General features: G+C 62.6%; 103 protein-coding genes, 2 tRNA genes and 3 pseudogenes. 58 read left to right on the top strand and 50 right to left on the bottom strand.

The window, feature by feature from the left end; translation table 11 throughout:
* The first annotated feature begins 157 nt into the window (after positions 1–157).
* A complete protein-coding gene (locus tag JQ575_RS08170) occupies positions 158–1,084 on the top strand; it encodes a quinoprotein relay system zinc metallohydrolase 2 (protein WP_212032706.1) in 927 nt (308 codons plus the stop codon).
* 109 nt (positions 1,085–1,193) lie between these two features.
* Positions 1,194–2,003 carry a quinoprotein dehydrogenase-associated SoxYZ-like carrier gene (locus JQ575_RS08165; RefSeq protein ID WP_249166531.1) on the top strand — a complete coding sequence of 270 codons (810 nt, stop codon included), beginning with the start codon at positions 1,194–1,196 and terminating at the stop codon, positions 2,001–2,003.
* 43 nt (positions 2,004–2,046) lie between these two features.
* On the opposite strand, the gene JQ575_RS08160 is transcribed toward JQ575_RS08165, so the two are convergent.
* Positions 2,047–2,406 (bottom strand): hypothetical protein, encoded by a 360-nt coding sequence (locus JQ575_RS08160; protein WP_212032704.1) that lies wholly within the window; start codon positions 2,404–2,406, stop codon positions 2,047–2,049.
* 96 nt (positions 2,407–2,502) lie between these two features.
* On the opposite strand from JQ575_RS08160, the gene JQ575_RS08155 reads away from it, so the two are divergent.
* The 4 genes from JQ575_RS08155 (at position 2,503) to JQ575_RS08140 (ending at position 5,382) form a co-directional block, all read left to right on the top strand.
* Positions 2,503–3,465 (top strand): ABC transporter substrate-binding protein, encoded by a 963-nt coding sequence (locus tag JQ575_RS08155; RefSeq protein ID WP_409364775.1) that lies wholly within the window; start codon positions 2,503–2,505, stop codon positions 3,463–3,465.
* Between the two features lies 1 nt (position 3,466).
* Positions 3,467–4,204, top strand: a complete 738-nt coding sequence (locus JQ575_RS08150; RefSeq protein WP_212032702.1) for an ABC transporter permease subunit — start codon at positions 3,467–3,469, stop codon at positions 4,202–4,204.
* Positions 4,194–4,919, top strand: coding sequence for an ABC transporter ATP-binding protein (locus JQ575_RS08145; RefSeq protein ID WP_212032701.1), 726 nt, complete (start codon positions 4,194–4,196; stop codon positions 4,917–4,919). Before JQ575_RS08150 ends, JQ575_RS08145 begins: the two co-directional genes overlap by 11 nt.
* Positions 4,920–5,031: 112 nt before the next feature.
* Positions 5,032–5,382 carry a hypothetical protein gene (locus JQ575_RS08140; protein WP_409364774.1) on the top strand — a complete coding sequence of 117 codons (351 nt, stop codon included), beginning with the start codon at positions 5,032–5,034 and terminating at the stop codon, positions 5,380–5,382.
* A 27-nt stretch (positions 5,383–5,409) separates the two neighbouring features.
* On the opposite strand, the gene JQ575_RS08135 is transcribed toward JQ575_RS08140, so the two are convergent.
* From JQ575_RS08135 to pqqA, 3 genes are all read right to left on the bottom strand, one after another.
* Entirely contained in the window at positions 5,410–5,646 is a 237-nt protein-coding gene (locus tag JQ575_RS08135) for a hypothetical protein (RefSeq protein WP_212032699.1), read from the bottom strand.
* Between the two features lie 123 nt (positions 5,647–5,769).
* Positions 5,770–6,636, bottom strand: a complete 867-nt coding sequence (locus JQ575_RS08130; RefSeq protein WP_212032698.1) for a hypothetical protein — start codon at positions 6,634–6,636, stop codon at positions 5,770–5,772.
* Positions 6,637–7,030: 394 nt separating this feature from the next.
* On the bottom strand, positions 7,031–7,111 hold the full coding sequence (gene pqqA / locus JQ575_RS08125) for a pyrroloquinoline quinone precursor peptide PqqA (RefSeq protein ID WP_192736930.1): 81 nt from the start codon (positions 7,109–7,111) through the stop codon (positions 7,031–7,033).
* A gap of 356 nt (positions 7,112–7,467) precedes the next feature.
* On the opposite strand from pqqA, the gene JQ575_RS08120 reads away from it, so the two are divergent.
* The 3 genes from JQ575_RS08120 to JQ575_RS08110 are packed head-to-tail and all read left to right on the top strand — an operon-like array spanning position 7,468 to position 9,481.
* A complete protein-coding gene (locus JQ575_RS08120; RefSeq protein WP_212032697.1) occupies positions 7,468–8,238 on the top strand; it encodes a MotA/TolQ/ExbB proton channel family protein in 771 nt (256 codons plus the stop codon).
* The gene (locus JQ575_RS08115) at positions 8,235–8,867 is read left to right on the top strand and encodes a hypothetical protein (protein WP_212032696.1); all 633 of its coding nucleotides are present in this window, start codon (positions 8,235–8,237) and stop codon (positions 8,865–8,867) included. Before JQ575_RS08120 ends, JQ575_RS08115 begins: the two co-directional genes overlap by 4 nt.
* A 2-nt stretch (positions 8,868–8,869) precedes the next feature.
* A complete protein-coding gene (locus tag JQ575_RS08110; protein WP_212032695.1) occupies positions 8,870–9,481 on the top strand; it encodes a hypothetical protein in 612 nt (203 codons plus the stop codon).
* A gap of 108 nt (positions 9,482–9,589) precedes the next feature.
* Here the strand turns inward: JQ575_RS08110 and JQ575_RS08105 are convergent, their stop codons facing one another.
* A complete protein-coding gene (locus tag JQ575_RS08105) occupies positions 9,590–9,919 on the bottom strand; it encodes a hypothetical protein (protein ID WP_212032694.1) in 330 nt (109 codons plus the stop codon).
* Positions 9,920–10,078: 159 nt separating this feature from the next.
* Between JQ575_RS08105 and JQ575_RS08100 the strand changes: the two genes are divergently transcribed.
* A complete protein-coding gene (locus JQ575_RS08100) occupies positions 10,079–10,333 on the top strand; it encodes a hypothetical protein (RefSeq protein ID WP_212032842.1) in 255 nt (84 codons plus the stop codon).
* Between the two features lie 8 nt (positions 10,334–10,341).
* Here the strand turns inward: JQ575_RS08100 and JQ575_RS08095 are convergent, their stop codons facing one another.
* Together JQ575_RS08095 and JQ575_RS08090 are read right to left on the bottom strand one after the other, a co-directional pair.
* Positions 10,342–10,848 carry a hypothetical protein gene (locus JQ575_RS08095; RefSeq protein ID WP_249166518.1) on the bottom strand — a complete coding sequence of 169 codons (507 nt, stop codon included), beginning with the start codon at positions 10,846–10,848 and terminating at the stop codon, positions 10,342–10,344.
* 59 nt (positions 10,849–10,907) lie between these two features.
* Positions 10,908–11,876, bottom strand: coding sequence for a helix-turn-helix domain-containing protein (locus JQ575_RS08090; RefSeq protein WP_212032693.1), 969 nt, complete (start codon positions 11,874–11,876; stop codon positions 10,908–10,910).
* A 411-nt stretch (positions 11,877–12,287) separates the two neighbouring features.
* Here JQ575_RS08090 and xoxF5 point away from each other — a divergent pair, with 411 nt between their 5' ends.
* The 5 genes from xoxF5 (at position 12,288) to JQ575_RS08065 (ending at position 21,691) form a co-directional block, all read left to right on the top strand.
* A complete protein-coding gene (gene xoxF5, locus JQ575_RS08085; protein WP_212032692.1) occupies positions 12,288–14,093 on the top strand; it encodes a lanthanide-dependent methanol dehydrogenase XoxF5 in 1,806 nt (601 codons plus the stop codon).
* A 108-nt stretch (positions 14,094–14,201) separates the two neighbouring features.
* Positions 14,202–14,690: a c-type cytochrome, methanol metabolism-related gene (locus JQ575_RS08080; protein WP_212032830.1), complete on the top strand. Its 489-nt coding sequence runs from the start codon at positions 14,202–14,204 to the stop codon at positions 14,688–14,690.
* 67 nt (positions 14,691–14,757) lie between these two features.
* Entirely contained in the window at positions 14,758–15,867 is a 1,110-nt protein-coding gene (locus tag JQ575_RS08075) for an S-(hydroxymethyl)glutathione dehydrogenase/class III alcohol dehydrogenase (RefSeq protein ID WP_212032691.1), read from the top strand.
* A 35-nt stretch (positions 15,868–15,902) separates the two neighbouring features.
* On the top strand, positions 15,903–16,472 hold the full coding sequence (gene gfa / locus JQ575_RS08070) for an S-(hydroxymethyl)glutathione synthase (RefSeq protein ID WP_212032690.1): 570 nt from the start codon (positions 15,903–15,905) through the stop codon (positions 16,470–16,472).
* A gap of 383 nt (positions 16,473–16,855) precedes the next feature.
* The gene (locus JQ575_RS08065) at positions 16,856–21,691 is read left to right on the top strand and encodes an NAD-glutamate dehydrogenase (protein ID WP_212032689.1); all 4,836 of its coding nucleotides are present in this window, start codon (positions 16,856–16,858) and stop codon (positions 21,689–21,691) included.
* A gap of 30 nt (positions 21,692–21,721) precedes the next feature.
* Here JQ575_RS08065 and JQ575_RS08060 read toward each other — a convergent pair.
* From JQ575_RS08060 to JQ575_RS08035, 6 genes and pseudogenes are all read right to left on the bottom strand, one after another.
* Positions 21,722–23,619 (bottom strand): annotated as a pseudogene (locus JQ575_RS08060) (dipeptide ABC transporter ATP-binding protein).
* Positions 23,620–23,642: 23 nt separating this feature from the next.
* Positions 23,643–24,569 carry a glyoxylate/hydroxypyruvate reductase A gene (locus tag JQ575_RS08055; protein ID WP_212032688.1) on the bottom strand — a complete coding sequence of 309 codons (927 nt, stop codon included), beginning with the start codon at positions 24,567–24,569 and terminating at the stop codon, positions 23,643–23,645.
* 23 nt (positions 24,570–24,592) lie between these two features.
* Complete coding sequence (locus JQ575_RS08050) at positions 24,593–25,921, bottom strand: FAD-binding oxidoreductase (protein ID WP_212032687.1); 1,329 nt, start codon at positions 25,919–25,921, stop codon at positions 24,593–24,595.
* A gap of 144 nt (positions 25,922–26,065) precedes the next feature.
* Positions 26,066–26,941 (bottom strand): ABC transporter permease, encoded by an 876-nt coding sequence (locus JQ575_RS08045; protein ID WP_212032686.1) that lies wholly within the window; start codon positions 26,939–26,941, stop codon positions 26,066–26,068.
* A 3-nt stretch (positions 26,942–26,944) separates the two neighbouring features.
* Positions 26,945–27,895, bottom strand: a complete 951-nt coding sequence (locus JQ575_RS08040; protein ID WP_212032685.1) for an ABC transporter permease — start codon at positions 27,893–27,895, stop codon at positions 26,945–26,947.
* A 26-nt stretch (positions 27,896–27,921) separates the two neighbouring features.
* Positions 27,922–29,619, bottom strand: coding sequence for a peptide ABC transporter substrate-binding protein (locus tag JQ575_RS08035; RefSeq protein WP_212032684.1), 1,698 nt, complete (start codon positions 29,617–29,619; stop codon positions 27,922–27,924).
* 228 nt (positions 29,620–29,847) lie between these two features.
* Here JQ575_RS08035 and JQ575_RS08030 point away from each other — a divergent pair, with 228 nt between their 5' ends.
* A complete protein-coding gene (locus tag JQ575_RS08030; protein ID WP_212032683.1) occupies positions 29,848–30,483 on the top strand; it encodes a helix-turn-helix domain-containing protein in 636 nt (211 codons plus the stop codon).
* A 109-nt stretch (positions 30,484–30,592) separates the two neighbouring features.
* Here JQ575_RS08030 and JQ575_RS08025 read toward each other — a convergent pair.
* A tRNA-Glu gene (locus tag JQ575_RS08025) sits at positions 30,593–30,667 on the bottom strand.
* A 486-nt stretch (positions 30,668–31,153) separates the two neighbouring features.
* Between JQ575_RS08025 and JQ575_RS08020 the strand changes: the two genes are divergently transcribed.
* The 3 genes from JQ575_RS08020 to JQ575_RS08010 are packed head-to-tail and all read left to right on the top strand — an operon-like array spanning position 31,154 to position 34,267.
* On the top strand, positions 31,154–31,606 hold the full coding sequence (locus JQ575_RS08020; RefSeq protein WP_212032682.1) for a (2Fe-2S)-binding protein: 453 nt from the start codon (positions 31,154–31,156) through the stop codon (positions 31,604–31,606).
* 2 nt (positions 31,607–31,608) lie between these two features.
* Positions 31,609–33,927, top strand: coding sequence for a molybdopterin cofactor-binding domain-containing protein (locus JQ575_RS08015; protein WP_212032681.1), 2,319 nt, complete (start codon positions 31,609–31,611; stop codon positions 33,925–33,927).
* A 55-nt stretch (positions 33,928–33,982) separates the two neighbouring features.
* Positions 33,983–34,267: a hypothetical protein gene (locus tag JQ575_RS08010; protein ID WP_249166517.1), complete on the top strand. Its 285-nt coding sequence runs from the start codon at positions 33,983–33,985 to the stop codon at positions 34,265–34,267.
* Between the two features lie 68 nt (positions 34,268–34,335).
* Here JQ575_RS08010 and JQ575_RS08005 read toward each other — a convergent pair whose 3' ends face one another.
* The 3 genes from JQ575_RS08005 to JQ575_RS07995 all read right to left on the bottom strand — a co-directional run bounded on the left by JQ575_RS08005 (position 34,336) and on the right by JQ575_RS07995 (position 37,248).
* Positions 34,336–36,066 carry a methanol/ethanol family PQQ-dependent dehydrogenase gene (locus JQ575_RS08005; RefSeq protein ID WP_212032680.1) on the bottom strand — a complete coding sequence of 577 codons (1,731 nt, stop codon included), beginning with the start codon at positions 36,064–36,066 and terminating at the stop codon, positions 34,336–34,338.
* A 77-nt stretch (positions 36,067–36,143) separates the two neighbouring features.
* Positions 36,144–36,785, bottom strand: coding sequence for a ubiquinol-cytochrome c reductase iron-sulfur subunit (locus JQ575_RS08000; protein WP_212032679.1), 642 nt, complete (start codon positions 36,783–36,785; stop codon positions 36,144–36,146).
* Between the two features lie 127 nt (positions 36,786–36,912).
* The gene (locus JQ575_RS07995; protein WP_211998786.1) at positions 36,913–37,248 is read right to left on the bottom strand and encodes a hypothetical protein; all 336 of its coding nucleotides are present in this window, start codon (positions 37,246–37,248) and stop codon (positions 36,913–36,915) included.
* 14 nt (positions 37,249–37,262) lie between these two features.
* Between JQ575_RS07995 and JQ575_RS07990 the strand changes: the two genes are divergently transcribed.
* Complete coding sequence (locus JQ575_RS07990) at positions 37,263–38,279, top strand: RluA family pseudouridine synthase (RefSeq protein ID WP_249166516.1); 1,017 nt, start codon at positions 37,263–37,265, stop codon at positions 38,277–38,279.
* Between the two features lie 215 nt (positions 38,280–38,494).
* Positions 38,495–39,394, top strand: a complete 900-nt coding sequence (gene rpoH, locus JQ575_RS07985) for an RNA polymerase sigma factor RpoH (protein WP_192736706.1) — start codon at positions 38,495–38,497, stop codon at positions 39,392–39,394.
* 291 nt (positions 39,395–39,685) lie between these two features.
* Here the strand turns inward: rpoH and JQ575_RS07980 are convergent, their stop codons facing one another.
* The 4 genes from JQ575_RS07980 to JQ575_RS07965 all read right to left on the bottom strand — a co-directional run bounded on the left by JQ575_RS07980 (position 39,686) and on the right by JQ575_RS07965 (position 43,506).
* Entirely contained in the window at positions 39,686–40,309 is a 624-nt protein-coding gene (locus tag JQ575_RS07980; protein ID WP_212032678.1) for a peptidoglycan recognition family protein, read from the bottom strand.
* A gap of 39 nt (positions 40,310–40,348) precedes the next feature.
* Positions 40,349–41,566, bottom strand: coding sequence for a GGDEF domain-containing protein (locus JQ575_RS07975; RefSeq protein WP_212032677.1), 1,218 nt, complete (start codon positions 41,564–41,566; stop codon positions 40,349–40,351).
* Between the two features lie 732 nt (positions 41,567–42,298).
* Complete coding sequence (locus tag JQ575_RS07970) at positions 42,299–42,913, bottom strand: LysE family translocator (protein WP_192736709.1); 615 nt, start codon at positions 42,911–42,913, stop codon at positions 42,299–42,301.
* Positions 42,914–43,110: 197 nt separating this feature from the next.
* On the bottom strand, positions 43,111–43,506 hold the full coding sequence (locus JQ575_RS07965; RefSeq protein ID WP_212032676.1) for a response regulator: 396 nt from the start codon (positions 43,504–43,506) through the stop codon (positions 43,111–43,113).
* Between the two features lie 144 nt (positions 43,507–43,650).
* Between JQ575_RS07965 and JQ575_RS07960 the strand changes: the two genes are divergently transcribed.
* Positions 43,651–44,496 carry an SDR family oxidoreductase gene (locus JQ575_RS07960; protein ID WP_212032675.1) on the top strand — a complete coding sequence of 282 codons (846 nt, stop codon included), beginning with the start codon at positions 43,651–43,653 and terminating at the stop codon, positions 44,494–44,496.
* Between the two features lie 803 nt (positions 44,497–45,299).
* On the opposite strand, the gene JQ575_RS07955 is transcribed toward JQ575_RS07960, so the two are convergent.
* The gene (locus JQ575_RS07955) at positions 45,300–46,106 is read right to left on the bottom strand and encodes a lytic transglycosylase domain-containing protein (protein ID WP_212032674.1); all 807 of its coding nucleotides are present in this window, start codon (positions 46,104–46,106) and stop codon (positions 45,300–45,302) included.
* Between the two features lie 222 nt (positions 46,107–46,328).
* On the bottom strand, positions 46,329–47,132 hold the full coding sequence (locus JQ575_RS07950) for a lytic transglycosylase domain-containing protein (protein WP_212032673.1): 804 nt from the start codon (positions 47,130–47,132) through the stop codon (positions 46,329–46,331).
* Between the two features lie 129 nt (positions 47,133–47,261).
* Between JQ575_RS07950 and JQ575_RS07945 the strand changes: the two genes are divergently transcribed.
* The gene (locus JQ575_RS07945) at positions 47,262–48,203 is read left to right on the top strand and encodes an OmpA family protein (protein ID WP_212032672.1); all 942 of its coding nucleotides are present in this window, start codon (positions 47,262–47,264) and stop codon (positions 48,201–48,203) included.
* Between the two features lie 4 nt (positions 48,204–48,207).
* Here the strand turns inward: JQ575_RS07945 and JQ575_RS07940 are convergent, their stop codons facing one another.
* Positions 48,208–49,158 (bottom strand): DUF817 domain-containing protein, encoded by a 951-nt coding sequence (locus JQ575_RS07940; RefSeq protein WP_212032671.1) that lies wholly within the window; start codon positions 49,156–49,158, stop codon positions 48,208–48,210.
* 129 nt (positions 49,159–49,287) lie between these two features.
* On the opposite strand from JQ575_RS07940, the gene JQ575_RS07935 reads away from it, so the two are divergent.
* On the top strand, positions 49,288–49,524 hold the full coding sequence (locus JQ575_RS07935; RefSeq protein ID WP_192736715.1) for a hypothetical protein: 237 nt from the start codon (positions 49,288–49,290) through the stop codon (positions 49,522–49,524).
* 374 nt (positions 49,525–49,898) lie between these two features.
* Here the strand turns inward: JQ575_RS07935 and rpoD are convergent, their stop codons facing one another.
* Positions 49,899–52,028: an RNA polymerase sigma factor RpoD gene (rpoD, locus tag JQ575_RS07930; protein ID WP_212032670.1), complete on the bottom strand. Its 2,130-nt coding sequence runs from the start codon at positions 52,026–52,028 to the stop codon at positions 49,899–49,901.
* Between the two features lie 253 nt (positions 52,029–52,281).
* On the bottom strand, positions 52,282–54,306 hold the full coding sequence (gene dnaG / locus JQ575_RS07925) for a DNA primase (protein WP_212032669.1): 2,025 nt from the start codon (positions 54,304–54,306) through the stop codon (positions 52,282–52,284).
* A gap of 186 nt (positions 54,307–54,492) precedes the next feature.
* On the opposite strand from dnaG, the gene JQ575_RS07920 reads away from it, so the two are divergent.
* A complete protein-coding gene (locus JQ575_RS07920; protein WP_212032668.1) occupies positions 54,493–55,059 on the top strand; it encodes a chlorite dismutase family protein in 567 nt (188 codons plus the stop codon).
* Here JQ575_RS07920 and JQ575_RS07915 read toward each other — a convergent pair.
* The 3 genes from JQ575_RS07915 to JQ575_RS07905 all read right to left on the bottom strand — a co-directional run bounded on the left by JQ575_RS07915 (position 55,056) and on the right by JQ575_RS07905 (position 57,271).
* Positions 55,056–55,454, bottom strand: a complete 399-nt coding sequence (locus JQ575_RS07915; protein ID WP_212032667.1) for a gamma-glutamylcyclotransferase — start codon at positions 55,452–55,454, stop codon at positions 55,056–55,058. The two genes, JQ575_RS07920 and JQ575_RS07915, sit on opposite strands and share 4 nt — an antisense overlap.
* Positions 55,455–55,556: 102 nt before the next feature.
* A complete protein-coding gene (locus tag JQ575_RS07910) occupies positions 55,557–56,369 on the bottom strand; it encodes a transglutaminase family protein (protein WP_212032666.1) in 813 nt (270 codons plus the stop codon).
* 2 nt (positions 56,370–56,371) lie between these two features.
* Positions 56,372–57,271: a transglutaminase family protein gene (locus JQ575_RS07905; protein ID WP_212032665.1), complete on the bottom strand. Its 900-nt coding sequence runs from the start codon at positions 57,269–57,271 to the stop codon at positions 56,372–56,374.
* A 99-nt stretch (positions 57,272–57,370) separates the two neighbouring features.
* Between JQ575_RS07905 and JQ575_RS07900 the strand changes: the two genes are divergently transcribed.
* A complete protein-coding gene (locus JQ575_RS07900) occupies positions 57,371–58,174 on the top strand; it encodes an N-formylglutamate amidohydrolase (protein WP_212032664.1) in 804 nt (267 codons plus the stop codon).
* Positions 58,175–58,184: 10 nt separating this feature from the next.
* On the opposite strand, the gene JQ575_RS07895 is transcribed toward JQ575_RS07900, so the two are convergent.
* From JQ575_RS07895 to JQ575_RS07885, 3 genes are all read right to left on the bottom strand, one after another.
* A complete protein-coding gene (locus JQ575_RS07895; RefSeq protein ID WP_212032663.1) occupies positions 58,185–58,880 on the bottom strand; it encodes a tetratricopeptide repeat protein in 696 nt (231 codons plus the stop codon).
* 143 nt (positions 58,881–59,023) lie between these two features.
* Entirely contained in the window at positions 59,024–59,998 is a 975-nt protein-coding gene (locus tag JQ575_RS07890) for a DUF3592 domain-containing protein (RefSeq protein WP_312015902.1), read from the bottom strand.
* 67 nt (positions 59,999–60,065) lie between these two features.
* The gene (locus JQ575_RS07885) at positions 60,066–60,683 is read right to left on the bottom strand and encodes a LysE family translocator (RefSeq protein ID WP_212032662.1); all 618 of its coding nucleotides are present in this window, start codon (positions 60,681–60,683) and stop codon (positions 60,066–60,068) included.
* 257 nt (positions 60,684–60,940) lie between these two features.
* Here JQ575_RS07885 and JQ575_RS07880 point away from each other — a divergent pair, with 257 nt between their 5' ends.
* From JQ575_RS07880 to JQ575_RS07870, 3 genes and pseudogenes are all read left to right on the top strand, one after another.
* Positions 60,941–61,255, top strand: coding sequence for a helix-turn-helix transcriptional regulator (locus JQ575_RS07880; protein ID WP_212032661.1), 315 nt, complete (start codon positions 60,941–60,943; stop codon positions 61,253–61,255).
* 39 nt (positions 61,256–61,294) lie between these two features.
* Positions 61,295–61,801: pseudogene (locus JQ575_RS07875) on the top strand (SRPBCC family protein).
* 391 nt (positions 61,802–62,192) lie between these two features.
* Positions 62,193–64,418 carry an ATP-binding protein gene (locus JQ575_RS07870; RefSeq protein ID WP_212032660.1) on the top strand — a complete coding sequence of 742 codons (2,226 nt, stop codon included), beginning with the start codon at positions 62,193–62,195 and terminating at the stop codon, positions 64,416–64,418.
* Positions 64,419–64,422: 4 nt separating this feature from the next.
* Here JQ575_RS07870 and JQ575_RS07865 read toward each other — a convergent pair whose 3' ends face one another.
* From JQ575_RS07865 to JQ575_RS07840, 6 genes are all read right to left on the bottom strand, one after another.
* Complete coding sequence (locus tag JQ575_RS07865; protein WP_212032659.1) at positions 64,423–64,860, bottom strand: hypothetical protein; 438 nt, start codon at positions 64,858–64,860, stop codon at positions 64,423–64,425.
* Positions 64,861–64,879: 19 nt separating this feature from the next.
* Positions 64,880–65,233: a nuclear transport factor 2 family protein gene (locus JQ575_RS07860; protein WP_212032826.1), complete on the bottom strand. Its 354-nt coding sequence runs from the start codon at positions 65,231–65,233 to the stop codon at positions 64,880–64,882.
* 94 nt (positions 65,234–65,327) lie between these two features.
* Positions 65,328–65,798: a MarR family winged helix-turn-helix transcriptional regulator gene (locus JQ575_RS07855; RefSeq protein WP_212032658.1), complete on the bottom strand. Its 471-nt coding sequence runs from the start codon at positions 65,796–65,798 to the stop codon at positions 65,328–65,330.
* A 31-nt stretch (positions 65,799–65,829) separates the two neighbouring features.
* Positions 65,830–67,440 carry an acyl-CoA synthetase gene (locus tag JQ575_RS07850; RefSeq protein WP_212032657.1) on the bottom strand — a complete coding sequence of 537 codons (1,611 nt, stop codon included), beginning with the start codon at positions 67,438–67,440 and terminating at the stop codon, positions 65,830–65,832.
* 173 nt (positions 67,441–67,613) lie between these two features.
* Positions 67,614–68,069: a GatB/YqeY domain-containing protein gene (locus JQ575_RS07845; RefSeq protein WP_192736730.1), complete on the bottom strand. Its 456-nt coding sequence runs from the start codon at positions 68,067–68,069 to the stop codon at positions 67,614–67,616.
* Between the two features lie 120 nt (positions 68,070–68,189).
* Positions 68,190–68,888, bottom strand: coding sequence for an alpha/beta fold hydrolase (locus tag JQ575_RS07840; protein WP_212032656.1), 699 nt, complete (start codon positions 68,886–68,888; stop codon positions 68,190–68,192).
* Between the two features lie 222 nt (positions 68,889–69,110).
* Here JQ575_RS07840 and carA point away from each other — a divergent pair, with 222 nt between their 5' ends.
* The 7 genes from carA (at position 69,111) to JQ575_RS07805 (ending at position 76,993) form a co-directional block, all read left to right on the top strand.
* Complete coding sequence (gene carA / locus JQ575_RS07835) at positions 69,111–70,301, top strand: glutamine-hydrolyzing carbamoyl-phosphate synthase small subunit (protein WP_212032655.1); 1,191 nt, start codon at positions 69,111–69,113, stop codon at positions 70,299–70,301.
* Positions 70,302–70,510: 209 nt separating this feature from the next.
* Positions 70,511–71,005, top strand: a complete 495-nt coding sequence (locus JQ575_RS07830; protein ID WP_212032654.1) for a PaaI family thioesterase — start codon at positions 70,511–70,513, stop codon at positions 71,003–71,005.
* A gap of 68 nt (positions 71,006–71,073) precedes the next feature.
* Entirely contained in the window at positions 71,074–71,601 is a 528-nt protein-coding gene (locus JQ575_RS07825; protein WP_212032653.1) for a hypothetical protein, read from the top strand.
* Between the two features lie 213 nt (positions 71,602–71,814).
* Complete coding sequence (locus JQ575_RS07820; protein ID WP_212032652.1) at positions 71,815–73,047, top strand: M4 family metallopeptidase; 1,233 nt, start codon at positions 71,815–71,817, stop codon at positions 73,045–73,047.
* 55 nt (positions 73,048–73,102) lie between these two features.
* A complete protein-coding gene (locus JQ575_RS07815) occupies positions 73,103–73,402 on the top strand; it encodes a protealysin inhibitor emfourin (RefSeq protein ID WP_212032651.1) in 300 nt (99 codons plus the stop codon).
* 614 nt (positions 73,403–74,016) lie between these two features.
* On the top strand, positions 74,017–75,471 hold the full coding sequence (locus JQ575_RS07810; protein WP_212032650.1) for a DUF1254 domain-containing protein: 1,455 nt from the start codon (positions 74,017–74,019) through the stop codon (positions 75,469–75,471).
* Between the two features lie 79 nt (positions 75,472–75,550).
* On the top strand, positions 75,551–76,993 hold the full coding sequence (locus tag JQ575_RS07805) for a DUF1254 domain-containing protein (RefSeq protein ID WP_212032649.1): 1,443 nt from the start codon (positions 75,551–75,553) through the stop codon (positions 76,991–76,993).
* Between the two features lie 94 nt (positions 76,994–77,087).
* Here the strand turns inward: JQ575_RS07805 and JQ575_RS07800 are convergent, their stop codons facing one another.
* Positions 77,088–77,390, bottom strand: coding sequence for a hypothetical protein (locus JQ575_RS07800; RefSeq protein ID WP_212032648.1), 303 nt, complete (start codon positions 77,388–77,390; stop codon positions 77,088–77,090).
* Between the two features lie 248 nt (positions 77,391–77,638).
* Here JQ575_RS07800 and JQ575_RS07795 point away from each other — a divergent pair, with 248 nt between their 5' ends.
* Positions 77,639–78,736 (top strand): mandelate racemase/muconate lactonizing enzyme family protein, encoded by a 1,098-nt coding sequence (locus JQ575_RS07795; protein ID WP_212032647.1) that lies wholly within the window; start codon positions 77,639–77,641, stop codon positions 78,734–78,736.
* Between the two features lie 166 nt (positions 78,737–78,902).
* Here the strand turns inward: JQ575_RS07795 and JQ575_RS07790 are convergent, their stop codons facing one another.
* Positions 78,903–79,433, bottom strand: a complete 531-nt coding sequence (locus JQ575_RS07790; RefSeq protein WP_212032646.1) for a Dps family protein — start codon at positions 79,431–79,433, stop codon at positions 78,903–78,905.
* Positions 79,434–79,557: 124 nt separating this feature from the next.
* Here JQ575_RS07790 and JQ575_RS07785 point away from each other — a divergent pair, with 124 nt between their 5' ends.
* The 5 genes from JQ575_RS07785 to JQ575_RS07765 all read left to right on the top strand — a co-directional run bounded on the left by JQ575_RS07785 (position 79,558) and on the right by JQ575_RS07765 (position 85,956).
* Positions 79,558–80,259: a class I SAM-dependent methyltransferase gene (locus JQ575_RS07785; protein ID WP_212032825.1), complete on the top strand. Its 702-nt coding sequence runs from the start codon at positions 79,558–79,560 to the stop codon at positions 80,257–80,259.
* Positions 80,260–80,716: 457 nt separating this feature from the next.
* Entirely contained in the window at positions 80,717–84,181 is a 3,465-nt protein-coding gene (gene carB / locus JQ575_RS07780) for a carbamoyl-phosphate synthase large subunit (RefSeq protein WP_212032645.1), read from the top strand.
* Positions 84,182–84,405: 224 nt separating this feature from the next.
* Positions 84,406–84,879: a transcription elongation factor GreA gene (gene greA / locus JQ575_RS07775; RefSeq protein WP_192736743.1), complete on the top strand. Its 474-nt coding sequence runs from the start codon at positions 84,406–84,408 to the stop codon at positions 84,877–84,879.
* 81 nt (positions 84,880–84,960) lie between these two features.
* Entirely contained in the window at positions 84,961–85,239 is a 279-nt protein-coding gene (locus JQ575_RS07770; protein ID WP_249166513.1) for a hypothetical protein, read from the top strand.
* A gap of 297 nt (positions 85,240–85,536) precedes the next feature.
* On the top strand, positions 85,537–85,956 hold the full coding sequence (locus JQ575_RS07765) for a DoxX family protein (RefSeq protein WP_212032644.1): 420 nt from the start codon (positions 85,537–85,539) through the stop codon (positions 85,954–85,956).
* Between the two features lie 194 nt (positions 85,957–86,150).
* Here JQ575_RS07765 and JQ575_RS07760 read toward each other — a convergent pair whose 3' ends face one another.
* Entirely contained in the window at positions 86,151–86,630 is a 480-nt protein-coding gene (locus tag JQ575_RS07760) for an Lrp/AsnC family transcriptional regulator (protein WP_192736745.1), read from the bottom strand.
* Between the two features lie 310 nt (positions 86,631–86,940).
* Here JQ575_RS07760 and trxB point away from each other — a divergent pair, with 310 nt between their 5' ends.
* The 5 genes from trxB to JQ575_RS45645 all read left to right on the top strand — a co-directional run bounded on the left by trxB (position 86,941) and on the right by JQ575_RS45645 (position 91,274).
* On the top strand, positions 86,941–87,906 hold the full coding sequence (trxB, locus tag JQ575_RS07755; protein WP_212032643.1) for a thioredoxin-disulfide reductase: 966 nt from the start codon (positions 86,941–86,943) through the stop codon (positions 87,904–87,906).
* Between the two features lie 32 nt (positions 87,907–87,938).
* Positions 87,939–88,832 (top strand): LysR family transcriptional regulator, encoded by an 894-nt coding sequence (locus JQ575_RS07750; protein WP_212032642.1) that lies wholly within the window; start codon positions 87,939–87,941, stop codon positions 88,830–88,832.
* Between the two features lie 720 nt (positions 88,833–89,552).
* Entirely contained in the window at positions 89,553–90,473 is a 921-nt protein-coding gene (gene dapA, locus JQ575_RS07745; protein ID WP_212032641.1) for a 4-hydroxy-tetrahydrodipicolinate synthase, read from the top strand.
* 383 nt (positions 90,474–90,856) lie between these two features.
* Entirely contained in the window at positions 90,857–91,006 is a 150-nt protein-coding gene (locus tag JQ575_RS07740) for a hypothetical protein (RefSeq protein WP_192736749.1), read from the top strand.
* Positions 91,007–91,139: 133 nt separating this feature from the next.
* Positions 91,140–91,274, top strand: coding sequence for a hypothetical protein (locus JQ575_RS45645; RefSeq protein WP_283813432.1), 135 nt, complete (start codon positions 91,140–91,142; stop codon positions 91,272–91,274).
* A 103-nt stretch (positions 91,275–91,377) separates the two neighbouring features.
* Here the strand turns inward: JQ575_RS45645 and JQ575_RS07735 are convergent, their stop codons facing one another.
* The 3 genes from JQ575_RS07735 to JQ575_RS07725 all read right to left on the bottom strand — a co-directional run bounded on the left by JQ575_RS07735 (position 91,378) and on the right by JQ575_RS07725 (position 93,016).
* Complete coding sequence (locus JQ575_RS07735; RefSeq protein WP_192736750.1) at positions 91,378–92,058, bottom strand: ParA family protein; 681 nt, start codon at positions 92,056–92,058, stop codon at positions 91,378–91,380.
* A gap of 191 nt (positions 92,059–92,249) precedes the next feature.
* A complete protein-coding gene (locus JQ575_RS07730) occupies positions 92,250–92,543 on the bottom strand; it encodes a hypothetical protein (RefSeq protein WP_409364773.1) in 294 nt (97 codons plus the stop codon).
* Positions 92,544–92,656: 113 nt separating this feature from the next.
* Positions 92,657–93,016, bottom strand: coding sequence for a hypothetical protein (locus tag JQ575_RS07725; protein WP_249166512.1), 360 nt, complete (start codon positions 93,014–93,016; stop codon positions 92,657–92,659).
* A 244-nt stretch (positions 93,017–93,260) separates the two neighbouring features.
* Here JQ575_RS07725 and JQ575_RS07720 point away from each other — a divergent pair, with 244 nt between their 5' ends.
* On the top strand, positions 93,261–94,004 hold the full coding sequence (locus JQ575_RS07720; RefSeq protein WP_212032639.1) for a hypothetical protein: 744 nt from the start codon (positions 93,261–93,263) through the stop codon (positions 94,002–94,004).
* Positions 94,005–94,086: 82 nt separating this feature from the next.
* On the opposite strand, the gene JQ575_RS07715 is transcribed toward JQ575_RS07720, so the two are convergent.
* The 3 genes from JQ575_RS07715 to JQ575_RS07705 form a co-directional block, all read right to left on the bottom strand.
* Positions 94,087–94,164: transfer RNA gene (locus JQ575_RS07715), tRNA-His, on the bottom strand.
* 237 nt (positions 94,165–94,401) lie between these two features.
* Complete coding sequence (locus JQ575_RS07710; RefSeq protein ID WP_211998738.1) at positions 94,402–94,836, bottom strand: phasin; 435 nt, start codon at positions 94,834–94,836, stop codon at positions 94,402–94,404.
* A 339-nt stretch (positions 94,837–95,175) separates the two neighbouring features.
* Positions 95,176–95,553 carry a phasin family protein gene (locus JQ575_RS07705; RefSeq protein WP_212032638.1) on the bottom strand — a complete coding sequence of 126 codons (378 nt, stop codon included), beginning with the start codon at positions 95,551–95,553 and terminating at the stop codon, positions 95,176–95,178.
* Between the two features lie 370 nt (positions 95,554–95,923).
* Here JQ575_RS07705 and JQ575_RS07700 point away from each other — a divergent pair, with 370 nt between their 5' ends.
* The 3 genes from JQ575_RS07700 to JQ575_RS07690 all read left to right on the top strand — a co-directional run bounded on the left by JQ575_RS07700 (position 95,924) and on the right by JQ575_RS07690 (position 101,520).
* Positions 95,924–99,589, top strand: a complete 3,666-nt coding sequence (locus JQ575_RS07700; RefSeq protein WP_212032637.1) for a PAS domain-containing sensor histidine kinase — start codon at positions 95,924–95,926, stop codon at positions 99,587–99,589.
* A gap of 18 nt (positions 99,590–99,607) precedes the next feature.
* Positions 99,608–100,564: a threonine/serine dehydratase gene (locus JQ575_RS07695; RefSeq protein ID WP_212032636.1), complete on the top strand. Its 957-nt coding sequence runs from the start codon at positions 99,608–99,610 to the stop codon at positions 100,562–100,564.
* Between the two features lie 128 nt (positions 100,565–100,692).
* A complete protein-coding gene (locus JQ575_RS07690; protein WP_212032635.1) occupies positions 100,693–101,520 on the top strand; it encodes a metallophosphoesterase in 828 nt (275 codons plus the stop codon).
* On the opposite strand, the gene JQ575_RS07685 is transcribed toward JQ575_RS07690, so the two are convergent.
* The gene (locus JQ575_RS07685) at positions 101,459–101,944 is read right to left on the bottom strand and encodes a Crp/Fnr family transcriptional regulator (RefSeq protein WP_212032634.1); all 486 of its coding nucleotides are present in this window, start codon (positions 101,942–101,944) and stop codon (positions 101,459–101,461) included. The genes JQ575_RS07690 and JQ575_RS07685 overlap by 62 nt on opposite strands.
* A gap of 190 nt (positions 101,945–102,134) precedes the next feature.
* Here JQ575_RS07685 and JQ575_RS07680 point away from each other — a divergent pair, with 190 nt between their 5' ends.
* Positions 102,135–103,163 carry a Fe(3+) ABC transporter substrate-binding protein gene (locus JQ575_RS07680; protein WP_212032633.1) on the top strand — a complete coding sequence of 343 codons (1,029 nt, stop codon included), beginning with the start codon at positions 102,135–102,137 and terminating at the stop codon, positions 103,161–103,163.
* A gap of 251 nt (positions 103,164–103,414) precedes the next feature.
* Positions 103,415–105,013, top strand: a complete 1,599-nt coding sequence (locus JQ575_RS07675) for an iron ABC transporter permease (protein ID WP_212032822.1) — start codon at positions 103,415–103,417, stop codon at positions 105,011–105,013.
* A gap of 194 nt (positions 105,014–105,207) precedes the next feature.
* Here JQ575_RS07675 and JQ575_RS07670 read toward each other — a convergent pair whose 3' ends face one another.
* Together JQ575_RS07670 and JQ575_RS07665 are read right to left on the bottom strand one after the other, a co-directional pair.
* The gene (locus JQ575_RS07670; protein ID WP_212032632.1) at positions 105,208–105,858 is read right to left on the bottom strand and encodes a 3-oxoacid CoA-transferase subunit B; all 651 of its coding nucleotides are present in this window, start codon (positions 105,856–105,858) and stop codon (positions 105,208–105,210) included.
* 78 nt (positions 105,859–105,936) lie between these two features.
* Positions 105,937–106,644, bottom strand: coding sequence for a CoA transferase subunit A (locus JQ575_RS07665; RefSeq protein ID WP_212032631.1), 708 nt, complete (start codon positions 106,642–106,644; stop codon positions 105,937–105,939).
* Between the two features lie 249 nt (positions 106,645–106,893).
* On the opposite strand from JQ575_RS07665, the gene JQ575_RS07660 reads away from it, so the two are divergent.
* The 5 genes and pseudogenes from JQ575_RS07660 to JQ575_RS07645 all read left to right on the top strand — a co-directional run bounded on the left by JQ575_RS07660 (position 106,894) and on the right by JQ575_RS07645 (position 112,991).
* Positions 106,894–108,813, top strand: a complete 1,920-nt coding sequence (locus tag JQ575_RS07660) for an AsmA family protein (protein WP_212032821.1) — start codon at positions 106,894–106,896, stop codon at positions 108,811–108,813.
* Between the two features lie 234 nt (positions 108,814–109,047).
* Positions 109,048–109,719, top strand: coding sequence for a hypothetical protein (locus JQ575_RS07655; protein ID WP_212032630.1), 672 nt, complete (start codon positions 109,048–109,050; stop codon positions 109,717–109,719).
* A gap of 562 nt (positions 109,720–110,281) precedes the next feature.
* Positions 110,282–110,881, top strand: a pseudogene (locus tag JQ575_RS46045) (c-type cytochrome); the annotation flags it as partial.
* Positions 110,882–110,905: 24 nt separating this feature from the next.
* On the top strand, positions 110,906–112,330 hold the full coding sequence (nirK, locus tag JQ575_RS07650) for a copper-containing nitrite reductase (RefSeq protein ID WP_312015908.1): 1,425 nt from the start codon (positions 110,906–110,908) through the stop codon (positions 112,328–112,330).
* Positions 112,331–112,670: 340 nt separating this feature from the next.
* Entirely contained in the window at positions 112,671–112,991 is a 321-nt protein-coding gene (locus JQ575_RS07645) for a cytochrome c (RefSeq protein WP_212032628.1), read from the top strand.
* The last annotated feature ends 655 nt before the right edge of the window (positions 112,992–113,646 follow it).

Genomic DNA, 113,646 nt, shown 5'->3' with positions numbered 1-113,646 from the left:
CATTCCCTTCTTGATCGAACGCCCGCTATCCATCAATTGCTCAGCGTGCCAGAGCGTGCAACAGGAATATCCCCGTGCTGGATTTGCGTTGCATGCTGCGACGCAAACCAGCTCGACGAAACCCGAGATCGCTTCCGGACGGGACTGAGGCAGAAACATGGCTCATGGCGTTTCGGTTCTTGCCTTGCTTGTGGTTTTCGCGACGTCCACCCTAGCGCAGGCGAAGGCGCAAGAATTGCCTGTGAGCGAAGTCGCTCCCGGAATATTCGTGCACCAGGGCCAGACCGCGCTGATGACGGGCGAGAACGAAGGCGCGACCGCGAATATCGGATTCATCATCGGCGAGAGCGCGGTGGCGGTGATCGACACCGGGGGGAGCGTTCGCGAGGGCCAGCGGCTGCTTGCGGCGATCCGTGCGCGAACCGACAAGCCGATCCGCTATGTCATCTACACACACGGCCATCCGGACCATGTCTTTGGCGGCGCCGCGTTCGCAGGCGATGGAACCGAGTTCGTCGGTCATCGGAACCTGCCGCGCGCGCTGGCGGCGCGCGGACCATTCTATCTCGACGCATTTCGCCGGATCATGGGCGCGCAGTCCCTGGATGGCGTGCGCATGATACCGCCCACGCTCCTTGTCGATGGCACGATCAAACTCGATCTCGGCTCGCGAACCCTGACCTTGAAGTCGTGGCCGGCGGCGCACAGCGACAACGACGTCACCGTGTTCGACGAGCAAACCAAAACCCTGTTCGCGGGCGATCTGGTGTTCCTTGGCCACATTCCGGTGCTGGACGGCAGTATTCGCGGATGGCTCGCCGTGATCGACGAACTCGGCGCGCTTCCCGCGCAACGCGTGATTCCCGGTCACGGACCTGTGAGCGAATGGCCGGGCGCCCTCGCCGACCAACGCCGTTACCTCGAAACGCTGGCGGCGGATGTTCGCAAGCTGGTCGCCCGCGGCGCCCCGATCACGGTCGCCGCCGACACCGCCGCGGCTGGCGAGCGACCGCGGTGGCAACTGTTCGACGACTACAATGCACGCAATGCAACATCTGCATTCTCGGAAATTGAATGGGAATAGCCCGCCCGATGCCGTATATTGACGGCGTTACGTTCCATCCCAGCGAAGGGGTGCCGCCATGCCCGGACGTCGTTTCCACCTGCTCTGCATCGCCAGCCTCCTGAGCGTCATGCTCGCCGGCGCGCGCGTTGCGCCTGCGGCAACGCCCGAGGCCAACGATCCGTGGCCGGGACTGGTTCAGGACATCTTCAACAATCGCCCGATGAACGACGGCGCAGACGTGATCGCCATCGAGATGCCGTACCGCGCCGAGGATGCGGCGATCGTTCCCGTCACCCTGCGCACCAAGCTCCCGCCTGGCGACAGCCGCCGCGTGTTGAGAATCACGCTGGTGATCGACCAGAATCCGGCGCCAATGGCGGCAAAGTTCGAACTGGGGCCGGACGCCAATGTGACGGAAATCTCGACGCGCGTGCGCGTCAACAACTATACCGATGTTCATGCCGTGGCCGAACTGAGCGACGGCAAGCTCTATATGACGAAGACTTATGTGAAGGCCTCCGGCGGCTGTTCCGCACCGGCCACCAAGGTCGCCGACGAAGCCAAGAACCGCCTGGGGCAGATGCGATACCGCCAGTTCGCGCGGGCTGGTGAAGGACGTGCTGGTCAAGGATCTGGCCAGGGTCCCGCCAGCGGCACCCGCGAGGCGCAGATCATGATCGGTCATCCGAGCCATTCCGGCCTGCAGATGGATCAGGTGACCCAGCTCTACATCCCGGCCTTCTTCGTCGACCAGTTGCGGCTGTGGCAGGACGATAGCCTGGTGCTGGCGATGGAAGGCGGAATCTCGATCTCGGAAGATCCCAATATCCGCTTTACCTATGTTTCGAACGGCGCGACGCGCTTCCGTGCCGAAGCCAGGGATACCGAAGGCCACGTATTCCAGAAGGAATGGAAGGTCGACGATTCCGGGATCTGACGCAACGCGGTAAGCCAATATCGCCCGCGCGTCGGGGCTACCTCTAGAAACATCTCACTTCCGCTTCGGCCTGTGCGCGCCTGAGATCATTGAGTGCGCCCGCGGCCTGCTCTGACGTGCGGAACTGCCCGCCCAGATTGCCCCGGACCTGCGCCATGCTGAGGACGGTTTCGGCCGAGACATAGCGCTCGTAAGGTATGATCGATGCGATGATATCGATCGAGCAGGAGCATTGTTCGATCGCCTGCCGCGTCTCGCCATTCGCCTTGAGACAACCAAAGACGTATTCGGCGCGCGCCGACGTCGGATAGTCGTTGATCACTTCGGCCCGCGCCATCGTTGTCGCCGCCGTCAACACTGACAACGCGGCGACAATACGTCGTACCGATCCGACAGCTGCCATGATCTTCCTCCCGCTACGAAGCGTGGAAGCTATGCTATGACGGTCCCGCTGAAAAGATGCTCGCGGAAACGGCTCACCATGACAATTTGCATTCGCATGCTGCTGGCTGCGGTTATTTTGTCCTTTGCGCAGGTCGGTACATGCCACAGCGCTGAGACCGTGCGGGTTGCGGTGCAAAAAACCGGAACATTCGCCTGGGAACTTGCCGTGATCCGCGCCCATGGTCTCGACAAACAGGCCAATCTCTCGGTGGGGGTTGTTGAGCTTGCGAGCCCCGAGGCGGGCAAGATCGCGTTACGCGCCGGGAACGCCGACATCATTGTCTCCGACTGGCTGTGGGTATCGCGCGAACGCACCCTTGGCGCCAAGCTGACATTCTATCCCTATTCGAGCGCGCTCGGCGCCGTCATGGTACCGGCCGCATCGCCAATCCAGACATTGGCCGACCTTAAAGGCCGCAAGCTCGCGGTTGCCGGCGGCCCGATCGACAAGAACTGGCTGCTGTTGCAAGCGTGGCTGAAACAGGGCGGCATCGACCTGAAGTCGGAGGCGACCATCGCTTACGGCGCGCCGCCGCTGCTGACGGCAAAGACGCTCAGTGGGGAAATGGATGCCACCATGAACTACTGGAATTTCTGCGCCGTGCTGGAAGCCAAAGGCTTCCGCCGCGTCGCCGGCGTTGAGGATCTGCTGCCGAAGCTTGGCGCCACCGGCCGCACCGCGATGATCGGCTACGTCTTCGACGAAGCATGGGCGAACGCCAACCAGGACACAGTGGCCCGCTTTATCGCCATGACCCGCATGGCGAAAGAGATCCTATCGACCTCGGATGCCGAGTGGGAGAAAATTGCGCCGCTGACCGGCGCCCCCGACACCGCAACGCTCCGCGTCTATCGCGATCGCTATCGGGAGGGAATTCCACGTCGCCCGATCGCCGACGAGGAAGCCGACGCGCGCATCCTCTACCGCGTGCTGGCTGGAATCGGTGGCCGCGAACTGGTCGGGGCGGCGCCGGAACTCGCTTCCGGCACTTTCTATCACGCGATTCCGGGAGACTGAGGTGCCGCGTCTGGTTTCATTCGCCGTGTTTTTCGCAACCTGGTGGATCGCCTCGCTGCTCGCCGGCGATGCGAAGCTGCCGCCTCCGCCCACCGTGCTCGCGGCCATGCTTGTGGAAGCGAAGTCGGGTGCCTTGTTCCTCAATCTCGGCGTGACATTGGCGCGCGTGGCGCTCGCCTTCACCCTGGCGATGACGCTGGGTGCCGCCATCGGTTACCTGATGGGCCGGGTGCGGCTTGCCGATCGGCTCGGCGATCCCTGGCTGATCCTGCTGCTCAATCTGCCGGCGCTCGTGGTCATCGTGCTCGCCTACATCTGGGCCGGATTGACCGAAGTCGCCGCAATAGCGGCTATTGCCATCAACAAGCTGCCGACCGCCGTCGTTACGCTGCGTGAGGGAGCGCGGGCACTCGACGCGGCGCTCGACGAAATGGCGACAGTATTCGCGTTGCCGCGTGCAAGGACGTTCCGGCACGTCATATTGCCGCAACTGGCGCCCTATATCGCAGCCGCTGCGCGATCGGGACTTTCCCTGGTCTGGAAGATCGTCCTTGTTGCGGAGTTGCTTGGACGCCCGAACGGCGTTGGCTTCGAGATTGGCGTGGCGTTCCAGTTGTTCGACATCCCGCTTCTGCTGGCCTATTCACTGAGTTTCGCGGCGGTCGTGCTCGTCATCGAAACCCTGCTGGTGCAGCCATTTGAGGCCCGGCTATCCCGGTGGCGCCCCCGTGCGGCTTGACGTCGACATCGCCAGCAAGAAATTCAGGAACGCGGCGGGCGAACAGCACGAGGTGATCGCCGGCCTGGCCTTTGCGCTCGATGCAGGAGAGGTAGGCGTGTTCGTTGGCCCATCCGGCTGCGGCAAGAGCACCATGCTGAGGATTCTCGCCGGCCTCGACCACGACTTTCAAGGGCGCGTCGTGCGTCCCGCCGGCGCACGGATCGGCGTCGTGTTCCAGGAACCGCGACTGCTGCCATGGCGATCGGTCGAGGAAAACGTGCGGCTTGTCGCACCTCTGGCCGACGAGGCGAAGCTTTCAGCGCTGTTCGAAATTCTGGAATTGGGCGCGCATCGCAAGCATTTCCCCGGCGAATTATCACTCGGCCTTGCCCGGCGCGTCGCGCTCGCCCGCGCATTCGCCATCGAGCCGGATTTCCTCATTCTCGACGAACCGCTGGCCTCGCTCGATGACGCCCTCGCCGTCCGTCTGCGCGATCAGATTGCCATGCTGGTCGACGGCCGTTCCGTAATGACGCTGCTGGTCACCCATGACGTGGAGGATGCGGCCCGTCTCGGCGACCGACTGTTCCTGTTGTCGCCGCGACCGGCGCGGGTTGTTGCCGAGCTGCCCATCGGCACGCCCCGTCGCGCGCGGGGCGACGCCGAGATCGCTGCAATCAAGTCGGACATCATGCGGCGGATCGACGGCGGTCTCACCGAGCGGGATGCCTGATAGGTGCTTGACCTCATTCAGCGAAGGCACCAGAAAATTTCGAGGCGGCGAAAAACCGGAAACGTCTGATAAGGTAGCAAGCGCTTGAGGTTTGCCGCGGGAGAATCTGATGATGCGATGGATACTGGCCTTGGTCGTGCTGTTGTCGGTGGGCGCCGGCGAACTCGCCGCGCAGAGCAAGGGCAAGGGCATCCGGCTCTGGAACCTGACCACCTCGACAATATCGGGTTTCCAGCTATCGCCGGCCGGGAAGGACGCCTGGGGACCTAATCTGACCCTGAACGACAAGGACAAGGAGGTCGACCACGACGAACGCCTGCGCATCACCGGCGTGGAGCCGGGACGCTACGATGCCAAGGTGAGCTATCCCGACGCAAGGCAATGTCTGGTGAGAGATATCGAAATCAAGGCGGATGCCGTGTTTTCGATTGCCGACAAGGATTTAAAGGACTGCAACAAATAGTCCTTGCGACGCCCTGACACGATGGCTTCAGCCTGCGGGCGCAGCTTCGCCCTTATCCGCCCGGTCGTTGGGGCGCGGATATTCGCAGCGCCACTTCACCGCGGTCCATTTCGGATGCTCGCCCACCCATTGCGCGATATAGGGCTGCGCAGCCATGACGCATTGCCGCGGGGAAACATCCGAGGAAAACACCAGATGCCTCTCTTCGCAGGTGGCCGGCGACAGCACGGCACACACTGTCAGTACCAGATCGATCGCATTCATGCCTGAGATCCCAGAGCTAGTGCGTTGAATAGATAACACAAACAGCTACGTAGCAGGCAGCGAAAAGTTTCACCACACCGTGAAAATCCGGCAACCTGGCGACCTCGAGTCAGGCCCACAGGCTCAAAAATTAACGCCGAAAATCAGCCGCGCGTGATGGCGCTCGAAGTTGACGAGGTCGAGCGCCGCATTCGATCCGGCCGGACGTCCCCATGCCTGAACGCTCCAGGCCGCGGTCAATCGTGAGCGCGGCGACAATTGAAAATAGGCCGTGGGCCCGACAAACAGCGCCTGGCCTTCGAATTCCTTCAACCCGATCCCTTCATACTGCCTGAGATAGCGGGCTTCGCCGCCGAGAAAAAAGCCCGGACGTGTTTGCACCATCAAGGCGAGCGCAGCACCGATGGTCGATTCCTGCTCTGCGGCTCCGGTGCCGACAACGCGCGTCCATTCCGGCTGGTAGATCAGATTGAGTGCAGCGACGGCGACGTTCGGAATTATTTCGCGGTCGAACGCCAGTGTTAGTCCCGCCCCGTAGCTTCGCACCGCCGCTGCCGTGGTCTCGTCAATGCGGCTGCCGTGGCTTTCTACCGCGACGGTAAAGCCAAATGGGGCCGCGTCCCGATCGAGAAACCGGTAGCGCAGGTCCAAGGACACGCCTTCCCACGACAACTGGCGCCGATCCTCCAGACCGGGAACGCCGCGGATATAATGGGACGCAAAGCTGGTTCCCAACTCCACGCGGACATTTTTGGCAGGCACGAATTCCAATTCGAATTCCTGCCCGATCGCGCGGTACTTTCCGCCATTCTTAGAAAATCGTCCGGTGGTCTCGCTCTGCAGCTCGCGCTCGCCGACACTGCCGATATCCGTGCCGATCATGAAGCCGAACAGATGCTCGGTATCAATGCCCTCCGCGCAAACACCACCCGGAAGCAGCGCAGAGAGACAGACGAATACCGCCCGGCAGGTGTTCGAACGAATTGGCATCCACGAGCCACGAATGAAAACGACGGGAATGAACGAGGCGTCACTGCCGGCACCCTAGCATGGCGCAGGTGGCGGCCGCCAAGGAATCGGAAGACCTATTCCCTGAATTCCGGCCATGGCAGCCGATGCCGGCGCGAGGGCGCCAATGAGGGAAAATGGAATGCCAAGCTTCTTCTGCAAGTAGCCTGACGGCGTCGAGACTTTCGACACAAGCCGATCAATGCAAAGGGAGTTGGGCGCTGCGTAATTTCGCGAGCCGATGTTCTGAAATACTGAGCCGGCTAAATCTCGCGCCGGACTAAATCTTGAGCCGGACCAGATCTTGAACCGGACGCCTGCCACGGCTCGTAGCAGCAGAGTGCAGCCAGAGCCGGGCAGAACGTTTCGATGCAGTCTACTTGCGCGATGCGCAGGCGTACATGTTGATTTCCATGCCCACCGACACTTCGACGATCTTCGGAGTCTTCCAAGTCATTCGGGGTCCTCCCAACTAGTTTGGCGCGACGTTCACGCCGGAGCAGAACCTAGGGCCGCCCCGGACGCAGCGCAAGTATGGAACATCGACGGCACAACGCTAGAGTGCCGCACTTACGGCCCGAAATTTCTCTCTCGGACAAAGTTACTTCTCTCTTGGGCAAATGCGGAACGCCTCGCGGCATGAGCGACATAGCGCATGGCCCGTGAAAGACCCTGTGCCCAACGGAAGCTTGAATCGCCATTTGACGAATTCGGTTTGCCTGCCCATGCGACATGTGGAAGGTTGGCGTTCTCTTGGGTCGAGGTTCTTAGGTCGAGGTTCTTGGGTCCAGGTTCTTGGGTCGAGGTGTCCGGATGCCAACGGCGAGTGGCGATCTTGATTCTTTTGGTGACCGCGGGCCTCTGTTGCGATGGCTGGTCTTCACCGGGCTGTGGATTTTTGCGTTCTTTCTGTTGTGGCGCTTCGGCCTCGTTCGGCAGATGATCGCTGGCGATCGGACCTATCTCTCGCCGATCATCGCTCTGCTCTATGTCGCGACGTCGCTGCACTGCCTGTGGCGCACGATCGTGATCGCACGCGAGGGCGACGCGGCGCGCCGCACCGGCGCATTGATCGCGTCCGGATCGGGTCGCCTCGATCTTGACGGCGACGCCGTGGTCGTCGAAGGCGCCGGCCTGCTACCAACCGGTCTGGTCGCGGCCCACATTCGCGACCTTGCCGTCAAGGCACGCCTGCAGGGATCCCGGAAGCTCGATCAGACGCTGCTGCTGCGCGGGCTGGCCAGCCGGCTACGCGGCTCCAACCAGTTTGGCGCCTTCGCCAGTGACACGCTGATGAAGCTTGGCCTGCTCGGCACGATCATCGGCTTCATCATGATGCTGGCGCCGATTGCGGGGTTAGATCCCAGCGACCGCAGCACGGTCAGGTCTTCGATGAATCTGATGAGCGACGGCATGGCGGTCGCCATGTACACGACGCTCGCCGGTCTCGTCGGTTCCATCCTCGTCCGGATCCAGTACTACATGCTCGACGACGCGACCGCGAAGCTGTTTGCCTTCGCCGTCGGGCTGACGGAAGTTCGCGTCGTTTCGATCCTGGAGAACAGGCCTGAGGCGGCGGAATGATCGACGAATATGACCTCATGCCGCAGGAGGAGCCGTTCGATCCGTTCGCGGTCATGCTGTTCAAGGCGCTGCAGGTCCTCGCCTTCCTGTTCTTCGTCGCATTGCTCGCCATCGCGCCCGAGGCAAAGGATGGCAAGATCGACAGCAAGGCGGAATTCCTGGTCACGATGGCCTGGCCCGACCAGCATCCTGATGACTTCGACATGTTCGTTCAGGACCCGCTTGGCAATATGGTCTGGTATCGGCGGCGCGAGGCTGGATTCATGCTGCTCGACCGCGACGATCGCGGTGGCGCCAACGATTTCATTCTGGTCAACGGCCGCAAGGTCCTGTCGCCGATCCGCCAGGAGACGGTCAGCATCCGCGGCATCGTCGCCGGCGAATACACCGTGAATATCTATCATTTTATCGCGATGGGCCGCGAACCCGTGCCGGTTTCGGTGAAGGTCGAGAAGCTCAATCCGACGGTTCAGGTCGTCCACTACGACAAGATGATGATGCAAAGCGCGGGCACCGAACGCACCGCCGTCCGCTTCTCGATAGACGCCGGCGGCGGCATCGTCGATGTCAACCATCACGAGAAATCGCTGCTGCAGACACTGCGCAGGCGGCCGAGCAAAAGTGGCTGACCATGGAATTGCAGAAGGAAATCCTGGGTCTGTCGATCGCCTACGCGCTGCTGGCGGCGTTGTTGCTGGTCATTGCGTTGCGCGCCCGCGTCTCCTGGAAGCTCAAAGCAGCGGCCGTGCTTGTCACCAGCGTCTACTACTGCGTGGCGTTTTTCCGCATCGAGGGCTTGGCCGGCTGGTCGGCGCCCGCACCGCTGCCGTCGCAGTTCCAATTGTTGTGGGCGCGGGTCGTTGAGCCGAACCCGCTCGATCGCGATCCTGGCGCGGTGCATATCTGGGTCGAGGAACTCGATGCGGCCAATCTTCCGAGCGGTCAGCCGCGGGCCCATCGCTTGCCCTATTCCGCGGCGCTCGCCCACAAGGTGACCGCGGCGCGCGACGAGATCATGAAAGGCCATCCGCAGGGTGGACGCGCGGCCGATTACGGATCCGGCAATGGACAACCTGCGCCTGAGGGACCCTCCGATGTCTCGACACTGCGCCCGACGGCTGCGCCGGGCGGCGATCCGATGAGCGGCGGTCCGCTCGATCTATCGTTCCTGACCGGTGAAGCCGGCAATATCGAATTCGCGCCGCTGCCCGCTCCGATTCTTCCGCCGAAGGACGGGCCCTGACGCTGTTCGGTGCAGCGGCGTGCCGGTCAATGAGCACGCCGAATATCTCTGTATCGCGGCTAGCCACAGCCGATCACGATCGGCGGTCCCGGCCAAATCACAGCTGTCCTAATCACAGGCCTTTTCGGCCATTAGCTGATCAGACTTGGCGCCTTGGGCCTGCTGCGCCGCCGTCGGCTGACCTTGCATCTGCTTTTGCGTATCCTGCGAAGACGCTGCAACATCGCTGGCGGCGCGGTTCATCGTGCTGGTTGGCGCGTGTTCCTTGGCATCGGAAGCCATGCCGGTGGTCTGGCCGGTGCCAACCGATGCAGGTCCGGAACCCGCATCCTTCAGGTTTGCGGCGCGACCGCTGGTGTCGCACGGGGCGGCCATTGCGCTGCCGATGCTCAGAACAGCGATCGAGCAAGCCGCGAGAATGAGTCGTTTCGTGTTCATCTGATCCTCCTTGGACCTGCCGTGCGCCCCGGCACGCAGGACGGATGAGCAACCGGTTCGGAGGCCACGGGTTCCGGGTGGCGGGTCGAATCTCGCTGTTGTCTAATCGGGCGCACCTCATGTTTCCGATCAGTGTCTACAATTTGCGAGGCTAATCACATGCGACCATTGATCTGCGGAACGCTCGGAGCCTTCCTCGCGATTGGCCTCGCGACGGCGGTCGAGGCCCAGGACAACTCGCAACTCGGGCAGCCGACACCGGGCTCCGCAAACCCGCCTGCAACACTGACCGGCAAGGAACGGCTCGGCAGGAAATGGATGGATGAGCAGCGGATCGACAATTGCAATGTGCCGATCGACAAGCGTGGGTCCCAGAAGCGGCCGAGCATCTGTCCGCATGTTCCGATGGGCTGATCAAGCGCTCATACGCCGCCGGGCTGGACGTAACAGAACACGTGACCGTTGCGGTTCATGAAAACGACGCCGTGCCCCGTGGGATTCGACTGGTCCCATTTGAGCTTGTAGTGCGGGATTTCGATTTCCGTTCCATTCTTGACGTGGGGCCGGCCGAGCGGTTCATCCGGCCGGTCATCGGTGATGCGCACGTAGGTCTTGCCATCCCGGACGTGGATTTCATCGGCCCAGTAGGCGTCAGCCTCGCCGCAGCATGATGCGCTGGGAGCGTCGGGCTGCATCAGCGATTGGTACCACTGCCGGATCGCAGGATCCGCGTTTTCCCATTGACCAAGGTCGCGCGCGCCGACCCCTGCAACGGAACAACCGAAAATTCCCAGAAAAAGGATGATTCGCTTCATCCGTCCCGCTCCTGTGTTCTCCGGCGGGATGATCAAAGCAATGTTTGTGCCGCCAAAAGCCCGTAAGGAACCGGGCCAGGCAAGGCTCCATTGGGCGACGAGCCGCCGCGTCATCGGAGCTTCGATCTACGGATCGCGTTCAGATCAGGGGACGCTGTTGCGAGTTGAGGAACTCAGGAAGCGTCTGGAGCCGGGCTGTTGTGCTGCGCCTTCTGGATCGAAGACGGAACGATGCCGAAATACCTGCGGAAGACCCGGCTGAAATGGGACGAACTCGAAAAGCCCCATGAGAATGCGACATCCGTGACGGTCTTGCCGCCATGCGTCTCCAGTTCATGGCGGCAGTTCTGCAACCGTGCCTGCCAGATATAGTCGCTGACGGTCATGCCCCGGTCGCTGAACAGCATGTGCAGGTAACGCTTGGTGCAGCCCAGTGCCGCGGAAATCTGATCGATGCACAGATCAGGATCGCGCAGATGTTCGCGGATGAAGGCCTGGGCGCGAATATACATCGCCTCGGGGCCACCGCGATCGAAACTCGCGTCCGCCTCGCGCAGCGGCAACAGCAACAGATCGATCAGCGAATCGGCGACGACGACCGCGTTGTTCGGCGACAGCCTCGCAGCCTGGTCAAATGCCGCATGAACGAAGTCATAGGCAATCCGGCCGGTGCCTGTGCGCGCCGAGAGCTTGCACGCCGACATCCGCGCCGTATGGAAGCCGCGCTCCTGCAGCAGCGCCTTCGGCACGATGACGACTTCGTGGCGCGTCAGCGCCGGACTGACGATCGTATGCGGACAGGATACATCGTAGGCAAGACAATCGCCGGGCATCAGATCGATACGCCGGCCCTCCTGCTCGAAATAGGAAACGCCGTGCGTCTGAAACAATATCTTGACGTAGGGATGCTCGCTCGCTTTTGAACGGGACACGGTGTGCGCGATGCGATGCTGGCTGACCTCGATCTGGCAGAGCTTCAGCTTTGAGACCGTCGTGTAGTTGACACGCGCTTCGAGCGACGAAGCTTTCAACGGATCTATGTCAAATTGGCCGCAAAGATCCGTCAGTGCATCCGACCAGCACTGGATCTGCTTCTTCGGCGACAATCCCGAAGTGGTAAGCGAGTGGAGCGTATCAACCATTGCCAGCCACCGATTCGAGAAATGTAACTGTTGCCGCGGGAGACTCGGTCACGGTGAAGTTTGATTTACCTCAATTTAGAACGATCGTTGTTGCCTAAGCAACGTATGTCCCGGCATCCACTTGACAATCCTCCGACTTAGTTTCTGCGCCGTCAAGGGGAAGGTTACCTCGATCGTGCGACATCCGTCGTAGTGCGCCGCACAGCGGCCGCCCAAACGCTGCCTTATGTGTGGCAACGCCCACAGCGATTCCAGCAGAAAACAGAAAGTTCGCCGAGGTTCGCTTTGGAGCAAATGCCCTTCCCTCTTGGGCAAGTTTCCCATTCCCGAACGGGATAAAGATACGGGACAAAATCGAAAAAGTGGGCCGCCACCTCGGCGGTACCTGGGCTTCATCAGTGGGAGGACGCAATGCGCAGACTGCTATTTGCAACTTGTCTTGGTTCCATGGCGGCGTTCGCCGTGGGCAGCGCCGTAGCCAACGAGGAATTGATCAAAATGTCGCAGAACCCGAAAGATTGGGTGATGCCGGCAGGCGACTACGCCAATACGCGCTACTCGAAACTCAACCAGATCACGGCAGCCAATGTCGGCAAGCTCCAGGTCGCCTGGACCTTCTCGACCGGCGTGCTGCGTGGCCACGAAGGCGGACCGCTCATCATCGGCAACATGATGTATGTCCACACGCCGTTCCCAAACAAGGTCTATGCCCTTGACCTATCCAAGGACAACCAGATCGTCTGGAAGTACGAGCCGAAGCAGGATCCGAACGTCATTCCGGTGATGTGCTGCGACACCGTAAACCGTGGCGTGGCCTACGGCGACGGCAAGATCTTCCTGCACCAGGCCGACACCACGCTGGTCGCTCTCGACGCCAAGACCGGCAAACTTGAGTGGTCGGCGAAGAATGGTGATCCCGGCAAGGGCGCAACCGGCACTTCCGCGCCGCTCGTCATCAAGGACAAGGTCCTGGTTGGCATCTCCGGCGGCGAGTTCGGCGTGCAGTGTCACGTCACCGCCTACGACCTCAAGTCAGGCAAGCAAGTGTGGCGGGCCTTCTCCGAAGGGCCGGACGACCAGATCATGGTCGACCCCGACAAGACGACCGATCTCGGCAAGCCGATCGGCAAGGACTCGAGCATCAAGACCTGGCAAGGCGATCAATGGAAGATCGGCGGCGGCTGCACATGGGGCTGGCTGTCCTATGACCCCGCGCTCAACATGGTCTACTACGGCTCGGGAAATCCCTCGACCTGGAACCCGAAGCAGCGCCCGGGCGACAACAAATGGTCGATGACCATTTTTGCGCGCAATGCCGATACCGGGATGGCCCGCTGGGTCTACCAGATGACGCCCCATGATGAATGGGACTATGACGGCGTCAATGAAATGATCCTGAGCGATCAGCAGTTCAATGGCGCGGAGCGCAAGCTTCTCACCCATTTCGACCGGAACGGGCTCGCCTATACGCTCGACCGTGTCAACGGTGAGCTGCTGGTAGCCGAGAAGTACGATCCGAAGGTCAACTGGACCACCGGCGTCGACATGAACAAGAGCTCGCCGACCTACGGCCGTCCCAAGGTCGTCAGTCAATATTCGACCGAACAGACCGGCGAGGACAAGAATACCAAGGGCATCTGCCCGGCCGCGCTCGGCACCAAGGACGAGCAGCCGGCAGCCTACTCGCCGGACACCCAGCTGTTCTATGTTCCGACCAACCACGTCTGCATGGACTATGAGCCGTTCAAGGTGAGCTACACCGCAGGCCAGCCCTATGTCGGGGCGACGCTCTCGATGTACCCGCCCCCCGGCGAATCCCACATGGGCAACTTCATTGCCTGGGACAACAAGACCGGCAAGATCGTGTGGTCGAACAAGGAGCAGTTCTCGGTGTGGTCCGGTGCGCTCGCCACCGCCGGCGGCGTGGTGTTCTACGGAACGCTCGAAGGTTACCTCAAGGCGGTCGATGCCAAGACGGGCAAGGAACTCTACAAGTTCAGGACCCCGTCCGGCATCATCGGCAACGTCACGACCTATGAGCAGGGCGGCCGGCAGTATGTCGCAGTGCTGTCCGGCGTCGGTGGCTGGGCTGGCATCGGCCTTGCGGCCGGTCTGACCGATCCGACCGCTGGTCTCGGCGCGGTCGGCGGCTACGCCGCACTGAGCAACTACACGGCGCTCGGCGGATCACTGACCGTATTCGCCCTGCCGCAGTGAGCTGAACCATCTACGTTCCGGCGCATGGACTGGCTCCATGCGCCGGGGCACTTCCCAACGAATCCCGAGGACAATCTCTTGCGTAAAATCTGGTTTGTGGGCGCCGCAATGATCTTCGCGGTATCCGGAGGAGTTACATCAGCTGCAGACGCGGTCGATCCGACGGCCGTCAAGTCCGAGGACGGAAAGTACTTCGACAAGGAAGGCACTCCGACCTTCAAGGTCGCCCCTGACGGCACGGTGGATTGGTACACTTACTCGGGATACCGCCGCTATCACTCGGAATGCCATGTCTGCCATGGCCCCGACGGGATGGGATCGACCTACGCCCCTGCCCTCACGGATTCGGTCAAGACCATGAGCTACGGAGACTTCGTCGGCGTTGTCGCGAGCGGCCGCAAGAATGTGAGTTCGTCGCAGGAGAACGTGATGCCGGCGCTCGGCGATAATCCGAACGTTGCCTGCTACATGGACGACCTCTACATCTATCTTCGCGCCCGCGCCAATGACGCGGTCGGGCGCGTGCGTCCTGCCAAAAAGGAAGACAAGCCTGACGCCTACACCGAGGCGGAGAATTCCTGCATGGGCAGGAAATGATCATCCGGAGTGAGCGCGGGGGACAGATGTCCTTGCAGCGCCCTCAAGACGAAAAGTGGAGTCTGGAATGAAGACGCGCGCTGCTGTCGCTTTCGAAGCGAAAAAGCCTCTCGAAATTGTTGAAGTCGATCTGGAGGGGCCGAAGGCCGGTGAGGTCCTTGTCGAGATAAAGGCGACCGGGATTTGCCACACCGACGCCTATACGCTTGACGGTTTCGACAGCGAGGGAATCTTTCCTTCGATCCTCGGCCATGAGGGCGCCGGCATCGTTCGCGAGGTCGGCGCGGGCGTCACGTCACTGAAGCCGGGCGACCACGTGATCCCGCTTTACACACCCGAATGCCGCCAGTGCAAAAGCTGTCTCAGTCAAAAGACGAACCTTTGCACTGCAATTCGCGCCACGCAGGGCAAGGGCGTGATGCCCGACGGCACGTCGCGGTTCAGCTACAAGGGCAAGCCCGTCTTCCACTACATGGGCTGCTCGACGTTCTCGAACTTTACCGTGCTGCCGGAAATTGCGCTGGCGAAGATCCGCGAAGACGCCCCGTTCGACAAGAGCTGCTACATCGGCTGCGGCGTGACGACCGGGGTCGGCGCGGTGGTCAACACCGCCAAGGTCACGCCGGGCGCCAATGTGGTGGTGTTCGGACTTGGCGGAATCGGGCTCAACGTGATTCAGGGCGCCAAAATGGTCGGCGCCGACAAGATCATCGGCGTCGACATCAACGACAGCAAGGAAGCATGGGGCCGCCGCTTCGGCATGACCCATTTCGTCAACCCGACCAAGGTCGGTGGCGACATCGTTGCGCATTTGGTCACGCTCACCGACGGCGGCGCCGACTACACCTTCGACTGCACCGGCAACACCACCGTGATGCGCCAGGCGCTCGAGGCGTGCCATCGCGGCTGGGGTGCCTCTGTCGTGATCGGGGTAGCTGAATCCGGCAAGGAAATCGCGACCCGGCCGTTCCAGCTGGTGACCGGCCGGGTGTGGAAAGGCACTGCGTTCGGCGGCGCGCGCGGCCGTACCGATGTCCCTAAGATCGTTGACTGGTACATGAACGGAAAGATCGAGATCGACCCGATGATCACCCACGTCCTCAAGCTGGAGGAGATCAACAAGGGCTTCGATCTGATGCACGAGGGCAAGTCGATCCGTTCGGTCGTCGTTTTCTAAAGCCAAAGAACGTCAAACATAAGGAGGATAGGCCCATGACTGTTCACATCCACCCATCGGTCGACAACGGCGTCAAGAAAGGATCGGGCAGCTTTGCCGGCGGCACCCTTGCCTGCAAGTGCGCGGACAAGGCGGTCAAGGTCGGCATCAAGGGTGATGTCGCCCACAACCACGCCTGCGGCTGCACCAAATGCTGGAAGCCGGCCGGGGCAACCTTCTCGGTGGTGGCGGTCGTGCCACGCGAAAATGTGTCGGTGCTGGAAAACGGCGACAAGCTGCAAATTGTCGACGCGTCAGCGGCGATCCAGCGCCACGCCTGCAAGGCCTGCGGCACGCATATGTACGGCCGGATCGAGAACAAGGGACATCCGTTCTACGGCCTCGACTTCATCCACCCCGAACTATTCCAGGAAACCGGTTCGGCGGCACCAGGGTTTGCCGCGTTCGTATCGTCCGTGATCGAAGCCGGTGTCGCTCCGTCCGACATGGCGGGGATCAGATCCCGCCTTACAGAGCTCGGGCTCGAACCCTATGATTGCCTGTCGCCGCCGCTGATGGATGCGATCGCTACCCACGTGGCGAAATCGAAAGCCAAAGCGGCCTGACCCGGCCATCGTCTGCGACCGCCGGTGAGCTTACTGCCACCGGCGGAGCCGCGATCAGCCGCGCAAGATTCGGCCCCCCTCTGCTGCAAGAATTCCCCCGTTCGTAAGCTGTACCAGCAAGGCTTGCGCGAATGCGCCGTGGCGGGTGACCTTTTGCGACCTCCACAACCTACTTGCCCAGCAAGTCAAGCCTCTCGAAGTCGGCTGAAACGCATACTGAAGATGCATTTCTCGAGATTTGATGGCATAATCTTCAAGGGTTGCTGAGGCTCCGAGACCGGGGATTGCGCGCACGTGATCAATCCCGGCCAAAGCGATGCGCTCAAAGAGATGCACTCCAGAATCAAGCGAACGATCGCGGCTGCGGTCAGACGGCGAGAGAAATGGAGGACCTTATGGCGTCGTGGCGTGACGACAAGGCCCGGGCGACCCTGATCCACGAAGCCGCGGGTAACGTGCAGCCGGGCAAGGCGCCCCGATCCTTTGCCGAGCATCTGTTCGGCCATACCAATCTCGAGGACCTCGCCAACTACGATGCGGCCTCGCTGGCCTTCCTGGCGGAACAGGCCTGGGAGCATGTGCAGCAACGCACGACGGGCCGTGCCGACATCCGTGTCGTCAATCCGATGATGCCCGACGGGCGCGAGATTTCCGTGCTCGAAGTTCTCAACGACAACATGCCCTTCCTGTTCGATTCCACCATGGCGGAGCTCGCCGAGCGGGGCATCGAGGTCACGCTGGTCGCCCACCCGATCATCGCCGTGGAGCGCAACGAGCAAGGCAAGCTGGTGCATTTCTACGGCGAAGCGCTGCCCGAGGGAGCAAAGGGCGAACGCGAAAGCCTGATTCATTTCCACATCGCGCGCCTGGACGCCGATGCCGACCGCCAGAAGCTGATCGAGGGCCTGACTAGGACGCTTAACGACGTGCGCGCCTGCGTCGCCGACTGGCGGGCCATGCGCGCCCGGGTCGAGCAGGCGATCATGACCTTCCGCTCCAATCCGCCGCCGCTGCCGATCGACGAGGTCGCCGAAGCCAACCAGTTCCTGCAATGGCTGTGCGCCGACAATTTCACCTTCCTGGGCTTGCGCGAATATCGATTCTCGCCCGACGCCGATGCGCCGGACGACATCAGCACCGGCGAAGGCCTCGGCATCCTGCGTGATCCCGATGTGAAGGTTCTTCGCCGCGGCGCCGAAATGGTGGTCATGACGCCGGAAATCCGCGAATTCATGCGCGAGCCGACCGTCCTGATGGTGGTCAAGGCCAATGTGAACAGCCGTGTTCATCGGCGCGTCCGCATGGACTATGTCGGCATCAAACTCTATGCACCCGACGGGCGGCTGGAGGGCGAGTTGCGCCTCGTCGGCCTGTTCACCTCGGGTGCCTATACCCGCTCGGCGCGGCAGATCCCCTATGTCCGCCACAAGGTCGAACTGGTGTTGGAGCGCGCCGGCTTCGACCCGGCCAGTCACTCAGGCAAGGCCGTCCTTCATATCCTCGAAGACTATCCACGCGACGAGCTCTTCCAGCTCGATGCCACAACGCTCTACAATTTCGTCATGGATGTCCTGACGCTCTATGAGCGTCCCCGCGTGCGGGCACTGGCACGGGCCGACAAGTTCGACCGTTTCGTCTCCATCCTTGTCTTCATTCCGCGCGAGAAATATGACACCGATGTGCGCATGCGCGTCGGGGAATTCCTGGCGCAGGTCTACAAGGGGCGCTTGGCCGCCTCGTACGCTTCCTTCCCCGAAGGATCGCTTGCGCGCGTCCACTACATCATCGGGCGCTATGAGGGCAAAACGCCTGTCGTCGAGCGCGCTATGCTGGAATCCGAGATCAGCACCATCGCCGCGACCTGGGGCGACAAGCTGAAGGCGGCGCTCGCCGCCTCCACCGACGGCATGCGAGCGCGCATGCTCGCCAACCGTTACGCCCAGGCCTTCACCGGCGGCTACACGGAGGCCTTCGGCACCTCGCAGGCGATTGCCGATATCGCCACCATCGAAAAGCTTACCCCGGCGCGGCCGGTGGCGATTTCGGCCCACCACATCGAGGGCGAGAACGATCCAACGCGCTTCGGTCTCAAGGTCTTCTCGCTTGGCGCACCCCTGTCGCTGTCGTACCGGGTGCCGGTGATCGAACATCACGGCCTGCGCGTCGTCAACGAGCGCACCTATCAGATCGTGCCTCGCGCCATGCCGGCGCCGGCGCCGGTATGGCTGCACGACATGACGATCGAGGCCAACGACGGCAAGCCGATCGTGATCAGCTCGGAATTCGGCCATCGGCTGGAAGCCTCGATCATGGCGGTGGTCGGCGATCGGGCCGAATCCGACGGATACAACGCCCTCATCCTGCGTACGGCCCTGAGCTGGCGCGAGGTTTCGACCATCCGCGCGCTGTCCCGCTACCTGCACCAGATCCGCGCGCCGTTCAGCCAGGACTACATGTGGGAGACCCTGCGCAAGAACACCGCGATCACCGCCAGCATGGTCGCGCTGTTCCAGGCCCGCCTCGATCCGCGCCTCGCCGCCACCGACGCCGAGCGCTCGGCACGTGAAGCGACCCTCCTCACCGAGATCGAGGAACAGCTCCAATCCGTCGCTTCGCTCGACGAAGACCGCATCCTGCGCCGCTTCACCAATCTGGTGCAGGCAACCATCCGCACCAATCTGTGGCAGATCGGCGAGGATGGACATCCGCGTCCGGTGATCTCGTTCAAGTTCGACGCGCGCAAGATCGAGGACCTGCCGGCCCCGCGGCCGCTCTACGAGATCTTCGTCTATTCGCCGCGTGTCGAAGGTATTCATCTGCGCTTCGGCAAGGTCGCACGCGGCGGGTTGCGCTGGTCTGACCGGCCGCAAGACTTCCGCACCGAGATCCTCGGCCTGGTCAAGGCCCAGCAGGTCAAGAACGCCGTGATCGTGCCTGTCGGCGCCAAGGGCGGCTTCGTGCCCAAGCGCCTGCCGCCGCCCTCCAATCGCGACGCCTACATGGCCGAAGGCACCGAAGCCTATCGCATCTTCATTCGCTCCATGCTCGAACTCACCGACAATCTCGACGGCGACGACATCGTGTCGCCGGACTCCACCGTGCGGCATGACGGCGACGACCCCTACCTCGTCGTCGCCGCCGACAAAGGCACCGCCACCTTTTCCGACATCGCCAACGCGATCTCGACCGAGAAGAACCACTGGCTCGGCGATGCCTTCGCCTCCGGCGGCAGCCAGGGCTATGACCACAAGAAGATGGGGATCACCGCGCGCGGCGCCTGGGAGGCGGTAAAGCGCCACTTCCGCGAGTTCGGCACCGACATTCAGACCATGCCGTTCACCGTCGCCGGCGTGGGCGACATGTCCGGCGATGTGTTCGGCAATGGCATGCTGCTGTCGCCGGCGACCAGGCTGGTCGCGGCTTTCGATCACCGCGACATCTTCATCGATCCCTCGCCCGACCCGGCCGTCAGCCACGCCGAACGCCTGCGCATGTTCAACCTGCCGCGCTCAAGCTGGCAGGATTACAACAAGGGGCTGATCTCGCAAGGCGGCGGCGTGTTCTCGCGCTCTCTCAAGGCCATTGCGCTCGCTCCGGAAGTGCGCACCCTGCTTGATCTCGACAAGCCGCAAGCCACGCCGTTCGAGGTGATGACGGCGATTCTGAAAGCGCGCGTCGACCTGCTCTGGTTTGGCGGCATCGGCAGCTATATCCGCGCGTCGGGGGAAAGCGACGATCAGGTCGGTGATCGCGCCAACGATCCGATCCGCGTCACCGGCGCCGATATCCGCGCCCGGGTGATCGGCGAGGGCGCCAACCTTGGCGTGACGCAGCGTGGCCGCATCGAAGCCGCGCAAAAAGGCGTCAGGCTCAACACCGACGCGATCGACAATTCGGCCGGCGTGAACACCTCCGACGTCGAGGTCAATATCAAGATCGCGCTGGCGCGCCCCGAGCGCGAGGGACACCTCAGTGCGGCTGACCGCAACAGCCTGCTGGCCGCGATGACCGACGAGGTCGGCGCCCTGGTGCTGCGCAACAATTATCTGCAGACGCTGGTGCTTTCGCTGGCCGAACGCAAGGGCCTGGCAGAGACCGGCTTCCTCGCGCGCCTGATGCAGTCGCTCGAGCAGCGCGACCTTCTCAGCCGCGCTGTGGAATTCCTGCCCGACGACGCAGCGATCGCCGAACGCGCCCGGCGCGCCCAATCCCTGACCCGGCCGGAACTTGCCGTGCTGCTCGCTTACGCCAAGCTGACGCTTTACGACGATCTGCTCGCCGCCAGCGTGCCTGACGATCCGTATCTTGCCCGCGAATTGTCTCAGTACTTCCCGCGCGAGCTTGAGGACAAATTCCCCGCTGCAGTGGAGCAGCATCGCCTTCGTCGGGAGATTATCGCCACCAATCTCGCCAATGCCGTCATCAATCGCGGCGGCCCGGCATGTGTCGTGCGCCTGATCGACGAAACGGACGCCGAGGTGTCGACCATTGTCATGGCCTTCGTGGCGGTGGATGAATCCTACGGTCTGAAGCGGCTGAACGACGCGATCGATGCGCTCGACAACCGCATCGACGGGCAATTGCAGCTTACCCTCTACGCTGCGATTCAGGATCTCCTGCTCTCCCGTATGGTCTGGTATGTGCGCAACGTCGATTTCAAGGCCGGTCTGGACTCGGTCATCGCTCGCTTCGGCCCCAGCATCCGCGAGATCGTCGCCGGACTCAACGAGACCCTTCCGGAGGACATGCAGTCTGGGCGCAGCAAGCGACGGCAGGACCTGATCGATGCCGGCGTGCCAGCCGACGTCGCAGGCGAGTTCGCCGATCTCGACGCCTTGGTCTCGGCACCGGATATCGTGACGGTGGCGGAGCGCGCCAGCCGGACCATCGGCGACGCCGCCGCCACCTTCTTCGCTGCCGAGGCCAATTTCCGTCTCGATCGCCTTATCGCCGCGGCACGCAGCGTCCCGGCCAACGATAACTACGAACGTCTCGCCATTGATCGCGCCATTGACCAGATCGCCGCCGCCGAAAGAAGGCTGGCTGCGGACATGCTGGCAACCGGCCAATGCGGCCAGGAGGCCGCCGAGAACTGGCTGGCGGCTCATCCCGAAGCGACGCGCATCCGCCGCTCGGTCGAGGAGATTGTGGCCAGCGGCCTGACGCTCGCGAAGCTGACGGTGGCGGCGAACCTGCTCGGGGATATGGTGAAGGGCTGACGCGCGCTCACATGCGATTCGGGGTGCCGGTTAGCCCGACCATTCTTCGCCCCAAACCTGGACGACGTGGCCCGGTGTGACCTCGCGGTACTGGCGAACCGGAGGCTGGTAGTCGGGCGCGCGCACCGGACTTTTGATTTCGTCGTTGGATACACCGCGCTTCTCGCGCGGCGCGCCGGATCAGGGATCGGTACGGCCGCCATCAGCTTCCTGGTATAGGGATGCTGCGGATTGCCGAACACCGCCGCACGGGGACCGATCTCGACGATTTCTCCGAGATACATGACAGCGACACGGTGGCTCATCCGCTCGACCACCGCGATGTCATGCGAGATGAAGAGATAGGCAAGGCCCATGCTCGCCTGAAGGTCGAGCATCAGATTGACCACCTGCGCCTTGACCGAGACGTCGAGCGCCGAGACCGCCTCGTCGGCGATGATCAGCCTGGGCCCGAGCGCCAGCGCGCGGGCGATGCAGATGCGCTGGCGTTGCCCGCCGGAGAACTCGTGCGGAAAGCGCGACGCCATATCTGCCGTCAGTCCGACGCGAACCAACAGATCGGCAACCTTGTCGCGCGCCTGCGACGAAGAAGCCAGTCCATGGGCATAGAGCGGCGCGGCGACCGCCGAGCCGACCGACATGCGCGGATTGAGGCTCGCGAACGGATCCTGGAACACGATCTGCATACGCTTGCGCAAGGCGCGCAGGGCCCAGGCGCCCATGCCGAGGACATCCTCACCGTCGACCAGCACGGAGCCGCTGTCCGGCTCGACCAGCTTGAGGATGGACCGTCCCGTCGTCGACTTGCCGCATCCGGACTCACCGACAAGCGCCAGTGTTTCGCCGGCGTGCACGCTGAAGGATATGTTTTCCACCGCATGGACGCGGCCCGAGACCTTGCCGAACAGGCCGGAGCGGATCGGAAACCGCGTGGTCAGGTTGGCGACGTCGAGCACCGGCCGCTCTGATGCGGCGACCGTATCGGGCGTCTCCGTCGGTTCGTCCGACGTTCCCGTTACCTTGTCGACGATCGGAAATCGCATCGGCCGCGCCCGCCCTTCCATGGAGCCGAGACGCGGCACGGCGGAGAGAAGCGCGCGGGTATAAGGATGCGAAGGCGCGGCGAAGATCCGTGCGGTGCTGTCGGCCTCGACCGCCTGGCCGTCATACATTACCACGGTGCGGTCCGCGATTTCGGCCACCACTCCCATGTCATGCGTGATGAAGAGGATCGCCATGTCCTCTTCTTCCTGCAGAACCTTGAGGAGCTCGAGGATCTGCGCCTGGATCGTGACGTCGAGCGCGGTGGTCGGCTCGTCGGCGATGAGCAGCTTCGGCCTGCAAGCCAGCGCCATGGCGATCATCACGCGCTGGCGCATGCCGCCGGAGAAGCGATGAGGATGTTCGTGGAAACGCGACTTCGCCGCCGGGATGCGGACTCTCTCGAGAAGACGAACGGTCTCGGCTTCGGCCGCCGAGCGCGACATGCCCCGATGGTAGATCAGCGCTTCGGCGATCTGGAAGCCGATGGTCAGCACCGGATTGAGGCTGGTCATCGGTTCCTGGAAGATCATGGCAACTTCGTTGCCGCGCACATCCTGCATGGTCTGTTCAGGCAGCGTCAGGAGATCGCGGCCCGCAAGCTTGATGCTGCCCTCGATGCGGCCGTTCTCTTGCGGAATGAGCCGCATGATGGAGAGCGCGGTGACGCTCTTGCCCGAACCCGACTCCCCGACGATCGCCACCGTCTCTTTCGCGGCAACGTCGAACGACACGTTCCGGACGACGGGAATCCATTGCCCATCGCGGATGAACGAGGTGGTCAGGCCCGCGATCGACAGCACCGGCGAACCCGCTGCCTGGGCCGGCTTCACGCCGGTGGCGAGATGGTCAAGTCCGCTCTTTGGTACTCTTGGGCCAATACTCATCCTGAAGCTTTCAATGCCCGGTTTCAGTAGCCGCGGTCACGATCGACACGACCCGGCAGGGCTTCACCGCGGCGGTGGCGACCGATGGTATCGAGCACGAATTCGACCGCCGCTTCCGGCGTCGTCATGCTGGCGATATGTGGCGTAAGGAGAATGCGCGGATGGCTCCAGAACGGATGGCCCGCCGGCAACGGCTCGGGTTTGGCGACGTCGAGAACGGCTGCCGACAACAGGCCGCGCTCCAGAGCCGCAATGAGGTCTGCCTCGACCAGATGCCCGCCCCGCCCGACATTGACGAGTTTAGCACCACGCGGCAGCGCCTCGAACAGACCTGTGTTCAGGATGCCGCGGGTTTCATCGGTCAGCGGCAGCAGGCAGACAAGGATGTCGGTCTGCGCGAGGAAATCGGGCAATGTCTCCCGGCCCGCATAACACCTGACACCCTCGATGGTGCGTGGAGAGCGGTTCCAGCCCGCAAGCGGAAAGCCGAATAGTTTGAACCGTTCAAGCACCGCCTGACCGAGCAGACCGAGGCCCATCACGCCAACACGTCGTTTCGCAGCCGGCGTGACCCGGATCTCGCGCCATGTCTGCTCGCGTTGCTGGTCGATGAAGTGCAGGAGATCACGGTGCAGCGCAAGCACGGCCATGGTGACATATTCAACCATGCCCTCCGCGATGCCGGGCTCCAGCATGCGGATCAGCGGAACATGGGGCGGGATCTGCGAGAAATCGAATTGATCGACCCCTGCTCCGACCGAGAAGATGAGTTCGAGATTGGGGAAGGTTGCGGCGATGTTTTCCGGCGGCGCCCACACCGTCAGATAACGCACCTCTGCCGGATCGCCGATATCAGGCCAAAGCCGGAACGACAGCTCCGGGGCACGCTCTGCAAAAAAGCGCGCCCATTCCACACCTCGGATCGCGTTCGCCTTGTAGAGGAATGTCATGGCGCGGCCCCGATCCGATACCGCTAGAACAGGCTGACCGGCGCCAGCGGCCGGCCGTCGATCAGGCGGGTATGGCTGTAGGCCGCCGGATCGACCAGCGGCGTTTCGCCCGTGACGAGGTCGGCAGCGAGCTTGCCGGCTGCCGGGCCAATGCCGAAGCCATGACCGCTGAAGCCGGTCGCGAGGAAAAACCCCGGCATCGCATCGACACGTGAAATCACCGGAATGGTGTCGGGCGTCGTATCGATTGTGCCTCCCCAGGCCTCCGCGACTTCGATGCCCTTCAAATCAGGGTTTGACTTGATCAGCGCCGCGAGCGCCGAAGTGACCAGCGACATATCAGGCGCGGGATCGCGCACCCGCTCGGTCTCGAACGGCGAAGGCTTGTCGAGGCTCCAATTGGTGCCGCGCATGATCTGATCGAAGAACGACTTTCCGAACGACAGCTTCAGTCCCTTGCGGCGCTGCTTGTAGGTCGGCCAGAAGGTTTTGGCATATCGAAACAGATCCGGCGACACTTCCACCGTGCCGCGGCCGCGCAGCGCCAGCGTGAAGCCGCCATCGAGGCGGCGGCGAATGCAATAGAAGTCGGTGCCGAGCGCGCCCATCGTGATTTCCGGCGCCGGCGTGGTGCGGCACGCGGTGGCGTTGACGAGGCCGATCGGCAGTTCGATGCCGTGGCGCCGGCAAAACAGCGACGACCACGCCCCACCCGCCAGCAGCACGGACTGCGTGCGAATAGCCCCCTTCTCCGTGACGACCGCGCTCACCTGTCCGCCCTGGGTTTCGAGCCCGCGCGCGGCGCAGCCCTGATGAATCGTCACACCGTGCTTGCGCGCGGCGGCCGCGAGCGCCGGTACGGCCATCGAAGGCTCGGCGCGCCCGTCACTCGGCGTGTGCAAACCGCCGACCCAGGTGTCGGCATTGCCGGGCACGCGCTCAGCGACCTCAGCCGCCGACAAGACCGTCGAATGCACCTGCTGTTCGCGCGCAATCTCGGCCCACTTCTCCCACGCGGCCAGTTCCTGCGGGTTCTTGGTCAGGAACAAGACGCCGGTGCGCCGAAAGCCGGCATCGACGCCGGCGTCGTTCTGCATGTCTTCCCACAGCCGCAGCGCCTCGCGGGCCAGCGGGATCTCGGCGCGGGCACGGCCCTGCTGGCGGCACCAGCCCCAGTTGCGGCTCGACTGCTCCGCGCCGACATGCCCCTTCTCGATCAGCGCGACGGAGTGTCCTTTCTTCGCCAGATGATAGGCCGCCGAAACGCCGATGACGCCACCGCCGATGACGACAACATCGGCTTGCGACGGCAAGCGCTCGTCGCTTGTGATGCGGCTGAGTGGCGGGGACATGAGACTCTCCTGACAGCAAAGTTGACCGAAGCTAGAGCCTTTCCGTTCCGATTGTATCGGAACGGGGCTCTAGGTTTTTGTTTTGACGCGTTTTCTTCACGCGAACCGGTATCCACTTCGCTGGAAAACGCTCTAGTTGGCTCTTCATGGGATGTTCATGCGCGGGTCGAGGGCGTCGCGCAGTCCGTCGCCGAGGAAGTTGAAGCTGGTCACGGCCAGCGTGATGGCAATGCCCGGCGCAATCGCCAGCCAGGGCGCGCTCGTCATATAGATCTGCGCATTGTTGAGCATGTTGCCCCAGCTCGCGGCCGGCGGCTGAATGCCGAATCCGAGGTAGCTGACATAGGATTCGAGCAGGATCGCCTTGGCGACGTTGAGCGTCGCCGCAACCACGATCGGCGCCATCGCGTTGGGTACGAGTTCGCGGAACATGATCCGCAGGTTCGACGAACCGAACGCGACGGCGGCGATCGCGAACTCGCGTTCGCGAAGCGAACGGACCTGCGCTTCCACCACGCGGGCGACGCTCATCCACGCGGTGGCCGCGATCAGCAAGGTGGTGGTCATCAGACCCGGCTCGGTGAGCGCCGCTAGCGCCAGCAGCAGAAAGATCGCCGGGAAACAAAGCACGGCATCGACGAACCGCATCAGCACGGCGCCGATGACGCCGCCATAGAAGCCCGCGAAAGCGCCGACAAGGATGCCGACCGCCATGGCGATGGTCATGGCGACGATGCCGATGGAGAGCGATACGCGACCTCCCATCATCAGCCGCGCCAGCACATCGCGGCCGAGCTCGTCAGTGCCAAGGATGTGGGCTCCCGACAACGGCGGCGCGAACCGCTTCATGATGTCGATATAGGTGTCGTCGAACGGCAAAAGATAAGGGCCGAACGCCGAACCCAGCACGAGGATGACGATGGTCACGGCACCCGCCAAAGCGAGGCGGTGACGGCGGAAGCGCTGCCAGGCGGCCTGGCCGGGAGCAAGTTGGACGGTCTGCAAGGCTGCGGTGCTCATCGCCTATCCCACCCTGATCCGAGGATCGACGACGGCATAAAGGATGTCGGCGAGAAGCGAACCTATCAGCACCATCATGGCCGAAAACATCAGGATGCCCATCACGACCGGATAATCGCGATAGCCGATGGAATCGAGGAACAGCCGGCCCATGCCGGGCCAGGTGAACACGGTCTCGGTGACCAGCGCGCCGCCGAGCAATGTTGGAAACTGAAGACCCGCAACTGTTATCATCGGCAGCAGCGCGTTGCGCAAGGCATGCACGGTGAGGATGCGCCACTCCGGCATTCCCTTGGCGCGCGCCGTGCGGATGTAATCCTGGTTGATGACCTCGAGCATGGAGGAGCGCATGAAGCGTCCCCAGATGGCGGTCTCGACAAGTGCCAGCACCACGGCCGGTGCGATCAGATGATGCAGCAGATCGAGAAATGAGCCGTCACCGATCGTGTGCCGGTTGCCGGACGGCAACCAGCCGAGCTTCACCGAAAACAGATAGATCGTGACGAGCCCGAACCAGAACGTCGGAATGGAGAGCGCGATCATGGCGCCGACAGTTGCCAGCGAATCGAACAGGGAATAGCGGCGCACGGCGCCAAGCACGCCGATCCAGCAGCCGAGCAGAACCGCGATGAGGGTTGCGGTCGCCATCAGTTCGAGCGTGGCGCCGAGATGCGAGCCGATGACGGACAGCACGGCCTCGCCGTCCCGATAGGAGCGACCCCAGTCACCCCTGACCATGCGGCCGAACCAGTCGAGATACTGGATCGGCAGCGGACGATCGAGGCCCAGCTGTTTGGTGACGCGATCGAGGTCCTCCTGCGTCATTTGCGCCGAGGCGGCGAATTGCGAGAGCGGGCCGCCAGGCGCCAGATGGAGGATCGCAAAGCCGAGCGCCGAGACGATCACCAGCAACATGATCGCCTGCGCTAGGCGATTGGCGACGTAACGGGCCATTCAGGCAATCCCCCGGATCAGACGCGTCAGGTCCAGTACCATTCGCGAATGTTCCAGCAGTTGGACGAGGCGTTGATGTTGTGCCGGAAGCCTTGCAACCCTTCCTTGACGCCCTCGGTGATGGTGCCCTGGAACAGTGGCAGCACCGCGAGGTCGTTGCGGATCAGCTTCTGAAGGTCGCCATAGATCGCCTTGCGCTTTGCAAGATCGAACTGCTTGGCGCCCTCGGCGAGTAGCCGGTCGGCCTCCGGACTCTGGTATTGATAGGTGTTGAAGCCGCGTCCGCCTTTGGCCGGGATGGCGCCCGAGCCGAAGCGCGGCGTCACGTCCGGATCGCTGCCCAGCATGAAGTTCACCGACACCAGGACCGAGTTGAACTTCGACTGCTGCCAGAACTCGCCCCAGATGACCGCAGCCGGCATGTTGTTGACGCGCATCGCGGCGCCGATCGCGCGCCAGTCCTGAATCAGCAGCTGCTGGGTTTGCTCGCGCACGGCGTTGCCGGACGTGGTCGAGTTGGTGAATTCGAGCTTGGCGCCGCCCTTCTCGCGGATGCCGCCCGCGCCGCGGACCCATCCCGCCGCATCGAGCAGCGCATTGGCCTTCGCCGGATCGTAGCTGTGCTGCGGCAGGCCCTGCTGGAACGACCAGGCCTGTTGCGGCACGAAGCTTTCGGTCTGCGTCGGCAGGCCGTAATTGAGCGCGTCGATGATCGCCTTCTTGTTGATCGCGAGATAAAGCGCCTCGCGCACCGTGCGGTCGGTGAATGGACCGAAATCCAGGTTCGGCGCGACATGCTCCACCGAGGCCGTCGACGATACGAAAATCTTGCGGCCACGCAGCGTTTTCGCCTCTTGCACGAAGTTCGGCAGGATTCCCTGCAAGCCCGTGTAATCGACCTGGCCGGTGCGGAACTGGGTGTCCAGGACGGTCAGGTCCGGGATGTATTTGAAGACGACGCGCTCGAGATAAGGCCCCTTGCCGTGGTAGCCGGCATGGGCGTGCAACAGGATGTGGTCGCCCGGCACGCGCTCCCCCCAACGGAACGGTCCGGTCCCGACCGGTGCATTGTGGAACGGCGAGCTGTTCGGATCCGACACCTTCTCCAGGATGTGCTTGGGCACCATGCAGGTCAGCGACAGGATCGACATGTAGGGCGAATACGGCGCCTCCATGCGCCAATGAACCTCGTCGGGCGCGACGACCTTGATGTCCTTGACCAGGCTATGGCCGACGCGGTTGCGCGCGCGGAAATCGGGGTTGTTGATCAGCTCGATGGAGAATTTGACGTCGTCCGCCGTGAACGCCGTGCCGTCGTGCCACTTCACATTGCTACGCAGCTTGATCTTCCAGATCAGCCCATCGGCCGACAGCCCACCGTTCTCGATGGTCGGGATTTCGCGGGCAAGGTCAGGGACGAAGTTGCCGTCGGGATCGATGAACCACAGCTGCGAGAAGAGCTGCCACCAAACGCCCTGATCGACCTCGATACCGGGCATCAGGGGATGAAAGACGGTCGGCTCCTGCGACAGCGCCGCGATCACCTGCCCGCGTGGCTTGGCGGGCGGATTGCCCGGACGTTCGGTCTGGGCAAAGGCGGAAGTCGAAACGGTCAGTCCGGCCGCGGCACTGGCGCCGAGCAGCATGAACTGTCGGCGGTTCGGGATACCTGCGGTCAGATTGCCCAGCGCTGGAACGTCGAACTTGCCAATTTTGTCCGCCATGAACCCTCTCCGTTTCCGCACGAGGCGTCGTTTCCCCACGTCCGGGCTAAAAACCCGGCAATGGAGGGGATTGATCGAACTTTAGCATTTCTAAATATTTGCACAGAAATTTCATCACAGCTAAATAATCGAGTCAATCGTAATGATGGTATGACTGGTCAGTTTAGTAGGACTGATCGCGTTTGGTGCCGGCACGAAAAGGTTGGGCGGCGAGATATGGAGAACGATATGGGTGGCCGCAGCGGCGCGAGCGTTCCGAAGAACACCCAAACGATCGAAAGCGACGACGCGGTCGATCAGCGGCGGCTTGGCGAGACCGTGCGGTTGCTGCGCCAGCGCGCAGGCCTCTCTATCCAGGACGTCGCCAAACGTACCGGCCTGTCCACCGGCATGATCAGCCAGCTCGAACGCGCGCTCGCCATGCCGTCCGTGCGCACCTTGCGTCTCCTCAGCATCGCTCTCGAGGTGCCGATCTCCTATTTCTTCGGAGCAACCGACGCCGGCGAACCGCAGCGCTACATCGTTCGGAAGAATGATCGGCGGCTGCTTCGGCTCACCGCCAGCGGCGTCGTCAAGGAAGCACTCACCCCTGCCGAAAAGGGTGAACTCGAACTCTATGAACTCACGCTCAACCCCGGCGGCTCGTCGGGCACCGACTTCTTCCAGCACACCGGCGAAAAGGCAGGCTACATATTGTCGGGCAGCCTGCGTCTGTGGCTCGACCACGAAGCCCATGTCCTGGAGGCGGGCGACAGTTTCCGCTTCCCAAGCATCGTGCCGCACATGTTCGACAATCCGACGCAGCAGGTAGCGCGCGTCATCTGGGTGACGACGCTGCGCCGAACCGATCCGCCTGCGAGTTGAAGTGCGCGGCCGCCGACATTGTGAGAGCCGCAACGTCTCACGCGATTCTGCGCAAATGGAAAAACAGCATAGCGTGGCGAGCTGCTGACGCGGCCTGTGATCGGCGGCATGGCGCTCCCTAGGGGAATCGAACCCCTGTTTCAGCCTTGAGAGGGCCGCGTCCTAACCGCTAGACGAAGGGAGCGTACGGCAGAGGGAATAGCCGCGAAATCGTCCGGCTGCAAGGCGCTGAAGGCCATGGTTTTGCGTGATTTTGGCGGTCTGGCAGCGAAATCAGGCTTCAGGCGCCTTCAACTGAGCGACGGCGGCGACGGCCCCTGAGAATCCGGAACTCAGTGAGGACCGGGCGCGCATCTGCTGCCGGTGCAACGCCGGGCGCACGAACTCGATCTCCTCCGTTGCCGGGCCTCCGCCGTGGCGAGGAAACCGCCCGGCCGCCCTGCTCCTGACCAAGCGGCAAATCCAAACACCTGTCTGTGAAGTCACCGCGTCGTTAACGTCTGATAGCATCGCGGCATTCTTCATGCCGAGGCCGGCCAGGCCAGATCTCGAAAGGACATCCGCAAACAGCAAATTGCCTTGGAACCCGCGCGGCGATCCGAGCGAATGGAAATGTGTTCCGGCTCGCGCCGCAAACAGATCAACAGCTTAAAAAGAGCGAGGGACAGCCATGATCAAGGTGAAGATAAACGGCCAGGAACAAAATTGGGATGGCGATCCGGACCTTCCGTTACTCTGGTTTCTCCGTGACGAGGTGGGACTGACGGGGACCAAATATGGTTGCGGCCAGGCCCTGTGCGGCTCGTGCACCGTCATCATCGACAAGCAGGCCGTGCGCGCCTGCATCACCTCGGTTTCCGACGTGGCCGGCCGCGACGTTACCACCATCGAGGGCCTGCACCCGACCGGCGATCACCCGGTGCAGAAGGCCTGGCGCCAACTCAACGTCCCGCAATGCGGCTATTGCCAGACCGGCCAGATCATGCAGGGCGCCGCGCTATTGATGGACAACCCAAAACCTTCCCATGACCAGATCCGCGAAGCGATGGCGGGCAACATCTGCCGCTGCGGCTGTTACCAGCGCATCGAGAACGCCGTGCATCTCGCGTCAACGGGGGTATGATCATGAATATCCTCACCAATCCCAAAAAGCTCCGCGGCTTTGAGCGGCACCTCAAGGTCGAGAACGTCTCCCGCCGCAGCATCCTGAAAGGCCTCGGCATCGCCGGCGGCTTTGCGCTCGCGGCGCCCGTGATGTCACGCCCGGCTTTCGCCGCCTACGAGACCGGCGCATCGAAGATGCCGCACGGCACCGTGGTCGATCCACGCGTGTTCGTCTCGATCGCCCCCGACGGCATCGTCACCATCGTCGGCCACCGTGCCGAGATGGGAACCGGCGTGCGGACCAGCCTGCCGCTGATCGTCGCCGAGGAGATGGAGGCCGACTGGTCTCGCGTCCGGGTTCAGCAGGCGCCCGGCGACGAGGTTAAATACGGCAACCAGGATACCGACGGCTCGCGCAGCACGCGGCATTATCTGATGCCGATGCGCCAGATCGGCGCCTCGGCGCGCTCGATGCTGGAGGCCGCCGCCGCGAAACGCTGGGGCGTGCCGGCGACCGAAGTGAAGGCTCGCAACCACGAGGTGGTCCACGCTGCAAGCGGTCGCAAGATTGGCTTTGGCGAGCTTGCCGCCGATGCCGCCAGGGAATCGGTGCCTGGCATCGAAGGTTTGAAGCTGAAGGACCCGAAGGATTTCCGCTATCTCGGCAAGGGCCAGATCGGCATCGTCGACCTCAGGGACATTACCGTCGGCAAGGCGCATTACGGCGCCGATATTCGGCTGCCGGGCCTGAAATACGCCGTCATCGCCCGCCCGCCGGTGACCGGCGGCAAGGTGAAGTCGTTCGACGCGGCGGAAGCGATGAAGGTCTCCGGCGTCGAGAAGGTATTGGAGGTCAAGGGCTGGCCGTGGCCATCCAAATTCCAGCCGCTCGGCGGCGTTGCCGTGATCGCCCGCAACACCGGGGCGGCGATCAAGGGGCGTGACGCGCTGAAGATCGTCTGGGATGACGGCGCCAACGGCAAATACGACTCGGTCGCCTACCGCGCCTCGCTCGAGGAGGCCGCGCGCAAACCGGGACTGGTGGTGCGCAAGGAAGGCGACGCCGATGCGGCGTTGAAGAGCGCCGACAAGGTGATAACCGGCGAGTATTACGTGCCGCATCTGGCGCATGTCAGCATGGAGCCGCCGGTCGCGGTTGCCGATGTCAAAGGCGACAAGTGCGAAATCTGGGCGCCGGTGCAAAGTGCCGGCGGCACCCGCGAAGATGTCGCCAAGACGCTCGGCATCCCCGACGCCAACGTCACCGTCAACGTCACGCTGCTCGGCGGCGGTTTCGGGCGCAAATCGAAATGCGATTTCGCGATCGAGGCAGCGCTGCTGTCGAAGGAACTCGGTGCGCCCGTGAAGGTGCAATGGACGCGCGAGGACGATGTTCGTCACGGCTTCCTGCACACCGTTTCGCTGGAACGCATCGAGGCCGGGCTGGACAAGAGCGGCAAGGTGATCGCGTGGCGGCACCGCAGCGTGGCACCCACGATTGCCTCGACCTTCGCAGCTGGTGCGAAGCATGAGGCACCGTTCGAACTCGGCATGGGACTGATCGACAACCCGTTCGAGATCGCCAACCTGCAATGCGAGAATCCGGAAGCGGCCGCGCATACGAGGATCGGCTGGTTCCGTGCGGTGTCGAATATCCCGCGCGCCTTCGCGGTCCAGTCCATGGTCGCCGAAATCGCTTCTGCGACCAAGCGCGACCCGAAGGACATGCTGCTGGAGCTGATCGGATCGCCGCGGCTCGTCAACCTGTCGTCGGTTAAGGATCCCTGGAACTATGGCGAGCCCTATAGCAGCTATCCGATCGACACCGCCCGCCTTCGCAAGGTGGTCGAGCTGGTCGCCGACAAGGGCGGCTGGGGACGGTCCGTGCCGAAAGGCCACGGGCTCGGCATCGCCGTGCACCGCAGTTTCGTCAGCTACATCGCGACCATCGTCGAGGTCGCCATTGACGACAAGGGCAAGCTCACGGTGCCGAGGGTCGATACCGCGATCGATTGCGGAACCTATGTCAATCCGGAGCGCATCGAATCCCAGATCGAGGGCGCTGCGATCATGGGGCTGAGCCTTGCCAAATATGGCGAGATCACCTTCAAGGACGGCAAGGTGCAACAGGGCAATTTCGACGATTTCCCTGTGATCCGCATGGACGAATCCCCGCTGGTAACCCACGTCTATATCGTGCCGCCCGGCCCCGACACGCCGCCCAGCGGCGTCGGCGAACCCGGCGTGCCGCCGTTCGCACCGGCGCTGATCAATGCGATCTTCGCCGCCACCGGAAAGCGCATCCGGAGCCTGCCGATCGGCAAGCAACTGGAGGCTTGATAAGGAACGTTAAAGGGCTGTGGCCGTTTTCATCGATCTGACAGGAGCCAGGTCGATGAAAAGGTCGATGAAAATCACGATGGTGAAGTTGGGGACGCTCGCGGCAACCTTGCTGTCGGGCGTCCTGTTTTTTGACATGCAGGCAGCGAACGCCCAAACCAACGCTGCGCCGGACACAACGGCAACCCGGCCGGCGAAGACGCCGTCAGGCCAGACTTCGATTCCAAGCAGCGGGCCGCCGGCCACGACGACGCAAACCACCGGCGAAGCCAGCCGGGATCCGACCATCAAGCAGATGAACGAAACCGAAAAGTCGAAGGTCGATTCCAAAGGCAAATGACTTGAAAAAAAGCGGCGGGTTGAACCCGCCGCTTTCTACGCCACCCCTTCCGCCGATTTGTTCGGCCGTCACTTCTTGACGGCGAATACCCAGACGACGCCGCCCTGCGGCACGTTGTTCTCGATGCCCACGTTATTTTGGGTCGCCAGCGCGTCCTGGATGCGCTGCGCATCCACGCCCCAGCCGGACTGCACCGCGATATATTGCGTGCCATCGACCTCATAGGCGATCGGCATGCCCACGATGCCGGAGTTGGTCTTCTGCTCCCACAACTTCTCGCCCGTCTTGGCGTGATAGGCACGGAACATCCGGTCGTTGGTGCCGCCGACGAAAACGAGGTCACCCGCCGTCGCCGTCACCGAGCCGAACAATTGGGATTTGGGGAAATTCTGCTGCCAGACCTTTTTCCCGGTGGCCGGATCCCACGCCTGCAGTTCGCCAAAATGATCGGCGCCGGGGCGAACCTTCAGGCCGATGTCTTCGGGCTTGGTGCCGAGCCAAAGCTGGCCCGCAACCAGCGGCACTTTCTCGCCGGTGAAGCCGCCGCAGAAATTCTCGTTGGCGGGCACGTAGACCAGGCCGGTCTTCTGGCTATAGGCCGCCGACGGCCAATCCTTGCCGCCCCACAATGACGGACAGAATTCGACCCGCTTGCCAATCACCGGCTTGTGCGCGGGATCGACGATCGGCCTGCCGGTCTCCGGCTCGATGCCTTTCCAGACGTCGGTGTGAACAAAGGGCCAGCCGCTGACGTAGTTGATCTTGTCCGCCTTGCGCTCAAGCACCCAGAAGATCGCGTTGCGGCCGGGGTGAATCAGGCTCTTGATGGTGCGGCCGTCCTTTTGCAGGTCGACCAGCATCGGCGCTTCGACTTCGTCCCAGTCCCATGAATCGTTCTGATGGTACTGGAAGTATGTCTTTATCCTTCCGTTCTCGGGGGCGAGCGCGAGCACCGAGGTGGAGTAGAGATTGTCGCCGGGATGCGTATTGCCCGGCCAGGGTGCGGCGTTGCCGGTGCCCCAATAGATGGTCTTGGTTTCGATGTCGTAATTGCCGGTCATCCAGGCCGGCGCCCCGCCCGATTTCCAGTCGTCACCGCTCCAGGTTTCGTGTCCGGGTTCGCCAGGGCCCGGAATCGTAAAGGTGCGCCACAATTCCTTGCCGTTCTCGGCGTCATAAGCGACGACATAGCCGCGCACGCCGAACTCACCGCCGGAACCGCCAACAATCACCTTGCCGTCGACGATCAGCGGCATCAGCGTCAGGTACTGACCCTTCTTGTAGTCCTGAACCTTGGTGTCCCACAGCACCTTGCCGGTCTTGGCGTCGAGCGCGACGACGTGATCGTCGGTCGTCGCAAGATACAATTTGTCCTGCCATAATCCGACGCCACGGTTGGTCGGGTGCAATTGAAAGAGATCGTCGGGAAGCTGGCGCTTGTATCGCCAATACTCATCGCCGGTCTTGGCATTGAGCGCGATCACCTGCCCCGCCGGGGTCGCGACGAACATCACGCCGTTGTTGACGATCGGCGGAGCCTCATGGCCTTCGACCACACCGGTCGAGAAGGTCCATACCGGCGTGAGGTCCTTGACGTTCGAGGTGTTGATCTGGTCGAGCGGGCTGTAGCCCTGCCCGTCATAGGTCCGGCGATACAGCATCCAGTTGCCGGGTTCGGGTTTTTCGAGGCGGGCCGACGTCACCGGGCTGTAATTCTCGATCGGTCCAGCGCCGGCTGCGGCAGAGACAAGGCACGTGAATGCGACAGAGCTCGACAATAACCATTGTTTCGTGGTCATGAGACGCAACCTCCCTGTTTTGTTTTTTTCATTCATTCCATGGTCGTGCGAATACCCGATGCGGCTTCATCCTCGAGTTAGGTACCTACCTTTCCGATGAATGTTGCAGTGACGGTGAGGGCACCATCCGTGATCGCCAGCGGAAGCGCCGCGAGGCGCCGCGGCGCTGGCCCGAACAGGACTTTTGCGCTTTCCCGCGGATCATATTCGGAGTTGTGGCAGGCACATTTGAACACGAGCTTGTCGCCCGACGCCTGTTTCACCCAGCCGGTGACCGGACATCCCGTGTGCGAACAGATCAGCGAATAGGCGACGATGCCGTCGGCGCTGCGTGATCGCGTGTCATCATCGAGTTCGGCTGGATCGAGCCTGACCACCAAGAGCTCGTTCAACCGCGAGCCCTTGCGGATCACGGCGGTCTTGGGGTCCTTTGGCCAGGCGCGCACAGGAGGCCCGCCGAGCTTCAAATCCTCCGGCTTGATGGCCTCACCGGCGTGGTCGCCTTCCGAGAAAACGAGCGTGTCGGCTTTTTGCGGCCGCAGATTGCTGCCCGGCTGATCATCCTCGGCAACGGAGTGCTCTGGAGCAGCAAGACAGGCGCACGTCGCAAGCGCCGTCAGCAGCATCGCACGCCGCGTTGGATCGGAACATGAAACCGCGCCATCGTGTTCGACGATCTCGTCGACGGGAACCGCGGCGCTGGGGTTGGATTCCGACATGGCGCAAGCTGAGCGTGTAACTCAGCCAAAAAAATGGCGAGCGTCCAGCTTGCCAGCGTTGCTGCTACGCGAAAAATCGCCTTGCATTCTGAAGTTGAGTTCGACGAGCGGCTGTTAATCGCTCCGCTCAGGGCTCGCTCACGAATTTCAGCTGCCCTACAGGTTTCAGCGTCTTTGCATCAAATGTGCGGATTTCAGTTACGCCGCCGATATCGAGGGTCACGACCAGCCGGTCGCCGGCGACGCCGGTGGACACGATACGGGCGCCTTTCGGCAAGCTTGCCGTGGTATCTGATATCGCTGCGGGGCTTCCCTCGCTGCGATAAAGACGATAGCCGATGGCGGTCAGGACGATGGCGACGGCGAGCGCCGAGGTCAGGCCCGCAATCAGCATCATCCGCCGCACCCGCGCAAACAGCGCGGCCTGTTCGGGGGTCGGTTCGGGCGCAACGGTATCAGTCATGCAAAGGCTCTTCTTTGGAACAGGTCACGTCTTCGAATAACGGCGAGCGGCTGGAGGTCACGGTCGGCGGCGACGAAGGATCGCCCCGGCTCGACCGTGTGCTCGCGGTGCTTCGCCCCGAACTGTCGCGGTCCCGCCTGAAGGCGTTGATCCTCGCCGGTTCCGTCACCGCCAAGGGCACCCCCATTCGCGACCCCGCTTATCATGTTGCCAAAGGCGATACGATCACAATCGACGTTCCCGAGGCCACCCCGCCCGAGCCAAAGGGCGAGGATATCGCGCTCGATATCGTCTTCGAGGATGAGGACATTATCGTCATCGACAAGCCAAAGGGCCTGGTCGTGCATCCCGCGGCCGGCCACGAAACCGGCACGCTGGTGAACGCGCTGATTGCCCATTGCGGTGCAAGCCTTTCCGGCATCGGCGGCGTCCGCCGCCCGGGCATCGTGCACCGGCTCGACAAGGACACGACGGGGCTGATGGTCGTCGCCAAAAACGACCGCGCGCATCAATCGCTGACGGCGCAATTCGCCGACCATGGCCGTACCGGCCCGATGCGGCGCGGCTATATGGCCTTTATCTGGGGCGTGCCGAACCGCCAGCGCGGCACGGTCAATGCGCCGATCGACCGGCATCCCTTTGCCCGCGAGAAAATGGCGGTGCGCGACAGTGGCCGTGAAGCGGTTACTCATTGGGAGTTGCAGGCGGCCTTCAATGGCCGGGACGGCAAACCGGTCGCCTCGCTGCTGGCTTGCCAGCTCGAGACCGGACGGACCCATCAGATCCGGGTGCATCTTACCCATATCGGCCACCCCCTGATGGGCGATGCGGTCTATGGCCCGCACTTCAAGACCAAGGCCGGCCAGCTCGGGCCCGGAGGTCAGGCTGCCTTGGCCGCCCTCGGCCGGCAGGCCCTGCACGCCTACCTGCTTACCTTGGAGCACCCAAGGACAGGGGAAATTTTGCACTGGGAGGCGGCTCTGCCGGAGGATTTGCTTCTCCTGCAGGGCACCCTCGAAGCGGCGCTATGACGCAGCCGATTCAGAAAAGTGATGCTATGCCAATAGGTTATGGCAGGCACACGGGGACGTGACGTCAGCATTCCTTCCCTATCGGCCCCCATTTGGTGTATGTTGCACCTGCGCTGAATATCCAGCGCGGAACATCGCAGCCTGGTCGGCTTTAACACAGCGATCACCTGCCGGGCCCGCCGCTATCGGGGGCCTGAACCACTGGAGGGCGCTCAATGGCCCGTACAGCTACGTTGCCGGTTCTCAATGGAGAATCCGGCCTTTCTAGATACCTCGCCGAGATCCGCAAATTTCCGATGCTGGAACCCCAGCAGGAATACATGTTCGCCAAGCGTTGGCGCGAACATGACGATCGCGACGCGGCACATCATCTTGTCACCAGCCATCTCCGGCTCGTCGCCAAGATCGCCATGGGCTATCGCGGCTACGGCCTGCCTATTTCCGAGGTCGTCTCGGAAGGCAATGTCGGCCTGATGCAGGCGGTCAAGCGGTTCGAACCCGAAAAGGGCTTCCGACTCGCTACCTACGCCATGTGGTGGATCAAGGCGTCAATACAAGAGTACATTCTGCGTTCCTGGTCGCTCGTCAAAATGGGCACCACCGCGAACCAGAAAAAGCTGTTCTTCAACCTGCGCAAGGCGAAGAGCAAGATCTCCGCGCTGGACGAGGGCGATCTCCGCCCCGATCAGGTGGCGATCATTGCCAAGCGCCTCGGCGTGACGAATCAGGACGTGATCGACATGAACCGCCGCCTCGGTGGCGACGCGTCGCTCAACGCTCCGATCCGCGACGACGGTGAAGCCGGCGAATGGCAGGACTGGCTGGTCGATAACTCGCCCAATCAGGAAGCCATCATGGCTGAACACGAGGAGTTCGATCATCGCCGGCAGGCGCTGAACGGCGCCATCGGTGTGCTCAACCCGCGCGAACGCCGCATCTTCGAGGCGCGGCGTCTGGCGGAAGAGCCGATGACGCTGGAAGACCTCGCCGCCGAATTCGGCGTGTCGCGCGAGCGCGTGCGGCAGATCGAGGTCCGTGCTTTCGAGAAGGTGCAGTCGGCCGTCAAGGGCACGATTGCCCGGCAGGAAGCCGCAGTGCTCGAAGCCGCGCACTAGTTTCGCGGCCAAGCCAATGAACGACGAAAGCCGGCGGCAACGCCGGCTTTTTGTTTTGGGGGGTGTTGGTTCTACACCACCGCTGTCGTCCCCGCGAAGGCGGGGACCCATACGCCGCGGCCGACGTGAGAGAGGCAGCGTTAGTTGCCTTTCTTACCACGTCGCATCAATGAACATTTGTGGCTATGGGTCCCGGCTCAAGGCCGGGACGACGAACTCACTAATAGTCAGCAATTAATCCGCGATGCTGGTGGACTGGTTCAGCGTGCTCCAGCGCCCCGAGATTGAAGCCTACTCGCCCCACTCCCGCGCCAGCTTTGCAAGCTCGCAGCCTTCGCAATACCGGGCGTCCTTGTAGTCGATCCAGTTATGCGCATAGACCTGCGTCAGCGGGATGCCGTAACGCGCGCGCAGTACCTTGACCAGGATGCGCCACGCCGCCACCTGCGCCTCGGTGGGGCCGCGCGTCACATCGGGGAAATTGCCGGCGAATTCCACGCCGACCGAATTGTTGCCGACCACCTGACGAAAGGTCGGGCGGTTGTCGATGTATTTGTTGTCGTTGCGGTTGCCGCCATCGCCGTGGGTCGGCACCAGATTTTCCGGCACCGCCCAGTACACGGTGCCGTCGGTTTCGACCCAGACCATGACGCCGCGCCGCGTCGGATTTTTGGACTGCGCCTGCGCGCCGCCACGGGCCGAGCCGGCCGGGCCTTCGGTCTGGTGAACGATGATGTTGCGCCAGGGATGCGCCTTTGCAACGTCGCCCCATGGCGCCAGCCAGACCATCTTCAACCCCGGAATCTCGGGCGTGCCGGACGATCGCGCGATGCTGGCGAGGTCGGGCGTTTGGGCGGATGCGGGAAGAGTGAACGCGATGGCGCAAAGCGCGATCGCAAGGCGGCGGAGCTTCATACGCTAGGGATCCAGTGACGACCCCTTGAGTAACATGCTTCAGGCGCGCTTGCGCAAGCTCGCATCCGCCAGCACGGATATTTCGATCCCGGGCGCCAGCGGCGGCGCGGGCTCGTAGGTCGCAAAGCAGTTTCGGCCGCCCTTCTTGGCGTCGTAGAGCGCGTGGTCGGCGGCCGCGATCAGACGGTCGGGGAACGCCCCCATCTCCCGGGTCCATTGTGCGACACCGATCGAGACCGAGATCGGAATATCCTTGCCCATGCATTGTTCGGCATCGGCGCGGCATACTTCCAGCACCCGGCGCGCGATCATCGCGCCCTCGCGCAAGGTCGAGGACGGCAGCACGATGCAGAACTCGTCCCCGCCCGACCGCGCCAGCATGTCGCCGGGGCGCAGGCGGGTTTGCGCCATCAGGGTGAAATGCTGCAGGCAGGCATCGCCGGCGGCGTGACCGTAGGTGTCGTTGATGCCCTTGAAGCCGTCGAGGTCGATCACGAGCAGTGCGAACGGCTGGTTGCTGCGCTCCGAGCGGGCGCATTCCTCGGTCAGGCGCTGCACCAGATGGCGACGGTTGCCGACGCCGGTGAGGTCGTCGAGCAGCGCCAGATCGGCGACTTCGCTGCGCAGATGGTCCATCGCCATCAGCAGGAAGCCGAAATTCAGCGCCATCGACAGGAACACCATCACCAGGATCATACCCGACTGCACCGGGCTGAACTGCATGTAGTTGACGCTGCCGACGATGCCGCCGACCAGCCGGATTCCATAGATGGCGATGATGAGGCTCGCGACGATGGCGGCCAGCCGCGCGCCCGGATTGACGCGGCCCTGATGCGGGGTCAGCAGCAATCTGATGCTCAGCGCCAGCGGAAGAACCTGGGCGATGGTGAAGATGGTGATGCGCGCCGGCGCGCTGTCATAGGCGAACATGAAAAAGGAAAGGCCGGCGAAGCTCAGCCCCATCACCAGCCAGGTGGCGCGCCACGACACCGGCTTCTCGAAGAATTTCTGGACGCCCATCGCGGCGAGGCAGAGCGCGAAAATCATCGCGGTGCCCGCGCCGAGCAGCGGCCAGAGTGCGTCGGTCACGACGCGCAGCATCGCAACGGCCGCGCCTGCCGCCGCCATGAACGAGGAGCCGGTCCAGTATCGCGCGGCGTAGAATGACGGATAGCTGCGGATCACGTAGGCCCAGATCAGGCCCAGCGCGAGAAAATTGATGACGAACACCGTCCACAGCGTCGGAACGCTCAGCATCGCGTGCCCGGGACGTTTGCGGCCCCGTCTCCCCTGTTAGATCGCCCCAATAAATCGCTCAAGGCTTTCACCTCCGCGGGCGTTTCCCCGATCGACAATCCCCGTTGTCTTGCGGACAAGGTGCGCCCTTCTCGCTTAACGGACTCTCACCGTCGCCGGGTAATCAATACCGTGGTTTTAAATTGATGAAGAGCGCACGCGTTGGGGCATCGTTAAGCATGACACGGCAGGCGCGATCGGCGCTACCGAACGGCATTTTCGCGGAAAAGCACGTCAAAATGCATAACAGCTGTGGATAACGTGATGACGGCGACGTGACAGCACGCGGCATCGCGCCGCGAATCTGTTGCAATTGCTCTCGAGGATGTTGCGAGGTTGGCCCTCCGCCAAGCATGCCTCGGAGTCGCGTTTCAATCCATTAAAACCTTGAGAGGATTTACTATGGCTAAGAAAGCGAAGAAGGCGAAAAAGGCGAAAAAGGCGAAGAAGGCCAAGAAGTCGAAGAAGTGAATTTCAGCCCGGGTGGGGCGCTCAGTTCCGCCCGGGCTTCCACTTTCAAGGCCGCCACTTTCAAAGCTCGACTTTCAAGGCTGCACTTTCAAGGCTCTACATACGTTCAAGGCTTTCACGTTCAAGCCTCCCAATTGCAAAACCATTCGATTTCGAAAGCAGCGGGCCTCGGGCCCGCTTTTTTGTAACCCGAATATACGCTGAGCCTTTTTTGCCCTGAGTCTATCTCTCCGCAAACGCCAGCTTCGCGCCCAGCGCGGCAAATCCCGCCGCAAAGCTGCGGCGCAGCCAGGCCATCACCCTGGGCCGGGTGATGACGCGGTCGCGGACGCCGGCTGCGAACAGGCCATAGATCGCGAACACCGCAAACGTCATCGCCATGAAGACCCCGCTCAATTCCAGCATCCGCGCCAACGGATAGGCCTCGTCGACGGCGATGAACTGCGGCAGGAAGGCGAGGAAAAAGATCGAGAGCTTTGGGTTGAGGATGTTGATCAGCACCGCCGTGACGATCACCCGCCGGCTCGATCGCCCCGGCGCCGGCCGGGCGTCGATCGCAAGCGCGCCGGTTTCGCGCAGCGCCTGCCACGCCATGAAGAGCAGATAGACCACGCCGCACCATTTCAGCACCGCGAACGCCAATGCGCTGGTGTGCAGCACGGCGGCAAGCCCGAGCATCGCCGCCAGCATCTGCGGCAGGATGCCGAGCGTGCAGCCGAAGGCGGCGGCGATCGAGGCGCGGCCGCCTTGCGTCAGCGCCACCGCCAGCGTGTAGAGCACGCCGGTGCCGGGGGATGCGACCACGATCAGCGTGGTAAGCAGGAAGGACCATGTCATCAACGAGACCCCATTGGCTGCGAAAGCGGCGCCGGTCGGCCATATCATGGCGCGGCCGGTTGCGAAAGCAGCGCACCCGAAACCCTGGGATCACGAAGCCGTGCTGGCTTCTGCTTGATTACGTCACGCCCGGCCTTTGCCGCCAAGACGTGGATGGCCGGGTCAAGCCCGGCCATGACGAGTAAATGGATTTCCGCTTACGCCTCGCCCATCCGGCTCCAGGCGATCGACATCCTTTCCGCCTCGCGGATCACGTCCAGCGGCGCCCAGGGCTTCGCCCAGAATCTGGCGCCATCCGGCAGCTGCTGCCGCAGCGGTTTGCCCGAGGTGACGATCACATCGATGTCCGGATTGAATCTCTTGGCGACATGCGCGAGCTCCACGCCGTTCTTGTGGCCGGCGAGCTGGACGTCCGTCATGACAAGCACGAGGCTCGCCCCCGCCTCCTCCAGCACCAGTTCGGCGGCCTCCGCGCTTTCGCACTCGATCACGTCCATGTCGCTTTCTTCCAGCAACAGGCAGATCATTTCCCGCTGCATCGGATCGTCTTCGACAACGAGTGCGGTCGCACGAAAGGGTTTTGATTGTCCCATGAGTCGCCCTCCTGAATGGGTATTCATCAACCTAACGGGGGTTAAAGCGGAAAATAGCTTTATGTTCGGTTCCAATTTGCGAAAGATGCGGGAACCCGCGCAACGCGGCCTGCCTGTTTTCTCATCTGTTGGAGCTGACCTCGCATGACTGCCATCAATGGATCGGCCGCCGCCGTGACCGGCGCGGCCAGCGGCATCGGCCGCGCTTTGGTGCTTGAACTGGCCGCGCGCGGCTGCGATCTCGCGCTGGCCGACCGCGACGAGGCCGGGTTGCAGCAGGTCGCCGCCGAGATCGGGAAGGCGCACCAGCGCAAGGTCACCACGCACCGCGTCGATGTCGGCGAACCCGGCCAGATCGCGGAATTCGCTGAAGCCGCCAGCGCGGCGCATCCCAGGCTGAACATCGTGATCAACAATGCCGGCGTCGCATTGCTCGGCCAGTTCAGCGAGATCGAACAGGCGCAGATGGACTGGCTGTTCAACATCAATTTCTGGGGCACGGTGCACGGCACGCGCGCGTTCCTGCCGATCCTGGCGAAGCAGCGCGAGGCGCATATCGTCAATCTCTCCTCGATCTTCGGCATCATCGCGCCGCCCGGCCAGACCGCCTATAGCGCGGCGAAATTCGCGGTGCGCGGCTTCTCGGAAAGCCTGCGGCACGAGCTCGCGATGGCGAACAGTTCAGTGCGATTGTCGGTGGTGCATCCCGGCGGCGTCGCCACCAGCATCGTACGCAATTCCCGCACCGTCACCGGCGTCACCGACAACGCCCGCCGCGCGCAATCGATCGACCGCTTCGATGCGGTGGCGAAGACGACGCCGCCAGTGGCGGCACAGCGCATCATCCTCGGCATCGAGAAAAACCAGCCGCGGATTCTGATCGGCAACGATGCGTGGTACATGGATTTGCTGCAGCGATTTCGTCCGGCGACGTACTGGGCGGTGCTGGCGAAGCGGCTGGAAAAGGCTGTCAATGCGGGGGTGAAGTAGCTCACCGCACCGGTACGTTCCCTCCCCCTTGCGGGGGAGGGTTAGGGAGAGGGGTTCTCACGGGCAGTCTCGCTTGGAGCCACCCCTCTCCCCAGCCCTCCCCCGCAAGGGGGGAGGGAGCCGACCATTCGCGTAGCGTGAGCGATGCTACGTAGCAGAAAACACACCTTCGCATTCCCGCGGCACGTTTCGCCCGAGTTATGCAAATTCGTTCCGCCCTCCATTCAGAGGGCGCAGGGAATGCCGGATGCGCGCTGCACCCGCGGTCTCGCGTGCGATTGTGCATAAGAATGCTGCACACGAGCATACAGGGCAGCGGAGAACATCCGACATTCCCTGCGCAATGACTTTACGGCTTATGACGCGCTCTCCCCGGTGAGACGGCCTCTATTGCCACCGTCGCCACCCGGAAGCGTTGGCTCCCGAAAGACTTGACGCCGTTACGGGCGCCAGGACCACACGCTTTCGCCGTACGCCTCAGCCGCGACCGTCAATCGCAACATCAACGTCCACCGCAACCCGCCCCTCGTCATGACGACGGCCGACGCCCCTCTGAGTGGGACGGGATGGGCAGATATGTGCAGGTGATTTGGGGTGGAAGGGAAGGAAAATATTTTTGATTTTCGGAAATTTTGGACTTGACACGATTTCTGAAAAGCGGAATTGATTTGCCCGTCGGGTTGATTTGTCGCACATTAGCTTGTCATGCCCGGACTTGATCCGGGCATCCATCAATCTTCAAAAGAGTCTCGCGAAGGGGATGGATTGCCGGGTCAAGCCCGGCAATGACAGAGTAGCGAGACCTACCGCCCCGCCAGCTGATCCGCAAAGTACCCGATCGTCTTGCGATAGATCGTGGCTCTGTTCCACTCGCGCATCGCTTCGAAATTCGGCGTGCCTTCGCTGTAGGGCGCGCCGGGCTTGAAGCCGGAGACGTGCAGCAGGTTGGCGGTGGAGGCGAGCACGTCGGGGACGCTGTGGCGCAGGTCGACGTGGCCGTTGCCGTCGAAATCGACGCCGTACTTGATGTAGGACGACGGCAAAAATTGCGTCTGGCCGATCTCGCCGGCGAAGGCGCCGATCAGATCGCGCAGCGGCAGGTCGCCGCGTTGCACGATCTTCAGCGCGGCGATCAGCTCGCCCTGGAACAATTCGGTGCGGCGGCAATCATGCGCCATGGTGGCGAGCGTACGGACGACCGGCATCTTGCCGACGTCGCCCTTGCCGAAATCGGATTCCAGTCCCCAGATCGCGACGATGATCTCCGGCGGCACGCCGTATTGCTTCTCGATCCGCGACAGCAGCGAGGCGTGCTTCAGCAGCATCTGCCGTCCCATCTTGATCCGCCCGGGCCCGACACGGGTCGAGACATATTGCTCGAACGTCTTGTTGAAGGTGCCGCGCTGGCGCCGGTCGAAGGCCAGCACCGCCGGATCCTGCGTCACGCCCGACAGCGCCTGCGAAATCACGCCCTGCGAAACGCCGGCGGCGGCAGCTTCCTGCGATATCGCCGCCACGAAGGTGTTGAAATCGCCGCCGCAGCGGGCGGCCTGAGCGGGGCTGGCGGCAATGACGGCGCCGAACAAAACGGCCAAACAAAGCTTGAGCATGCGAATCCCTTGTGACGTGCAGGTTGTGTCGATCATGCCATGAGAAAGGAGTGCGGAGGAGATGATACTTTGTCGTCCCTGCGAACGCAGGGACCCATACTCCGCGGCCCCCGTTGTAGGAAAAGGAAGATAACGACCAGCGTGTAAACCAACTACGGCCGGTGGCTATGGGTCCCGGGTCAAGCCCGGGACGACAGCTTTATTTGAGGTTGCCCTCTCCCCTCACTCACTCCCGCCATCGATCTGCCGGCCCATCAGCGCAATCGCCTTCTGATAGACCCCCGCGGCGTTCCAGGCCTGGATCGCGGCGAAGTTGGGTTCGCCGGGCTGGTAGCCGGCGCCGGCGCGCCAGCCATGGGCCTTGAGGAAATTCGCGGCCGAGCTCAGCGCATTGGCGGAGTTTTCCAGATTGCCGGTGCCGTAGGCCAGGATCGCCTTGGGCATGAACTGGGTCTGGCCGACTTCGCCGTGCATGGAGCCGCGCTGGTTCGGCGACAGCACGCCGCGATCGATCAATTGCAGCGCCGCGTAAAGGTGCTCGGTGAAGTAGGCCGTGCGCCGGCAGTCATAGGCCAGCGTCGTGATCGACGAGAGCATGTTCTGGTTGCCGCGCACGGCGCCGAAGCCGGTCTCCATGCCCCAGATCGCGAGCAGCGGTCCCGGCGGCACGCCATAGCGCTGCTGGATGGAGGAAAACAGCGCGGCCTGCGAATTCTTCAACTGACGCCCCTTGGCGACGATCGCGTTGGCGCCGCGCTTGGCGAGAAACTGATCGAGCGACAGCTGAAAACTGCGCTGGCCGCGATCGGCGTTGATGGTCGCCTGCGCGTAGTTCGTCGCCATCAAGGCCTGGATGGTCCCGGCGCTGATGCCCTTGGCCCGCGCTTCGCCGGCGAACGACTGCTTCCAGGCCTCAAAGCCGGCGGCGGAGTTGCCGCATTGCGCGGCATATCCTTGCGAGAACGACGCAAGAAAAACGGCAAGAACAAGGGAGCAGCAGGCAAAGGCATGGCGAAAGACGTGCATGGGGGAAACCATCTTCAGTGTGGGTGCCGGAATATCAGGTCGGCTTCTAGCACGTCTGCCGCCGCGCTTCGAGCGTTGCGGCAGGGCCGCTTGGCCGGTATCTTTCCCAAAAATGCAGAGATTTTCCGAATGGCCCTCCCCCACGCGATCATCAAGCCGCTCCTCGTCCTCCTCGCCTTGTCGCTCGCGCCGGCCGTGGCCCTGGCGCAGACCCGCGATGTCGCGGGCTCAAAGGATTTTCCCGGCATCGGCCGCTTCGCCGGCAGCGTGATCTCAGGACACCAGGTGAAGAGTTTCGATGTCGCGCGCATGCAGGCGGCCCCCTTCAAGGACGGCAAGCCATCGGATACGCCGCGCCTCGAAGGCCGCATCACCCGCATCGCCTATCGCTCTGCTCCCGGTCCATCGATCGTCGAGGTATCCCGGAATTTCGAGACCCAACTGACAAAGGCCGGATTCGAGACGCTGCTGAGCTGCGACACTGACGCCTGCGGCGGTATACCCTTCACCGAGGCGATCGAGGCGCTGCCGATTCCGCAGATGTGGGTGGACGGCTTCAACTACCATTACTTTTCGGCGCGCAAGAGCGAGAACGGACGCGAGACCTATGCCAGCGTCGTCGTCAGCGAGAACAACAGCGATATCTACGCGCAGCTCACGATCGCCGAACTCGGCGCAATCGAGAACAAGATGGTGGATGCCACCGTCATGGAGAAGGGCCTGCGCGAGACCGGCCGCGTCGCGCTCTACGGCATCTACTTCGACACCGACAAGGCCGTCATCAGGCCCGAGAGCCGCCCCACCCTCGAACAGATCGCGAAGCTGATGGCTTCGCAAGTGGCGCTCAATGTCTTCATCGTCGGCCACACCGACAGCCAGGGCCCCTACACCTACAACCTAGACCTCTCGCGCCGCCGCGCCGAGGCGATCGCCGAAGAGCTGGTGAAGACATATCATATCGGCGCGCCGCGGCTGCGCACCGCGGGCGTCGCGCATCTGTCGCCGGTGGGGTCGAATGCGAGTGAGGCGGGACGGGCGATGAACAGGCGGGTGGAGTTGGTGGCGCCGTAAAGTGTCACGCAGAAGTCGTTGCAGCCGCACCGGCTGGGCGTGAACCAGTGCTGCTTCGCGCCGTGTTCATCGCACGCGGCGCATTGATCAAACTCACCAGCGTGTAGCTGATGATCAGCAGCAGAAACCAGGAGCCGAGCTTGTCGATGGAGACCATCGACCAGCCATGCCGCTGCGACGGATAGAGCCAGATTTTCGTGAATGTCCCGATGTTTTCCGACAGCCAGATGAACACGGACACCAGCAGGAGGCTGAGCAGCATCGGCATCGTGCGGGGCTCGTGCCAGACCCTGAAATGGATCGTGGTGCGGCCGAACAGCCACGCTGATGCTGCGAATAGCAGCCAGCGCGGATCGACAATGAAATGGTGGGTGAAGAAGTTGAGATAGGCCGCAATGCTGAGCACGATCAGGCTGCGCCGCCGCGGATGATTTGAGAACCGAAAATCGAACAGGCGCCAGGCGCGGCAGAGATAGCTGCCGATGCAGGAATACATGAAGCCGGTAAACAGCGGCACGCCGCCGATGCGGAAGAAGCTCGCCTCCGGGTAAATCCAGGAGCCCATCGAAGTCTTGAAGACCTCCATCGCGGTGCCGACCACGTGATAGATCAGGATGATCTTTGCCTCGTCTGATGTCTCCAGCCGGCCTGCGAGCAGTGCTGCCTGGACGGCGATCATGCACAGAAGCAGGAAGTCGTAACGCGGAACTACTGCATCCGCCGGATAGTAGCGCCAGGTCGCGATCATCAGCGCCACCGCGATGCCGCCGAACAGGCAGGCCCAGCCCTGCTTCAGCCCGAAGCGCAGGAACTCGTAAAGCCATGCCGTCCACCGCCGCTGCGCCTTCAAGCGGCCAACGCGCCGCTCGCCCGAGATGAACGGACGAAGCGGCGGCCAGATCGCGGCGGCGCTCAGCTCTGGCGTGTCGGGGGTTTGATCGGGGTCGCGATGCATGCCATCGACGGTGGCGGCGGAACGCGGTGCAAAGTAGGCGAATATTTGCAGATTTCGCTCAGTTTGCGCGCCGTCTATGCGTCCCTCATTTTTCTTTGACAGCGGCGTCCTTATCGAGGACAAGCCCGCATGGCCAAGAAACCCGGGACCAATCCCAAAGGCGAGTTTGCCTTCTTCAATGTCGTCTATGAGGACGACTCGCAGCGCTCCAACCGGCGCGTGCCTGCCGAATTGCTCGGCGGGCTCGACGGCGACGAGCCGGCGCGCGCGTTCATCCTCGAGCAGGACCGCGAGATCGCCGAGAAATCCGGCCGCACGCCGCTGGAGATCAAGAGCATCAGCCGGGTCGGGGCGAAGAAGAAGTAGGGTTTTCGTCATGGCCGGGCTTGTCCCGGCCATCCACGTCTTTCTTGATTAGTTGAAACCAAGACGTGGATGCCCGGGTCAAGCCCGGGCATGACGATTGTGAATGCTGGACGATCCTCGCCCCTGTGACTCAGCGTGACTCGCGGAGGCACCCCCACCCCGGCCCTCCCCCGCAAGCGCGGGAGAGGGAGCGCACCGGCGGCGTGGAGGCAGCGTGATCCGGTCTCATCGCGCTCATCGCGGCGGCAGCTTGATGCAAGGCACGTGCAGGCGCGATCGCGCAACAAACAAAAACGGCGGGCCTAGGCCCGCCGTTTTGCTTTTGGATGGATTGCCGGGTCAAGCCCGGCAATGACAGTCAGCACTGACTGAAATCAGTTATCCAGGAAGCTCCGCAGCTTCCTTGACCTTGACGGATGCTTCAGCTTGCGCAGCGCCTTGGCTTCGATCTGACGGATACGTTCGCGGGTGACCGAAAACTGCTGGCCGACTTCTTCCAGCGTGTGGTCGGTGTTCATGCCGATGCCAAAGCGCATGCGGAGCACGCGTTCTTCGCGCGGGGTCAGCGAGGCCAAAACCCGCGTCGTGGTTTCGCGCAGGTTCGACTGGATCGCGGCGTCGATCGGGAGGATCGCGTTCTTGTCCTCGATGAAATCGCCGAGATGCGAATCTTCCTCGTCACCCACGGGGGTTTCGAGCGAGAGCGGCTCCTTGGCGATCTTCAGAACCTTCCGCACCTTCTCCAGCGGCATGCCGAGCTTTTCGGCGAGCTCTTCCGGGGTCGGTTCGCGGCCGATCTCGTTCAGCATCTGGCGGCTCGTGCGCACGATCTTGTTGATGGTCTCGATCATGTGCACGGGAATGCGGATGGTGCGCGCCTGGTCGGCGATCGAGCGCGTGATCGCCTGCCGGATCCACCATGTCGCATAGGTCGAGAACTTGTAGCCGCGGCGATACTCGAACTTATCGACCGCCTTCATCAGGCCGATATTGCCTTCCTGGATCAGGTCGAGGAACTGCAGGCCGCGGTTGGTGTATTTCTTGGCGATCGAAATCACGAGACGCAGATTCGCCTCGACCATTTCCTTCTTGGCCTGGCGGGCTTCGCGCTCGCCCTTCTGCACGCCGTGCACGATCTTGCGGAATTCGCCGATCTCAAGCCCGGTCAATGCGGCCAGCGACTGGATCTCGTGGCGCAGATCCTTGATGCGGTCCTTTTCGTGATGGACGAAATTCTTCCAGCCTTTTGCGGAGAGTTTCGAGACGCGGTTGAGCCAGCGCGGATCGAGCTCGGAGCCCTGGTAGTTGCGCAGGAAGTCTTCGCGCGCGACGCCGTGGCTGTCGCCGAGGCGCAGCAGGCGGCCTTCGAACGAGACCAGACGCTTGTTGATGTCGTAGAGCTGCTCGACCAGTGAATCGATACGGGCCTGGTTCAGCCGCAGCGACTTCACCTCGACGATGATTTCGTCCTTCAGCTTCTTGTATTTGCGCTCCTGCGAGGGCGACAGCGTCTCGCTCTGCAGCTGGTTCGCAATGTCCTGTTCCTGCAGGCGCCGCAGCTTCTTGTACTCGGAGGCGATCTTGTCGAAGGTTTCGACGACCTTCGGCTTCAGCTCGGCCTCGATGGCCGCGAGCGACATCTGGTTTTCGAACTCGTCGTCGTCCATGTCGCCTTCGGCGGCGGCTTCAGCCGGATCCTTTTCCTCGGTGTCGCCACCGGGTGCGGATGCTGGTGCTGCGCGGAACGGCGTCGCCGACGGCGGGGCGGCCGGGGGTGCTACATGCGAAGGCGCCCCATTGCCGTTGGCAGCAGCGACCGGCTGGCCGTCGGGGCCGACGGGCGCCGCCAGCATCGCCGGGTTCATGTTGTTCTTGGCGTCGGGGCCGGCATAGGTGGCTTCGAGATCGATGATGTCGCGAAGGAAGATCTTTCCTTCGTTGAGTTCGTCGCGCCAGATGATGATGGCCTGGAAGGTCAGCGGGCTTTCGCAGAGGCCCGCGATCATCGCCTCGCGGCCGGCCTCGATGCGTTTTGCAATCGCGATTTCGCCCTCGCGCGACAGCAGCTCGACCGTGCCCATCTCGCGCAGATACATGCGGACGGGATCGTCGGTGCGCTCGCCGGGCTCGGATTTCTTGACCTCGGTGACGGCCTTCTGCGTGACCTCGACAAGCTCGTTGTCGGTCTCGTCGTCGGCCTCTTCCTTCTCGTCCTCGCTGTCAGCCTCTTCGGCCTCGGACACGTTGATGCCCATGTCGGAGAGCATCGACATGATGTCTTCGATCTGTTCGGGCGAGGTGGTGTCGGAAGGCAAAACTTCGTTGAGCTGATCGAAGGTCACGAAGCCGCGCTTCTTGGCCTGCTTGATCATCTTCTTGACGGCGGCATCCGACAGATCGAGCAACGGCGACGGGGCGTCCGGCGAGTCCTTCTCGGGGGCGTCCGCTGCCTTGTCGTCTTTTTCCTTGTCTTTAACCTGCAGCGTCTTTGCCTTGGTGGCCATTCATCAAGCTCCCGAAACGCGCTCATGCAGGATGCGGCCGCCGCACCTTGCAAAGAAAACAAAAGTTACTCGACGCGGAAAGGGCGGCGCAGACTATCGCCACCCCGAATCCCCGTTTCGCCGGTTATGTCTACTAGCCGTAAGGCTCTTAAGCTTCGCTTAACCCTGTTTTTGCAGCCAAACCATGGGTTTGGCGAGTCTTTTAACGGCTCCGGCACGAGCCGTCCGCATCATTTTTTCATCTGACGCTTAATCAGACGCTTTGCCGGAACCGGCCTGAAAGCTCGCCAAAACCCTCAATCAGGGCCTCGGTGCCGTCCAGCGACTCCAAACGGGCGCTGACGTCCTTTAACCACGCCAGATTGGCCTCGCTGGACTCCTCGCCCAGGGCCAGCTCGGCATCCTTCTTTTCCCTAAGTAGGGCGTGCGTTTTCTGATGCAAGGCAACGAGTTGCTGCCAGGTGGAAAGAACGTCTTCCCGGGCGGCGCCGATTTGCACCCCCCACACCGCCCCGGTCGTGATCGCGCTGCCAACCCTTTGAAGTACTTGTGAAAATCCGCGCGATTCGAGATCGGCGCGCATTTTCTCGGCCTGTTCTTCGACATCGGGGGAATGGTGATGGTCGCTGGCAAAGGCTGCAATAATACCAGCGCGGAGCTTGTTGGCCTCCGGATGGGCCAGTTCCAGGGCCGCCACCTCCTCCAGATGGTCGTGCAGCAGCCAGGGGTGGTTGATCAGGGACTGCAGAATCAGAGCTTCCCGGCGGGACATCGCGCTGCGCTGGCCGCGCATGATCGGGCTGTTTGCAAGCTGGGGGCTGGCGGCCTGGTAGGGGCCGCGGTTGATGGTCTGGCTGGCGGAGCCCGCCTGCCCGCGGCCGCCATAGGGGGCGACCCGGCCCGCCGGGCCCGGGGTGAAGGAGGCGCGGGAGGCAAAACGGCGGCCTGATTCGCTCGCTCTTCCGCCGCCGCCGAAATTGCTTCGGCCATAGCCGCCGCGGCCGCCTTCGGGCGCGAAGGTGTTGCGAAGCCGCTCGGAGAGATCCTGGCGATAGTAGCGCCGCACCACTTCGTCGCGGATGCCGTTCGAGAGTTCGCCGATCCGCGCTTCCAGCGCCGCGCGCCGCTCCGGCGTTGCAAACGTGCCGCCTTCGATCTCGCGCGACCAGACGATATCGGCGAGCCCGCGCGCCGCCGAAATAACTTCCTCGATCGCGGCGCGGCCGCCGGAGCGCGCGAGGTCGTCGGGATCCTGTCCCTCGGGCAGCAGCGCAAAGCGCAGACTTTTTCCGGGCTTCAAGTGCGGCAGCGCCAGATCAGCCGCGCGCCACGCCGCTTTCTTGCCGGCCTTGTCGCCGTCGAAACAAAGGATCGGCTCGTCCACCATCTTCCACAGCAGCATCAGCTGGTTTTCGGTCAGCGCGGTGCCAAGCGGCGCGACACTGGCCTTGAAGCCCGTGGTGACCATCGCGATGACGTCGACATAGCCTTCGACCACGATGAGCGGCGCGCCGTCATGCGTGGCCTGGCGCGCGGTGGCGAGGTTGTAGAGATTGTCGCCCTTATGAAACAGCGGGGTTTCCGGCGAATTCATGTATTTGGCGGGGACGTCCTTTTCCAGCGCCCGGCCGCCGAACGCGATCACACGATTACGAACATCGGTGATGGGAAACATCACGCGGTCGCGGAATTTGTCGTACGGCACCGGGATATCTTCGCCGCCGTTGAGCAACCCCGCCTCGACCATGTCCTCGGTCGGAATGCCCTGCGCGCCCAAATATTCCTTCAGCGCAAAGCGTTCGCCGGGCGCGTAACCGATGCGGAATTGCAGCTGCGTCGCCGGCGAAATCGCGCGGTCGGCGAGATAGCCGCGCGCCTTGGCGCCGCCCCGCGAAGCCAGCGTGTCGGCGAAGAATTTGGCGGCGAGCTCCATCACGTCATACAGCGTCCTGCGGCGCTGCTCGTGCTTTGCCGCATCCGGCGTCACCGCCGGGAGCGCCATGCCGGCCATCGAGGCGAGGCGCTCAACCGCCTCGGTAAAACCGACGCCTTCGGTCTCCATCAGGAACGAGATGATGTCGCCATGCTTGCCGGAGGAGAAGTCGTGGTAAAAGCCCTTCTGGTCGTTGACCGTGAAGGACGGCGACTTCTCCTGCTGGAACGGCGACAGCCCCTTCCACTCCCGTCCCGCCTTCTTCAGCTTGACGCGCCGCCCCACGACTTCGGAGACCGGAAGCCGGGCGCGCAGTTCTTCGAGGAATTGGGGCGTAAAGCGCATGGTGAATTGGGGCCTTTGAGTCGCTGGGCCGGATTCTAGCACGTTGGCCAACCGGCCATGGATATAGCGACGCGCCGGTAAAATACGAAGCTAATCGGGCTTCTCGCCGCTATTCACAGCCCCTGTTATCCCGGATGGCCCGGATGACATCTTGCCCCCCGCCCGGTTCCACGCTTCCATGTCGCCATGTTCACGACCTTCAGAGGCGGACAAAGCGGGGCCTGGCAGGTGGTGTCGCAGGCCGCCGTCAAGGGCACGGGGCTATTGCGGGCGCCGGCGCTCTCGATCGTCCATTCCCCCTCGATCGCGCTGCCGATCCTGCCCTCGCAGACCTCCTGGCGGCTCGCCGGGATCGCGAGCCATGTGCGCTATACCGAGCGCGCCGAGAAGGAAAAGCTGGTGGCGGCGCAGGCCGGGCTCGGGCGCCCCGAAGCGACCTGCGCGGCGCTGATCCCGATCAAGAAGAGCGCCGCGTGGTGGGACCTGACGCAGGAAGAGCGGCGCGGGATTTTCGAGGACAAGTCGCAGCACATCGCCGCCAGCCTGAAATATCTCCCCGCCATCGCGCGCCAGCTCTATCACTGCCGCGACTTAGGTGAGCCCTTCGATTTCCTGACCTGGTTCGAATACGACCCGGCGAATGCTGCGCTGTTCGATGAACTGGTCGCGATGCTGCGCGCGACCGAGGAATGGAGTTACGTCGAGCGTGAGGTCGATGTACGGCTGGAGCAGGAACCGCTCGGGGCGGGTTAATTTTCGAGGAAGCGCCCCGATACGATCCGCGGCAGGCCGGTAACCGGCCAATTGTAGACATACGTCCACGCCTCGCTCGCGCTGCCGTCATCGAACGTGACGTTCAGCATCTGCCGCAAATATTCGGTCGGCGCCGGAAAGCCCGGGCCGCAGGCCTCATACATGTCGAACTCGCCGAGCAACGCATCGCGGTCGCGCAGGCGATACAATTCGCCGGACACGATGTCCGCAGGATCGTCCGACAGCACCAACCCCGGATAGTGCTTGATGAGATAGAGCCGGCCGCGGCATTGCGCTTCGCCGATGAAGTCGGCGCTGCGCGACAGCAGCTTCGCCATCGGATGGTCGAAGCCGCGCATCAGGGTGCCGTAGACGAACAGACGATCTGAAATCATGGCCCTTCATGTCATTGCGAGCGCAGCGAAGCAATCCATTGTGAGCGGCGCAAGAACTGGATTGCTTCGCTGCGCTCGCAATGACGGCGGAGAGTGCGCGACCTAAGCCACCACCACCTCGTCGCTGACGACGACGAACTTCACGAGGTCCATGCGGCCAAAACTCGTGGTCAGCGCCACGTCGGCGGCGTCGCGGCCGGTGCCCATCAGGATGCGGCCGATCCGCGGATGATTGTGCCGCGCGTCGAAGGTGTACCACTGGCCGGACAGGTAGACCTGAAACCAGCCGGAGAAATCCATCGGCGCCGGATCCGGCGGGATGCCGATGTCGCCCATATAGCCGGTGCAATAGCGCGCCGGGATGTTCATGCAGCGGCAGAAGGTCAGCGCCAGATGCGCAAAATCGCGACAGACGCCGGCGCCCTGCTCGTAAACGTCGTGCGCCGACTTCATGTGATGCGCATGCTCGTAGCCGAAGGTGACATGGTTGTGCACGAACTCGACGATCGCCTGCACCCGCGCCCAGCCCTCGGGCGTGTTGCCGAACAGCGACCAGGCGATGTCGGTGAGCTTGTCGGTCTCGCAATAGCGGCTCGGCATCAGATATTGCAGCACCTCGTCCGGCAACTGGTCGATCGGGAGCTGCTGCGCCGTCGGCATCACAATGTCAGGCAGGCCGGAATCGCGCACCAGCGCGCTGCCGCGCAAGGTCACGCCGCCGGCGGGCGCCACCAGGCGTCCGCAGACATTGCCGAAGATGTCGCGATAGAAACCGATCGGCACGTGAGGCTCGGCGACAATGCTTTCCGTGCCGACGATGTCGGAAAAACGCGACGGATGGATCGAGAGCATGATCACCATCGGCGTCGGCTGCACGGCCGCATAGGCAATCTCGAAGCCGACCTTGATCTCCATAATCAGACCTTTTCCGCCTGCGCTTCGTCAATGACGGAAACGACGTTGATATTGACTTCCATGCCAACGAAGGCGTCCGCCGAGCCGAGATAGGCGCCGTGCAGCGGGATCGCCTGGCGCGGATCGCGCGCTACCGCCACACGAATGAGGTCGCGGGTGCCGATGATGCCATTGGTCGGATCGAACTCGATCCAGCCCGCGCTCGGCAGATAGACCTGCACCCATGCATGCGTCGAGCCGCCACCGACATAACCATGCGCACTATCGCCGGGAATGAAGAGATAGCCGGACACAAATCGCGCGGCGATGCCGAGCCGCCGCAGCGCCTCGATCATGAACAGCGCATAGTCGCGGCAGGTACCCGACTTCGTCTGCAGCGTATCGAGAGGATGCTGTGTGCCCTGCTCGTGACGCTTGCGATAGGTGAACGCTTCGCGGATGCCATGGGTCATGCCGCTGAGAATGTTGTAGGTCCGCGTCGGCCCGTCGGCTTCGAGAAATCCCCGCGCCCAGAACGACAGCTCCCCGTTGGGATCGCCATATTGCGGCGTGATGAACTGCACCAGGTCGGGAAACTCTTCGTCGTCGTACTGGAAGGGATAGAAGTAGGCCGGGTCATCCGCCGTCAGCGCGAATTCTTCCGCCGGGTTGTGCTCGATCGTAGCCATCGACGTGAACGACAGCGTCTGCGCGCGCTCGTCGAAGGTCGCGATCGCGACGCTGTTGCCGAACACGTCATGGATCCAGCGCAGCTGCATCGGCTGCGGCTCGATCTCGAGGCTGCCGGACAGCACGCGCAGGTCATGGCCGTCGCGCGGACGCAGCATGATGCGATGTTCGCCGAACGCCACCGGGTGCGTGTAGCGATATACGGTCTTGTGGTGAATCGTGAGTAACGGCATCGTCAAACAATCATCGTGATTTTGGGCCAGCTAATCTATACAAAAACCTGCTCATTTGTAGACCGATATGCCGCTTCGATAGGCAATACGTAAGGAAAAATGGCATTGAACCTCGCCGGCGACACATCATTACTCCTGGGGCCTGCGGATGTTCCCCCGGTCGGCGAATATTGTGATTCGAGACGCTCGCCGTTTCTGCTCACTTGTGACCATTACGGGCGGCTGATTCCGCAAGCGCTCGGCGATCTCGGATTGCCGGAAAGCGAACTCGTGCGGCACATCGCGTGGGACATCGGCATCGCGGGGGTCGCCGAGATGCTGTCGAAACATCTCGGCGCGCATCTGATCGTGCAGCGCTATTCGCGGCTGGTGATCGACTGCAACCGCCCGCCTGATGTCGCAAGCTCGATCCCGCTGATCAGCGAAACCACGACGATCCCCGGCAATGAAGGCATCGCGCGAGAAGCCGCGGAATTGCGCCGAACGCAGATCTTCGAGCCCTATCACCACCGCATCGGCGAGATCATCGACGCGCGCCGAGAGCGGAAGATGCCGACGATACTGGTCTCGCTGCACAGCTTCACGCCTGTCTATGCCGGCATCGCGCGTCCCTGGCACATCGGCACGCTCTATCAGCGCGACAAGCTATTGCCGCCGCTGCTGCTGCAATTGCTGCGCGCGGAGCCTGATCTCGTCGTCGGCGACAACGAACCCTACGCGGTGAGCGACCAGACCGACTACACCATCCCCGTTCACGCCGAGGCGCGCGGCCTGATGAACACGGGAATCGAAATCCGCCAGGATCTGATTTCGGATCAGGCCGGCGAGAAAGCCTGGGCCGAACGCCTGGCGCGGATTCTTGGAGAGATCGAGAAGATTTTTCGGTCGCGGCAGGTGATTTAGCTTCACCGGCTCATCGGCCGCCCAATTTATCCAGCCGCTCGCGGGCTTCTTTCTGCCGCTGACGTTCGATGTCGGTTTTCGCCGGCAGTTCGATGCACTTTCGGTAATCCGCCGCGGCCCGCTTGGAGTTGCCCGTCTCCTCAAACGATGCGGCACGGCCGAACCATGCCAAAGGCCAGCCGGCATTGATATCTATCGTGCGATCGAAGGCAGCAATGGCTTCGCCGTGATGCCCGATAGCTCTCAACTGATTGCCTCGCTGCATATACAGCGCGGCCACCAGAGTTCGATTGAGGCGCATGGCGTTGTCCATATCGACGGTCGAAAGTTCGCGTTGACCGACGGCTTGATGGGCCATTGCCCTGCCGAAATGCGCCTGCACCAGATCGGGGTCGCGCCCTATGGCTTCGTCGAAATCGCGTATCGCAAGTTGGTGTTCACCTTTGGCGTCGTAAGCCAGGCCCCGTTCAAGATACAGCCCGGCAATATCGGGATCGATGCGGAGCGCGGCGTCGAGATCGGCGATGGCACGGTCATACTCGCCGCCAACCCTGAGCCCGATGCCTCTGTTGGCGAGCGCATTGAGGTCTGCGGGATTTGACTGAAGGATTTGCGTGCATGAATCGACCCGGCCGGACTGGCAATCTTTTCCGACATCAGCCGCCACGCAGGTCGTTGCGCTGAAAAGGATCAGCAGAACTGTCAATGATCGGAGGCTCGGGATCTGCAAAGGTCGCACGGGATTTTCTCTTGTGATGAGCGGCAAGGGTACGACAGGCCAGGCGTGCTCACTGTGATTACGCTCACAGACCTTGAGGGAGACGCGTCACCGAGGGTTCTTCAGGCAACCTAACCGTGGAGGGCGACGTAATAGGTCAGCCCCGCAAAGGCGAGCACCAGCAGCCACAGGAACCACACGAACGATGCGCGCGGCTCCAGCGTCGCTTCGGATGGATTGGCCGGATTGACCCAGACCTTGACCCTGGCGCCGTCCTGATAAGGCGGCGTGAGTTTTCGCGTCAGCCAGTCCGAGCTCGACGCGACGTTGCTGGCGAGGGTTGCGTGCGTACCGGTGTAGGACTGGTCGTTGTAAGTGTAGGTGTAGAGCACCTTGCGCTGATACATGATCTGCCCGCGCGGCCCGTCATCGGTTCGCGCGGCGCGGTATTGCTCGAGACCGGACAGTTTGATGGTGCCGTCTACGATTGGCCATTTCCTCGCGAGCGACACCTGCTTGTGCATCGCGAGCGCGAACAGCGCGATGACGCTGCCGAACGCGCCGAAGGCAATGACCAATGGCGACGCCGTCGGATGGGGCAGCATCGTGGCGACGAATTCGCTCAGCTTGTTCAGCCCGATCGCCGAGCCGAACACGATCACGAGCGTGATCGCGGTGCCGATCCCGAGGCAGCCCCACAGCCCCTTGGGCAGATCGCGTTCCAGCACCGCTTCCTTTGGATGCCGCGGATTGTAATAGACTGTCACGGCGGCGCCGACCGGATATCTGGCGATGGTCTCAGCGACCTCGAAATTGCCGAGGTCCTCGCCGATGCTGACACGGTTGTTGCGCAGCGTTTTGCCGGCCACGGAATATTCGTAGATGACGTTGGCGAAGTTGCGCTGCTCGGTGCGATAGCCGCCTTCCCGGTTGCTGTCGATCACCCTGACCTCGCGCACCTGGGCGTGCGAGGCCACGATCTTGCCGGCCGCTGACGGCCATTCGCGGGCGGCGCGCACCTGCAGCGTCTTGTAGACCGCGGCGCCAAGCAACAGCCCGAGCGGCGCGAGCAGCATCGCAAAGACGAACCAGGGCAGATCGGGCACGAAGATTTTCCCTCAGACGACGGCGCGTTGCATTAGACGCGTCATCGCCGCCCGCGGTTCAAGCGTGCTATTTTGCCCTTGTCAGCGCCAGCCAGATGCCGCCGCCGATCATGAAGCCGCCTGAAATCCGCGACACCAGCCGTGTGCGCTCCGCCGAGAAGAAAAGCCGGGCCCGGCCGGCGAGCAGCGCATAGACCGCGTCGGTCATGGCGGCAGTCACCATGAACGTCGCGCCAAGCAGCGCCACTTGCGGGAAGTGGTCCTGATTCATGTCCATGAATTGCGGGATGAAGGCGCCGAAGAACACCAGCACCTTGGGGTTCGAGAGCAGCACCAGAAAGCCCTGCAGGAAGAAGCCGCCGCGCGGCGGCGGTGGCGGTTCGTCTGATTTGATGCCCTCCACCGGCTCACGAACCAGCTTGATGCCGAGCCAGATCAGATAGGCCGCACCGGCGAAACGCACCCAGTCGAACCAGTAGCCCATCGTCGCCATCAGCGAGGTCAGGCCAACCGCGACGATGCCGATCACGATGGCAAGGCCGACCTGGGCGCCGGCGACATTGATCAGCGCCGCGCGGGTGCCGTGGCGCAGGCCGTTGGCGATGATGAGCGTGACCACCGGACCTGGCAGCAACGCCAGCGCGATGCAGGCGGCGACGAAAGCGAGATAGACCTGGAGGGACATGGTGGAACTCGGGGTGGGAGGAGCTTGCGCCATTTATGCACGTGAGGACTGGAGATGGAAGCGGCGCTTTCTTCCTTCTCCCACCCAACTCGGGTTTACGCGAGTTGGGCATATCAAATTGTCGAAGTCGGATAAATCCGACTTCGATGGGAGAAGGGAAGAAAAGCGGCCTCGCCTTCTCATCATCGCAACCACCAACCGACGCGCCGGTACCACACGCTTGACACGCAACCTTTTGGTTGCCTATTATTGCTGCCATGGATGAAGTCTTCCGAGCGTTGGCCTATACCTCGCGACGCGCGCTGCTGGACCGGCTTCATGCCAGGAACGGACAGACATTGGGCGAACTGTGCGATGGCCTCGCCATGACGCGGCAAGCCGTAACCAAGCACCTTGGAATCCTCGAAGCAGCCAGCCTCGTCACCACGCTCAGGCATGGCCGCGAGAAGCTGCACTATCTGAACCCGGTTCCGATCCATCAGATCGGCGAACGCTGGATCAGGAAATTCGAGCGCGGCAAGCTCACCGCGCTCAGCGAATTGAAACGGCAGCTGGAGAAGCGTGATGAGTAAGGTGGAATTCGTCGCCCGCCTCGGCATCGAGGGCGTGTCATGAACATCGACAAATTCAAACCCGCGATCGTCTACACCATCTACATCGCTGCCACGCCGGAGAAGGTTTGGCAGGCGCTGACATCGGCCGAGTTCAGCCGGCAGTATTTTTCCGGCTTTGCGATCGAGGCCGACCTGAAGATCGGCGGATCGCCCGCGCGCCTGACGGTTCGGTGCATATCAGCGGCGAGGTGATCGAATGCGATCCGCCACGGAAATTGACCGTGACCTGGAACGTCAACTGGCCGGCATTGGTGGAAAGACTCGGGGCCCACGCTGGTGACCTACGAGATCGAGCTGTCGGGCGAGGTGGTGAAGCTGACGATGCTGCAATCGCACGACCGCATCATCAGCGACGATATCCTCTCCGGCGGCCGCCAGGGCTGGCCGGCGATCCTCTCCAGCCTCAAGAGCGTGCTGGAGACGGGTCAGCCGCTCGCGATCAAGATGGCGCCGCCGCAGCGCATGCTGGACGCCCTGAAGGCGATGGGGATCGGGACGCCGTAGTGCCGGCGTCGTCCCGGCGAACTTCTTTCGTCGTCCCGGCGGACGCCGGGACCCATACGCCGCGGCCGTTGTTGTTAGAAAAGGAAGATAACGACCAGCGTCCAAAATAATGATCGCCGGTGGTTATGGGTCCCTGCGTTCGCAGGGACGACGGCGGAAGTTGCCGGCATCCCAGCGCCACACGACGCCCCATCACCCGCCATGATTGCGATAGCCGACCAGAGTCTGTAGGGTCGCTCCGAGGGATTCCAATAGAAGCTATTTGAAAGCGCCGCCCCGGTTTGTCGCAAGGGGCATTTGTCATCCCGCGGCGGACGCAGCGGCACATGATTGCCGCACATTATTAGTTAAAAATGCAACTGTCTGATTCGAGCGCGAAAATTACGAACCGATGAGCCTGCGCACCCGGCTACTGATACTCGTTATCGCGGCCATGCTGGTGCCGGCCATCCTCGTGGGACTGCGCTTCGCTCAAAATCGCACCAGCGAAGTAAACGCGGCGCTCAGCAATTTGTCGGCGACGGCCGACGACATTTCCAAGGATCTGGACGAGAAAATTCAGGGCACGGCGCAACTTCACTATGGCCTGGCCCGCGCCCGCGACCTCGACACGTCAGACAAGGTGGCGTGTTCGGCCTTCCTCTCCGCGGTGCGCGAGGAATACCCGCAGTTCACCGGCATCCTGACCATCACGCCTGACGGCGCCCTGTTCTGCGACTCGCTGCGGACCAACCGCACCCTCGACTTGCGGGACCGCGCCTATTTCAAGCAGGCCCTGACGGCGCACGGTATCGTCACGCTGGAGCCGGTGTTCGGCCGGCTGACCGGCACCTCCGTGCTGCAGATCGCGTACCCTACCCGCACGGAATCCGGCGAGCTGAAATTCGTCCTGCTTGCGTCGTTCAACTTGCGCAAATTCGCCGAGTACGACACGCGCCTCCTGAACGGCAAGGACGTGCTGCTGGTTGACAGGAAAGGCACCGTCCTGGTTGCCCCGCAGGGCAAGGGATGGACCGTGCCCGCCGGTGCATCGATCGCAAACTCGGATCTGTTCCGGTTTGCGGCCGCAGCTGACCGAGGGCCGTTTCACGAGATGAAGAATGCTGAGGGCCGGACGCATGTGTGGGCCGTCGCCCGCTCGCCTTCGACCCGGGATGCCGGCCTCTATATCATGGTGGGGCTGCCCAAGGACGGCCTGTTTGCCGCCGCCAACCGCCGCCTCTACGAGGATCTGGCGATGCTTGCGGTGGCCTCGCTGCTGCTGCTTGCCGGCGTATTGCTGCTGGCGACTTTGGGTATCGGCCGTCAGGTCGGACGGCTCGCCGGGATGGCGCGAAGGCTCGGGCTTGGCGACTTGAGCGCGCGGATTCCCGAGCCGCATCCAGGCGGCGAACTGGGCGGGCTGATGACGCTGCTCAACGACACCGCCGAGTCGCTCGAGCGGCAGCGCGCCGCCATCGACGAGCTCAATCAAAAGCTCAGCCAATCCCAGAAGATGGAGGCGATGGGTCAACTCACCGGCGGCGTCGCGCACGATTTCAACAATCTGCTGACCGTCATCCTGGGCAACGCGGAATACCTCGCCGAGAAGCTGGCCGCGAACCGGGAACTGCACAGCATCGCCGACAGCATCGCAACCGCCGCCGAGCGCGGCTCGGACCTCACAAGGAGCCTGCTCGCCTTCGCCCGCAAGCAGCCCTTGACGCCGCAGGACATCGACATCGGCCAGAAAATTCTCGGCATGGAACAATTGCTGCGGCGGACCCTGGGCGAACATATCGAATGCGAATTCCTGATCGATCGGGACTTGTGGCGCGCCAGCGTCGATCCCGGTCAGCTGGCGTCCGCGCTGCTCAATCTGGTGCTCAACGCGCGCGATGCGATGCCGCAAGGCGGCAAGCTGACGGTCGAGGTCCGCAATATCGCGCTCGATGAATCCGACCTCGACGTCAATGGCGAGGCCCGGCCGGGCGATTACGTCAAGGTGTCCGTGACCGATACCGGCAGCGGCATGATTGCCGAAGTGGCCAGCCGCGCCTTCGAACCGTTCTTTACCACCAAGGAGGTGGGCAAAGGCACCGGCCTCGGCCTCAGCATGGTCTATGGGTTTGCAAAACAATCCGGCGGCGCGATGCAAATACGCTCCGAGCCGGGACGAGGCACCGCCGTCAGGCTTTTCTTCCCCCGCATCGATGCGCCGCACCGAGGCGCCGCGCCGCCCGCTGACCCGCTCGCCGCGCATGCCGGCACCGAAACCATTCTCGTTGTCGAGGACAATGATCTGGTGCGTGCGTATGTTGAAAAGGAGCTGAAGGAGCTTGGCTATCGCGTCATCGTGGCACGCAACGGGCGCGAGGCGCTGGAGGTATTGCGCCAACGCAATGAAATCGATCTGCTGTTTACGGATGTCGTGATGCCCGGCGGCATGTTTGGACCACAGCTTGCCAGGGAGGCATCGCGGCTGCGGCCCGAACTTAAGGTGCTCTTCACTTCAGGCTACACCGAACATCCGGTCCAGAAGCTCGACGGCCTCGACAGTGAAGCGAAAATTCTGAACAAGCCGTACCGGCGAAACGATCTGGCGCTGATGCTGAGGCTGGTGCTGAAGGGCGGTTGAACGATCAGGACGACAGCAGCAGGAAGACCACGACAAGGTTTGCCACGAACAGTGTTGCGTCGATGACAAAGATCCGGAGCATCGGGCCCTTCAACACGGGCCAGTATGCGACCCCGACTCGCCCCCCACGCATCAGGACCGGAAGGTTATAGGCGAACTGACTGAAGTGACACGCGGCAAAGAACAGGAATAACGCAAGCTGCGCGTCGGTGGCCCCAAAGAAGGGCGGCCGGGCCAAGAGATACAGCGACAGCAGGCCGATCGGCAGATTGATCCCGCCCAGGAACGCCACGCTGGCCGACAAGGTCGGCGCGATCGGATTTCCCCGCTCTTCCCGCGGCACCAGTATTTTCAGCGTATTGCTCTGGGCAATGCTGAACTGGATGAAGGCGCCGCCGAACCAGAGTGTGTTGAGAAGCAGAACGAAATCCGAAAATCGCATCGTTACTTTCCGTACATGGCTATTTTCCGTAGAAGGCCTCGCTGCGCACCACACGGCCCGCAGCGTCGAAGTCCATGAATTCGCTGGCGCGCGTCTCGCCCAGTTGCCACCAGACCGTCAGGCGTGCGATCGCGTCGTCCCAGCTCCAGCTCAGGATTTTAAGGTCCGCGCTCTCGATGTGTCCGTAGGCCTTGCGCCAGTAGTCACGAATGTTTTCGGCGCCCGCGACCACAGGGGAATCCGTCAGTTTGATCGCCAAAGGGGAGCGCATCTCCGCGTTCTCGGCAAAGTGCGAGACGACGGCGTCGATATCAACCTTGCACCAGTTTGCGCACCACGCCTCGACAAAGCGTCCGGCGGCTGCCCGGTCCATCGTCTGTTTGCTCAAGCTCCCGCACCTCCCCGGCATCACTGCAGAGAAAGTTGTCACGGCACGGCTTTCAAGTCAACTATGTTGACCTTAGAAATCAATTGCTGTCAGCGATGGCCCCCATGACGGCCATCCACGCCGCAGCGCCACGGGGTCCGACACGATCAAACGCCTCGCTCACGACCTTGCGCTCGTAGTCTGATGCCCGTTGTTCCGTGCGTTTTCCTGCTTCCGTCAGCCGCAGCAATTTGGAGCGATGCTGCTCGGGCGACCGCCTCGATGTCAGCATTTTGCGCTCCAGCAGCAGGTTGAGCGGCCGGTTCAAGGCTTGTTTGGATATGCCGAGAATTTCGATCAGCGAACCGATCGAGACGTCGGGCTGCCTGGCCACCACATAGAGAATGCGGTGGTGCGGGCGCGACAGGCCAAGGGTCGCAAGATACTGATCGGCGGAAAGCGTCATCCCGCGCCAGCCGTAATACATCAGCTCCAGCGCCGCATCCAAATCATGGAGCTTCTTGATCGAGGCGCGGTGCAAGCCCGCAGCGTGAGGCACAGTTTTTTGCATTTTCCTACCGCATGGAATTGACCGAACAGATTTACCCCAGCGCCCTTAGTTCGCGTCGCAGTACCTTGCCGGTCGCGGTCATCGGGAGGCTTTCCGCGAACTGCACGAAGCGCGGATATTCGTGGGCGGCGAGTTGCACCTTGACGAATTCCTGGATCTCGCGCGCCAGCGCGTCGCTGGGCGCAAAGCCCGGACGCAGCACGATCCAGGCCTTGATCGATTCGGTACGGATCGGATCGGGAATACCGACCACCGCCGACATCGCCACCGCCGGGTGCTTCATCAAGGTGTGCTCGATCTCCGACGGCCCGACGCGATAGCCGGCCGTGGTGATGACGTCGTCCTCGCGGCTGACATACCAGAAGTAACCGTCCTCATCCTGCACGCCGAGATCGCCGGTCAGCAGAAACTCGCCGGCATACTTCTTCGCCGTCGCTTCCGGATTGCGCCAATATTCGATCATGGTGCAGGGACAAGGCTGGCGAACGCCGATGACGCCGCGGGTGCCACGCGGCAGCTCCTCGCCCTGGTCGTTGACGATGCGCACGTCAAAACCGGGCGTCGCCCGGCCCATCGAACCCGGCCGGATCGGAAACAGTTTTGAATTGCTGCCGATGACGAGATTGCATTCGGTCTGGCCGAACACTTCATGGGCATCGACGCCGAAGGTCGCGCGCACCCAGTCCAGCAGTTCGCCGCCGAGCGACTCGCCGCCGGTGAAGATGCTGCGAAGATTTACGCCCGCGTTCTTCACGCCGGCCTGCCGCATCAGCTTCAGCGCGGTCGGCGGCAGGAACACGTTGCGGATGCCGTGCTCGGCCATGACCGCCATCGCCGCCTGCGGTTCGAATTTGCGGGCGCGGTGACCGACCAGCGGCACGCCGTGATACCAGAAGGCAAACAGGCCGTTGATCAGGCCCCCGATCCACGCCCAGTCCGCCGGCGTCCACATCAGGTCGCCGGGTTTCGGAATGAAGTCGTGGCACATCTCGACATTGGGCAGATGGCCGAGCACGACGCGGTGCGCGTGCAGCGCGCCCTTGGGATTTCCCGTGGTGCCCGAGGTGTAGATGATCAGGCCGGAATCGTCGGCCGACGTATCGACGGTCGCAAAGTCAGGTGATGCGGCTTTCAACGAAGACCAGAACGGCTTGGTGCCCGTGGGCGCGCGATCGCCGATCACATAGATGGTCTTCAGCTCGGGCAGGCGGCCGCGGATTTTTGCGAGCTTGTCCCAGCCGGCCTCGTCGGTGATGACAGCCCTGGCCTCGGAGTTACCGAGACGAAACTCCAGCGCGTCCTCGCCGAACAGCGCGAACAGGGGGATAGAGATCAGGCCGGAGCGAAACGCCGCCAGATGCGCGATCGGCAATTCCAGCGATTGCGACAGGAACACCGCGACGCGGTCGCCGCGGATGAGGCCATCGGCTTTCAGCACATTGGCGAAGCGGCGCGACATGTCAGCGACCTCGTCGAACGAGGTTCGCGTCGCGGTGCCGTCCTCGTCGATATAGATCAGCGCAAGGCGGCCGGAGCCATCGGCATGGCGGTCGCAGCACCCGGTCGCGATGTTGAACCGCGCCGGGATGTCCCAGCGGAAGTTCTTGTAGAGCTCGTCGTAGGTTTTGGCTTCCGTGAGCATGGGGAGAGCGGCCCTCGAATTTTTCGGGTTTGTCGTCCCGGCCTTGAGCCGGGACCCATACTCCGCGGCAGTTGTTGTTGGACAAGAAAGACAATGACCAGCGCGTAAAAACAATTACCGCCGGTGGCTATGGGTCCCGGCCTTCGCCGGGACGACAGCAATCTAGATCCCACTCACCCCGCCAGCGCCGCCTTCACCAATCCGCTGGCTTTGCCGAAATCCATCTGGCCGGCGTATTTCGCCTTCAGCACCGCGATCACCTTGCCCATGTCCTTCATGCCCGCGGCGCCGGTTTCAGTGACCGCGGCCGATATCGCCGCCTTGACGTCGTCCTCCGACATCTGCTTCGGCAAATAAGCGGAAATCACCGCGATCTCCTCGCGCTCCTGCGCGGCAAGTTCGGCGCGGCCGCCCTTGTCGTAGAGTTCGACGGATTCCTGGCGCTGCTTGATCATCTTCTGGAACACGCCGAGCAGGTCGGCATCGCTGAGCGGCGGCTTGCCCTCCCCGCGTGCGGCGATGTCGGCGTTCTTGATGGTTGAATTGACCATCCGCAGCGTGGACAGCTTGCGCTCGTCCTTGGCCCGCATCGCGTCCTTGACCGCATTGTTGATGTCGTCGCGCAGCATTTTCGTATCCTTTGGCTTTCAGAGTCCTGATCTAGGCGCTTCGCGCCGGCAGAACAACCATAGCGTTTTCGAGCGAAGTGGAGACCGGTTCGCGTCAAGAAAACGCGTCAAAACAAGAATCTAGCGCAACCATTCCGTCAGCGCGTCGGCGGTCTCCTGCGGCGCTTCCACCGGTGGCAGGTGACCGCAATTGGCCAGCACCACCAGTTTGGCCCCGGGAATGCCGCTCGCCATCTCCATCGAGAGCGAGTTCGGGATGGTGTTGTCCTGGTCGCCGGTCAGCACCAGCGTCGGACATCTGATCCACGCCAGCGTGGGGCGCGAATCCGGCCGGCCGATCACGGCGGTCTGCTGGCGGACAAACGCCTCCGGCCCGATATCGTCGCCCATGTCATGGACAAGCTGGCGCAACGCGGCATCGCCCTGCCGCGACGGGTGCACGAAGCCGGGAAACAGCTCGTCGAGCACGGCGCGGTATTCGCCGCCTTTGGCACGGGCGATCATGCCCTGGCGGCGGGTCGTCGCCTCGCCGGTGTCGGGCCGCGCCTGGGTGTTGATCAGCGCCAGCTTCGCCACCCGCTCCGGCGCCTGCCGCATGATCTCGAAGGCGATGTAGCCGCCCATGGAATGCCCGGCGAGCGCAAAGCGCGGCGGCGCCTCGGCCAGAATCCGCCGCGCGATCGCGCCCATATTGTCGTCGCGCTTGTGGTTGGCGACCGTCACCGGCCCGAGCTGCCACAGGGCCGGCAGCACGGGCCCAAAGAGCCGCGGCGAGCACGCGAGACCCGGAACGAGCAGGATCGGCATCGTATTGTCCATGCGGACTCCTGATTGGGCGCTTTGGGGTGAAAAGCGGCCCTAGCTTCTTGTTTTGACGCGTTTTCTTGACGCGAACCGGCGTCCACTTCGCTCGAAAACGCTATGAAATGGGAACTCCAGATTAGGCTGGTGGCACAGCCTGTCAAATATGCAGTGAAACGCGTGTGAATCCGCGTTTTTGGGGGTTCACGCGGCGGGGTACGCCGACTATGTAATGCGCTCATGACAATCCCTGAAAACTCGTCAGCCTGGCCGGACCTCAAACCGACCGCGCTCCTCGTGCTCGCCGATGGCACCGTGCTGGAAGGCTTTGGCCTCGGCGCGGAAGGCCAGGCCGTTGGCGAAGTCTGCTTCAACACCGCGATGACCGGTTATGAGGAGATCCTCACCGATCCCTCCTATGCCGGGCAGCTCATCACCTTCACCTTCCCGCATATCGGCAACGTCGGCACCAACGACGAGGATATCGAGACGGTGAACATGGCGGCGACGCCGGGTGCGCGCGGCGTGATCCTGCGCTCCGCCATCACCGATCCCTCGAACTACCGCTCGGCAAAACATCTCGACGGATGGCTGAAGGCGCGCGGCATCATCGGCCTTTCCGGCATCGACACCCGCGCCCTGACCGCGCTGATCCGCTCCAAGGGCATGCCCAATGCCGTGATCGCGCACGCCAAGGACGGCAAGTTCGACCTGCACGGCCTCAAGGAAGAAGCGCGCGAATGGCCCGGCCTCGAAGGCATGGACCTGGTGCCGATGGTGACTTCCAGCCAGCGCTTCACCTGGGACGAGACGCCATGGGGCTGGGAAAAGGGCTTTGGCCGCCAGACCGCGCCCGAATTCAACGTGGTCGCGATCGACTACGGCATCAAGCGCAACATCCTGCGGCTGCTCGCCGGCGAAGGCTGCAAGATCACCGTGGTGCCGGCGACGACATCAGCCGAAGACATTCTGGCGATGAAGCCGGACGGCGTGTTTCTCTCCAACGGCCCCGGCGATCCCGCCGAGACCGGCAAATACGCGGTGCCTGTGATCAAGCAGGTGATCGATTCGGGCACGCCGACCTTCGGCATCTGCCTCGGCCATCAGATGCTGGGCCTCGCCGTCGGCGCCAGGACCAAGAAGATGCATCAGGGCCATCACGGCGCCAATCATCCGGTCAAGGACGAGACCACCGGCAAGGTGGAAATCACGTCCATGAACCACGGCTTTGCGGTGGACGAAAAGACGCTGCCGAAGGGAGCCACCCAAACCCACATCTCGCTGTTCGACGGCTCCAATTGCGGCATCCAGCTTGACGGCAAGCCGGTATTCTCGGTGCAGTATCACCCGGAAGCCTCACCCGGCCCGCGCGATTCGCACTACCTGTTCAAGCGGTTCGCGGATTTGATGCGGGCGAACAACAAGGCGTAAGCCGCCACCGTCATTGCCGGGCAAAGCCGTCTGAAGGACGGCGTCGCTTCCGCTCGCCTAGGACCCGGCAATCCATGCTCTTTGAAGATCGATGGATGCCCGGATCAAGTCCGGGCATGACAATCTGTCGTCCGCATATGACAATCTGTCACTGGATTGCCGTCCAAAGTCTTAGTATGATGTCGGTAATATTAAACAGGAACCTCCTCATGGACACCGCCCCCGCCCCCAAGGTCGAATACGGCGTGACGCCGACCAGCGTGATGGCGTCGATGACCGGTCTCGAATTCGTCCGCGCGATCTTCGAGGGCAAACTGCCGGCGCCGCCGATCATGGAGAATGTCGAGCCGTTCGCTTCCACCGCCGAGAACGGCGTGGTGACCTTTCACAGCGTGCCGGGCTTCCGGCACTACAACCCGATCGGCTCGGTGCATGGCGGCTACGCCGCGATCCTGCTGGATTCCGCGATGGGCCTCGCCGTCCACACCACGCTGCCGGCCGGCACCGGCTACACCACGCTGGAATTCAAGATTTCCTTCATCAAGGGCATGACCAAGGATACCGGCCCTGTGAAGTCGGAGGGCCGCACGCTCAGCGTCGGCCGCCGCACCGCCACCGCGGAGGCGCGCATCACCGATTCCAAGGGCCGCCTGCTCGCCCACGCCACCACGACCTGCCTGGTGTTTGAAATCCCGAAAGCATGAGCCAGGGGAACGCGAGGCCCTGACAGCGGTTGAATCCCGACATATGGTGTGTACGCGGGAGAACGATCATGTCCGTCGTCAGCGAAGACCTTCAGCCGCTCACCTTCGACTTCGTCGATGACGGCCTGGTGCCGAACAGCAAGATGCCGTTCCTGGTCTACAAGCGCGCGATCGACGTCGACAACGACCATCCCGAAAAAACCATCGAGGGCCTGTTCGGCGCCAATGGCTGGGGCGCGATGTGGCGCAACGGCGTCTATGATTATCTGCACTACCACGCCACCGTGCACGAAGTGCTCGGGGTCGCCCGCGGCAACGCCATCGTGCGGTTCGGCGGCGACAATGGCACCGACCTCGCGATCGCGGCCGGTGACGTCGCGATCCTGCCCGCCGGCACCGGCCATCAATGCCTGTCGTCGAGCGCTGATTTTTCCGTCGTCGGCGCCTATCCGCCCGGCCCGCCCGCCGAAATCACGCGCGCAACGCCGGAGAACCGCGCGAAGGCGCTGAAGACGATCCCGGAAGTGAAGCTGCCGAAGACCGATCCTGTGATGGGCGCGGACGGTCCGCTCGTGAAACTGTGGAAGCGTGGCTGACAGTTCGGTTCGAACGGGATTGCGACGAGGGCGCGCAAGAGCCATTGACGCGGTTACGGAAACGAGACTGACCCTTCGGCTCAAGTATTTTTGAATCCGTGTGAGCATTTGGGCTTGACGCTTTCTACCTTGGGTAGATAGTCGCGAAATTATCGTTTCCTTACGCCCGCGCCCATTCGTTTCGACATTATGTAAATTAGATGGAGGGTCGCCATGTTCACGAACCAATGTCGCTGCATCAACTGCATTACCCCGCCTCACATCCTGAAGAAGCTGCTCGAAAATCCGGAGCGCAGGATTCGCGATGCTGCGCTACGAACGCTGCTATCGACCTCACGCCTGCGCGGCGAGCGAGCTGTAAGGGGGCTCCTTGCGTCCGCCTTGGCGACCTCAACGCATGGCCGACGCACGGTCTTCGACTGCAGCAACAGCACCAGTCTTTCGTTGGCAACGGTTGCACGGACCGAGGATGGTCCCGCCTCGGCGGACAACTCGGTAAATAACGCATTCGAAGGCCTCGGAAGTACCCGCGATTTCTACAAGGAGGTGCTCGATAGGGACTCGATTGACGGACAAGGCATGCGCCTGAATGGCTACGTTCATTTCGGCGCGGACTTCAATAATGCGTTCTGGAACGGTAGCCGGATGGTTTTCGGCGACGGCGACGGCGTGCTATTCACCGACTTCACCAGATCCCTCGACGTCATCGCCCACGAGCTGACGCACGGGGTCACCGAGTTCACGGCCGGACTGGAATATGAAAATCAGTCAGGTGCGCTGAACGAGTCGATGTCCGACGTCTTCGGCTCGCTGGTCAAGCAGTGGGCGCGCAAGGAGACATCCGACCAGGCCGACTGGCTGATCGGCGCAGAGATTTTCACACCTGAAATCGACGCGGATGCCCTGCGATCGATGAAGGCGCCGGGAACGGCTTTCAACAACTCGCTGTTCGGACGCGATCCACAGCCCGATCACATGAGCAAGTTTGTGATGCTGCCTAACACCGATGACGGCGACAATGGCGGCGTCCACATCAATTCTGGGATTCCGAACAAGGCGTTCTATCTTACCGCGATGGGCATCGGCGGACACGCCTGGGAAGCGCCGGGACACATCTGGTACGCCGCTCTGAAGGCATCTTCGCAATTCACCAATTTCCAGGAGTTCGCAGATCTGACCCACGTCACTGCCGGCCAGCTCTACGGGCCGCAGAGCGCGGAGCAACAGGCCGTGGTGTCTGCTTGGAAAGATGTCGGCATCCGCATCAGCGGCATTCAGGCATTGGCTGCAGTGACCAGCCGGATGCGCTACCAACCGGCCGCGGCAGCCTCCAATGGACGCCACGACGATTCGGCGGAGATGGTGCGGAAGATCGAGCAGCTCTCGGGCCAGCTATCGAAGCTGACGAAGGAGGTCGCAGGCCTGAAACCCAAGCCGCATCATTAGCGGTGGCGGGATGCGAGCATTGTCTTGGGCCTGACCGCCGCCTAGATAGGTAGGCATGAAAGTTACGCTTGCCCAACACGGCGGTCAGGCGGCGGGGATCAATCTGCGCCGCCCGCCCAAGATCGTAGACTCGGCAGCTTTGGACGAGTCCCAGGCTTCCGAGCTCGAAAGGCTCGCGGCGGCCGCGACCTCAACACCTGCGCCCGTACGTTCCGGACGAGCGCGGGACGAGATGAGCTATACCATCACCATCGAGGATGACGGACGCGAAACCGTGCTCTCGCAGTCCGATACCGCGATGTCGGCCGAGTTCGGCAAGCTGCTGGCCTGGCTGCAGCGCCAATCCGGCAAATAACGCTGAAGACGATTCCAAACGTGAAGCTGCCGAAGGCCGATCCGGTGATGGGAGCGAATGGTCCGCTGGTAAAACTGTGGAAGCGGGGCTGACACTTCAGTTCGCGTGCGCTTGCGACGATTTGTCCCGTCACGTCAGGGCATCGACTCACCTGTATCAGTTGCTTGGCACAAACTGCATACGCGGCGCGCGATCATTCGAGAACGTGAATAATTTTGCGAGAACAAACGCTGACGACGCAGCGACGGTCGCAAACAACCAGCGCGTTGCGCGAAACGGAATTTGAAGACGTCACCTGCAACGCGAACATGCAAAGGATGGCGCAGCGACCGCGACTGTTCCTGATGAGCCGTCTGTGATAAAGTACTCTTCGTCGAAGGCCCGCATGACAGGCAGGTGAAGCGGCCCTTGAAGCGACATTCACAAGCGACATCCGTAAAGTCAGCCTAATCGAATCTACTTTTATCGACCCTGTTTCGATTCCGCGTACGCTGGGGCGTTTATGCGGCCGGTGCGGCATGTTCTCACGACAGCAGAATCCCGCAGGAGGACACGGCGCAAGCAGCGACGGCGAACATCAAGAGACTGCACACATCAGACGAGGAGGATTCGACATGCTTCGAGGAATTCTGACGCTGACATTGTCTCTCTGCCTTGGCGCAGCCGCTGCGCCACGTGCGCTGGCCCAGGCGGCGGCGCCCGTCACCGAACAGGAGGCGCACGCCATCGCGGTGGACGCCTATGTGTATTTTTACTCCATCATGTCGATGGACATATCCCGCAAGCAATTCACCAACGGCACCACCGATTTCAGGGGCCCGATGAACACCTTCGTCAACGTGGCCGAATACCCGCCGGCGGATTTCAAGGGTGTCGTACGCTCCAACTTCGACACGCTGTATTCCGTCTCCTGGCTCGACATGACCAAGGAGCCTGTCGTCATCTCGGCGCCCGATACCGATGGACGTTACTATTTGCTGCCGATGCTCGACATGTGGACCGATGTCTTTGCGTCGCCGGGCTGGCGAACCACCGGCACCAAGGCCGCGACATTCCTGGTGGCACCGGCAAGCTGGCGGCCAGATCTGCGCGACAGGTTCGCCGAGGAGTTCAAGCTTCCAAAGGACACCCAGCGCATCGACGCGCCGACGCCTTACGTCTGGCTGATCGGCCGGACCAAGACCGACGGACCGCCGGACTATGACGCGGTCCGCAAGATTCAGGCCGGCTACAAGGTCGCGCTGCTTTCCGAGTATGGCAAAACGCCAAAACCGGTCGAATTCAAGCCGGACCCCAGTGTCGACATGAAGACGCCGCCGAAGACGCAAGTCGATACGATGTCGGCCGGCGTGTATTTCGCCAATGCAGCCGAATTGCTCAAGCTGCATCCGCCGCACGTCACCGACGAGCCGATCATCGCGCAGATGAAGAAAATCGGCATCGAGCCCGGCAAGAGCTTTGACATCGGCAAGCTCGACCCCGCCGTGCAAAGGGCGCTGGAAACCGCACCGCAGGACGCGCAGAAGCTGATGGCCTGGAAGCTGCCGACACTGGCGCGGGTTGCCAACGGCTGGTCGATGAACACCGACACGGTGGGCGTCTACGGCAACTACTACCTGAAGCGGGCCATTCTCGCGCAGCAAGGGCTTGGCGCGAACGTGGTCGAGGATGCCATCTATCCGCTCAATCTCGCCGACGAATCCGGCAAGCCGCTGGATGGCGCCAACAAATACACCGTCACCTTCGAGAAGGGGGCCACGCCACCCGTCAATGCGTTCTGGTCGATCACGCTCTACGATCAGGACGGATTCCAGGTCGGCAACACCCTGAACCGCTTTGCGGTGAGCAGCTGGATGCCGTTCAAGTACAACGCGGATGGTTCGCTCGATCTCTATTTCCAGAACGCGAGCCCCGGCAAAGACCTCGAAGCCAACTGGCTTCCCGCACCGAAGGCGCCGTTCAATCTGACGATGCGGCTGTACGCGCCGAAGTCGGAGGCGCTGACCGGAAAATGGAATCCGCCGCCGGTCGCGAAGTCGCAGACAACGGTCGGTATATCGGCCCAGTGAAGGCTGACGGCACGCCGGCGCTCGTGCGCCGGCGTGCAATCGCGCGAACGTGAAATATCCCAAAAGAGGAGCCAGCATCATGTTGACGAAACGCGATCTCCTTCGTTCCGCCGCACTTGCTGCGATGACAATTGCGACAACAACGCCTGTCCCGGCGAACGCGCAGGCTAAAGCCGAATGGCCTGACATCCGCGAGGCCAAGGCCATCGCCGAGGAAGGCTTCATCTACGGACTGCCGATCGTGATGAACTACGCGGTCATGTACGAATATTCGGTCGACAGGAATTCGGAGCAATTCAAGGCGCCATTCAATCAGATCAAAAACGAGGCGCGCGTCTTTACCTACAAGGACACATCGATCGTCACCCCCAACAGCGACACGCCCTATTCCTTCCTCTGGATGGATTTGCGCGCGGAGCCGATGGTGCTGTCGGTGCCGGCGGTGGAAAAGGGCCGCTACTACGCGGTGCAGCTCGAAGACGGCAATACCTACAATTACGGCTACATCGGCAGCCGCGCCACCGGCACTGAGCCCGGCGACTATATGGTCGTTGGCCCGGACTGGAACGGCACGACGCCTCCGGGCGTCAAGAAGGTATTTCGATCCACGACACAGTTTTCCGTGGCGGGCTATCGCACCCAGTTGTTCGGTGCGGACGACATGCCCAACGTCGAGAAGGTCCAGGCGGGTTACAAGGCGCAGCCGCTCTCGGCCTATCTGAAGCAACCAATGACGACCGCCTCGTCAGCAATAGACTTCCCCAAGGTCGACAAGGAACTGGTGAAGAAGAACTTCTTTGAATACCTCGACTTTTCCCTGCAGTTTGCGCCAGCCACTCCGGAGGAGAAGGAAATTCGTGCCAAGCTCGCGCGCATTGGCGTCGGTGCCGGCAAGACCTTTGAATTCAAGGACCTGCCGATCGCACACAAACTTGAAATCGGCCTTGGCATGAAGGACGGCGAGGAAAAGGTCGACAAGTACCTCGAGGACGGCTTCAAAATCGTCAACGGTTGGAAAATCGGATCTTTCTTCGGAGACCGGGCTTTTTTCAGCGGCGACTGGTTGAGGCGGGCGGCTGGCGCCAAGGGCGGCATCTATGGCAACGACGCCGCGGAGGCCGTGTACCCCTTTACCAAGAACCTGGCCAACGGCGATGTGCTCGATGGCTCGAAGCACAAATACACGATCACCTTCCCCGCCGGACAACTTCCGCCGGTGGAAGCATTCTGGTCAGTGACCATGTACGACGGCAAGAGCCAGTTGCTGATCGAAAACCCGATCAACCGGTATCTGATCAACTCACCGATGCTGCCAGGCATGAAGCAGAATGCGGACGGGTCCCTCACGCTGCATGTTCAAAAGGACTCCCCCGGCACGGACAAGGACTCCAACTGGTTGCCAGCGCCGAACGGTCCGATCTATCTGGTGATGCGGCTCTACTGGCCGAAGACCGAAGCGCCGTCCGTCTTGCCTCCGGGCGATGGCACCTGGAAGCCGCCGGCGATCATGGTGGCGAACTAGCACCCGACCGGCCGCCGTCACCACCGTGGTGACGGCGGCCGCAGCATCGATGCGAATCGAGGGTTGATCAATCCGATCGCCACGAAGTGACGGATCAACGCGCCCACTGACCCATCTGGAGGCAGGTCTGCAGGCTGACGTAACTTGGCGTGCCGCCAATGCTCTCCTGCGAGACACAGCTCGCGCGGCTGGATGCAGGGAATTTGGACCACTGGCTTCCGAGCTGCTGGCGCGCTTTCTGTTCATCGCTGATGCAGGTCTTGAGCGACTGATCGACGGTGAGTCCGGCGGTAGCGGCAATGTCGAGCTTGCAGTTTCGCGTGATATCGAACTTCGGCACGCCGTCAGCGACGGGCATAACCAGTTGCGAACCCAATACGATCATAGAGACGGACATAGGCATTTCCGACCTCCTGCTACTCTGGCTCGCTTGCATCGTAGCGCAAGCCGGCCGGACCGCTAGTAATATTTGGCTACTGTAGCGTGCGCAGGGTGAGCACAACCAACGGGTCGCGCGAACGCGCGTCGCGTCCCCGCATTGGAGGCATGACGCACGGCGCTGGATCAGCGCCGCCGTTATGTGATTGACTTTCCCCTGCCCGAGATCAGACCAACATGATCCGGGCCAGCACAGGGAAACGTCCGATGACAGCCAACCCAGACATGACCATCCGTGACATCCGCGTGACGATGCTGCGCCTGCCCTGGGCCGACGATCCCTGGCTGAAGGGGGCCGCGCTGGGCCCGACGCGCGACATCCTGATCTGCGAGGTCGAGACCGCAGGCGGTGTCACCGGCATGGGCTATCTGTTCGTGTTCCGCCCGGGGATCAAGTCGATCGCGGCCTGCCTCGACGAGTGCATCATCCCCCGCGTGAAGGGCAAGGATGCCACCGCGATCGAGGCGATCTGGCGCGATCTGTGGACGGCGACGATGACCTATGGCCGTGGCGGCATCGCCGCGATGGCGATGTCGGCGATCGACATCGCGCTGTGGGATGCGGTCGGCAAGCGCGCCGGCCTGCCGCTGCACCGGCTGTGGGGCCATTATCGCTCGGAAATCCCGATCTACGGCTCGGGTTGTTTCCGCGGCGCGGGCGGCGACGGCATGATCGAGAAGGCGCTGCGCTTCGTCAAACAGGGCTACAAGGCGATCAAGATGCAGGTCGCGCATGTTCACACACCCGCGCAGGACCTCGACAATGTACGCCGCATGCGCGAGGCGCTCGGGCCCGACATCGACATCATGATCGACGTCAACATGGGCTGGAGCGCCGATGTCGCGATCGAGATGGGACGCAAATTCGAAAAATACGATATCTACTGGCTCGAGGAGCCGGTGCCGGCCGACGATTTCGCCGGCTACCAGCGCATCGCCGCAGCGCTCGACATGCGCGTGGTCGGCGGCGAGACTCATTTCACGCGCTACGATCTGCGGCCGTTCTTTATGAATCCCTGCCTGCCGATCCTGCAGCCCGACCCGATGCGCGGCGGCATGACGGACCTGCGCAAGATCGCGGCGCTGGCGGACACGTTTGGCATCACCATCGCGCCGCATCTGTTTCCCGAACTCAACGTGCACCTCCTGGCCTCGATCCCGAACGGCATCTGGTGCGAGAACATGGGGCTGATCGACGACCTCTGGGTCGATCCGCCCGAGATTGCCAACGGCATGATCACCGCGCCGGAGCGGCCCGGACACGGGCTGCAATTCAAGGAAGAGGTGATGAAGTTCAGGATTTAGCGGCGTCTCACTTCCTTCTCCCCTTGTGGGAGAAGGTGGCGCGCGAAGCGCGACGGATGAGGGGTTCTATCCTCATCGCAAGTCTTACAGTGAGGAGAGAACCCCTCACCCGTCGCCTCACTGCGTGAGGCGCCACCCTCTCCCACAAGGGGCGAGGGAAGAAAGATCACGCCGCGTTGGCGCTTTCCTGGCGGCTGGCTTCGAACAGGAACCAGGTGCGGCGCTCGGTCTCGTCGACGAACAATTCGAGCAACTGCGCGGTGCCGGTATCTTCGTGGTCGTCGCAAAGCTTGTGGGCTTTGCGCATGGCAGCCGCCATGTGCTTGTTGTCCTCCATCAATTCGCGCAGCATTTCGCGCGGCGGGACGTAAGCCTCGTTGTTGTCCTGAATGGTCTGCAGCTTTGCGATCTGCCCGATCGAGCGCAGCGTGACGCCGCCAAGCTTGCGCACCCGCTCGGCTAGCTGGTCGGTGGTACCGAAGATCGCTTCCGCCTGCTCGTCCAGCATCAGATGGTAGTCGCGGAAATGCCGGCCGGAGACGTGCCAGTGGAAATTCTTGGTCTTCATGTAGAGCGCGAAGGCGTCGGCCAGCAGCACGTTGAGCGACGCCGAAATCTTGTCCACCGCAGCCTGCGGCAGATCGGTCGGCGTATCGAGTTCGGGGGATACTTTTTCGGATTTGTTGGCTTTGCTCACGTTGAACCTTCCTGTTAGGAAACCGGACAGCGGTGGCATTGGACATTGGCCGCCGAACACCCTAACGCATCACTTTCCCGGCGGTTCCTTGCCGGAAACCCCTGTTTTGCCGGACGCAGCCCCGATGGACGAATGGATCGACTATTACGATTCCACGCATACGATCTATGCGAGCAAGCTGCACCGGGACCTGCATTTCCAGATCATCGCGCGCGACATCATCGGCTACATCTCATCGCCTGACGCCGTCGTGCTGGACTATGCCTGCGGCGAGGCGCTGTCGGCGGCCAGGGTGGCGGACGCCTGCGCAAAACTCTATCTCGCCGAACCCGCCCCCGGCGTGCGCGGCCGGCTGATCGCGCGCTTTGCGCCGAACACCAAAATCCGCGTCCGTTCGCTCGATGAGCTCCGGAGTATGGAGGCGCACTCGGTCGATCTCGTCGTCATGAACTCGGTGGCGCAATACATGACGCCGCAAGAGCTGGATTCCGCATTCGCGGTTATTCGCCGGCTGCTGAAGCCGAGCGGGCGGCTGGTGCTGGGCGATATCCTGCGGCCCGAGGTCGGCATGGGGCGAGACGTGCTGGCGCTGTTGAGATTCGCAAGCACCCACGGCTTCCTGACGGACGCGCTCTACGGCCTCGCCTCGACCGCGCTGTCGGACTACCGGCAATTGCGCACCCGCGTCGGCCTGCAACGCTACAGCGAAAGCGAGATGATCGAAAAACTCGGCCGCGCCGGCTTCGCCGCTTCGCGCGCCCCCGACAATATCGGCCATAATCCCTGGCGGATGACCTTCGTGGCGCACCATCCCATGGCGCGATAGCGCCTTTTGAAGCGGTTTTTCGCGATTGCCAGCCGGTTAGGGTTAATCAAAGGTAAACATGGCTCACCGGCCCGTGATCGGTAATGATCGCCTTGGCCCGGTGGCGGAAGCGACAACGCGAGAACGGTGCATCGTTCTTTATCCTGGTTCAAATCCAGGCCGGGCCTCCAGCCTTCGCTTGCTGCGCAAGCTACGGCTCGGCAAGCCCCGTCGTAGCGAAGGCTGCCGCGGCGTAGCCCGAAGGGCGAAGACGGGCCTCAGCCAGCCTTCCCCCTCACACCAAGCCGCAGCCAAATTCCCGCAAAATGCCGGTTGATGGCCCGTTTTTGGGGGTTTCGCGGGTGCGGAATCTGGTCTAAAGACCACCCGCGCGCGAGGGTAACCCGCGCTCTTGGCTTAGGGGACGCGCAGCATGCGCGCCCTTTTTTTGTGCCAAAATTCCAGTCCGCGAGACCTGATGCCCAAAAGAACCGACATCTCCACCATCCTGATCATCGGCGCCGGCCCCATCGTGATCGGCCAGGCCTGCGAATTCGACTATTCAGGCACCCAGGCGGTGAAGGCGCTTAAGGAAGAAGGCTACCGCGTCGTCCTGGTCAATTCCAATCCGGCGACGATCATGACCGACCCGGAACTGGCCGATGCCACCTATATCGAGCCAATCACGCCGGAAATCGTCGGCAAGATCATCGAAAAGGAACGCCACGTCATTCCCGGCGGCTTTGCGCTGCTGCCGACCATGGGCGGCCAGACCGCGCTGAATTGCGCGCTATCGCTCCGCCGCCAGGGCACACTCGACAAGTTCGACGTCGAAATGATCGGCGCAACCGCTGATGCCATCGACAAGGCCGAGGACCGCCAGCTGTTCCGCGAGGCCATGACCAAGATCGGGCTGGAGACGCCAAAATCGCGGCTGGCCAACGCCTCGGCGCTGAAGAAGTCCTACCGCGACAAATACCTCGCCGAGCGGGAGAAACTGTCGGGCGATGCGCTGGAAGAACTCGAGCGGCAGTGGACGCTTGGTGAAAACGAACGCCGCAAGCGCTATCAGGAGCACGCGTTCGGCGAGGCGCTGATGGCGCTGTCCGAAATCGGCTTGCCTGCGATTATCCGGCCCTCCTTCACGATGGGCGGCACCGGCGGCGGCATTGCCTACAACAAGGAAGAATTCCTCGACATCATCGAGCGTGGGCTCGACGCCTCTCCGACCAACGAAGTGCTGATCGAGGAAAGCGTGCTCGGCTGGAAAGAGTACGAGATGGAGGTGGTGCGCGATAAAAAGGACAATTGCATCATCATCTGCTCGATCGAGAACCTCGATCCGATGGGCGTGCACACCGGCGATTCCATCACCATCGCGCCGGCCCTGACGCTGACCGACAAGGAATACCAGATCATGCGCGACGCCTCGCTGGCGGTGCTGCGCGAGATCGGGGTCGAGACCGGTGGCTCCAACGTGCAGTTCGGCATCAACCCGGCCGACGGCCGCATGGTCGTGATCGAGATGAACCCGCGCGTGTCGCGCTCTTCCGCCCTTGCCTCGAAGGCCACCGGCTTTCCGATTGCAAAGGTCGCGGCCAAGCTCGCGGTCGGCTACACGCTGGATGAGATCGCCAACGACATCACCGGTGGCGCCACGCCGGCCTCGTTCGAGCCGACCATCGATTACGTCGTCGTCAAGATACCGCGCTTTGCGTTCGAGAAATTCCCCGGCGCCTCCCACACGCTGACCACGTCGATGAAGTCGGTCGGCGAAGTGATGGCGATCGGCCGCACTTTCCAGGAGAGCCTGCAGAAGGCGCTGCGCGGGCTCGAGACCGGGCTCACCGGCCTCGATGAAATCGAGATCGAGGACCTCGGCCGCGGCGACGACAAGAACGCGGTCCGCGCCGCCTTGGGCACGCCGACGCCGAACCGCATCCTGCAGGTCGCCCAGGCGATGCGGCTCGGCTGGTCCAACGAAGAGATCTTCAATTCCTGCAAGATCGATCCCTGGTTCCTCGCCGAGATGCGCGGCATCGTCGACATGGAAAGCAAGATCAAGGCGAACGGCCTGCCCGGCAACGCGTTCGGCATGCGGACGCTGAAAGCGATGGGCTTTTCCGACGCACGGCTCGCCGTGCTTGCAGAGGCCACCGAGGCCGAAGTGACCGCCAAACGCCACGCGCTCGGGGTTCGTCCGGTGTTCAAGCGCATCGACACCTGTGCGGCGGAGTTCGCCTCGCCGACCGCTTACATGTACTCAACCTATGAATCGCCTTTTGCCGGAAATCTTGCCGACGAGAGCGCGCCGTCCGACAAGAAGAAGGTCATCATCCTCGGCGGCGGGCCGAACCGGATCGGCCAGGGCATCGAGTTCGACTATTGCTGCTGCCACGCCTGCTTTGCGCTGCATGACGCCGGCTACGAGACCATCATGGTCAACTGCAATCCGGAAACCGTCTCGACCGATTACGACACCGCGGACCGGCTGTACTTCGAGCCGCTCACCGCCGAGGACGTGCTTGAAATCATCGCCACCGAACGGACCAACGGCACGCTGCACGGCGTGATCGTGCAGTTCGGCGGCCAGACCCCGCTGAAACTGGCGCGCGCGCTGGAGGCCGCCGACGTGCCGATCCTCGGCACCTCGCCCGACGCCATCGACCTTGCCGAAGACCGCGACCGCTTCAAGCGCGTGCTCGACAAGCTAAGGTTAAAGCAGCCCAAGAACGGCATCGCCTATTCGGTCGAGCAGGCGCGGCTGGTGGCGGCCGATCTCGGCCTGCCGCTGGTGGTGCGTCCGTCCTATGTGCTGGGCGGCCGCGCGATGCAGATCATCCGCGAGGAAGAGCAGCTCAACAATTATCTGCTCGGCACGCTGCCCGAGCTGGTGCCGGCCGACGTCAAGGCGCGCTATCCCAACGACAAGACCGGGCAGATCAACACCGTGCTCGGCAAGAACCCGCTGCTGTTCGACCGCTATCTTTCCGACGCCACCGAGATCGACGTCGACTGCCTGTGCGACGGCAAGGACACGTTCGTCGTCGGCATCATGGAGCATATCGAGGAAGCCGGCATTCACTCCGGCGATTCCGCCTGTTCGCTGCCGCCGCATTCGCTGGATGGTGCGATGATCACTGAGCTCGAACGGCAGACCCGCGAACTCGCGCTCGGCCTCGACGTGGTCGGCCTGATGAACGTGCAGTACGCCATCAAGGACGGCGACATCTACGTGCTCGAGGTCAACCCGCGGGCGTCGCGCACCGTGCCGTTCGTCGCCAAGGTGGTCGGCACGCCGGTGGCGAAGATCGCGGCGAGGATCATGGCCGGCGAGAAGCTTGCGGACTTCAACCTGAAGAAACGCAAGCTCGGCCATGTCGGCGTCAAGGAATCGGTATTCCCGTTCGCGCGCTTCCCCGGCGTCGATACCGTGCTCGGTCCGGAGATGCGCTCGACCGGCGAAGTGATGGGCATCGACCGTTCGTTCGAGGTCGCCTTCGCCAAGAGCCAGCTCGGCGGCGGCACCCGCGTGCCGCGCAAGGGCACCGTGTTCGTCTCGGTGCGCGAGAGCGACAAGACCCGCATCGCGGACGCCGTGCGGCTGCTGCATTCGCTCGGCTTCAGGGTGATGGCCACATCGGGCACCCAGCGCTTCCTCACCGATTCCGGCATACCCACCGAAAAAGTGAACAAGGTGCTGGAGGGCCGGCCGCACATCGTCGACGCCATCACCAATGGCGACATCCAGCTCGTCTTCAACACCACCGAGGGGCCGCAGGCGCTGGCCGACAGCCGTTCGTTGCGACGGGCTGCCCTCTTGCATAAAGTGCCATATTACACCACTCTTTCGGGTGCTGTGGCGGCCGCACAGGGCATCCGCGCCTATCTGGGCGGAGACCTTGAGGTCCGCACGCTGCAGAGTTACTTTTCCGAAAACTGATCGTTCGCCGGGCCAAATTGCCCGCTAAACGATTGGCAACAAAGCCGTATGGCTGGAACCCACCGCTCGTTTGGAAGTTGTATCGGCCCTTGACGGGGCCGAAAATTAATAGGCTGGCGGGCTCGCGTTTCGGGCCCGAAAGGCTCCGAATCGAAATCGAAAGACTGCTTCGTGCGCGCAACTTCTCAAGGAGCGGCTCGCACGGGCGAAGGACGGAAAAGATGATGGAAAAGGTTCCGATGACCGCCGGCGGGTATGCCGCCCTCGAGGTCGAGTTGAAGAAGCGCCAGTCGGAAGACCGGCCGCGCATCATCGAGCACATCGCCGAGGCGCGCTCGCATGGCGACCTTTCGGAGAACGCGGAATATCACGCCGCCAAGGAAGAGCAGTCGCATAATGAAGGCCGCATCGCCGAGATCGAAGACAAGCTCGCGCGCGCCGACATCATCGACATTTCAAAGCTCTCCGGCGACACCATCATGTTCGGCGCCACCGTCACGCTGGTCGACGAGGACACCGAGAAGAAAGCGGTGTGGCAGATCGTCGGCGAGCCGGAGGCCGATGCCAAGAAGGGCCGCATCTCCATCACCTCGCCGCTGGCCCGCGCGTTGATCGGCAAGAAAAAGGGCACCACCGTCGAGGTCATGGCGCCCGGCGGCGCCAAGGCCTACGAGATCACCAAGGTCGAGTGGCGCTAGGCTAAAGTCAGGTTTGCCCCGGCGGGCACTGCCCGCCGGTCCGGGGCCGGTACATGCGTTCATCGCCTTGAGGAAGATGGCATGCGGCCAGACCACAATCTCGTTGCGTGCCTCGCTTTCGCACTGACGAGCGTGATCGCCGGATGCAACATCGCGGCCGCGGCCGAGCTTGCGATTCCGCCGCGCAAAGCGCCCAAAGACACCGGCAATTTTTCGTTGCAATCCGGTCCACCGAACTGCGGCCGCTGGACCGACGGCTGCGTCAACTGCACGCGCGGCGCCAAGGATGAGCCCGCGACTTGCTCCAACATCGGCTTTGCCTGTCAGCCCAAAGCCATCCGCTGCCTCGGCGCGCAGTGATTCCAGTGCGGCTTCCTGCTTGGGTTGGATGGCCTCGTAGTTCGCGACGCACCGCCTCGCCGCTCCCCACCATGAGGGTCTCCGACCTCAGATCGCTGAACCGGAGTACGCTGTAGCGGCAGAGTGCCGCAGCGAAGTCACCTGGAAGTAACCTCGCGCAAGACGCGGCAAACACGCAGCGCTCCGCATAATTCCTTTGCTGCTCGCCAAAACGTCATCGGATTCCGGCCGCCGCGCGCTTTTCCTCCAGGCCGCGACACGATACCAAGTGGAACTCGATCCAACTTGGGGGACTACATGGACGCAATCGACAATGCACTTGCGAAATTTCAGCCGGTGGCGCTGAGCCTGTTTCGTTTCATCACCGGGCTTTTGCTGTTTCAGTACGGCATCGCCAAGCTCTTCAAATATCCGCCCGTACCGATGTTCGCCAAGGTCGAGCTGATGTCGCTTTACGGCGCGGCCGGCACGCTCGAACTTGTGTTGGGCGGGCTATTGATGATCGGCCTGTTCACGCGCCTCTCCGCGTTCATCCTGTCGGGCGAAATGGCGTTCGCCTATTTCATGGGCCACATGTTCAAGGATGCCGCCAAGCCGGTGTTCCTGCCACTCCTCAATGGCGGTACCGCCGCGATCCTGTTCTGCTTCGCCTGTCTCTATCTGTCGACGGCCGGCGGCGGACCGCTCAGCGTCGACGCAGCGCGCGGGAAGCGTTGAGCGTTACCCACGTCATTGCGAGCGTCGCTTGAATTGATCTCGTCATTCCGCAATGCTCCGAAGGAGCAGATCGCAGGTACGCAATTGCGCACCTGGGAATCTCGAGATCCCGGGTTCGCCTCGCGCCCCCAGATGCGCAATATCGGGGGTTCGATGCTTTGCATCGCCCCGGGATGACGGGATAACGCGCAGCGTTATCCCGTCACCTTCAAATCGAGCGGCACCGCCGCCTCGTATTTCGAATTGTGCAGCACCAGCGACGTCCTGACATTGCGCACATGGGGCGCCGACGTCAGATGGGTGACGAAATCCTGGAACGTCGCCATGTCGGGCGCCACGCATTTCAGGATGAAATCGACCTCCCCCGACAGCATCCAGCATTCGCGCACCAGGGGCTCGGCGCGGACAAATTCCTCGAAGGCGCGCAAGTCCGCTTCGGCCTGGCTCGACAGGTGCACGGAGGCAAACACGGTGACGTCGAAGCCGAGCCGGCGCGGATCCAGCATGCCGCGGTAGCCCTGGATGTAGCCTTCTTCCTCCAGCGTCCTGACCCGGCGCAGGCAAGGCGGCGGCGAGATGCCGACCCGTTTGGCCAGTTCGACGTTGGTGATTCGGCCATCGGCCTGGATTTCGGAAAGAATTCTAAGGTCGATTTCGTCGAGATTCTTCGACACGCGGTCCGGTTCCTTTGGGTTCCCTAGGTTCTTTGGGGCTGGCTGGGCTTGGGAAGGTGTTTGCCGGCAACACTCTTAGCGCAGCTGCCATCGATTGCGCAATTTTATTGCGCGTGCACTGCGCCATTTTGCGTGAATCGGGAGAAAATACCGCAGTTCCGGGGAAAATTCGCTTATTTGAATTGCAAATCTTGCATGGCTACCCAGATATCATAGACTTGGATTTGACACTTTTAGCGCCGCGCGACGCATTTCCCGGCGCTTCCCGCACAAGTCCTCATCAAAATCCTCCAAAGAGAGGGAATCGCCGATGCCCGCGCCTATCCATGCCAAGGTCGTCATTATCGGTTCCGGCCCCGCCGGGTACACCGCAGCGATCTACGCCGCGCGGGCGATGCTTGAGCCGGTGCTGATCCAGGGCATCCAGCCCGGCGGCCAGCTCACCATCACCACCGACGTGGAAAACTATCCGGGCTTTGCGGATGTCATCCAGGGTCCTTGGCTGATGGAGCAGATGGAAAAACAGGCGGCCCATGTCGGCACCAAGCTCGTCACCGATCTCGTCACCAAACTCGACACCACGCAGCGGCCGTTCCGCCTGACCTGCGACAGCGGCGATGTCTATCTCGCCGAAACCGTGATCCTTGCCACCGGCGCGCAGGCGCGCTGGCTCGGCATGCCATCGGAAGAGAAGTTCAAGGGCTTTGGCGTTTCGGCCTGCGCGACCTGCGACGGCTTCTTCTATCGCGGCAAGGAAGTCATGGTGGTCGGCGGCGGCAACACCGCGGTCGAGGAAGCGCTGTTCCTCACCAACTTCGCCTCGCAAGTCACCATCGTGCACCGCCGCGATCATTTCCGCGCCGAGCGCATCCTGCAGGATCGCCTGTTCAAGAACCCGAAGATCAAGGTGGTCTGGGACAGTGCAATCGACGAAATCTGCGGCACCGACAATCCGGGCAAGGTCACCCATGTGCGCCTGAAGAACGTCAAGAGCGGCGCGCTGACGGAGGTGCCCGCTGACGGCGTCTTCATCGCCATCGGCCACGCGCCGGCAACCGAACTCGTCGCCGGCCAGGTCAAGCTGAAACCCTCCGGCTATGTCGAGGTAGCGCCGAACTCGACGGCGACGTCGGTGCCCGGCCTGTTCGCCGCCGGCGACGTCGCGGACGAAACCTGGCGGCAGGCGGTCACGGCCGCCGGCCTTGGTTGTATGGCGGCCCTCGAGGCCGAGCGCTTTCTCGCCTTGCGTGCGAGTGATCGGGCGGCAGCAGAATGATTACGCGTCGAACACGGGACGGATTCACGGACATGGATTGGGACAAGCTGAAGGTGTTTCACGCGGCGGCGGAAGCGGGCAGCTTCACCCATGCCGGCGAGCAACTCGGGCTTTCGCAATCGGCGGTATCGCGGCAAGTCTCGGCGCTGGAGCAGGAGCTTGCGGTGTCGCTGTTCCATCGCCATGCGCGCGGGCTGATCCTCACCGAACAGGGCGACCTGCTGTTCCGCACCGCGCATGACGTGTTCATGCAGCTGCAGGCGGCGCGCGCCAAGCTCACCGACAGCCGCGAGCGGCCGTCAGGCGACCTCAAGATCACCACGCCGCCGGCGCTCGGCATCAACTGGCTGATTCCGCGGCTGGACGAGTTCACCAGCCTCTATCCGGATATCCGCATCTCGCTGATCGTGACCGACGAGGATCTCGATCTGTCGATGCGCGAGGCCGATGTCGCGATCCGGACCCGCAAGCCGACCCAGCCGGATCTGATCCAGCGCAAGCTGTTCTCGATCGGATTCCACGCCTATTGCTCGCCGGAATACATCAAGCGCTTCGGCACGCCGCGCACCCTCGACGACCTCGACTCGCATCGCATCATCATGCTCGGCGATTCCCAGGTGCCGCCGCATCTGCAGAACCGCAGCTGGCTGATTGACGCCGGCCGCAACGGCTCGGGTCCGCGCGAGGCTTATTTCAAGGTCAACAACATCCTGGGTCTTGTCAGGGCCTGTCAGCAGGGGCTCGGCATCGCCGCCCTGCCCGACTACCTGGTCGAGGAGAACAACCGTCTGGTGCAGCTGTTCGGCGAGACCGACTCGATCCAGATCGACACCTATTTTGTGTATCCCGAAGAGTTGAAGACGGTGGCGCGGGTGCAGGTGTTCCGCGATTTCGTGGTGAGCAAGGCGCAGCGCTGGCCCTCCTAGCATTTCGGTTGTGACTGGAATTTCGGTTCTGCAAGAATCTAGAGCTATTGAATCATAACCGAAGCTCTAGATTCTTGTTTTGACGCGTTTTCCTGATGCGAGCCGGTATCGATTCCGCATCACGTGCGGCACGGGCTTCGCTCGAAAACGCTTTCGCAGCCGCTGACGTTTCCCGCCTTCCGGATTAGCGGCTCTTATAAAGCCCCCGGTCTCCGCATGTCAGACATGCGGCTTAACCGGTTTACGCAAGCCGCAGATGGGGATCATAGTGCTTACACGCTGAGCGATCGTGTCGCGCATATGTCCCCCTCCTCCAGTGGCGCGGGCGCTCAGTAATCCCTCTTGGAAGGTGATTGTGTCGGCCTCACGTGGCCAATACCTTAAGCCGGGCTCTTTTGGGCCCGGCTTTTTTTCTTCTCCGGATCGCTTCGTCCGCAGAGGATTTCAGCTGAGCCTTCTTCGTCTCCAGTTCTTTTCTTCTCCCGTAAAACAAACGTCATCGAGCGTGCGCGGATTGACAGCGCGCCGTTGCACCATCATCATCGAGACATGATCACGAATTCGTGCGCCGCTCTGTCGTCGAAAAAAGGTCCCCACCCGGGGACCCGAGATCGACGCGCGCGATAGATCAACCGCCAAGCCGATCCCGAAACCCCGCCGTCTGGACGGGGTTTTTTCATGTGTCCCGTCTCCGGCAACAGCCTTCAAGGAGATGGAACCATGTCTACCGATTCGCAAAACCGATTACAGGGCCTGTGGCTGCCCCTCGTTACGCCGTTTCGCAACGGCGAACTCGATGAGCCGTCGCTGCGCCGCATGATCAGGCACTACGTCAACAGCCCGGTCGACGGCTTGATCCTCGCCGCCACCTCGGGCGAGGGCATGACTCTCGACCAGGGCGAGCTCGAGCAGCTGGTGTCGGTGACCCGGGCCGAGATCTCGGCCAGCGGCCGCTATATCCCGATCTGTCTCGGCCTGTCCGGCGCCAGCACGCGCAAGATGCTGGATACGCTGGACGAGACCGCCGCCTGGCCGATCGACTTCTATTTGATCGCCAGCCCCTATTACACGCGGCCGTCGCAGCGCGGCCTGCTGCGGCATTTCACGGTGCTTGCCGATCACGCCTCATGGCCGATCGTGCTCTACAACATCCCCTACCGCACCGCGGTCAATCTCACCAACGAGACCCTGCTGCAGCTCGCCGCACATCGCAACATCGTCGGCATCAAGGATTGCTCTGCCGACCGCGCCCAGTCGATCGAGTTCCTGGCGCGGCGGCCGAAAGGTTTTCGCGTGCTGACCGGCGAGGACGCGCACTATCACGAGGCGCTGGTCGACGGCGCCGACGGCGCCATCCTGTTGTCGGCGCATCTGGAGACCGAAGCGTTCGCCTCGGTGCGGACGCTGATGCAGCAGGGCGACCATCAGGGCGCACAGGCGTGCTGGGACAATATTTCCGAACTGACGCGGCTGTTGTTCGCCGAACCCAGTCCGGCGCCTGCAAAATACTGGCTGGCGCGCAGCGGGTTGATCGACAGCGCCGAGGTCCGGCTGCGGATGGTGGAAGTCAGCACGGAGCTCGCGGCGCGGCTCGATGCGGAGCGGGAACGGCGCGCGCCGGCCCTGTTGCGGCGGGCTTAGCAAAGGCGTCGCAGCCGGGTCCCTCGCTTATGGGGAGCCGTTGCGCACAAAAAAGCCGCCGCACGCGGAAGACCGCGGCGACGGCTTTTCTGTCGCTCCACACCGGCTCGGATGATGCGGAGGCGCACAAGGTGACCGGAATATCTTCCAATGGCGTGGACGCCGGCCGGAAAAATTGCCTGACCGCGTTGGCGCAATGTTAACCGCATTCGCCCGCGCTCGCCTCAGCCGATCGCCGCGTCACCTTTGCGAACGCGGCGGCCTTCCGGAGCGCTGGTTAACGGCTGGTGAGGGCGGCGCTTCAAAATCGTCCAAAGCATTGCCGTCAACTTTAAAATCTCGGGCGTATTGATGTCCGCATTGAGAAAACGGGGGGATATCAAATGATCGACCACACCAGTGACAATTGGAAATTTCCGACCAGCGAACGCGTCCAGCGCATGCAGGACGTTCTGCTGGTTTCGTCCTTTGCCTTGTGGGCGACACTGATCGGCTTCGCGCCGGTCGTGACCTGGCGCCTGCTGATGGCTTGAACGGAAACGCAGCGGGCTGCCGTGGTTAATCGGCGGTAGCACCTGCGGTCAAATGCGAGCGAAATTGCGACCGGGATTTTAAAAGCGGTCGCGTATCAAGCTCGTCACAACGGAAAAAACGCGGGGGCGCGTCGTGGAAATCGAAAACAATACTCTCCCTGATCAACAGGGCTTTACGACCGAGGACGTTCTTTGGGCGGTCGGCATCTGGTCGGTGATCCTGACCATGTCGCCGGTCGTCGTATTCTATATGCTGATGGTGGCGTGAGCAGACTTGCTCCGTCGGTCATTCCGGGGCGCATCAACATCCCATCGGACAAAGAAAAACGCGCGGAGTCCCGCGCGTCTTTTTAAGTCCATAAGCGGCGTTGTTACGCCGCTTGCTTGTGCATGGCGCCGGAAGCCGACGCGTTGCCGCGGATGGCCTTGATCGAACGTTCGATCGCAGCCCACAGCCGGCTGATTTCCGCAGCGGCTCGGCCTTCCGCATAATATTCGCGGGCGCCTTCGCCGTTGCCAAGCGCCAGCAACAGATCGGCACGGTTGGTGATCTGACCGCTCCACACCGGCGCACGGAACTTGATCAATGCTTCACGCGCGATGGTGACGATGCGGCTTTCAACGCCGTCCCGGCTCGCGGGGGCACCGTTGATGACGACCGCGTAGGGCTTGCGCGCCGCACGGCAGGTCTGAATGGTTTCCTGCACGGCATTGACGTCAAACACGCCGGGCCGCGCCGGAATGATCACCATCGTGGCGTTCTTGATGGCGTCGTCGACGACGGCCGACAAATTCGGCGGCGTGTCGATGAACACCCATTCGATACCGTCGCGCTTGGCAGCGGCGATAATTCCGCTGACAGAGTTTACCGCAGCCTTGATCGGCGGCTCGTTCGTTCCACGCAATTTGTGCCAGAGAGTAAGCGATCCCTGCGGATCAGCATCAACCATTAAACAGGGCTTCGTCGACTTATGGACGTGCGCAGCAATGTGGGCAGCCAGGGTACTTTTTCCCGAGCCCCCCTTACGCGAAGCAAAAACTATGACGTTCATACCTTGGCCTCCAGATTGACCCCAGAAGCCGAAAATGAATCAGCGCACTGATTCGTGAAAGAAAAATTTGCTGCTTATTGCGAAGAAGCCACTGATTAGCCAATAAAGTTGCTTTTTGAGTCACACTGCGTGCGACCGCACAATCCGTGATGGAATCGCAAAAACGGAATCGCCAGAGGGGCTTGATCGATTCAGTGCATGCTTTTTGTGCGCTGTCGTTCGATCCACTTGCGCTCGATCCATCCGAGCAGCTTCGCCATCGGCGGCTGCAGAAACGGGACATCCTGCGCGAACAAAAGGAGTCCGAGCGGCAGCATCCAGAGTCCAAGCACCGGCAAGATGCTGAAAATGCCGCCGAGGATCAGCAGAATAGCGATCGGAATCCTGACGTAGCGCGACGACGGCTTGCGCAGCCAGCTAACGAATCTGGCCGGGCCGGCCGGCAGCTTGGCTTCGAACCAGGCAAAATGCCGGTCGAGCTCCATTTGCGATTCTTTGCTCAATTAATCTCTCCTCCTGCTGACAGATGTTGACTCGCAGCTGGAGTCACAAGGCGTCAGTCTGTCGCGCGAAGGGGGCTTGAAATGGCGTGCCGCGTTCAGGTCGAGGCTGGTTTTGCCGATTTCTTGGGTTTACGCGCCTTGGCCGCGGATTTGCGCGGGGCCGGCTTGATCGCCATTGGCCTGCCGGCGGGCGCTGAAGCGGCCCGGCTCGGTTCGGGACCGGATCTGAATTGCGCCCGGCACGGCGGCGAAAGCTGCGACTTCTTGGCGACCATGCAGGCCGTGACGCGCTCGACATTGGGGATTTCGGAGCTGCAAAGCCGGAAGGCGTCGCTGGTGCAGGCCTGTTCCTGTTCAGGGGTGTAGCTCTGACCCGAAGCCGGCAGCGATGAAAATGCGAGCGCGGTCGCCAGCACCAAACCCCACCCGAAATTGCTGATCCGAACAGTCGACATGAATCCCCCCGAGGCAATGATTCCACGAATTGTGGGTGAACCGCCCGGGATTGGCAAGCAGGGGTGGACAACACGTCACAGCACAAGTGCGGCGACCAGCGCTGATTTCACCCGCCGGACGGGTGGCAGAATAGGCAAGTGAATTAGAGAATTGGCAAACTTGGCAACGCGATGACCTTTTCGGAAGGGCCTGCTAACCGCATAACTTGCCGCGATCAGTTCGCGGAGCCGAAGGATAAAATTGTTGGCCGACCAACCTGACCTGTCCTTAGGGGCCATCTTCCGTTCGGTGTGGAATGGCATGCTCGACGTGTTCGTTCGGCTGCGCTTCCTTTCCCTGGTCGGCCTGCTGATCTATCTCGTCGCGGGGATTCTGGGATTCGTTGCGCCTGATATCGCTGACAACCCGCTGCTCCGGGAAGGTCTCGATGCGATCAAGACCATCCTCATTCTTCCGCTTGAGATCGCGATCTACCGCCTGCTGATCCTCCGCGAAACCACTTCCAACTACGATTTCGCGATCTTCGCGCCACGCTTCCGGCGGTTACTCGGTTGGACCGCCGTGCTGTGGGCGCTCATCACCCTTCCACCCTATTTGCCAGGCCTGATCGCGCCGTCCGAGGACGCAGATTCAATCGCGACCATCGCAACCGCGATCGTCGTCGTCGTCCTCCTGCTGCGGCTGGCTATTCTTTTTCCGGCGATCGCGGTTGATGCGCCCGGTGCCTCGCTGCGCAATGTGCTGGCGGATACGAAGGCTCGAAGCTGGTTGATCCTGAAAAGCTTTTTTATTGTGCTGCTGCCGGTATTGGCCGGGCTCCTGGCGGTCGGCTTGATCAGCGAGCTCGACGATCTGCCCAGCTGGTGGAGCGCCGCCAGAATAGCGTTCGACAGCCCGCTCGAGTTACTGGCAACGGTGTTGGCCGCCACGACCGCATCACGGCTATACGGCTGGATCGGCCATCAGGTGAAGGGCGTGCCGATCTGATCCGGCCAGGCATCATTGACCGGACACGCGCTGCGACAAGCGCAACGAATCGGGCGGTCACCGGGAATATCCGCGATGGGGTTGGTACAGTTGGGTGGGCTCGAACCACCGACCTCCTGTTCCACAGACAGGCGCTCTAACCAGACTGAGCTACAACTGCATCCTGCGCGAGCCCCCGAAAAAAGGGGGTGGCGAATGGGCGGGAAACTAGGTGCAACGCCACGCTTTGGCAAGGCCACCAGCCACCCGATTATCAGTCGTTTCGGGGACGGACAAAGTTCATTTGCTTCGGGCATCGATGGCCCGCCCCTGCGAAAGACCGCCCCAGGGGCGACAAAACGGGCAACAAAAAAGCCCGGGCTAAGCTGCCCGGGCTTCTTCGAACCTTAATGCGGGCTCAGGCGGCCGGCTGCTGGTACTTCGCGGCCGACGCCTTGATCGGCTCGACGGTTTCAGTCGCAACCTTCTGGCCGAGTTCGGCGAGTTCCTTGGCCTGGGCCGAAAACGTCTCGAACTGCTTCTTGGCGTGCGAGGTCCACAGCTCCATGGCAGCTGCCGGCGTCTTCACGCTGAGCAGGTCCTGTGCGAAGTCGAGTGAGGACGTGGTGTTGGCCTTGAAGAACTCGAACAGCTTGGCCGAGTAGGCGCTGGCACCCTTGCTGGCCGAGGTGAACACGGCTTCCATGGTGCCGTTATGGCTCTCGGCCACATCCTTGAATTTGGCGTAGTTGTCGCGCGCCTGCGAAACGCCCTTTTCGGCGAACGCACGCACCTGCTCGGGGACTTCGAACGGAATGATGGAGGCGGAGAACGGATCGGTCGAACTGGTCATTCGCATGCTTCCTTCGCAACGGGGTGAATCGTGGTGACCCCCTGCGAACGCCACCGGTGAAAACGCCGGTCGCGCCGTACTGGATCACACGGTCTCTGCTTGTCTGAGCACGATCTTCTCGGAATACCGGTACATATTTCCGGATCGAACTCCGGTCTTGGGGAGTGCCCATCGTCGGGCATGCCCAATAAACACCCTTATCATGTCAATTTTGTGCAACGCAAAGCAAAACAATGTGCACTGCGAGATACATTGCTCATGCCAAGGTGTACTTTAAGATTATATACCCTAAAGTAGAATAGGCGGGGCTTTTGAAGTAAATGCCCTTCAGGCCGCTCCTCAGCTCTTGGGCTTCGCCGCATCCATCGCGGCGCGGCTGACGATCTGACCCATCTCGCTGGCCTGCTCCGCCAGCGCACGCATCTGGCCCTGCACATACTCGCTGTGCAGCCGCATCACCTCGGTCAGATCCTTGGCCTTCAGCAGCGCTTGCGCGTAGTCGAGCGAGGTCTGCACGTTCTTTTCGGCGAAGGCGACCGCCCTGCTGCCGATATCCTTGACGTTGGTGCGCGCGGCAGCGCCATGGTCCTCGAACGAGCCCGCGGCCTGGTGGGCGGAGGAGAGGAATTTCTCGAAGGTCTGGCGGGCCTGCTCGAAGCTCGCCTCCGCCATCGACCGCATTTCCTTTGGAATCTCGAAACGGCCATCGTCGCTCATGGTCCCACTCCTGTGGCGTTGGGGGCTGCTTGGCAGGCGTCCAGGTATCGCTAAAAGACCTCACCGGCATGATGCCCGTGTCGGCAGTTCCGCATCGTGCACCTTGGGCTGTGGCCCTCGGGTTCACATCGTGAACCTCCGGCGGTCTTTTGCAACAAGCTCAACGCCGCAGAGGCCGGTTCGGTTCAGCCGGATTAAGGTTATCGCGGCTTAGAATACCGCTTGGGTCCGCCCGGCCGTGGACCTGCCGCGCCGCGCTTGCGATACTGGTGATCCACTTGCGATCCTGTAAGGGCAGTCAGCGTTTGGCCGCCGATTCGCAAAAATCATCTTCGAGCAGAAGGCTCACATCCACGGTCATGTCGCGCTGATGAATAATGCCGAACTCCAGATGCTAGCGCTCGGCGATCCGCGGCTGGCGGGGCACGCGACGAGCGCCCTGGCCGCCTGGCTGTGGTCGAGCGACGGCACGCGGGTTCTGTGGGCCAATCCGGTCGGCGCCCGCTTGTTCGGCGCGGCCAACAGCACGGCGCTGGCGGGAAAAATTTTCGGACCGGCCGATCCGCATCGGCGGCAGATCGCGCGGCTCGCCGGCCGCCTGCTTGCGGGCGGCGCGGTCCGGCTGGAGCGGCTGCAAGGTTTTGGCGCGACGCCCGGCATGCTCGCGACCTGCGGCTGTTCGCGGCTCGATCTGCCCGATGGCAGCCACGGTATCTTGATTGCCGCCGGCAACATCTCGGGCCGCGCCACGCCCCTGACGGAACGGCTGCAGCGGCTGGTCGAGGGTCTCGCGATGCCAGTCGCGGCCTTTACCCGTGACGGCATCCTGGTTGGCACCAGCGATGCGGCGCGTCCCCTGCTCGGCTTTCAGAATCTGGTCGAGGCCGGTCTCGACGACGCGCGCCAGGACGCGCTGAAGCAGGGCGCCGTCGCAACCGCGATCGACATCGGCCGCATGGTGCTGCAACGGGTTGGCGCCGGCGCCGACATCGGCCTCGTCGCGCTGATCGTGCCGGACGCCGTGCCTGCCGCAGCGCCGGAGCCCGTCGCGGCGGCGCAGCCGCAAGAAGAGCAGCGGCAAGAAGAGCAGCCGCAAGAAGTATTGCCTGAACCACGCGAGCCGCCGGTGGCGGGCGTTGTCGCGAACGATCCCGCACCCGAACCGCCGCAGCCCGCCCCGATGGGCGAAGCGCCGGCCGCCTTGGCGCTGTTTGACGCGCTCGCAGAGGCGCCGGAAGAAGAACCCGAAACCGGGCCGGTCGCCGCGGCGGCGCCGTCCAGCAGCGAACCATCCGCCGCGTTGCCGCCTGAACCATCGCCTGACGTCGAAGCAATCACCGACGAAGCCACGCCCTCATTCGCCGGCGCCGCCGCGCCTGAATCATCAGCCGAAAACCTGAAAGCGCCGATCGCCGCCGCACCCGTCAAGGCGCCGTCCTGGTTCGAAGAGCCGTCGCCGCATGCGCGGCGGCTTCCGTTGCGCTTCATGTGGCAGATGGATCAGGAAGGCCGCTTCACGCTCGGCGCCGATGAATTCACCCGGCTGATCGGCCCGCACACCACCGCCGGCTTCGGCCGGTTGTGGAGCGAGATCGCGCAAGCCTTCGGGCTCGATCCCGAAGGCCGCGTCATGAAGGCGTTTGCCACGCGCCAGACCTGGAGCAGCATCACGCTGAACTGGCCGGTCGATGGCGGCGAGCGGCTGCCGGTCGAATTGTCGGGACTGCCGATCTTCGATCGCGCGCGGCATTTTGCCGGTTTTCGCGGCTTCGGCGTGTGCCGCGATCTCGACGGCCTGGCACGGCTGGCGGCCTTGCGCCGCTACGAATTCTTCGGTGGAGCACCCGCGCCGGTCGCGCCGGAACCGCGCTCGGCTGATATCGTCCAGGCGGGCCCAGCGTCGGATTCGGTCGGCCCGGAGCTGCCCGCACAGGACCCGTCCGCAGAGGACGCGCCTCAAGAAGCGTTCCCGCAAGAAAATTTCAGCGAGAACGTGACCGCGCAGCCGACCGCGGCAGAAGACCCGCCCGCGGAATTTGTCATCGAGACCAGCGTCGCGTCGCCTCCCGTTACGGAATTGCCCGAGCCGATTGCTTCCGAGATTTCACACCCAACCGATCTGGATGCCGCCGTGGATACCCCAAAGGATACTCTGGCAGAAGCGCAGGCGGAAACGCCGAAGAACGTTCTGCCGTTCCGCCCCCCCGGCGACGCCAAGCCGCCATCGCTGACGCCGGTTGAAAACAGCGCCTTCAACGAACTCGCGCGGCAATTGTCGGCGCGGCTCGAGAACGAGAACGGCAACGAGACGACACCAGCCGTCACCGGCCTCGATGAAACCGTGGTCGAGAACGCCGCATCGACGGACGCGTATGCGGCAGCTTCACAGGAAGCCGCGAGCGATGCTCCGGTGCAGCCGGAATGGCTGACCCCCTCCGAGCCGCCGGCGCGCGGCGAAAGCAGGCGCGACAAGGCGCTGCTCGACCTGCTGCCGGTCGGCATTCTGATCTACCGGCTCGACCGGCTGCTTTACGCCAATCCCGCCTTCCTCACGCAGATGGGCTATCCGAGCCTGCATGCGCTGGAAGATGCCGGCGGCCTCGACGCGCTCTATGTCGAGCCCGGCGTCTCCAACGCGCCCTCGACGTCGGACACCGGCACGCCGGTGATGATCTCCGCGAGCCAGCCGCAAGCTGCGGAACAAGGCTCGGAACAAGACTCGGACGGGCCGGCATCGACGCCACCGGCGGCGACCGACGCGCGCCTCTACACGATTTCATGGGACGGCGATTCCGCGCTCGCTTTGATCTTCTCGGGCGCGCGCGGCGAAGCGGCGGCCGTCGCCGCTGCGATCGCGGAAGCTGTGCCGGTTGCCGAACCGCCGGTTGCTGAACCACTCGCCCCCGAACCGTTGCCGGCGGGCCACGCCGATGCCGAAGAACTCGGCGCCATCCTCGACACCACGGCCGAAGGCATCGTGATGTTCGACGCCGAGGGCAATATCAGCTCGGTCAATCGCAGCGCCGAAGCGCTGTTCGGCTATGACGGCGAGGACCTGGCGCAGCGCAATCTGGCGGATCTGTTCGCGCCGGAAAGCCAGCACGAGGTGTTCGACTATCTCGCCAGCATCAAATCCGAAGGTGTCGCCAGCCTGCTCGAGCACGGCCGCGAGACGCTCGGGCGCGAAAGCAAGGGCGGCTTCATTCCGCTGTCGATGACCATGGGACGGACCAAGGCCGACGGCCGGAATTTCTTCGCGGTGTTCCGCGACCTGTCGCAGGCCAAGCAGAGCGAAAACGAATTGCGGGAAGCGCGCCGGCTGGCCGAGCGCGCCGCCAGCGCCAAGGCCGATGTGCTGGCCCGCATCAGCCATGAGGTGCGCACGCCGCTCAACGCCATCATCGGCTTCTCCGAAGTGATGATCGGCGAGCGCTTCGGCGCACTCGGCAATGAGCGCTATGTCGAATACATGAAGGACATCCGCGCTTCCGGCGAGCGGGTGATATCCATCATCAACGACCTGCTTGATCTCTCGAGGATCGAGACCGGCAAGCTCGATCTGTCGTTCACCAACCAGAATCTCAACGAACTGGTCGAGAGTTGCGTCGCCGTGATGCAGCCGCAGGCCAACCGCGAACGTATCATCATCCGCACCTCGCTGGCGCACACGCTGCCGCCGGTGGTTGCGGACGCGCGCGCGTTGCGCCAGATCACGCTCAACCTGATCGGCAATTCGATTCATCTCGCCAATGCCGGCGGCCAGGTCATCGTCTCCACGGCGTTGTCCGATTTCGGCGAGGTGATGCTGCGGGTCCGCGACACCGGCCACGGCCTCAACGACAATGAAGTCGCCGCCGCCCTGGAGCCGTTCCGCACCCCGGCACCGTCCGATCAGGCCTCCGACGGCGCCGGCGTCAGCCTGTCGCTGACCAAGGCGCTGGTCGAAGCCAACCGCGCCCGATTCCAGATCAAGACCGGCGCGCGTTCGGGCACGCTGATCGAGGTGGTGTTCTCACACGCGACCGCGAAGGCGTAAGCGCGGCCGGAGACTGCCATGGATGGACCTGGTGAAGCCGTAACGCCGCAAGCCATCTCAGCGTGCGAGAAGATCATCCGGCCCTATATCCGGCGCACGCCCGTGATCGAGACCGATGGCCGCGAGTTCGGGCTGTCAGTCGGCGCAATCTGCCTCAAGCTCGAATTGCTGCAGCACTCGGGAGCGTTCAAGGCCCGTGGCGCCTTCACCAATCTGTTGACCCGGGCGATCCCCAAAGCGGGCGTCGTCGCAGCGTCGGGCGGCAACCACGGCGCTGCCGTCGCCTATGCTGCGATGAGGCTCGGCATACCGGCCAAGATTTTCGTTCCCAGCGTGTCTTCCCCGGCCAAGACCGCGCGCATCCGCGAATACGGCGCCGATCTTACCATCGAGGGCGATGGCTATGCGGACGCGCTCGCCGGAAGCGAAGCATGGGCGAAGCAGACCGGCGCGCTGCCGGTTCACGCATTCGACCAGAACGAAACCATCATGGGTCAGGGAACGATCGGCCTGGAGCTCGAGCAACAACTTCCCAACATCGACACGGTCCTCGTTGCAGTTGGCGGCGGCGGACTGGTTGCAGGGATAGCGGCCTGGTACGCCGGCCGCATCAAGGTGATCGGCGTCGAGCCGTTTGCGTCGCCGACGCTGACCAGGGCGTTGGAGGCCGGACATCCCGTCGATGCGGAGGCCGGCGGGCTGGCGGCGGATTCGCTGGCGCCGCGCCGCGTCGGTGAAATTGTATTCCCGATCGTGCAGAAATACGCGCCGCGAACCGTGCTGGTGACCGACGACGCGATCGCCGAAGCGCAGCAGACGCTGTGGCGCGCCTTGCGCATCGTGGCGGAGCCGGGCGGCGCCGCCGCCTTTTCGGCGATTCTGTCAGGCGCCTATCGGCCGGCCGACGGCGAACGCGTGGCCGTTGTCGTCAGCGGCGGCAACACGGCCGCGGTGAACTTCGACATCACGCGCTGAGAAGGCGAACTGCGGGTATCTGCCGCTCCCGGATCGCTGCGTCACGGCACAATTTTTGCTCGAATCCAGCTGCCTGAATGCATCCGGACCCGGATCGCCCATTTGTCAGGCAACTGGATTGGCCGATTATGCGCTGTCTCGTTGTCGCGGACCTGCATTATTCATTGCCGCAGTTCGACTGGCTGCTCAGCGCTGCACCCCAGTTCGATCTCGTGATCTTTGCCGGCGATGCGCTCGATATCGGCTCGATGGTCGATTTCCGCGCCCAGATCGTCGTCGTGAAGAAGTACCTCTCTGTGCTTTCACGCATCACCCGCGTGATCGTTTGCTCGGGCAATCATGACCTCGACGACCATAGCGCCGAGGGCGAAAAAATCTCGCGCTGGATCGGCGAGGTCCGCGAACTCGGCATCGCCTGCGACGGCGACAGCCTGACCATCGGCGACACGCTCTTCACGGTATGTCCGTGGTGGGACGGTCCCTTGGTCAAGCAGCGCCTCGAAACGCAGTTGCGGGAGGCCTCGGTGGAGCGGCTGCCGCACTGGATCTGGGTGCATCACGCGCCGCCTGCGAATTCGCCAACCAGCTGGGGCGGCAAGCGGTATTTCGGCGATGTCGATCTCGTGCAGTGGATCGCGCGCCACCAGCCCTCGATGGTGATCTCGGGCCATGTCCACCAGTCGCCCTTCATTTCCGAGGGCTCATGGTTCGACCGGCTCGGCGATACCTGGGTATTCAATACCGGATTGCAGCCTGGCCGGCCGCCCACCTACATCGTGCTCGATCTCGACGAGGCGACCGCGTTCTGGCTTTCGGCGGACCACGCGCAATCGATCGACCTCAAGGCGCCGTTGCAGCGGCCGGCGGCAACGATTCAAACCGCGCCGCCCTGGCTCATATCCTTGGATCAGATTGCCGATCCGAGCCTGGTGAAACCTGTGTCGGCGGAAGGTTGATCATGCTCTGCAGGACGTCTCCGACCATCGCGAGGTGGTTGCCGTGGCCGGCATATTGCCGCTTGAGATCGGCGAGATAGGTGTTGGCGACGTTGAGCCGCTGCGCCAGCATCCTCGCGATCATCAGCGATACCACCGGCTGCTGCCGCAGGAAGGACGCGGCATCGTCGATCTCGTAGATCGCCGAATCCTGCGCCGCACGCACGGTGGCGGTATGCGGCGTGTCGAGCAGCACCGACATTTCGCCGAGCACCGCGCCTGGCTCGGCAATGGTGGCAACGATGGTGTCGCCCTTGATGACCTCGAGCCGTCCCTCGATCAGCACGTATAGATGTCCGGTGCGGGCACCCTCGTGAAGAACTTCGGCGCCGGCGGCGACGCTCCGCCTCGTACCGCCAATGCAATATTCGAGAATGTCGCGCATCGGCTCACCTCCGCTAAGGCCGAGATTAGGCACGGAGCGAGCCAAGGTCGAACAGATATTTTGGAATGTTTCTAAACTACAATCTGGAATCGCTCTAAAAGAATGCCGTCGCGACATCGCGGCGCTTCGTGCGCGCTATCCGCTGGGCTAGTGAAACCGCATCATCCTCGTGCCTGCCGGAGCAGCCCTCATGATTAAATTTCGCGTCTTCGCCGCATCAGCGGCGTTGCTTGGTTTGGCCTCGACCGCCATCACCACGGCTTCCGCCGATAACGGCGAAGTCAACGTCTATACCTATCGCGAAACCAAGCTGATCCAGCCGCTGTTCGATGCCTTTACCAAGGATACCGGCGTCAAGGTCAACGTCGTCTCGGCGAGTTCAGGGCTCGAGCAGCGCATGAAGGCCGAGGGCGCCAACAGCCCGGCCGACGTGCTGCTGACGGTCGATATCGGCCGCATGGACGAGGCCGTGAAGGCCGACGTGACCCAGCCGATCAAGTCGGAGGCGCTCGACAAGGTCGTGCCGGCGCAATACCGCGACCCCGACGGGCACTGGGCCGGCATCTCGATGCGCGCGCGCGTGATCTACGCCTCGAAGGATCGCGTCAAGCAGGACGCCATCACCTATGAAGAGCTCGCCGATCCCAAGTGGAAGGGCAAGATCTGCATCCGCTCCGGCCAGCACATCTACAACAACGGACTGTTCGCGGCCTACACCGCGAAGTACGGCGAGGCCAAAGCCGAAGAATGGCTGCGCGGCATCAAGGCCAATCTGGCGCAAAAACCCTCGGGCGGAGATCGCGAGGCCGCGCGCGACGTTGCCGCCGGCAAGTGCGACATCGGCATCGGCAACACCTATTACTGGGCGCTGATGATGAACAACGATCCCGAAAAGAAGCCGTGGGCGGAAGCCACCAAGGTGATCCTGCCGACGTTTGCGGACGGCGGCACCCACGTCAATCTGTCCGGCGTGCTGCTGGCCAAGCACGCGCCGAACAAGGCCAATGCCGTCAAGCTGATCGAATGGCTGGCCGGTGAAAAAGCGCAGCAGATGTATGCCGACCAGAACTACGAATACCCGGTGCGCGCCGGCGTCGCCATCAACCCGACGATTGCGGGCTATGGCAAGCTCAACGCCGATACCCTGCCGATCGCCAAGGTCGCCGCCAACCGCAAGGCGGCCGCGACGCTGGTAGACAAGGTCGGCTTTGATAATTGATGTTCGCGAAGCGATAGGATCGTGATCGCGCGGCGACCGCAATTGCGTCCCCTCCCCCCTTGCGGGGGAGGGTTAGGGAGAGGGGTAAGCCACGACCATCGACCCCGCGGCTACCCCTCTCCCCTGCCCTCCCCCGCAAGGGGGGAGGGAGTCCACCTCCACCAGCCGATTCATTGGTCTCCCCCATTCACATGTGACCTCCCGTGAACCCTTCCGCGCACGCCGGACGGATCTCGGCGGCAATCGCTGTCATGACCGCGATCATGGTCGCCGCGCCCGTGATCGCGGTCATCGCGCTGGCGATGAATCCCGCGCCCGATCTGTGGCGGGATCTGATCGCCTATGTGTTGCCGCGGGCGATGCTCGACACCGCGCTGTTGCTGTTCGGCGTCGGCGCGCTGGCGCTTGTGATCGGCGCCGGCACGGCGTGGATGATCACGCTGCATGATTTTCCCGGCCGCGCGCTGTTGTTGTGGCTGATGCCGTTGCCGCTGGCGATTCCGACCTATATCGCCGCCTACGTCTATGCCGACCTGTTCGAGCCGCTCGGCCTCGTTCACCGCACACTGGCAATCTGGTTTCCGCTGCGCGACACGGTGGCCGCCCTGCCCAATCTGCGTTCGATGCCGGGCGCGATCATCGTCATCGGCCTCGTGCTCTACCCTTACGTCTATCTTTCGGCGCGAACGATGTTTCAGTTCCAGAGCGCCGAATTCGCCGAGGCCGCGCGAACCCTCGGCGCCAGCCGCCTGCAGATATTCTTCCGCGTCTCGCTGCCGATGGCACGGCCGGCGCTGGCGGTCGGCGTGGCGCTGGTGGCGCTGGAAACGCTGAACGACATCGGCGCCAGCGAATATCTCGGCGTCCGCACGCTCACCGTGTCGATCTTCACGACCTGGCTCAACCGCGGCAGCCTCGCCGGCGCGGCGCAATTGTCCTGCTTCATGCTGGCAATCGTCGCTGGCCTGATCGCGATCGAACGTTATGGCCGCCGCAACGTCGCGACCGGGTTTTCCGCCGAGAGCCCGCGGCTGACGCCGCGCACGCGATTGCACGGCAGCCGGGGCTGGTGGACGTTTGCTGCCTGCCTCACGCCGGTACTGCTCGGCTTCATCGTGCCGGTGCTGTTTCTGCTGCAGCAGAGTTTCAAGCGCGGGCTCTTGACCAATTTCGACATGACGCTGGGACGCGATGCCTTCAATTCGGTGGCGTTCGCGACGCTGGCGACACTGATCGCGCTCGGGCTCGGCTTTGCCACCATCCTGGCCTGGCGCTGGCGCCCGGATCCGGTGCGCCTCATTGCGATGAACATATCGCAAACCGGCTACGCCCTGCCCGGGCTGGTTCTCGCGCTGGGCTTGCTGACCCCGGTGCTCGCGATCGACAATGGCCTGAGCGCGCTCGGTGGATGGCTCGGAGGTTCATTGCCGGGGCTGATCCTGGTCGGCTCGGGCGCTGCCGTCGTGATCGCCTATGTGATCCGCTTCCTGGCGGTGCCGACCGGACTGATCAAGGCGGGCTTCGAGCGAATCCCGCACGACTACGACGACAGCGCGCGCGCCGCCGGCGCAAGGCAGGCAACCACGATGCGGCTGATCCATCTGCCGCTGCTCCGGCCGGCGATGCTGGGCGCCGTCATCATTGTGTTCGTGGACTGTCTGAAGGAATTGCCGGCGACGCTGCTGCTGCGTCCGCTCAACGTCGATACGCTGGCGACCTCGATCTACCAGTTCGCCAGCCGGGGCAGTTTTGAGGATGGCGCGCTCGCGGCGCTGCTGATCGTCGCCGCCAGCATCGGCCCGGTGGCGTGGCTGACGCGGTTCTCCGACGTGCCGTCAGGGCCGGCGTAGAGCAAACAACACCCGTCGTCCCGGACAAGCGAGCACAGCGAGCGCCGATCCTGGACCCATAATCCCGGTCATCTATTGCTTGAAGAAGGTCTCGACTTCAGCACTCTAACGAGAGGCCGCGGCGTATGGGTCCCCCGATGCGCAATTGCGCAACTGAGCGTTCGCAGGGACGACGATAATGCGCGCGTCGCGCCTTACGCGTTCTTTAGCGCGACGCGGAATTCGGCTTCGGTCTTGGCCTTGACCTCGTCCAGCGTGACGCCGTCGGCGAGTTCGATCAGCGCCATGCCGTCCTTGCCGTGCTTGTCGATGGTGAAGACAGCCAGATCCGTCACCACCATGTCGACGACCTTCTCGCCGGTCAGCGGCAGGTTGCAGGTCTTCAGCAGTTTCGGGCCGTCCTTGGCGGAATGCTCCATCACCACGACGACGCGCTTGACGCCGGCGACGAGGTCCATCGCGCCGCCCATGCCCTTGACCATCTTGCCCGGGATCATCCAGTTGGCGAGGTCGCCGTTCTGCGCCACCTGCATTGCGCCGAGGATCGACAGATCGATATGCCCGCCGCGCACCATGCCGAAGGATTCGGCTGAGGAAAAATAGCTGGTGGACGGCAGTTCGCTGACCGTCTGCTTGCCGGCGTTGATCAGATCGGCGTCTTCCTCGCCCTCATAGGGGAACGGGCCCATGCCGAGCATGCCGTTCTCGCTCTGCAGGCTGACGTCGATACCGTCGGGGATGTAGTTCGAGACCAGCGTCGGAATGCCGATGCCGAGATTGACGTAATAACCGTCGCGCAACTCTTTCGCGGCACGAGCGGCCATCTGTTCACGGGTCCAGGCCATGGGGCTCTCCACTATTGTTGGCGCATGATCTTGTCGGAAAACCGGTATCCACTTTCCGGATCATGCGCTGTAATTTGGTTACGCCGCGGGGCGCGGACGGGTGTTGCGGAACTCGATCCGCTTCTTGCCGGTGCCGACGTCGATGATGCGTTTGACGAAAATGCCGGGCGTGTGGATGTGATCGGGGTCGATCTCGCCGGCCGGCACCAGGTGCTCGACCTCGGCGATGGTGATCTTGGCAGCGGTTGCCATCATCGGGTTAAAATTGCGCGCGGTCTTGCGATAGACCAGGTTCCCGGCGGTATCGCCCTTCCAGGCGTGGACGATGGCGAGGTCGGCGAACAGGCCGCGCTCCATGATGTATTTCTCGCCGTCGAATTCCTTCACTTCCTTGCCTTCGGCGATCAGGGTGCCGACGCCGGTCTTGGTGAAGAAGGCCGGGATACCGGCGCCGCCGGCGCGGATGCGCTCGGCCAGCGTGCCCTGCGGATTGAATTCGAGTTCCAGTTCGCCGGCGAGGTATTGCTGGGCGAACAGCTTGTTCTCGCCGACATAGGACGAGATCATCTTCTTGATCTGCCGGGTTTCCAGAAGCCGGCTCAGCCCGATGCCGTCGACCCCGGCATTGTTGGAGATGACGGTGAGGTTCTTGACGCCGGATTCGCGGATCGCGTCCGACAGGGTCTCGGCGATACCGCAAAGACCGAAACCACCCGACATGATCATCATGCCGTCCTTGAGAACGCCATCGAGTGCCGATTTGGCGTCGGGGTAAACCTTGTTCATGGATGTCTGACCTGATGGAGGAAACGGCTTAAGGCCGGCATAATCTTAAGGATTATTAGGCGAAATCTTCGCACTGCGTCAATGCGCGCCCTTTTGGACCATCGGCCGCGGTTCACAACGCCAGGATGGCCTTGAAAGCGTCAAGAAAACCCTTCAGGTTGTGTGGGTTGGCAAGGGCTGAAAGCTAGGCGCGGCCGCCCCGGACAACCAAACCCTCGACCTCAACCCGACCTGGATATGTCTTTGACGATGGCCCAAGGAATGAAGCGCCTGGGGATGCCGATTGCGGCGTTTCTCGGCTTGGCTTTGATCGGCCTGATCGGGACCTCCTGGTTCCTCAACCGGGACGCGCTGCGCCAGGCGGTCGAGGCGCAGATTCGCGCCGTCACCGGGCTCGATCTGGTCGTCTCGGGTGCGATCGACGTCTCGGTATTTCCCGGCAGCTATGTCTCGTTTCACAATGTCAGGCTGAAGGGCGGCGCCACCGTCGACCCCGCGCTGCAGGTCGACGTGCTGACGGCGAATCTGCGCTTGCTGCCGCTGTTGCTGCGACGGTTCGAGATCGCCGACGTCATGATGCTGCGGCCGCATATCCGCGTCGTCAGGGACGGCAATGGCGAGAGCAACTGGACGCCGTTCGTCGAGACCATCGCGCGCGCCATGAAGCCGGGCGCCGAGAATCAGGTGTCGTTCTCCGAGATCCGGATCCAGGACGGCGTGCTCAACTATGAAGACGCCACCAGCCAGGTCTCCGAGGCGCTAAGCGATATCGACCTGTCGCTGGCCTGGCCGTCGATCTCGCGGTCGTTCGCCGCCACCGGGCAGTTCGACTGGCGCGGCGAGCGCGTCGACGGCTCGGTCAGCGCCAGCGATTTCGTCGCGCTGCTGTCGGGCGACCGCTCCGGCGTGAAGGCGCGGCTGGTCAGCGCGCCGCTGAAACTGGCCTTCGATGGCGCGCTCGCCAACCGCACCAGCCTGATGATGGAAGGCACGGTGACGATCGACAGCCCGTCGCTGCGCAACGCGTTGCGCTGGATGGGACAGTCGCCGCCCGGCGGCGGCTTCGGCCGCTTCGCGCTGAAGGCCCGCGCCAATGTGGTCGGCGGTTCCGTTGCGCTGACCAATGTGAATGTCGAACTCGACGGCAACGTCGCCGAAGGCGTGATGACCTTTGCCAATAACGGCCGGCAGACGCTGCAGGCAACGCTGGCCGCCGGGGCACTGGATTTCACGCCCTACATCTCGACCTTCCGACTGCTGGCGAGCGGCGCGCGTGACTGGAATCGGCAATTGTTCGACCTGAACTCATTGTCGACCACCGATCTCGACATGCGGCTGTCGGCCGCCAGGGTGACGGTCGGCTCGACCAAGCTCGGCCGCACCGCCTTCGGCGCCAATCTGCGCGGCGGCGCGCTCGCGCTCTCGGTCGCCGAGGCGCAGATGTATGGCGGCATCGCCAAGGGCACGTTCGGCGTCGCGCGCTCGGACGCGATCGCCGACGTCAAGGCCCAGTTCCAGTTCACCGATGTCGACCTGCACGCCTGCGCATCCGAATTGTTCGGTATCAACAAGCTCTCCGGCCGTGGCAATCTCAATGTCTCGCTGGTGGCCTCGGGCTCCAGCCCGTTCGGGCTCGTCACCTCGCTCGACGGCACCGCGACCCTGACCGGCCGTGACGGCGCGATCGCGGGCTTCAATGTCGAGCAGCTGTTGAAGCGGCTGGAACGGCGGCCGCTGTCCGGCAGCGGCAATTTCCGCAACGGCTCGACGCCGTTCGATACGCTCAACGTGGCGGTAAAGTTCAACGACGGCATCGCGACCGCCGAAGACGTCCGCGTCGAGGGTCCCACGACGCGTCTCACGCTGACCGGCACCGCCTCGGTGCCGGCGCGCGAATACGATCTGAAGGGCGTCGCCAGCCTGACCGCGGCCCCCAACGCGCCGCCCGGCTTCGACCTGCCGTTCGTGGTGCAGGGACCGTGGGATGATCCATTGGTGTTCCCCGATCCCGAAAGCCTGATCCGCCGCTCGCCGGGTGCTGCCCCGCTGCTGGATGCGGTAAAGGATCGCAAGACCCGCGACGCCGTGCGCTCGGTGATCGAGCGGATCACCGGCGGCGGCCCAAGGCCGGCGGCACCGGCGGCGGCCGAGGGCACAAAGCCGAACTGACGATGGCGGGACCACAAGCCTGTTCACCGATGACGCTTGCGACCTGGCCCGGACGCTCATCGAGGTCGGCTGGTCTCTGAATAACTGAACATTAACCATACGAGCCCATGATTTGAGCCGAATTCAGGTGGGCAAGCGCGCACGAGCCATTGCTGGTTTGTCACCACGATGGCTCTTTTGCTGACCGGCGATGGGAAGAATCTCGCGACTGGGCTGAGACGTAGGGAACGCAGGTTGACCGAAGCACCGGGCAGGGAAACGCAAGGGGGCAAACAGCCCGAGGCGCCACCGCAGATGGCCTCAAACCGGGCGCCGGTGATAGCGGTGTCCCTGGCTGCCCTGGCCATCATGGGTGCCGCCACCGCCAATTCCTTGCCGAGTTTCCGCGGCCTCTCCCTGCCGGATTTCAATCAGTTCTCTTTGCCGAGCGTCGACCGGTTCGCCTTGCCGGATTTCAGCCGCTTCTCCCCGCCAAATTTCAAACGCGTCGCTGCGCCTCCTCCGCCGACCCCGGCCCCAGTCCTCGTACCGGATCCGGTTGTCAGGGCGGGACTGCGGGACATTCAGACGTCGCAGGAGCAAAACGCCGATGTGATGATGTCGCTCATGCAGAGCTCCGCAGCCCAACAGGCGGATTTGAAAAGAATAACCCGTCAACTCTCGTTGCTGACGGCGCAGGTGAGTTCTCTGCAGAATCAGGCGGCGCCGCTGACGACTTCCAGCATCCCAGCGCTCACGACTTCCAGCATCCCACGTCCAAATCCTCGGACGCGCGTCATCCAGGCGTCGCGAAAAGTACTCCCTCCAGTACTCCCGCCAGTTCTTCCTCCACTTCCCAAGCCTGCCGGCCCCTTTTCGGTAGGGGGCGCTCCGCTCAGTCCTGCGCCCGGCTCGGGCGCAAGCTAGACGGACAACGCCTCCGCCATCTCCTCGAGCCGGTCTTGGGAGCAAAGCAGGAATCCGGGCAAAGGTCGTGATGTCTGCTTTTGGGGGCAAATCGGAAGTCGCCGACGCAGACGCTCACGTCCGCAGATGCCCCAGAACGGACATATTGAAGACCCGCAAATTTTTCCAGTTTTGGCTGAGGTTGTTAGGGAAGAAATGATCCGACCGCCGACGCCGTGCCTCGATATGATGACCTCCATTCTCCCGAGTTGGACCATTTCCCCTGGGGTGTAGAATTTTGAATAGTGGTCAATACTGACCAGCCAAATCGGATTCGGAAGCGCATGCTGCTTCCATCACCGTCCCAGTCGCACGGCGTTGATAACAGTGAGTAAGCAATGTTCCCGCTCAGGGAATCCTTTGTGCCCCTCATCTAATTTTCTTGACCGGTATTGAGCGCCTCGCCGCTCTCGTTGAGGTCGAAAGGAGAGTCGTTCCGAAGTGTTGTTGGACCGGGTTTTCTCATCTTTAGCTCAGAGCGGAGGTCGCATATGCAGGCAACGATACTTGCGAAACTCCGCGAATGGTCCATCCTTATAACCGCGCTTTGTATTGCTCTTGTGGGAATCTTGTACGCAGCTTCCTTCTCATCAACACCGCCGGAATCGCTGGCGGTCGCGCCCACTGCCGCCAGTTCTCAGCCGCAGGCGTCTTCAGTTGCTTCCAGGAATTCCGTGGCGGCGCCACAAAGTTCGGCCGCGGCACCAGCGGACCCGGCGACGCCAAGCCGCCCCCGGCGTCGTCCGGACCGACGGCACACCAGATGCATGGCCACGCACCAACGCAGCCGTCGAGCGCTCCCGCGCTCACGGCTGCTGCGACGAACGCTCCTCCGACGCAACCCGTTACTCCCGCGCCACCTCCAACACTGGCTGGCGGGACAGCCGTCGACGGCGATGCGGCGACAGGCCGCCAGGTCTACAGAAAATGCCAAGCCTGCCACTCGCTGGAGGTCGGCAAGAACGCCCTTGGCCCGAGCCTCGCCGGCATCATTGGCAAGAAGTCCGGCGAGGTGCCCAACTACAATTATTCGCCTGCGATGAAGGCTGCCAATTTGATTTGGGACGCAGCGACACTCGACGCCTATCTGCTTAATCCATCAAAGCTGGTTCCGCAGAACAAAATGCCGTTCGCGGGATTGAAGACCGTGAACGAGCGCAAGGATGTGATCGCCTATCTGGTTGCGGCCGCGTCTCCGGCCGGCGCGCCGGCTGTTGCGCAGCGTTCGCCCTCGCCGGCGGCTGCGCCGGCGCAACCGTCGGCCCCGGGCGAACAGCGCGCTTCTGTTTATTTGCCGGAGGCCCGCTACACACTGCGTACCGGCATTGCAGAAGGACGGATGGTCTATCTTGGCGTCGGCGGCACCATCGACGGACAAGTCAATCCGCTTCTTTCAGCCGCGGAGGGACAGACGGTGCAGATCATCCTGATCAACGGAGAAGGTGCCGAGCACGACATCGTATTTCCGGAACAAAATGCAAGGTCGTCACGTATATTTAGCCCTGGCGCAAGCACAGCGTTCGCGTTCCGCGCCACGCGCGCCGGAGATTTCACCTACCTGTGTAGCGTTCCAGGTCACGAGTTGGCGGGCATGCGCGGACAACTCGTCGTCACGCCGCGTCTGCCCGATCAGGTGCTGGTCGAAGCCGACATCTCGAGGAAATCGACCGAGGTTCCACCGCCGGTCGGCCAACGTCCGCCGCAGACAGTGCAAGTCGAACTCAATGCAGTCGAACTCGAAGGCCGCCTCGCGGAAGGTACTACGTTCGGCTATTGGACGTTCAACAGCCGCGTTCCCGGGCCGATGCTGCGCGTTCGCGTCGGAGACACCGTGGATGTGCGCGTCAAGAATTCCGCTGACAGTACGATGGTTCATTCGGTCGACTTCCATGCGACCACCGGACCCGGGGGCGGAGCCGCTTCCACACAAGTCGACCCCGGGGCGGAGAAATCATTCAAATTCAAAGCGCTTATTCCGGGACTGTATGTCTACCACTGCGCCACGCCAATGGTGGCCCATCATATCGCCAACGGGATGTATGGTCTCATGCTGGTCGAGCCCGAAGGCGGACTGCCGGCGGTGGATCGCGAGTTCTACGTTATGCAGGGCGAGATCTATACTGAGGCGCCGTTCGGCCATCGCGGCAGTCAGGAATTCAGTGTTGAAAAATTGCTGAACGAGCGGCCGGAATATTTCGTTTTCAACGGTTCGGTGGGGGCGCTTTCAAAATTGCATCCGCTGGAGGCCAAGGTCGGTGAAACCGTTCGAATCTATTTCGGCGTCGGCGGACCCAACTACACGTCCTCCTTCCACGTCATCGGTGAAATTTTCGACCGAGTCTACAATCTCGGCGGCTTGCTGAGCGAGCCATTGCGTGGCGTGCAGACCGTCACCGTTCCAGCGGGTGGTGCAGTCATCACGGAATTCAAGGTCGAGGTTCCCGGCAACTATATGCTGGTTGATCATGCCCTGTCGCGCGCCGAGCGCGGCCTGGTCGGCATGTTGCATGTTGAAGGGCCACCCAATCCGGAAATTTTCGACGGCAAAGTCGAGCCTGGGACGGGCCATTGATGCTGATGGGCTGCGGAACTCGAGGCAACCGACGAGTCTAATGATGATAGCTAACTCAACTCTCGAATTCGAACGCTTGTTGGGCAAGGCCGCACTTGCATTGTGGCCCGAGTTCCCTCGCGACGTACAGGAGAGCCTTTTCGAAACTGCTATGGCCGGAGATATCATAGTGGGAAGACATTTGGCTTCGTACCTGCACGACCACCATCCGAAGACGGCTCATCCAGCAAAGCCAACGCAGTTAGCCTGACACTTGAAAGGCCGTCACGGCGGTCTCTTGACGGGCATAACAAACACGTTGGCCGGGAGCGCTTACTTGATTTGCTTACACCAACTTAAGGTGAGTGTCGCAGCACCGGTTGCTATCGCATTGAGCGTGTTGATCAACGCAACCTTATGCAGCGCCGAACCCAACGTCGCGGCGGGCAAGGCGTTTGCACAAGCCAACTGTTCGCATTGCCATTCCATCGATAAGTTTACCCCGAGTTCCTTAGCCATTGCCCCGCCGTTTCGAACTCTCCATCTACAGTATCCTGTCGAATCGCTTGAAGAAGCGCTTGGCGAAGGGCTTTCCACGGGCCATCCGAGTATGCCCGAGTTCAGGTTGGATCCTGGGCAAGTTGGTGACTTCATCAGCTTCCTCAAATCGCTTGAGCAATAACCGGCGCTACCGGCAGGAAGTCGCTGTCAGCGCTGAGGCTGCTTTTGGCACTTTGCGGGCCTCACGCCACGCCTGAATTGCGTCCGTCGTCCAGGGTAAAGCAGACGCCGGGTGATGGCTTGATTCACCTGCAATCTGCCTGCGCCTTGAGAACTGCGTCGAGGCGAGCGCAATAGCAATCTGCAAGCCGAGGCGCGACAAAACAACCCGACGGGCAAATCAATTCTGTTTTCCGGAAATCGTGTCAAGCCCCGAAATGAAAATATTTCTGTTTACCAGAAGATAAAATCAGGAGTATGTGTTTGCCCATCCCGTCCCACTCAGAGGGCGTCGGCCGTCGTCACGGACGTTGGACGGGTTGCGGTGGACGCTGGTTTACGCTGAGACGATGGCGTGGACTAAGCGTACGGCAAAACCGTGTGGTCCTGGCGCCCGTTGCAGGCGTCAAGCTGTCGGAGAAGCGCAAGCGGAAACGGCGGTGACGGAGTCAACCAAGAACTCGTCTCCGGGGAGATCACGGCATAAGCCGTAAAGCCACTGCGCAGGGAAGGCCGGGTGTTCTCCGCTGCCCTGTATGCTCGTGTGCAGCCTACTTAGTGCAAACCGCACACGGGACCGCGGGTGCAGCGCGCACCCGGTCTTCCCTGCGCCCTCT

It is taken from the genome of Bradyrhizobium sp. JYMT SZCCT0428, assembly GCF_018131075.1.
Taxonomy (GTDB): domain Bacteria; phylum Pseudomonadota; class Alphaproteobacteria; order Rhizobiales; family Xanthobacteraceae; genus Bradyrhizobium.
The sequence above is the reverse complement of the archived record's forward strand: the minus strand, read 5'-3'. Positions and strand labels throughout refer to the sequence as shown.

Coding starts and splice junctions, on each gene's coding strand:
- JQ575_RS07695 (WP_212032636.1), top strand. CDS start 99,608: ATGGATGGACCTGGTGAAGCCGTAACGCCGCAAGCCATCTCAGCGTGC.
- JQ575_RS07815 (WP_212032651.1), top strand. CDS start 73,103: ATGAAAGTTACGCTTGCCCAACACGGCGGTCAGGCGGCGGGGATCAAT.
- JQ575_RS07915 (WP_212032667.1), bottom strand. CDS start 55,454: ATGATTTCAGATCGTCTGTTCGTCTACGGCACCCTGATGCGCGGCTTC.
- JQ575_RS08130 (WP_212032698.1), bottom strand. CDS start 6,636: ATGCCAATTCGTTCGAACACCTGCCGGGCGGTATTCGTCTGTCTCTCT.
- JQ575_RS08005 (WP_212032680.1), bottom strand. CDS start 36,066: ATGACCACGAAACAATGGTTATTGTCGAGCTCTGTCGCATTCACGTGC.
- JQ575_RS08115 (WP_212032696.1), top strand. CDS start 8,235: ATGATCGACGAATATGACCTCATGCCGCAGGAGGAGCCGTTCGATCCG.
- JQ575_RS07765 (WP_212032644.1), top strand. CDS start 85,537: ATGGACGCAATCGACAATGCACTTGCGAAATTTCAGCCGGTGGCGCTG.
- JQ575_RS07750 (WP_212032642.1), top strand. CDS start 87,939: ATGGATTGGGACAAGCTGAAGGTGTTTCACGCGGCGGCGGAAGCGGGC.
- carA (WP_212032655.1), top strand. CDS start 69,111: ATGACAATCCCTGAAAACTCGTCAGCCTGGCCGGACCTCAAACCGACC.
- JQ575_RS07850 (WP_212032657.1), bottom strand. CDS start 67,440: ATGCTCACGGAAGCCAAAACCTACGACGAGCTCTACAAGAACTTCCGC.
- JQ575_RS08035 (WP_212032684.1), bottom strand. CDS start 29,619: ATGGCGGACAAAATTGGCAAGTTCGACGTTCCAGCGCTGGGCAATCTG.
- JQ575_RS07865 (WP_212032659.1), bottom strand. CDS start 64,860: ATGCGATTTTCGGATTTCGTTCTGCTTCTCAACACACTCTGGTTCGGC.
- JQ575_RS07975 (WP_212032677.1), bottom strand. CDS start 41,566: ATGCTGAGCGTTCCGACGCTGTGGACGGTGTTCGTCATCAATTTTCTC.
- JQ575_RS07820 (WP_212032652.1), top strand. CDS start 71,815: ATGTTCACGAACCAATGTCGCTGCATCAACTGCATTACCCCGCCTCAC.
- JQ575_RS08110 (WP_212032695.1), top strand. CDS start 8,870: ATGGAATTGCAGAAGGAAATCCTGGGTCTGTCGATCGCCTACGCGCTG.
- JQ575_RS08095 (WP_249166518.1), bottom strand. CDS start 10,848: ATGACGCGGCGGCTCGTCGCCCAATGGAGCCTTGCCTGGCCCGGTTCC.
- xoxF5 (WP_212032692.1), top strand. CDS start 12,288: ATGCGCAGACTGCTATTTGCAACTTGTCTTGGTTCCATGGCGGCGTTC.
- carB (WP_212032645.1), top strand. CDS start 80,717: ATGCCCAAAAGAACCGACATCTCCACCATCCTGATCATCGGCGCCGGC.
- JQ575_RS08105 (WP_212032694.1), bottom strand. CDS start 9,919: ATGAACACGAAACGACTCATTCTCGCGGCTTGCTCGATCGCTGTTCTG.
- JQ575_RS08135 (WP_212032699.1), bottom strand. CDS start 5,646: ATGAATGCGATCGATCTGGTACTGACAGTGTGTGCCGTGCTGTCGCCG.
- JQ575_RS07725 (WP_249166512.1), bottom strand. CDS start 93,016: ATGTCGACTGTTCGGATCAGCAATTTCGGGTGGGGTTTGGTGCTGGCG.
- JQ575_RS07845 (WP_192736730.1), bottom strand. CDS start 68,069: ATGCTGCGCGACGACATCAACAATGCGGTCAAGGACGCGATGCGGGCC.
- rpoH (WP_192736706.1), top strand. CDS start 38,495: ATGGCCCGTACAGCTACGTTGCCGGTTCTCAATGGAGAATCCGGCCTT.
- JQ575_RS07935 (WP_192736715.1), top strand. CDS start 49,288: ATGGCCAAGAAACCCGGGACCAATCCCAAAGGCGAGTTTGCCTTCTTC.
- JQ575_RS08030 (WP_212032683.1), top strand. CDS start 29,848: ATGGGTGGCCGCAGCGGCGCGAGCGTTCCGAAGAACACCCAAACGATC.
- JQ575_RS07830 (WP_212032654.1), top strand. CDS start 70,511: ATGGACACCGCCCCCGCCCCCAAGGTCGAATACGGCGTGACGCCGACC.
- JQ575_RS07960 (WP_212032675.1), top strand. CDS start 43,651: ATGACTGCCATCAATGGATCGGCCGCCGCCGTGACCGGCGCGGCCAGC.
- pqqA (WP_192736930.1), bottom strand. CDS start 7,111: ATGACTTGGAAGACTCCGAAGATCGTCGAAGTGTCGGTGGGCATGGAA.
- JQ575_RS07810 (WP_212032650.1), top strand. CDS start 74,017: ATGCTTCGAGGAATTCTGACGCTGACATTGTCTCTCTGCCTTGGCGCA.
- JQ575_RS08010 (WP_249166517.1), top strand. CDS start 33,983: ATGAAAAGGTCGATGAAAATCACGATGGTGAAGTTGGGGACGCTCGCG.
- JQ575_RS07945 (WP_212032672.1), top strand. CDS start 47,262: ATGGCCCTCCCCCACGCGATCATCAAGCCGCTCCTCGTCCTCCTCGCC.
- JQ575_RS08050 (WP_212032687.1), bottom strand. CDS start 25,921: ATGTCCCCGCCACTCAGCCGCATCACAAGCGACGAGCGCTTGCCGTCG.
- JQ575_RS07685 (WP_212032634.1), bottom strand. CDS start 101,944: ATGCGCGACATTCTCGAATATTGCATTGGCGGTACGAGGCGGAGCGTC.
- JQ575_RS07910 (WP_212032666.1), bottom strand. CDS start 56,369: ATGGAGATCAAGGTCGGCTTCGAGATTGCCTATGCGGCCGTGCAGCCG.
- dnaG (WP_212032669.1), bottom strand. CDS start 54,306: ATGCGCTTTACGCCCCAATTCCTCGAAGAACTGCGCGCCCGGCTTCCG.
- JQ575_RS07965 (WP_212032676.1), bottom strand. CDS start 43,506: ATGGGACAATCAAAACCCTTTCGTGCGACCGCACTCGTTGTCGAAGAC.
- JQ575_RS08080 (WP_212032830.1), top strand. CDS start 14,202: ATGATCTTCGCGGTATCCGGAGGAGTTACATCAGCTGCAGACGCGGTC.
- greA (WP_192736743.1), top strand. CDS start 84,406: ATGGAAAAGGTTCCGATGACCGCCGGCGGGTATGCCGCCCTCGAGGTC.
- JQ575_RS08120 (WP_212032697.1), top strand. CDS start 7,468: ATGCCAACGGCGAGTGGCGATCTTGATTCTTTTGGTGACCGCGGGCCT.
- JQ575_RS07870 (WP_212032660.1), top strand. CDS start 62,193: ATGAGCCTGCGCACCCGGCTACTGATACTCGTTATCGCGGCCATGCTG.
- JQ575_RS07770 (WP_249166513.1), top strand. CDS start 84,961: ATGCGGCCAGACCACAATCTCGTTGCGTGCCTCGCTTTCGCACTGACG.
- JQ575_RS07710 (WP_211998738.1), bottom strand. CDS start 94,836: ATGACCAGTTCGACCGATCCGTTCTCCGCCTCCATCATTCCGTTCGAA.
- JQ575_RS07660 (WP_212032821.1), top strand. CDS start 106,894: ATGGCCCAAGGAATGAAGCGCCTGGGGATGCCGATTGCGGCGTTTCTC.
- dapA (WP_212032641.1), top strand. CDS start 89,553: ATGTCTACCGATTCGCAAAACCGATTACAGGGCCTGTGGCTGCCCCTC.
- JQ575_RS08100 (WP_212032842.1), top strand. CDS start 10,079: ATGCGACCATTGATCTGCGGAACGCTCGGAGCCTTCCTCGCGATTGGC.
- JQ575_RS08170 (WP_212032706.1), top strand. CDS start 158: ATGGCTCATGGCGTTTCGGTTCTTGCCTTGCTTGTGGTTTTCGCGACG.
- JQ575_RS07940 (WP_212032671.1), bottom strand. CDS start 49,158: ATGCATCGCGACCCCGATCAAACCCCCGACACGCCAGAGCTGAGCGCC.
- JQ575_RS07880 (WP_212032661.1), top strand. CDS start 60,941: ATGGATGAAGTCTTCCGAGCGTTGGCCTATACCTCGCGACGCGCGCTG.
- JQ575_RS08155 (WP_409364775.1), top strand. CDS start 2,503: ATGCTGCTGGCTGCGGTTATTTTGTCCTTTGCGCAGGTCGGTACATGC.
- JQ575_RS07860 (WP_212032826.1), bottom strand. CDS start 65,233: ATGGACCGGGCAGCCGCCGGACGCTTTGTCGAGGCGTGGTGCGCAAAC.
- JQ575_RS07700 (WP_212032637.1), top strand. CDS start 95,924: ATGAATAATGCCGAACTCCAGATGCTAGCGCTCGGCGATCCGCGGCTG.
- JQ575_RS07735 (WP_192736750.1), bottom strand. CDS start 92,058: ATGAACGTCATAGTTTTTGCTTCGCGTAAGGGGGGCTCGGGAAAAAGT.
- JQ575_RS08000 (WP_212032679.1), bottom strand. CDS start 36,785: ATGTCGGAATCCAACCCCAGCGCCGCGGTTCCCGTCGACGAGATCGTC.
- trxB (WP_212032643.1), top strand. CDS start 86,941: ATGCCCGCGCCTATCCATGCCAAGGTCGTCATTATCGGTTCCGGCCCC.
- JQ575_RS07805 (WP_212032649.1), top strand. CDS start 75,551: ATGTTGACGAAACGCGATCTCCTTCGTTCCGCCGCACTTGCTGCGATG.
- JQ575_RS07855 (WP_212032658.1), bottom strand. CDS start 65,798: ATGCAAAAAACTGTGCCTCACGCTGCGGGCTTGCACCGCGCCTCGATC.
- rpoD (WP_212032670.1), bottom strand. CDS start 52,028: ATGGCCACCAAGGCAAAGACGCTGCAGGTTAAAGACAAGGAAAAAGAC.
- JQ575_RS07665 (WP_212032631.1), bottom strand. CDS start 106,644: ATGAACAAGGTTTACCCCGACGCCAAATCGGCACTCGATGGCGTTCTC.
- gfa (WP_212032690.1), top strand. CDS start 15,903: ATGACTGTTCACATCCACCCATCGGTCGACAACGGCGTCAAGAAAGGA.
- JQ575_RS07730 (WP_409364773.1), bottom strand. CDS start 92,543: ATGGAGCTCGACCGGCATTTTGCCTGGTTCGAAGCCAAGCTGCCGGCC.
- JQ575_RS08090 (WP_212032693.1), bottom strand. CDS start 11,876: ATGGTTGATACGCTCCACTCGCTTACCACTTCGGGATTGTCGCCGAAG.
- JQ575_RS08015 (WP_212032681.1), top strand. CDS start 31,609: ATGAATATCCTCACCAATCCCAAAAAGCTCCGCGGCTTTGAGCGGCAC.
- JQ575_RS08040 (WP_212032685.1), bottom strand. CDS start 27,895: ATGGCCCGTTACGTCGCCAATCGCCTAGCGCAGGCGATCATGTTGCTG.
- JQ575_RS07905 (WP_212032665.1), bottom strand. CDS start 57,271: ATGCCGTTACTCACGATTCACCACAAGACCGTATATCGCTACACGCAC.
- JQ575_RS07840 (WP_212032656.1), bottom strand. CDS start 68,888: ATGGACAATACGATGCCGATCCTGCTCGTTCCGGGTCTCGCGTGCTCG.
- JQ575_RS07785 (WP_212032825.1), top strand. CDS start 79,558: ATGGACGAATGGATCGACTATTACGATTCCACGCATACGATCTATGCG.
- JQ575_RS07900 (WP_212032664.1), top strand. CDS start 57,371: ATGGCATTGAACCTCGCCGGCGACACATCATTACTCCTGGGGCCTGCG.
- JQ575_RS08140 (WP_409364774.1), top strand. CDS start 5,032: ATGCGATGGATACTGGCCTTGGTCGTGCTGTTGTCGGTGGGCGCCGGC.
- JQ575_RS08160 (WP_212032704.1), bottom strand. CDS start 2,406: ATGGCAGCTGTCGGATCGGTACGACGTATTGTCGCCGCGTTGTCAGTG.
- JQ575_RS07995 (WP_211998786.1), bottom strand. CDS start 37,248: ATGACTGATACCGTTGCGCCCGAACCGACCCCCGAACAGGCCGCGCTG.
- JQ575_RS07970 (WP_192736709.1), bottom strand. CDS start 42,913: ATGACATGGTCCTTCCTGCTTACCACGCTGATCGTGGTCGCATCCCCC.
- JQ575_RS07680 (WP_212032633.1), top strand. CDS start 102,135: ATGATTAAATTTCGCGTCTTCGCCGCATCAGCGGCGTTGCTTGGTTTG.
- JQ575_RS08055 (WP_212032688.1), bottom strand. CDS start 24,569: ATGACATTCCTCTACAAGGCGAACGCGATCCGAGGTGTGGAATGGGCG.
- JQ575_RS07825 (WP_212032653.1), top strand. CDS start 71,074: ATGTCCGTCGTCAGCGAAGACCTTCAGCCGCTCACCTTCGACTTCGTC.
- JQ575_RS07675 (WP_212032822.1), top strand. CDS start 103,415: ATGACCGCGATCATGGTCGCCGCGCCCGTGATCGCGGTCATCGCGCTG.
- JQ575_RS08020 (WP_212032682.1), top strand. CDS start 31,154: ATGATCAAGGTGAAGATAAACGGCCAGGAACAAAATTGGGATGGCGAT.
- JQ575_RS07800 (WP_212032648.1), bottom strand. CDS start 77,390: ATGTCCGTCTCTATGATCGTATTGGGTTCGCAACTGGTTATGCCCGTC.
- JQ575_RS07795 (WP_212032647.1), top strand. CDS start 77,639: ATGACAGCCAACCCAGACATGACCATCCGTGACATCCGCGTGACGATG.
- JQ575_RS07980 (WP_212032678.1), bottom strand. CDS start 40,309: ATGAAGCTCCGCCGCCTTGCGATCGCGCTTTGCGCCATCGCGTTCACT.
- JQ575_RS08045 (WP_212032686.1), bottom strand. CDS start 26,941: ATGAGCACCGCAGCCTTGCAGACCGTCCAACTTGCTCCCGGCCAGGCC.
- JQ575_RS07690 (WP_212032635.1), top strand. CDS start 100,693: ATGCGCTGTCTCGTTGTCGCGGACCTGCATTATTCATTGCCGCAGTTC.
- JQ575_RS08065 (WP_212032689.1), top strand. CDS start 16,856: ATGGAGGACCTTATGGCGTCGTGGCGTGACGACAAGGCCCGGGCGACC.
- JQ575_RS07705 (WP_212032638.1), bottom strand. CDS start 95,553: ATGAGCGACGATGGCCGTTTCGAGATTCCAAAGGAAATGCGGTCGATG.
- JQ575_RS07885 (WP_212032662.1), bottom strand. CDS start 60,683: ATGTCCCTCCAGGTCTATCTCGCTTTCGTCGCCGCCTGCATCGCGCTG.
- JQ575_RS07955 (WP_212032674.1), bottom strand. CDS start 46,106: ATGCTCAAGCTTTGTTTGGCCGTTTTGTTCGGCGCCGTCATTGCCGCC.
- JQ575_RS07920 (WP_212032668.1), top strand. CDS start 54,493: ATGTTCACGACCTTCAGAGGCGGACAAAGCGGGGCCTGGCAGGTGGTG.
- JQ575_RS07950 (WP_212032673.1), bottom strand. CDS start 47,132: ATGCACGTCTTTCGCCATGCCTTTGCCTGCTGCTCCCTTGTTCTTGCC.
- JQ575_RS07740 (WP_192736749.1), top strand. CDS start 90,857: ATGATCGACCACACCAGTGACAATTGGAAATTTCCGACCAGCGAACGC.
- JQ575_RS08075 (WP_212032691.1), top strand. CDS start 14,758: ATGAAGACGCGCGCTGCTGTCGCTTTCGAAGCGAAAAAGCCTCTCGAA.
- JQ575_RS07670 (WP_212032632.1), bottom strand. CDS start 105,858: ATGGCCTGGACCCGTGAACAGATGGCCGCTCGTGCCGCGAAAGAGTTG.
- JQ575_RS08165 (WP_249166531.1), top strand. CDS start 1,194: ATGCTCGCCGGCGCGCGCGTTGCGCCTGCGGCAACGCCCGAGGCCAAC.